The sequence below is a fragment of the Klebsiella sp. 141203 genome (assembly GCF_032601985.1).
Taxonomy (GTDB): domain Bacteria; phylum Pseudomonadota; class Gammaproteobacteria; order Enterobacterales; family Enterobacteriaceae; genus Klebsiella; species Klebsiella aerogenes.
The window spans coordinates 1-113,019 of record NZ_JAQIRL010000008.1 but is presented as its reverse complement, the minus strand read 5'-3'; the positions used below and the strand labels follow the sequence as shown (position 1 = coordinate 113,019).

Sequence of the window (113,019 nt, the reverse complement as noted above, 5' to 3'; positions counted from 1 at the left end):
GGTAAACGCATTATCGGCATTCAGGAAATGTCGAATAATTTTACCGGCATCGCCTTAGAGCTATGGCCCGATCAGAACTTTCAGCAGGAAAAAGCCAAATCTCGCCTGCGTTTGTTAGATCTGATGCGCAATATTGTTGGCTTAAAATCAGCGCTGCTGAAAATTTTCGCCTTCTCGGTGGTGGTTGAAGCTATCGGCTTACTGCTGCCGATAGGCACGCAGTTAGTCACTGACCACGTGATCATGGCCCACGATCAAAGCCTGCTCTCGGTTATCTGTATTGGCCTGGTTTTCTTTACCCTCTTCCGCACCTTTATCAGTATGCTGCGCGCATGGACTTCGCTGACGCTCAACACGCTGACCAATATTCAGTGGAAAACGACCCTTTTCGATCATTTGGCCAGCCTGCCGCTCTCTTTTTTTGAAAAGCGCCATCTGGGGGATATTCAGTCCCGTTTCTCATCGCTGGACACCATTCGCTCCACGTTCACTAATAGCATCGTCAGCGGCATTATCGATTCGATCATGACAATCGGGCTGCTGATTATGCTCACGCTGTACGGCGGTTGGCTAACATGGGTCGTCGTTGGCTTTACCTTATGCTACGCCATTATGCGTCTGGGAACTTATCGCTTCTATCGCCGCGTTGCTGAAGAGCAGGTAATCAAAGGTGCGCGTTCCAGTTCGCATTTTATGGAGTCGCTGTACGGTATTTCGACCATCAAAGCGCTGAATCTGAAAGAACGCCGCTCCCAGCACTGGCTGAATATCAATATCGATGCCTGTAATGCGGGGATCAAGCAAACCCGTTTCGACATGATGTTTAGCGGTATTAATACCTTCATTACCGCTATCGATCAGGTGGCGGTACTGTGGTTGGGCGCCATTATGGTTATTGATAATGAAATGACCCTCGGTATGTTTATGGCCTTTAACGCCTACCGCGGCCAGTTCTCCCAGCGCGCATCCAGCCTGGTTGACCTGACCATGCAGCTGCGCATGCTATCGCTGCATAACGAGCGTCTTTCAGAAATCGTCTTCAGCGAACCCGAGCAAGAATTACCATCACGGGACGTCTTCTCAAAAGATGCCGGCGCAAGACTTGAAGTCAAAAATCTCAGCTATCAGTACGATCCCTTTTCACAGCCGATTTTCTCAAACCTGAACATCACCGTTGAGCCGGGGGAATCCGTCGCGCTGGTCGGGCCGTCCGGCGTCGGTAAGACCACGCTATTGAAAGTGATGTGCGGGCTGCTCTCCCCCACCAGCGGAGACGTCTTCGCCGATAATCTCGATATCCAGAAGATAGGTCTCAATAACTATCGCCAGGGAACGGCCTGCGTATTGCAGGAGGATAGACTCTTTTCCGGTTCGCTTATCGATAATATCAGCGGCTTTGAAGACAACGCCGATGTGGATTTTGTTGTCGAATGCGCTAAACGCTGCAACATTCACGACGAAATTATGAAAATGCCGATGGGCTATGAAACCATCATCGGTGAGTTAGGCTTAGGCATTTCCGGGGGCCAGAAGCAACGTATTTTGATTGCTCGCGCGCTTTACCGTAAGCCGAGCATTCTGTTTATGGATGAGGCCACCAGCCATCTCGATTTAAGAAATGAGTCGGTCATTAACCAATCGATTTCAGGGCTCAGTATTACCCGCATCATCGTTGCCCACCGCCCGTCAACTATCGCCTCTGCCGATCGGGTTATTGATTTGTCGCAGTCCAAAATACCAATGCCAGCGTAAGGAGAAGAATATGCAAGGAACGTTTATTGGTTTTAACACCGCCGGAATTACCTATGAAGACCATTTCATGGCGCTGCTGCTGAAAGTACAAAACCAGAATGGCCTGTGTCGGACGTTCTATTTACAGGCGCCGGCGCTGGCTGACCTGCTCATGGTCCTGACAACTCGAATGTCTGTTTTCTTACAGCGCTTGCAGCAAAGCGACGATACGCTGAAAGAGGAGCTTATTGCCTACAATAATGAGCTCATCGCCAACACCCCGGCAGTCGATATGGTAGAGGTACAAAACCCCAATCCGGAGCTGCGGATCATGTCGATCACGTTGAAACCGGGGGTAAATGAGTCAACGCTGATCCTGATGCTGCAGAACGAGCAAATCGCGACATTACGGATTGACGACCGGCAGGTAGAGGCGTTGATTCTGGGTATCAATCAATCACTAAAAATGGTTGCTGATACGAAATTAAATGAGTACCTGGCGCTGGCTTTGGATTATGTACTGCTGTATACCGTCGATTTAACGACCCAACCTAACATTGAGTACCAGCAATATGCTCAGGAAGAGTGGAAGCTGAATTTGTTTAGCCACCATCTGGCCGTGTTATACAGCTACGAGCAGGAGGAGGGTAAAAAAGTACTCTCCGGTGCGGTGATTAAAACCAGCGCCGCGCATCAGTCCGATGTTGAAAAGAGTATCGTGCTGCGTCTGCTTGAAAAGAGTCAGAAGCTAAAACAGGTCCACAGCCAGCATACGCCGTATCAAATCTTCAGTAAGGTAATTCCATCCTCACCGGGACAAATGCTGACCAGAGATGAATGTATGCTGTCGCTGCGTGAATTCTACGTGGCTACCAAAGCAGCGCTTGAGGCATAAGTTGTTAAGCACTCTCTGCTTGTGCAGAGAGTGCTTAACGCATCAGTTCGGGCACTTATAAACCTGGCCGTTCATCTGGCTATCGGTCGGAACAAAGCTCGACAGCAGGTTTTGCGTCGGGCTGCTCACGCCATAAATGACGTTACCGCCCATGGCCGCAGCCTGGTTACGTAGGGCATTCGCCGCGCCGCGCATCGAGCCGCCTTCATCGCCATTCTGGCCTGACAGCCAGTTGCTTTGCGTACCGGTTGCCGTCCCTAACAGCTGGCATTCCGTTCCCGGTTTATCTTCAACAAAACGCACGCTCTGGCCGCCTGCGGTTAATTCGTTGCTGGAACTGCAACCCGCTAACAATAATGCTGCGCCGACAATCCCTGCTAAATATTTTACCTGCATGTTATTCCCCAATGAGCTGGACGCACTGGCCCGGATGTAAACCTTATACTAAAAAGCCAGCAAAAAGAAAAACCCCCAGCCATTTCTGACCGGGGGTTTCTGCATTTTTATGCCGTATAGCGCACGATTACATCATGCCGCCCATACCGCCCATGCCGCCCATGCCACCAGCAGCACCTAAATCAGGCGCGTCGCCTTTCGGCAGGTCGGTCACCATGCACTCGGTGGTGATCATCAGACCAGCAACGGATGCCGCGTACTGCAGCGCAGAACGGGTGACTTTAGTCGGGTCCAGGATACCGAAGTCGATCATGTTGCCGTACTCTTCGGTAGCCGCGTTGTAACCGTAGTTACCGTCGCCTGCTTTCACGTTGTTGGCAACCACAGACGGCTCTTCACCGGCGTTGGAAACGATCTGACGCAGCGGCGCTTCCATTGCGCGCAGCGCAACTTTGATACCGACGTTCTGATCTTCGTTCTGACCGGTCAGGCCAGCGATTTTCGCCGCCACGCGGACCAGCGCTACGCCGCCGCCAGCTACCACGCCTTCTTCAACCGCAGCACGGGTCGCGTGCAGGGCATCGTCAACGCGCGCTTTTTTCTCTTTCATTTCAACTTCGGTAGCAGCACCGACTTTGATTACCGCAACACCGCCGGCCAGTTTAGCCACACGCTCCTGCAGTTTTTCACGGTCGTAATCAGAGGTCGCTTCTTCGATCTGCTTACGGATCTGAGCAACGCGGCCCTGAATTGCGGCTTCTTCGCCAACGCCATCGATGATGGTGGTGGTGTCTTTGTTGATAACAACGCGTTTCGCCTGACCCAGGTCTTCCAGAGTCGCTTTTTCCAGCTCCATACCGATCTCTTCAGAGATAACGGTACCGCCAGTCAGGGTCGCGATGTCCTGCAGCATGGCTTTACGACGATCGCCGAAGCCCGGCGCTTTAACCGCAGCAACTTTAACGATGCCGCGCATGGTGTTAACCACCAGGGTCGCCAGCGCTTCGCCTTCAACGTCTTCAGCGATGATAACCAGCGGTTTGCCAGCTTTCGCTACAGCTTCCAGGACCGGCAGCATTTCGCGGATGTTGGAGATTTTTTTGTCAGCCAGCAGGATGAACGGGCTTTCCAGTTCAACAGCGCCGGTATCCGGCTTGTTGATGAAGTAAGGAGACAGGTAGCCACGGTCGAACTGCATACCTTCAACGACGTCCAGTTCGTCTTCCAGACCGGTACCGTCTTCAACGGTGATAACGCCTTCTTTACCGACTTTATCCATCGCTTCAGCGATCAGTTTACCTACGGTTTCGTCGGAGTTAGCGGAGATAGTACCAACCTGAGCAATGGCTTTAGAGTCAGAGCACGGTACGGACAGCGCTTTCAGTTCTTCCACAGCGGCAACGACAGCTTTGTCGATACCACGTTTCAGATCCATCGGGTTCATGCCCGCGGCAACGGCTTTCAGACCTTCGTTAACGATAGCCTGAGCCAGTACGGTTGCGGTGGTGGTACCGTCGCCTGCAGCGTCGTTCGCTTTAGAGGCAACTTCTTTCACCATCTGCGCGCCCATGTTTTCGAATTTGTCTTCCAGTTCGATTTCACGAGCAACGGAAACGCCATCTTTAGTGATGGTCGGCGCGCCGAAGGATTTGTCCAGAACAACGTTACGGCCTTTCGGGCCCAGGGTGACTTTAACTGCATCTGCCAGTACGTTTACGCCGCGCAGCATTTTTACACGAGCGTCGTTACCGAATTTTACGTCTTTTGCTGCCATTTCTTTTATTCCTCAAATTCGTTCAGGGTCGTGCGAATTACGCTTCAACAATTGCCAGGATGTCGCTTTCGGACATGATCAGCACTTCTTCGTTGTCGATTTTCTCAGACTTCACGCCGTAACCATCGTTGAAAATCACGATGTCACCAACTTTAACGTCCAGCGGCTGCACAGTTCCGTTTTCCAGGATGCGGCCTTTACCGACAGCGATGATTTCGCCACGAGTTGATTTAGCTGCCGCAGAACCGGTCAGAACGATGCCGCCTGCAGATTTGGTTTCAACTTCTTTACGTTTGACGATCACACGATCATGTAACGGACGAATACTCATTGATAGCTCTCCTTCGAGAAAGTCATTATCAGTTATGGATGGCGCCGGGCCGTAAACGGTTTCCGACTAGTGCAGAGAGAGATGGGGATGGCCATTTACCGCTTCAAGGGGAAAATTAAAAAAAAATTTCCGCCTGTGCGCTGACGCGCAAAAATATTCGCGTGGCGGCTGCGCTTTCTGGCGCAAAGGGTTGTGATAACATCGTTTTTTTGCCGCGCGCAGGGTTGAGTCATGAGTGGTTTAAAACAGGAGCTGGGATTAGGTCAGGGAGTCGGGTTACTTTCAACATCACTACTGGGAACCGGCGTATTCGCCGTACCGGCGCTGGCGGCGCTGGTCGCAGGCGATAATAGCCTGTGGGCGTGGCCGGCGCTGATTCTGCTGGTCTTTCCCATCGCTATCGTGTTTGCCGTGCTTGGGCGCCACTTTCCCAGCGCTGGCGGCGTGGCTCATTTTGTGGATATGGCGTTCGGCCCACGTCTGGCGCGGGTAACCGGTTGGCTGTTTTTATCGGTGATCCCGGTGGGCTTACCCGCCGCCCTGCATATCGCCACCGGTTTTGGCCAGGCGCTGTTCGGCTGGCACGATACTCAGCTGCTGCTTGCCGAGCTCGGCACGCTAGCGATCGTCTGGTGGGTGGGCTCGCGCGGCGCCAGTTCCAGCGCCAATCTACAGACGCTGGTTGCGATATTGATTGTCGCGCTGATCGTCGCCATCTGGTGGCGCGGTGGCATAAACCCGGCGCAGATCCCTTTCCCGGAGCCTAAAGATGTCGACACGTCACAGCTGTTTGCGGCCCTATCGGTGATGTTCTGGTGCTTCGTCGGCCTGGAAGCCTTTGCTCATCTGGCATCAGAGTTTAAACGTCCGGAGCGCGACTTCCCTAGAGCGCTGATGATTGGCCTGGTGCTGGCAGGAACCGTTTATTGGGGCTGTACGGTAGTCGTTCTGCATTTTCACGCCTTCGGTGAGGAAATGGCGGCGGCGGCTTCGCTGCCAAACATCGTGGTGCGACTGTTCGGCGTGCAGGCGCTGTGGGTTGCCTGCGTAATCGGCTATCTCGCCTGCTTCGCCAGCCTCAATATCTATATCCAAAGTTTTGCCCGCCTGGTCTGGTCGCAGGCGCAGTTCAAGCCGGAGAGCTACCTGGCCCGCCTGTCGCCGCGTCAGGTACCGCGCAATGCGCTGAATGCGGTCTTAGGCTGCTGCGTACTCAGTACGCTGTGCATTTACTGGCTGAACATTAATCTCGATGCGCTGATCGTCTATGCCAACGGCATTTTCATCATGATTTATCTGCTGTGCATGCTGGCGGGATGCCGACTCCTGCACGGTAAATACCGCGTGCTGGCCATCGTGGGAAGCGTGCTCTGCATTTTGCTGTTAGCAATGGTCGGCTGGAAGAGCTTGTACGCCATTATTATGCTGGCGGTGCTGTGGTTCGCCTTACCTGCACGCTCACCTTCAGCAAGCCGATAACAAAAAACCGGCGCAGGCCGGTTTTGTCGTTTTAGCGGTCGTCTTTGTGATCCAGACGGTCGCGTTCGTCGTCTTTACGCTGGAACTCCCCTTCGAAGGTGTCTCCGTTGCCAGCGCCGGCGCTAAAACCGCCGCCAGGCATCCGGCTAAAGCGCAGATACGGCATCAGTTTTAAGGTCATCAGCTTTTGCACCGGCGGCAACAACAGCAGCAGACCGAGGAAGTCGGTAAAGAAGCCCGGGATCAACAGCAGCAGCCCGGCGATAATCAGCGACACGCTTTTAATCATTTCTGCGGCAGGGCTTTCGCCAGCCGCCATTTTCTGCTGCATCAGCATCAGGTTTTTGAAGCCCTGGTTGCGGACCAGCGACATCCCTACAACCGAGCTAAAGATAACCAGGATCAGCGTCAACAGCACGCCAAGCACGTGCGCGACCTGGATAAAGATCGAGATCTCGACGTAAACGTATAAGAAAAAAGCAATAAATGGGATCCAACGCACCGGCGTCTCCTTCAATCGGCCGTCGTAGCAGACGCCCGTAGTGATAAATTTGCTATTCGCGTCATAGGAATGTGGGGTTGGCGCGCCATTTTTCAATCAACGACAACGGCATTTTTTTCAAAAATAGTAAAGCGGTGACTCATTTCACAGATTAATAATTCTTATCCGCCGCGCTATATAATAAGTGATCAAGGTTACTGAACTTCGCTATCATCAGCATATGATCGTGGGCACCGGGCCGGTTAAGGAAATAATCTTCGGTCTGAAAATACGCTAAATCCTATAAATTCTGTGTATTTGGTGAATTCATTGGCAGCTTGAAAAAGAAGGTTCACATGTTAAACAACATTCGTATCGAAGAAGATCTGTTGGGCACCAGGGAAGTTCCAGCTGACGCATACTATGGCGTTCATACTCTGAGAGCGATTGAAAACTTCTACATCAGCAACAACAAGATTAGCGACATCCCTGAGTTTGTTCGGGGCATGGTGATGGTGAAGAAGGCCGCCGCGCTGGCTAACAAGGAACTGCAAACCATTCCTAAAAGCGTAGCGAACACCATTGTCGCGGCATGCGATGAAGTGCTGAACAACGGTAAATGCATGGACCAGTTCCCGGTTGATGTGTTCCAGGGCGGCGCGGGCACTTCCGTCAATATGAACACCAACGAAGTGCTGGCGAATATCGGTCTGGAACTGATGGGCCACCAGAAAGGTGAATACCAGTTCCTCAACCCTAATGACCACGTCAACAAATGCCAGTCCACTAACGACGCCTACCCCACCGGTTTCCGCATCGCGGTCTATGCATCGATTCTCAAATTAATCGATGCTATCAAACAGCTGGGCGAAGGCTTCCAGGCGAAAGCCGTTGAGTTCCAGGACGTCCTGAAAATGGGCCGCACGCAGCTACAGGATGCGGTGCCGATGACCCTCGGCCAGGAATTCCACGCTTTTAACGTACTGCTGAACGAAGAAACCAAAAGCATTCTGCGTACCGCAGAGCTGCTGCTGGAAGTGAACCTCGGCGCGACCGCTATCGGGACTCGCCTGAACACCCCTGATGGCTACCAGCAGCTGGCGGTACAGAAACTGGCGGAAGTCAGCAACCTGCCGGTCGTTCCGGCGGAAGACCTGATTGAAGCGACTTCTGACTGCGGCGCGTATGTGATGGTTCACAGTTCGTTGAAACGCCTGGCGGTCAAACTGTCCAAGATTTGTAACGACCTGCGCCTGCTCTCTTCCGGCCCGCGCGCTGGCCTGAATGAAATCAACCTGCCAGAGCTGCAGGCTGGTTCCTCAATCATGCCGGCAAAAGTTAACCCGGTGGTGCCGGAAGTGGTTAACCAGGTGTGCTTCAAAGTTATCGGCAACGATACCACCGTGACCATGGCCTCCGAAGCCGGTCAGCTGCAGCTGAACGTTATGGAGCCGGTGATTGGCCAGGCGATGTTTGAATCTATCCACATCCTGACCAATGCCTGCTACAACCTGCTGGAAAAATGCGTGAACGGCATTACCGCTAACAAAGCGGTATGCGAAAGCTACGTCTACAACTCCATCGGTATCGTTACCTACCTCAACCCGTTCATCGGCCACCACAATGGCGATATCGTCGGTAAGATTTGCGCCGAAACCGGTAAGAGCGTACGTGAAGTGGTGCTGGAGCGCGGGCTGCTGACCGAAGCCGAACTGGATGACATTTTCTCCCCGCAAAACCTGATGCATCCTGCTTATAAAGCAAAACGGTATACCGATGAAAGCGAACAGTAAGCTTTCAGGGTAAACTAACCAAAGGCATGTCAGTGATGACATGCCTTTTTGCTTTTTTGGGTTTACGAAACGACAACAATTCAATATCAACTTGTTAAAAAACAAGGAAGGCATATATGTTTGGTGCAGAGCTCGTGGTTGTCCTGCTGGCAATCTATTTGGGGGCCCGACTCGGGGGCATTGGTATCGGCTTTGCCGGTGGCCTCGGCGTCCTCGTCTTAACCTTAATTTTTCAAATTCCACCCGGGGCGATCCCCTTTGACGTCATTGAAATCATCATGGCGGTTATCGCCGCTATCGCCGCGATGCAGGTCGCCGGAGGGATGGACTATCTGGTCAGCCTCGCCGAACGTATGCTACGCCGCCATCCCAAGTACATTACCTTCCTTGCGCCGCTGGTCACCTGGTTTATGACCGTGCTGGCAGGCACTGGTCATACCGCGTTTTCTACCCTGCCGGTCATCACCGAAGTGGCGAAAGAACAGGGTATTCGCCCTTCCCGCCCGCTCTCCATCGCCGTTGTCGCTTCGCAGATTGCGATTACCGCCTCGCCTATCTCCGCGGCAGTGGTCTTCTTTGCCGGTATTCTCGAACCACTTGGCGTCAGCTACCTGACGCTGCTGGCGATCTGCCTGCCGGTTACCCTGATTGCCGTCATGCTGACCGCCGTCGTCTGTAACTTCCTCGGCTGCGAGCTGAAAGACGACCCGGTATATCAGGAACGGCTGGCAAAAGGGGAAGTGAGCCTGCGCGGCAGTCAGGTCTTCGAGTTGAAGCCGCATGCTAAACGCGCCGTTCTGCTGTTCCTCGTCGGCATCGTCGCAGTCATGTTCTACGCTACCGCCATCAGCGACACCGTCGGCCTGATCCAGAACCCGGTGCTGCCGCGTAACGAAGCGATCGTGGTCTTCATGCTGACCATCGCCACGCTGATTAGCATCACCTGTAAAATCGATACCGGCGAAGTGCTGAACGCCAGCACCTTTAAGTCAGGAATGAGCGCCTGCGTCTGCGTGCTCGGCGTCGCCTGGCTCGGGGATACCTTCGTTAAAGCGCACATTGCCGATATCCAGACGGTAGCGGGCGATCTGCTGCAAAACTATCCGTGGTTGCTGGCGGTGGTGCTGTTCTTCGCCGCTACGCTGCTCTATTCACAGGCCGCCACGACCAAGGCATTGATGCCCGCCGCGCTGCTGCTTGGCGTCACCCCGCTGACGGCAATTGCCTCATTCGCGGCGGTCTCAGCGCTGTTCGTGCTGCCAACCTATCCGACCCTGCTGGCAGCGGTCGAAATGGACGACACCGGCTCCACGCGTATCGGCAAATATGTCTTTAACCATGCCTTCCTGATCCCGGGCGTCATCGCCATTACGCTTTGCGTGATCCTCGGATTCATCTTCGGCGGCCTCATGCTTTAAGATCGTTAAAAAGGGGCCAGTAAAGTAACTGGCCCCTTTGGTTAATCTCCCCGCATCATGCATGCTATAGTGCCTCTTTTCGCTGATACGAGGTTCACGATGACTACGCCTGATGCTGTTGTTGTACTCTGTACCGCGCCGGATGAAGCGACCGCCCAGGATCTGGCGGCCAAAGCGCTCGGAGAAAAACTCGCCGCCTGCGCCACCATCCTGCCGGGAGCGACGTCGCTCTACTACTGGGAAGGAAAGCTTGAGCAGGAGTATGAAGTCCAGATGCTGCTCAAAACCAACCTGGCCCATCAGCAGGCGTTACTGGACTGCCTGAAGTCCCATCACCCGTATCAAACCCCCGAACTACTGGTCCTGCCGGTTACTCACGGAGACAACGATTACCTCTCATGGCTCAACGCATCATTACGCTGATCCTGCTACTGTGCAGCGCATCCGCCAGCGCCGGGTTGTTTGACGCCCCCGGGCGTTCAAACTTCGTGCCTGCCGATCGGGCTTTCGCCTTTGACTTTCAGCAGAATCAACACGACCTCAACCTGAGCTGGCGCATCAAGGATGGCTACTACCTCTACCGTAAGCAGATTACGCTGACGGCAAAGGACGCTGCGATCGTCGCCCCTTCGCTACCGCCTGGCGAATGGCATGAAGACGAGTTTTATGGCAAAAGCGAAATTTATCGTCAGCGTCTGACATTACCGATTAGCCTCACGCAAGCCAGCAAAACAGCCACGCTGACCGTTACCTATCAGGGCTGCGCCGACGCCGGGTTCTGCTACCCGCCGGAGACCAAAATCGTGCCGCTCAGCGCGGTGCTCGCTGACTCCGGCAAGGCGCTGGCAGACCAACCTTCAGCACCCGCCAGCGGCAGCCAGACCGGCGCGGAACCCGCGTCGCTGCCGTTTTCAGCGCTATGGGCGCTGCTGATTGGTATCGGTATCGCCTTTACGCCTTGTGTTTTACCGATGTATCCGCTGATTTCCGGGATTGTCCTCGGCGGTAAACAGCGCTTATCAACGGCGCGCGCCCTGCTGCTGGCATTTATTTATGTCCAGGGGATGGCGGTTACCTATACCGCGCTGGGGCTGGTCGTAGCCGCCGCCGGTCTGCAATTCCAGGCCGCGCTGCAGCACCCTTACGTATTAATTGGGCTGTCAGCGGTATTTATCGCGCTGGCGCTGTCGATGTTCGGCCTGTTTACGCTGCAACTGCCTTCATCGCTGCAAACCCGACTGACGCTGATGAGCAACAAGCGCCAGGGTGGTTCGCCGGGCGGCGTGTTTGCAATGGGCGCCATCGCCGGGCTTATCTGTTCCCCTTGCACTACGGCCCCGCTTAGCGCCATTCTGTTGTATATCGCTCAAAGCGGTAACCTGTGGCTCGGCGGCGGCACGCTGTATCTGTACGCGCTGGGAATGGGGCTGCCGCTGATCCTGGTGACCGTGTTCGGTAACCGTCTGCTGCCGAAGAGCGGGCCGTGGATGGCTCATGTCAAGACCGCGTTTGGCTTCGTGATCCTCGCGCTGCCGGTCTTTTTACTGGAACGCGTTATCGGCGAAGCCTGGGGTTTACGTCTGTGGTCGTTGCTTGGCGTCGCCTTCTTTAGCTGGGCGTTTATCACCTCGCTTGGCGCCACCAAACCCTGGCTACGTCTGGTGCAAATCATCATGTTGGCCGCCGCGCTGGTTAGCGCGCGTCCGCTGCAGGATTGGGCCTTTGGCGCACCGGCCGTCCAGCAGCAGGCGCATCTGGAATTTACCCGCGTCAGCACCGTTGATGAACTCAACCAGGCGCTGGCGCAGGCCAAAGGGAAACCGGTCATGCTCGATCTGTATGCCGACTGGTGCGTGGCCTGCAAAGAGTTCGAAAAATATACCTTTAGCGCTCCTGAAGTGCGACAGGCCTTAAAAGAGACCGTTCTGTTGCAAGTGGATGTCACTAAGAACAGCGCGCAAGACGCAGCTCTGCTGAAACATTTACAGGTGCTCGGCTTGCCGACGATTCTGTTCTTCAACGCGCAGGGAGAAGAACAGCCCGCGCAGCGCGTCACCGGGTTTATGGATGCTACGGCATTCAGCGCCCATTTGCGCGATTGGCAACCGTGAACGACACTTGAGGAGGATAAATGGAGGAGACTATCGTGCAACGTGAAGATGTCCTGGGTGAGGCCATACAAATTCTTGAAATCGAGGGTATCGCCAACACCACGCTGGAAATGGTCGCCGAACGCGTCGCATACCCGCTTGATGACCTCAAGCGCTTTTGGCCCGACCGCGAAGCGCTGCTTTATGACGCCCTGCGTTATTTAAGTCAGCAGGTTGATGCCTGGCGTCGCCAGCTGTTGCTGGATGAGACGCTGAGCGCAGAACAAAAGCTGCTGGCGCGCTATAGCGCGCTGACCAAATGCGTTAGCAACCACCGCTATCCGGGCTGCCTGTTTATCGCCGCCTGTACATTCTATCCGGATGCCCAGCACCCAATTCACCAGTTAGCGGAACAGCAGAAGCAGGCTTCGCTGGCCTACACGCACGAGCTGCTGACCCTGCTTGAGGTGGATGACCCGGAAATGGTCGCTAAGCAGATGGAATTAATTGTCGAAGGCTGCCTGAGCCGCATGCTGATCAAACGCAGCCAGGCCGACGTCGATACCGCCCAGCGTCTGGCGGAAGATATCCTGCGCTTTGCCCGCTGCCGGATGGGCGGCGCGCTCACGTAATTCGGATTTCCCAAGCCCTGCAAGGCGCATATAATTCCCTGACACTTTCTGTGGCAGGGATCTATATGCGTCCACTTCTCTGGGCCGCCGTAATGGGGCTCTGTTCGACCTCGCTGATGGCCGCCCCTCCTCGCGGTTTCTCTTTCGCCTACAAAGACTGGGAAGTCGCCTGCGATAATACCGGCACCTGCCGGGCTGCGGGCTATGGCGCGACAATGGGCGAAGTCAGCGTCCTGCTGACTCGCAGTGCGGGCGCAGGGCGGCAGGCAACCGCGCAGGTCACCTTTGCGCAGACCGAGCACGATATTCCGCCAGATGCCAGCGTAAATCTTTTTATCAACGATAGCGATCGCGGGACGCTTGAGGCTATCGACGACAGCCATTTTCATTTCGACAGTACGCAAACCAGCGCGCTTATTACCGCCCTGGAGCAAAACGCGAAAATCGAGCTATCGCTCAATGGCCAGCGCAAGCGGCTGTCGAACGCAGGCAGCAGCGCGGTGTTCCTCAAGATCGATGAATTCCAGCGGCGGATCGGCACCGCCGATGCGCTGTTACGTAAAGGCGACGGTGACGACAGCACCGTTCTGCGCGCCATTCCCGCGCCGGAGATCCTGAGCGCGCCGTTTATTCACAGCGCCCAGCCCGTTGCGCTCAACGCGAAACAACAGCAGAAATGGCTACCGCAATTGGAAATCGCGCTCAACAGCCAGTGTGATGACAGGCAAAACGCCGATATTCCGACCAGCGAACGACAAATCACCCTCACTTCGCTGGATAAAAATCACTCGCTACTGCAGACTCTGTGCTGGCGCGCCGCCTATAACGACGGCTACGCGATGTGGGTTGTCGATAACACACAGGCCGCCAGGCCACAGCTCATTACTACGGATGCTTCCAGCTATAACGATGGCGTAATCGCCTTCTTCAACAAGGGACGCGGCGTCGCCGACTGCGTCAGCGGAGAAGAGCGAGTGTGGGATGGCAAAGCTTTTGTGCAAAGTCTGAAATACAGTACCGGCATGTGTCGGGAAATCACCCCAGGCGGAACCTGGCAGCTTCCTACCTTCGTCAGCAAGGTTATTCCCCGCAAGCAACGAGAGGCCGATATACTCGCGCTGAAGACGTTGCACGACGCGGTCCTAAAAGAGCAAAAACGCAACCCGGAACTTGCATTAGAGAACATTGCGGAACAGTTTCCGCTCAGCGGACACATCAGCCACTTTACCCTCACCTATGCCGACGACGCGCCGGTCTCAACCACCAAGCCAGCGGCGGATATCAGCGACGATGAGTGGCAGGCGTTTTTACATTCCGATATCAGCGCCGATTCGGAAAACGGCAAAGTCAGCTTCACGCTTATCGACCTCGACGGCGACGGCAAACGCGATCTCATCATCGATAGCTATGTTGGCGGTACCGGCCTGTTCAGCTATACCGGCGTGCTGAAACGCGGTGATAACGCCTTTGAATCGGTGAACGATGCCGACAGCAATGACGACGATAACTTCGATGCCGGCGTGCCCGGCGCCCTTTACTCTATTAACGATCGCGGAGCGAACCAGTGGGGCCGCTGGGTCAGAATCAACGGCCAGGTTTACGCCCTGTGGTTTAACGGCGTGTTTGGGGAAGATAACCTCTATCTGCTGCGTCCGTTTAACCAGAGCGACCTGACGCCGGCCATCACCATCCGCTACCGTTATAACCTCAATATCATTAGCGCTGCGGAAAACGGGCAGTCACCCACCCCAGCCTTAAACGATAAAGATAAAGCGGGCTTATTGAAGTCATTGGACGTCATGCAAGGTAGCCTGCTAAAGGATAAACCTGCTGACGATAACGATGAGCCGATTTGCCCTGTTCCCCCCGGTACCGCTAAAGATGATGTGGACAGCTACTATGGCGGCGCTGCGGGGCACTACACCGTTGAAACGGTGGCGTGGATCCCGGTGTGGCTCAACGATAAATGCTTTATCGGCACCATTTTCAGCCATCATGGCGCTTACCGCCACGGGGTGGATGCGATCTTAACCATCAATTCGCCACGAGATGACGAAGAGATCGTTGGCGATTATGACATCTCCGGAAAACGCCATGCCATCGCCATCACCCGCGGCTGGAGAGTCCGCGAAGGCGATAACGGCGTGATGTGATTTTAAGCAAAACGCGCCTTTTGGCGCAGAATTGCCGCAAAGATAAGCAATCAAACAATAAATAGAGAAATTTCATTGACGCAGTGGGCGGATTACGGTTTAATGCGCCCCGTTGCCCGGATAGCTCAGTCGGTAGAGCAGGGGATTGAAAATCCCCGTGTCCTTGGTTCGATTCCGAGTCCGGGCACCACTAATTTGCATCAAAGCACGCTGGTTAAGAGATGAGATCCTTAACGGGCGGAAAATGCAGGGTCCGGTCATACGGAATGTCCTCCGGTGTTTTCAAGAGCGTTTGCACTGGTTGATATATCCAGAACTTGTCCCTCAAGTAAGGGAACCTGCCCTACAGGTTCCCTTTTCTCGATCACCGTTAATCATCCCAGTCAACTACGCTTGTGTCAACAGGTGTAAATTTCTTTCGCCTGTAACATCTGTGTGAAGTGACAGCTCAGCTTCAAGTGTTTTTCCGACGATATCCATCTTCAGCTCCACATATTCCATGGTTGTACTGACGCTGCGGTGCCCCAGCAGGTCCTTTACCAGCTGAAGATTTCGTTCCGGTGATTTCATCAGCTCCGTCGCCAGCGTATGGCGAAAACGATGTGGCGACACGGTAAAACCACACTCTTTCGACAGACGCCGGAAAAATGATCTGATCTTCTGATGAACCTTAGCGGCATCCCATGCCACATGACGGTTAAGGTAAATTCTGTTCACATCAAACAGATAATCTCCATTTCCCGCCCCCAGTTCCGTTGATTTTTCTATCAGGTGATGCAGCCGCGGCTTCAGCGCACTGACAATGGGAACCCGCCATTCGCGGTGTGTCTTACTGCCTTCCAAGCAGAGTTCCAGATACCCTTCACTGAGATTGATGTCACCCAACCGGATATGCAGCAGCTGATTTAGCCGCATTCCCGTATATCTGAACGCATCCAGAACCGTCAGCCAGTACCACGCCGGCCAGAGCGCATTACGCCCTCCTCTGATACCGCGCCCTGCCCGTTCAGCTTCTTCAAATTGCTGCATGACCAGATAAACACGAATCAGCTGCGATCGTGTCAGCGTTTTTTTCTTCCTGGTATCCCGCTGAACATTGCTTTTATTGAACGGATTTTTCCCCGGGGGAAGGATTTCATGTTCCATCCCGTAATTATACAGCGCCCGCAGATGTGCGATTTTGTTGTTCCACGTCTGCGTCGACTGCCGTTTCTCCTGAAGCAAATAGCGCCGCCACTCCAGCACCTGACGGTGCGTAATTTGCGCAGGCAGGGTATCACCAGAATAACGTCTGAACCCTCTGACAACCTTGTTGTAGCTCCATTCGGTAGCGGGTCTCAGCCGGTGAGCAAAAAAGTATTCTTCAAGCAGTTCATCCCAGGTTATTTCATTAGGCATCTTATTCTTCTCCAAAAAAACCAAAACAGATCCCTGTAGAGATCCCTGTGTGTATCATCCCTATGGAAAGAAAAGGAGTTTGCTGTCCTCCGGAGGTCTCACCCCTTTCAGGCGGACAGCCTTGATAAGATAACCATTAACCCTGCTGAACCGCCCCTGTTTGTTTTCTGAGCAGCACAGTTTCGCCCGGATAAAACGTTCCCCCCTGTGAACACGGTGGAGCTGGAGTTTCTCAAACGAGGTCTGAATCTCCTCCCTGTGGCTGTCACTTCCGGTATCTTTCAGAAAAAGAAAGAAAATATCCGGCACCAAAAGGTAAATAAAACCGGCAACGGAATGCACCCGTGAATCATGCTGGTTGACGGTGATCCTGCCGGATGCCACGCCGTCAGACAGCCAGGCGAGAAACACCTCACCCGACCGTCGGGCATCAGCACCGACATTAATCGGGTGGCTCTGCTCTTCATGTGTGCCAGACAACCGACCACCGGAATCGGTATCGCTATGCCGGAAGGACTCTTCCGGCTCAGCAGACTTTTCAGGAGCGTCTTTCCCGATGACCACCACGGTTTCATCCGGCGCTACCGTGGCTGGCGTATTCACACTGGCGTGATCTACAACCTCCGGGACTTCTGCATCCGCCACTGCGGAAAAAAGACTGAGCAGCATATCGGCATCCCCCTGACCCGGGCTGGCGTTATCCGGTTCTTCCGGCGACTCCACTGTACTTGCCCCGTCCAGCGGTGGCTGACAGTCCCCGCCACCGGTATCGTTGAGTGACGTCATCAGCTCCGAAGCGGCCAGCTCTACCGCAGAAGAGGATAAGTTATCGTCCGTCTGAACGACCAACGACCCCTCCTGTGACGTTACCGAATCTGGCGGCGCAATTACCACAGAAGATCCACCTGTCTCTTTCCGGAGTACTGGCGAATCAACCTTCTCTGCCGCCTGGTCGAGCAACGTCCTGATGAGGGGCATATCAGGAGAACCATTGCGAAATGCACAGGCAAGACTGAACAAAGCTGCCGGGGTACCTGAAAGCCAGTTTATCGCTTCAGTGGGGAGCAACTGACCGGCGGCCAGCGCCGCCAGAGCAGAAGCATCATGCGCGTTCGGAGGAGAATGACGAAACCGGAAGCGATAAGGCGCATCCGGCACAGATATGCCCGGCTGCCAGTTAACGCCGCCGGTGGTTTCGCCTTCAATACTGGCCAGTAACGGCAGGTGATAACACAACGCAGCCCAGAAAATAACGGCCTGCCAGATAACACCCTGAGCAGCCTGTTCTTCCGGCATCGCGCCAGGCGGAAACATATACCCCCGGGCAAGCCTGACGGCATAAGCGGTAAAACGCAGGCTTAAATCACCAAAACCTCCGGCATACGCCCACTCGCCATCAGGTGCCGCCGGCACGTTCTGGGTCCGTTCAAGTATGTGGTACACCGGTGACAGATAAAGACGCTGGTATACTCCTGCCGACAGCGCATTATTTTCCCGGATTTTCTGCAGGGCATCCTGGCGTAATGCGGTAATGACCAGTTCTTCAGCCTTAACCGGAGAGAAATACCCCGTCGGCACCGAAACAGAGAGTTTATCGAATGGTTCTGTGACAGCTGGCGTAAGGGAAAATAAGGCTTTGATTTTATTTAACATGGGAAAATCGCTTCTCCCCCATCGTTCTCAACATCATCCGTTGCAGGTTGTTCGCAATCTTTCTGCTCTTCACCAGCTTTCAGGCACTGCATCAGGTCATTCAGCACCAGGATCTTACGGGCGCGGGTCACGGCCACATACAGCAGATTTGTTTCGTCCTGTCGCTCTTCTGCAGAGAGTAACGGGTCGGTGATGTCACAAAAATCCTCATTCAGTACGACCACTTCCCACTCCAGTCCCTTACTGCGGTGCGCTGTGGAAACTGTGACCTGCGCATCCTTTTCATGCGTCACAACCTGCCGACGCATGATGGCCAGCTTTTGCGGCAGCGGAAAATACTCGTCGAGCAACCGGATAGCCTGATTCATCTCCACGTCCTGCGTCGCCTTTGCAATAGAGCAATATTCTTCAAAGTCCCGGTAATCCTGACGGAGACGGGGGGACTGCATCCGTTCAGGCATATCGGCGGAGAACCAGTAAAGATCTTCCAGCTCTTCCGTTTTGTACCCTTCAATTCCGCCCACCCAAAAGACTTTTTTCTCCTGCAGGCTGGCAGAGAGCGCAGCACCAATGACACCGGATACCGTCCGGCAGAGAACGGAGTAATGAGGAACGTCAGCAGGCAGATGAGCAACCACTTCATCATCCCCACCGCTGCCGGTGACTTTCATCTCCTCGCCGGACATGGCCAGCAGCAAGTTCGCCATTTCTGCGACCGCAGGGCCAAACCGGAAGCTGGTCGTCAGCCACAGTCGATCGGCCTGTTCCAGCCGGGGAGAACTGAGCGCATTATCCGCACCCCGGAAGCGATATATCTGCTGGTAGCGATCGCCAACCAGCACGACCCTGCAGGGCTGGCTGAGGACAAAGGCACTGGTGACCGGATTGGCATCCTGGGCCTCATCAAAAAGAATGGTGTCCCACTTACTGGCGAGACTAGGGCCGGACAGCTGAAAAAGCTTCAGGTAGACGTCATGCGTGATTGGGAAATCAGATTCGGTACGACTTACCTCATACCAGAGAACCTGTATGGCCCCCAGAATTTTATTTGCAGAGAAGCCATGACGATCATCCTCTGCTGGCAGATGGATAATACCGGGTTCCGGTTCAGCACTACAAAGAAACGCATTCAGCCCCACCAGCGCCAGGCGCACCAGCGGCCAGTGCCGGGTATTCAGCTTCCGGGCCACATCGGTAATACGCAGATTTGCCGTCAGCCGGTGCCTGAAATGTCGGCCGAAATGTGACCAGGCCAGTTGGTGGGAGGTTTTGCACTCAACGTTAAAGGGAAACTTTTGTTCGGCTTCGTCGCGGATGGCTCTGTTGTAGGCAAGGTACAACATTTTGCTGTCCGGGTTCGCCTGCGCAAACTGTACCAGCGTCGTGGTTTTACCAGTACCGGCAAATGCGTTGACCACAAGCTGATTGCCCCGCCATTCGATGATGGCACTTTGTTCTGGTGTGGTTTTCCAAGTCATTGGGTTCTCCGGGAGAGACAGTTAAAGCCACCACACTGTCACTCGGAGAAGCTTGCGGCGACAAAAAACCAGATATCCATTTTCAGAAATAAAAAACGCTTCCAGGCAGGAGCTCGATGGTGTAATTATGCTGCTTTATTTCGTTGCAGATAGAGGTTCCACAATAAAAAGCACAAAACTTAAGAAAAAGCCACGACGCAAATAATAAATTGCCGCAGCTTTTTAAAGAAATCTAACACGATTAAAGTCTACTCATGTTTCGAGTAAACTTTGTATCCATGAATAGTGATTTGTTTCTCTCTCTCCTCTCAACAGATATCGCATATCACCACTAAAAGAACTATTAGCATGAATTGCTTTTAATATTCTTGCTGCAACGCGTTTAAATGCTACTTTTTGTGTGGCATCAGTTTGTGTAGCTATAAATAATTCTTTTGCTTCTTCAATATCACTTAATAGTTTTACTGCTTCTAAATGTCGGAGTTTACACGTTGGCTCATGGTGTAAATGATAAATATCGATTGAAATGTTTGCACGTGCTTGTTGTTCCGCATCAGTGCTTGCTGCACAAGGCTTTCCATTCTCTTTTTGACATCCTAAAAGTTGCCAATCCCCAATATCACAAGGATCAAGTAAAGTAGGCATCTCATTTATTACCGAACCTGCTTGGTAAACTCGTTGAGCTTCATTTTGGAGAGGGAATCGATCTGCTTTTCCACCAACAGTTCCACCATCTACGTCCTTACGACGGGAATTACAAAATGTACAAGCATAACGGAAATTTGAAGGTTCAAATGCTAGCCATCGGTACCCATCATGAGGGTTCGTTGCATCGCTAACCCTACCTTTAGGCCGAAAATGGTCAACAGCATTATCTGAACGAGGGATAGGAAGTTCACAATACCAGCATTTATCATTGGAAAGGTTAGCGAGCCCATTTTTCAAACACCGCCAAATATCTGAATAATTGTTAGGGTCTTCCCCTTGAGATACAGCTTCTTTTGCATTTGTTGCACGAGCTAACCAGCCATCAGGCAATTGAAGAAGGGTTGAGTCTATATATCTCATTTTTTATTCCCCGGTACATCGTTTTGCTCAGAAAGTAATTCCCGGATAAGTTGCTGTCCTAATGCCTCGCGTTCTTCTGGAGCCATAACTACTGAACGGAGGGCAAGCTCCTCAGGCTCATTGGTTTCGAACTTAGCACTTAATACAATATTTCTGAGACGGAGATAGCGTGAAAATTCTTCATCTGGATGGAAAAATCGAAACCCTAAGCGTTCAAGTTTTGTATTAATATCTGACAAAACCTCCAGTTCTTCTGGGGTGAGATGCTCTTTCCCTGCATAAGCTCTCTGTCGCTCAAGAAGTAGGTGGGTTGGATTATCGAGTGTCGATGCTATACCAAACATATCGCTAGTAACTATGGCGGCGTATCCTAATCCACGAGGATCAAGTTCAGGGTGTAATGCGATAATCCCAGGTGAATCTGAACTCTTCGATAATTGTAAGATTTGCACCTGTTCTTTAACCAGTTCAGCAATTGCTAGAGGGTTATGTGTGGTCATCAAAATATGGCTATTTGCCCGTTCACTATCACCTTGTCCGGCAAAAGTACGCAAATAACTTAGGTAATCGACTGCCCACCGTGGATTTAGATGTGTATCAGGTTCGTCAAGCAAAAAAAGGCTCTCGTTTTCTGCAGTAAAACGAAGTAATCCTAATACAGTAAGTAATTGTTGTTCACCTTCACTTAACTCTCGAAATGTGACCGTTCCATCGTTTTTTTTCAAACGAACTCGAATTCTGACCTCATCAATCAATTGTGAAACGTGTGTACTTTCCATGTCCCGAAAAAACTCGGCTGGGCGCTGCAAACCAACGAGCTTACGAAGCGAACTTATATCCTTGATATATAAATATTTGAAGTTAAGTGCTTTTTCATTCCAAAATGAAACAGGAACACGTCGATTTATTTCAATCGGTGCAACTGCAATATCGTATAGACGGTCTAAAAAAGATGCGACAACGCCTTTAGCATTCCAAAAACGAGGGTCACCTTCTTTTGATTTCCATGGTGGCTCACGTAAGATAAATAAAACTGACTCAATACCCTCATCTGGATCTATGGCTAAATGGTTAGCCAAGAAATCTCTAACATCTTCTGATTGTTGTATTAAAAATGCCAATAATACAAACTGGCTATGCACAGGCATAGCATAAAATAATCGTTTAAGACCAGGATCTTCTCCTCGCCTTAATTTTTTATCAAATTCTTCTAAGTAAGGCCTAAATACTTGATATAGTCTATCGCTTTCACCTGAATAATAGGAAAATACATAACGGGGAAGTAATCCAGAATTGACATCTAAAAATTTCTTTAGTGAAATCCTTTTCCCTCTTAAGGCTGATGTTATTATCTCTTCATCATTTGAATATGATAGAGGTTCATTACCTCTTGCCTCGACATCAGTTGCTATATGAACGATGATGGAATCACGGAGCCGGTCTGGATCTGCATCAATATTAATATGAAATAGCTCAGAACCTACTAAAATACGATATTCTAGATCGAAAGCAAATGCTGGTTTTCTTATGCCCTGAATCAGATCGCGAAAGATCGTTGCAAGGGCCTCAAGGACATTAGATTTTCCTGTTCCATTCCAACCAATAACCACGGTGATCCAATGTTCTTGGTCAAAATCTATTGAAACGTTTTTTAAATTTTTAAACTGATGGGTAGGGCTATCCTTAGGACTTCCTATTATAATTTTATCGAGACGCATATCTCACACCGCCTTTAATTTAATACGGTCATAAACTTTACGGCCTTGCTCATCTTTAACTGTCTGCACTTCAAGTTTTCCAGATTTATCTAGGTCGCGCAATTCTGCATAGATTTTCTCAATTTCTTCTGTCGTGGAACCATTATCTATGCCACACCGTTGAAAAGCGCTTTTCGCTGAAAGCCAATCTTTAGCAGCCACCAATACATCTTCCAATTTTTTTTCAGAAACCATAGATTCCTCTTTATTTTTTTCTTTCTGTTTGTAACTTTGATTTCTCTTTGGTTTTTTACTCAGGTTAGACTTAACTCTCTTTAACAGCAGACTTGCAGGTTCATCAGATGGATTTTGTGACACGAGCTTTCCACAAAATGCTTTTGTTATGATAGCTTCATCAAGTTTTGGTAACATGTTTACTACAGCAGTAAATTCATTCGTTATCCGATCTAGCCAAGTCAAATTGGCTTCAATGCGCCGGATTATTTCCTCTCGCTCATCTTTTCTTGGCCAAGGCATTGAAATTTCGAGGAGGTTACGTTGACTAATATTCCGCATAGACTGCTGATTGCCAGATGCTATAGCTTCGATAGCAGCACGACCTTGTGGGGAACGTAAGAACCATAAAATCCAAGATTTATATTCATCTTTTACTTCAAGTCTTAAAACCTTATCGCTAAGATAAAGGTTTGAAGGTGAATTTTTGACTATAACTACCGCACCAACCAGCTCTTGAGTGTTTGCTCGTGAAATAAGTAAGTCGCCTTCTGCAATACGCGTTTTTTCAGGAGGTATAAAGCTGGAAGGAAGTGTTTTTGTTTCTTGAGGATCAAAACTCCCCCATGTTACTGCACTAACTTTAACTACTCCTTTTTCATCCTCACGAGGAGGGCGTTCTTCACATCGAAGATTCTTTCCAGCAACGATGTTAGTAACCAGTTTACCTAGAGTAGTATTTTTCCATTTCGATTCATTACCAACCTGCTCACGCCAAGCGATAGTTAAGCCTCCCCCAAATGCAGAAGATAGTAAATGTTGTTTATAGAGAGTTATAAATCGTGGAATATGGTTTAGCTGCTCACGAGCATATAAGGTTCGATAATTTAGTTTATCAAGTTTTCTAACAATTCTTTTTTGTTCAAGTAAAGGTGCTAATGGTATAGTAGCATCACTGACATCTTTTTCTTTTACTGCTGGATAAAGCGTTCCATCTTGGGCTTTGGATATTTCGGTAATAAAGTTATTTGACCGCACATAATTAAACAAGTAACGACTTTCAACGGCTTTATTTGGGCGGAGGACCGCAATTCCTGTCGAAGTATATTGTCCGTGAAGTTCATCCGGCACAACAGCTATATTCTTCAAATATGTCCGGACAGTTGAAAAAAGTACGTCACCAGCAGCAACGATACGCCTTGCTCTTGAGGGGGCATCTCGTCCTAAAATATGCTTAGGTGTACTGATTACTTGTATTTGATTATCAATCGAACCAATATCAATATAAACGATAGCGATGTGACGCATAGCCAGCCTGATTAAGAACATCAGCAAAAGCCAGTACCATACAGCCCGCACCGCAGGCGGGCTCGCTGAGAGTGATGAAAGGCTTTTCATCAAACATAGCCTTCACATCCCCCAGCTGCAGCTGCGCCATCATTCTGGCCACATCCCAGGGGGTGAAGAACTGGCCGCGATACTTGTCGCCCAGTTCCAGCTGCATAAACACGTTACCCAGAAAATCACAGAACCCATTCTGCAGCCCGTTAACCACATGAGCCAGCAGTTGCGCCATACGGACAACATCCGGCTTTTCATAACCACCGATTATTCGAAGATATTTAGCTTCCCGCTTTTCACTGAAACAGAGACGGTTCTCCAGCGCAATAACGCTGCAGCTGACAAAATCTTCGAATACCTTATGGCGGTGATGATATCGTGCGGTCTGATTAAAAAGTGAGATAAACGCTTTTTCATGGTCAATAAAACCGGCCATACGCATTCTCCATAAAAAAGAGGAACACGTATCCCGGGCAGGAGAACAGTGTTCCCCTGAGGGTAAAAAAGCCGCAGCCGGTGAAGGCTGCAGCGCGGTTAAATGGTCAGAAACCGGTTATCCACGGACTTCGCTGTAAACAGCCTTCTCCGGTTCAGGATGCGGCTGTTCACTACTGACCAGATACAGAGCCGGTACGGGCTGTAGCGTGCCCACCGGCAACCCCTGATGGCCATCCACATGCGCCCCGAGGTCATAACAGTCATAACCACTGAGGCCGCTGACCGGTTCGCTGTACGTATGTCGCACTTCACACTCAAAGAGAGCGGAAATACCGGCCACCACCTCACCTGACGGCGGATACCATGGAGAATCCAGCCGCAGCGTTAACCCGTTAGCGGCATGGCGGTGCAGGTTTACATTATGCCCGGCTGGCCACTCCATCCCGTAAATGCGGCTGTAGAAGCTTAACGTTGTGGATACTCCCGTCAGCAGCCCACCGGAGCCGTTAAGCTCTGTGGCCAGCCGCGTCGGAATAACCATCAGCATATCGCAGGGCTGCGACCGTTCCGGGTATTCCCGCAGACGTTCCCAGCAAACCGCAGCATCAGGCTCGTCGTTCAGGCCGGCCAGACCGAACCAGTCCGCATACTGCCTTTTCATCAGCATAGCCATGATGTCCCGTGACGCCTGAGGGATATTTTCCCACTTCAGCGCCCCCAGGCAGGACTGGTGATACAGCCGGTCAATCTGGCGTATGGTCTCCGTATCCAGCGCCACGTCTTTCTGCAGCAGTTCCAGCCACTGCTCAAACGCGAGGTTAGCAGCCGTCGCCTGCCCGACACCGTGTCGAACCAGCCCCTGAAAGGGGATATACGAGACAGTTTTCACCGGTTTCAGTATTCCCGCGCACCCGGCCAGGAACAGCTGTATACTCTGCAGTATTGCGTGGCGATAACGAGGCGTGTCTGCGCCGTTTATCCACTGCAACAGCACATCGATACAGACAGATTTACCGGTAATTTCAAAACGGTTCTGGCACCATTCAGACATAAGTTGATACTCCTTTTTTCAGTAAAAAAAGAGGGCATCGTCCCGTGAGGAACAATGCCCTCACGGGAGAGTGACGGTGGTATTACTGCCGTCACCCGGTAGATTAATTACGCCGTTTCAGCCTGATGGCTGAGTGGCGCGAGCAAATATTCCGACGCTTCCCGGGCCTGCCGGCAGGCGCTGAACAGCGCCTTTTTGTCGGACTTCAGTTTTGACAGCCAGCCGTCAACATAACTTTCATGCTGCAAGTCACCGGTTATCCCGAGATGTGCGCACAGAAAGGCACTGCCAATTTCGGCTATCAGCTCCTCGAAGGCATACACCGGGTCGCCGAATTTCTTTGACGCCTGCGTTATCCCTTCCCGGTTCAGTCGCTTCGCATGGCCACTGGCGTGCACCAGCTCGTGAAGCACCGTTGACCAGTAGTCACCCTCAGCATCAAACTGCGATGTCAGGGGCAGCACTATCTGGTCTGTGGCGGCACGGTAATACGCCCGGTTCTGCGGCCGAGGTGAAAACTGCACGCCGGTGGCATTCACCACCGACAGGACCTGCTGCAGTTGTGCCGGACTGACACCAGCGAAATCCTCCTGCGGCCGGGTGACGGTGGCAGTGCCACGCATCTGGTCGGGAAGAGCATCGCACTGTTCGGCATTGAACAGCGGAAACTGGCGCAACATCGGCACCGTTTCCATCTGCGGCTTGCCGTCAGCATCAAACAGCTTATTGCCGTTGCTGTCTTCAGCCTGCTTTGTCCAGTCGCGGTATATCACCGCAAGCGTGGCGGTTTCGCCCTTGCGGACCTGACCGCCGGCCTCCTGCGCTTGGTTGTATGTCAGCCAGCGGTCGCTGGTAAAACCACGCTCTTCAGCCGCCAGCCACAGCAGCAGAACATTCACGCCGCTGTAGCCCCGGCCGGTAAGCGCATTGACCGGCATCAGGGTGTTTATCCCCTGCTGCGCATTTCGCCACGGCCGTCGCCAGGGGGGTATACCGTTTTCCAGCGCGACAATTATCCGGTCAGTGACCAGACGATAAATATCGCCGCTGCCAGTAAGCGTCGCGGCCGTTCCTGCCTGGCGTCGTTTGCCGGAGGAGGAGGTTTTGCGTGCCGCCGGCTTTTTACAAACCGTGGCAGTGGTTTTGCGGTTATCGGTTTTCATGGAGCACTCCTTAAAACAGGCGTGCCCCTCCCCTGCGGGCGTGAGGCACGCCGCAGGCGGGTTGTCGTTAAATCAGGCGTTCAGAAGCAGTAGCGCCCCGTCAGGTGAAACACATTCTGTTCGGCGTTGCAGATTATGAGCGGCTATCAGAAACCGGTTATGATCTGCTGGCCTGGCATGACGGCACGCGACGGGATGAACATCCTGAAGCAACCGTAATGCAGTCATACGCCAGTATTTCAGCTCACTGCGACTGCTGCAGGCACCGAAATGCCCGACGGCTGTCACATGCAGTCTGTCCGTCAGATCACGGTAACCGGCCACCGGCACATAATGCCGTTCACCGCTGTAGACCACGATTTCGTTCTCTGACAGCATCAACGTCAGTTGATGGTTCTTCGTCAGCATGTCCCAGATACGTCCTTCTGTCAGAACGAGAGGTTTAGTGAAAACAGCATTGTCGACCAGCACAGGGGCCAGCGTAGCCCATCCCTGATCCCTGTCGGGATGACAGCCATCTGCAAATGTCTGGTGCCGTAACTGGTCTTCACGTCCTGGGGCCGAACGGAAACGTTCGCCATCCTGAACGGACAAAGACACGGTTACGTCACAGGTGAGTACCACAGGCCTGTCGTTAGTTAAGGACTCGGTCAAAACAGCTTTCAGGTCTTTTCCGTGAAAACGCAGCATATTCGCACTCCTGAAAGACAGGGGCCTCCGGCAGGAGGTCTCCCTGCCGGGTTGGTGTTATTCAGGCGGCGTTACAGCACCGCTGAAGAGTTAAGACGAATCAGCACTTACCAGATCGCAAACAGGAAAACACTTTCCCGCTCCATATCCAGCGTACGGATGCAGTATTCCGCCCACACGGCAATCAGTTGCAACTCGGTACAGAACATCTCTCCGTAGGTCGGATCGTTGTTGTACGACGAGAACCAGCCGTTGCGGATATCATCGCGCAGTAATGCGAGATGATTGCGGGACAGAAATATCGGTTCCTGATCCGGAACGCCTTCCGCATAGTCCGGCATATTGACGCTGACCCAGTAAAGCAGAGCGTCTAAACCACTCAACGTCACCAGATCAGCGGTACTGGAGCCTAAAATGAGTTCCAGCGAAGGGGCTTCCGGATCGGCTGAAAGACACGCCTGGGGTTCATACAATCTAAACTCCAGAGCGGCAATATCCTCCCACTGCTCGCGGGACAGATTTATTCCCGGGCTCAGGGTCAGACTGCCGGCAATAGCCTGTTCAGTCAGCCGGGCATTTTCCTGCGAAAACGATGTGGCATACTGCACCGGATCAGGGAGTTCCCAGGCTGAGAACTGGTCGTCACGGGCCCGGTTCAGGATGGCCAGCGGCAGCGCCCATGAACAGGCTCCCGCCGTGGAATGAACAATAAAATGTGCAGCACAGATATTATGAAGGGCCAGCATCACCATGCGGGTAAACAAATCTGCCGACATCTGATGCTCTGTTTCAATCTCATCCACGCTCAGGACATCCCGGGTACGCTCACGCGATATGGTAATGATACGATGCCTGTAACCTTCGCCCGTTTTACCGCTGAAGACCAGCTCGTCAGCTTTTGGACTACTGTCGGGATGGAAAAGTGAGAAAGCACCGGTTTGCTCATTGTTCCGGCGCGGATTCACCGGCCGCATGCAGCATGGCAGGCAGTGGTATATATCGATAATCGCTGAGGTAAATTTGTTCCAGGTCTCGACCGGAACGGTACTCCGCTGCTCGATGGTATAAACAACAGGGCGGCCTGCTGGTAAGAAACGTTCAGTCATGGATAAATCCTCTTTAATAGTTAACAAAAAAGGGGATTTATCCCCCGGACGGGAAATAAATCCCCGTCAGGGTGGGTCACAGACTACAACTGTTAAGCTGACATCAACTGCTCAGATATATAAGGTAATGGATGGCTGTTATGGCTGGAAGCGATAACGAAAGTGAGCAAGATGCTCGGCCTGCCGGCATGCAAGCCGGTAAGCTTTACGCCATCTGGCATTTTCAGGAACCGGGACAGCTAAACGAGAATAAACATATTCACCGCTGTGCCAGCCTCTGCGTAGCGTGAGCCATACCCGCAGCCCCTTCTCTGTCGACGCGACATGAGCGCGAACGGCAAAATTACCGGACACATTGGTAAACCACTTACTGTCATGGGGTAACCGTCTGCCCCGGATTATTCGCTGAATGACCGTTTTTAAGCGATAAGGCCAGTGAACAATGAGGGGAAGTGCTAAACCGGATGATTCGGACATCGTGTTTCTCCTGTAAAAAAACGGGAAACACCTGTCCGATCGGGAAGATATTTCCCGTCGGGGAGTCAGAAACGACATTGTTCTGACTGTCTGGTTAGTTTAAGAAACCTTCATCGTCGCGTCATAGTGCGCTTGTATTGACGATATCTGCTTCCAAAGGTGCGCAGATGTACCACATTCGATATGCTCTCCCTTTCAGGCTGGGGGAGATTTCTTTGCAGTCACCCGAAGGCGTTTCTCACAGACTGCTGAAACATTGGTGGTCGCTTAAGCGACAGGTTAGCGTTTAAATAATAAGCACACCCGCAAGGTGATTTCAAGTCACCGTCGCCTATTGTGAGCGACGGTGACAAACGTCTTCAGTCATCATACGGAGACGGTACGTCGGGTTGATTATCATTACGCACATAAACACGTCCTGTATACGAAGCACCACCCATCGTCTGCCAGCCCCACTCAGGCTTTACTGCGTCCCCTTCAACAAGGTGGTGGAGCCGATGAATATTACTTTCAACATCGCTGATCCATTTGTCAGGGTTTTCAAGCCAGAATTTTCCTTCGCGATATCGACTGATCGCATCCCGACATTCAGCTATCATATTTTGCAGCAATTTTTTGTACGCATCTGGTCTGGCAACCTGAATAATCTCATGCATATATTCACCCAAACGGCCACCACAGTATTTATTCCAGTCATCATGAAAATCCAGTGTTTGTGAATATTTTTCCTCTTCATAAACAGACTCAGCATTAAAGATGGTTTTAAGTAATTTCTCTCCATGATCCTCTGCGATGGTATCTTCTACGCCATCAATACGGGGAAGTTCAAAATGTAACAATTGCAGATATGCGCACAGGATATTCAGTTCGTGAAATGTCAACATTGTACGCACACCATAAAACTTATGCGAGCGGGAATACTCATGCTCTAACTTATAAACATTCATTCATCCAAACCCTCTTTAAAATACACTTGCTTTATATAACGTCCTCGTCCATCTCCATGACCTAAATCCATCGATACTAAAGCCTCCGCTTCATTCCGACTCATGCCATTATTGACATGAAAATTCACAGCATCTTTTGCATAGGCATAGCGCAAAGAATGCGGCGCATTCTCCCCTGTCATTCCGGCATCACGAAGAATATTACGATAGCGTTCTATTGCAGTATGCAAGGTTGGCTTATTGATAAGTTTTCCGTTACTATCGTCACAATACGTAATAGCTTTATTTAAAAGCGTCAGAACTTTTTCCCTGTCAAAAACTGTTGTCTCTCTCGGACGCCCCCCTTTTGTTCCGAATACAACCCGAACACGTTCATTTCCACTTAAAAGCGACTGCTGCCATGTTTTTAATGATTTAGCTGACTGAACAGTTTCTTCAGTTCTAAGTCCAATATAACGAGCCAGTTGAACCGCGAGGGCCACACCTTCGTCTTTACTGGAAGAATAATTAACGATCTTCCGAAGCAATTCATCAGATATTGGTTTTTTAGTGCCATCCCTGCTTGCCCCAGAAATACCAAGCGCTTTGTTACTCAACATTTCATGCTGCGGATCAGCCAGTTTATTCCTGCCGGCGACAGACATGATTGTACGCACAGCCGCCATTTCATTTTGAAGCGTGCGACTTGATATATTTTCACTCTGTCGGCTATGAATATATTTTTGAATATGTACCGTCTTTATATGCTTTACATCCCGAATTTGGATATTTAACTTTGCAAGACGTTCAGAGAACCGCTCTGCAATTCTGGAACGATCTGCTACGGTTTTAAAACTACCCTGTCCCTTACGAGCAAGTGTGACAAGCTGTTTTTCAAGTTGTTTGCTGAATCTGGACATCGCTATATCTCCATATGACATACACAGCCTTCTGCTTTTCACAAAACGGACGGATCTGTACCCCATTATTTCAACCCCGACGACACGGTTACTTTTGCGCTTCCTGCGTCTCAACTGATATCTGTGCATCGGGGCGGCGAAATGTTGAGTTCTTGCGAGGCACCTCAGGTCTCTGACCTGTTTGCTGCTGATGCAGAGCTGACATTCGTCAAGCTGCCTCCAACACTACTTCCGTAGTGTCGCCATCGATATCAAGCCGATTTTCTCCTTATTAGGTTGGGACGTTCAGACGGACACTCCGTCATACAAACGTTGATGTGAAGACGTTTTCCCGTGAATGACACGGACTACGTATGTGCCAGATGGTACGAAAACGATGAAAACCACGTTGTACGTGCGTTTAAATGGTATGCGCTGCGCGCGTCACTTGGTGTTCGCTTCGCTTGCACACAAGTGACGCCGCGCAGTTTCGTGCTCGTAATGCAACGCCGTAAGCGGCCAAATGTACCAAATGGCCTTATCCGGTCGATGCAAAAGTCGTACGAAACTCAGGACGTATCACTGAAGAAACGAAATGTTGATGCGACTTCCACAGACGATATTCGTCTGACTGGAAGTGGCCAGCCCGTTGTGCAACACCCGAACCGGTGTGCAGCTGAGCAAAGAGAAAGAAACCCTCATCGCCGCGTCATAGTGCGCTTGTATTAACGATATCTGCTTCCAAAGGTGTGCAGATGTACCACATTCAATATGCTCTCCCTTTCAGGCTACGGGAGAATTCTTTTGCAGTCACCCGAAGGCGTTCCTCACAGACTGCACGGAACATTGGTGGTCGCTTTCGCGACAGTAGCCACCCGAAGGCGCTCCTCACAGGCTACAGGAGCATTGGTGGTCGTCATTGACGACATTTACAACACTTAAAGCCTACCAATAGAGGCTGGCTTAGGTCAATATTTTCATGTCAAGATGTTTTACTTTATTTTGATCTTCATATCAGCATTCATTTTTTTAATTTCCTGATGATACCCTTCCCACTTAACACCTGGAAAAACATTAGGCTCGCCTCTCAGCCATTTTTTAAAAAGCAAAGGACTATCCAGAGCAATATATAAAGACTTACTCATCTCATGACTATCTATAAATAGGTCATTGTTATGTGCTGCAAGAGCCATATAAGAAGAAAGAATCCCAGTTGAATAAAACACCGCACCATCCTGAAGTGGTGAACCATTACTTTCAATGCAATCTTTTTCATCATTAGTAAAGAAACGTCTGCACGCTTCCGGACGGTAATTATAGATAACACACTGCCCAGAACTTTTTCCGAGAAAAACACACTCCATTCTATAGCTATCATCAATATATTCCTCAACCTTATCAGCTCGAAGTTTTAGCCTTTTTTTAATGAAAAACAACTTTGACTCACTCAAATTCTTTGTTAAATTCTCAGCTATAAAAAACACATCCGGCGTAATTAAGGAAACATGTAAAGAACAGCAACGCGAGCATCCTTTATGGCATATAGAACTTATCCCTTTTTCGTTTTTCGTTTTTAATTTTATCCGCCACCCCCTCAGAACATTTATGCCAACTCTCCATAGTTAAAATAACTTGTCTCTTGCTTTTAACTTTAAATGAATTGTAACATGATGAATAAAACCAATCATGAAAAGATTTCATTTCTTTCCCCTTTCCCAAAAACCAACATAAGCAGCTATTCCATTATTATTCACATCGCCAGTCTCTGGTTGTAACCATGAAAACAAAGATAAGAAGGAGGCTATTCTTCTTATTTTCCTCATAGATTAACGAACCTTGCCCTCTGCAACACCTTTCACTTGCGTATACAAATTACCTAAATAGGCTTCTGTTAAATGTTGTGGGTTTGAAGAAAAAAACTGAATATAGACACGACTTCCAACACCATTCTTTTCAACCTCCAGAGTAATATGATCTTTGCCGTCCCCCCAGTTTCGCCCCATTTTATAATAACTTCCTGCCGATGCCGACCATTCAGGCCTTTGTTCCTCAATCGCAGCAGCAGCCAAACGGGCCGAAGTACTTTCTCTATTTTTAATACTATTTAACTCATCTGTCGTCATAAATTTATAATAACGGCGCAAACGAGCAGCAGCAGTATCGACATCAACTGGAATAGATAAATCTTTTGATGTGGAATCCTGACTGGCTTCAACTTTAGGTGCTAACTTAGGCATGCCTGATTCATTCTGCGATGACTGATTTCCTGCTATTGACGATCCAAAATCACTGATTTTCTTATTTACCGAAGATAACTCATCCATGGAACATGCTGTTATAAACATAGAGACAATACAAACAACCAATACTTTCTTCCTGAACATGCTTTCCTCCTTAAAAATTATTTACAATCCAATTAATGTCGCTATCTCCAGCCACGCTGAGGTTGCGCACTTCTTCAACAATCCTTATGATACAAGGATGATTCGAACAAAAAAACAGCCCTCAGTCAAACAGGAGAAAACTGAGATATGAATATTTTCATGAAAAAGCTACTGGATGCGGTGCTACCTGACCCTCAACCAGACAATCACGCTGACGACAGATCTTTACTGACAAGTTTCAACGATGATGAAGCGGAAGAAACGCCGGCATTGTTTGATACACGCCCTTACTTAGATTTTGAGCAATGGCATAACGATAACAACTAACAGCGCTGCTCATACCAGCGCTGTGTTTCAGTAGTTATTTGTTCATTCCCTTACTCATTCCCGCCTGGAAACTGCTAATCCCTCCTTTCACAAGATTTCCACCATTCTGAGCTGCCTGATGTGAACTGCCAGTCCCTTCTTTAGATGCATTACTGATAGCTACACCAATATTTACACCCGCCCAGGACAATGCACCGATCCATACGGTTGGCAGCACGATAAACATCGTCCCCATAACCAGATTCATAATCAGATCATCCGATGTATTCTGGAATCCCATCATATTAAAGCGTGAGTGGGTATCAGAACTGTATAGCGCCGTCAGCAACCAGCTGTCGAGCCAGCGGGCCAGTTCCCACCAGAACGTCAGGAAGTTCACGGCAAAAATGACAAACGTCAGGGTGATCACCGTCTTGAACTCATAGGCCGCAAAGGCCAAGATTAATGGCACCATAATATAAATGGCCATCAGCATAACGGCCTGCACCATCGGCAATGCCTGACGCATCGCGTCCAGAGCCGGGAACGCGCCCAGTGAGGCCACCGAAGCGCCTGCCGTTCCGGTGATGCGGGAAATCGCATTCATTGCCGTCATATCCGCATTACCACCATAGCCGTTATATACTTCACCACCATGCGATACCGTCAGGTTCGCCGGGCTGACGAGCCGGCGTATTACCTCCTCCTGATAATCAGTCTGGCTGCTGCCAATCATCTTCATCGCCGCAGATAACCGCAGCCAGTAGCTGTCATCAACCTGCTTCATCACCCTGGCCTTCAGGCCGGTATCTGCTGCCGACCACCACTCAGAACAGTAAGGATATCCACCATTACCGGTATTCGGCCGACCACTGTCACGGGCATCACTCCAGGAGAACATCCCGCGCGGCAATTTCGACTGCAGGGTGGTGTAGTCTCCTTTAAGAAAGGTACTGCTGCCTATCCAACTGAGGTCTGACAAAGCCGCCTTATCTGTTGTCTGCCCCTGATCGCGCCGTTTCCACTGGTAAAGCGCAAGCGAGTAGCAATCGTTGGTAAAATCCTGCAACTCATCAGCCAGCGCACGGTTCTCAATGAACGTCCGCTGCACCTCAAACCGCAGTTGCCGCAGATCCGGCCGGCAGGGAATGCTGGCCACCGCTGCCTGAGTCACACCTTTGGATAACTTATGGACCAACACCCACCAGACCGGCGCAGCCGCGCTTTCGCCGTCCATACTGGAGATAATGTTATTGTAACCACTTTCATCAGGCGCTTTTGGTGTCCAGGTTCCACACGTTTTCGCCCGGGTTTTATCAAACTCCAACGTAGTCAGGCTCACCTGAATCAGCGGAACGCAACAGGCAATCATCACGAAGAACGCACCATAAAGCGCATTCTCGATACGGGGTAGCGACAGCATACCCTTGTTACCTTCATCTTCCCCTTCTTCGCGAACCTTCAGCCAGATACCCACGACCTTAAAAGCCATTGGCAGCGCAAACAGTCCGGTACTGACAAGGACGTCCCAGAGGCCATTATTGACCAGCCAGCCCAGCAGGGTCAGGAAATACTCCAGATAGCTGTTCGTTGTCATAGTGAATCAGCCTCCCACGCCGGAAAAAATGGAGTACTCGCAGACCAGAAAGAATAATGTGCTGGCGCCGGCGATGCGCAGCAGTGGACGACGATATTCCTGCCGAAAGCCCGGTGCATGCCAGATTTTCCACAGTCCCCACCCGACGGCGCAGTAGATAACCAGCCGCCACGCCAGCCAGCCGTAGCGCGTTGCGTGCATCCATCGCTTCAGGGATGCCACGCTCTCCGGATGACGCATTCTCGTATCGGCCAGCCAGAATCCCAGGACCATTATCAATGCCAGAACCAGCAGATAAAGCGTCCCAACTTTTAACCCTTTTCCTGTTTTACGCAGCAGGTCGCGGTGACTGTTTTTCATAATCACAATTTCCTTACTCTGCATCAGGAGTATCAAGTTTCTGGAACCGGCTGTCGGCATTGTCCGTCTGCTGAATCATTGGGTTTGTGCCGACTCGTTCGTTGTCCCGCTCGATGATGGTCAGTACAGAGTTCCGCGCCAGTTCTCGCTTCAGGTCCATTTCATTCTTCAATGCCATGATTTCGCGATCGAGTGCATCAATCCGGCGAACACCATCTTCCAGTGCAATAGGTTGATCCTGAGCATTTGGCTCACTCATACCTGTTGTCAGCATCCGGCGCATCAACAAAGCGGTTTCGACCGTATCAGACATGGCAAGCTCACTGGCGAGACGAACTGTCAGTGCGGTATTATCCGGGTCACGTTGCAGTGCCTTAATAACATTGGCCGTTACCGGCAAACCACCCGTTTTCAGCTTCGCCAGTTCATTTGCCGTGGGTTTTACGGCACCATTAACCAGTTTCACCAGTTGCTCTGTATTGTTCTTTGTGGCTTCTTCCAGCATCGGGGCAAATCCTGTACCAGCAACGGACAGACCGGGCTGATCATCGGTATCTCCACTGGTGCATTGCGACGCATTGCTGCAGGTGCGCATTGAGCGATCACCAAGAACTCTCACCACGGCTTGTGCAGCTTCTTCAGCATTACTGAACTTACTGCAGGCACCACCGTTACAACTGGTGCTACTCACGGTTTCTGAACTTAGTACGTTGAGGCTGTTCATCATGTTGTAACCAGCAGATGCCAAATCATAGGTCGGCCGGATCGCCTTCTGCCCTTTTCCTCCTCTTATCTGACCACCAATCCATTTTTTGCCAGCGGTTCCATCTGCATCCTGATATTTTTGGTCTGCACGTATTGCGTCCGTTTCCCCACTATTGACGAGCGATTTATATTCTTCAGCTATAGCTGCCTGGCTCCACTTGCTGGTATCACTGAAATCCATCATTTTCTTCGCCATGTTCTGGCAGTTCAGTTGTGCTTTGTCGAACGAGACATTCGCCTGCAGTACACCGTTGGTCAGCATGTCATACAGTCCCGGGTTGGCCCGCTGAATAAGCATTGCTGGCAGGCTGGCCACCGCGCCAGTTGCCCCCTGAATAACGTCACCCATCAGGTTTTTAAAACCATCGGTTACGCCGTTTAACTGGTTGCCAATTGTGGTTTTGAGGTCAAAGTTGCCGCACATCAGGTCACTGCTCCACCCCACATCCAGACCCATTTTTTTCATATTGCTGCGCGTCGCCGGCTGCGATATCACCGACCCACCGCCCAAGGTATAAAACAATTTATCGGATACCGCGCCGTCAACGGATTTGCCGTAGCCAAAAGCGCTGTCATTAACCTGCGGTAGCGAAATTTCAGCCCGGACAGGCAATAGGGTACCCACAGTTCCGGCAAGCAGTAGCACTGCGCCGGTTGCTGATTTAAATGTATCGATGTTCATGTTTTACCTCGTCAAAAATCCGTGCTGCTCAGGAATCTCTGCCCCATACGCTTGCAGCAGCTGTAGGGCTGCCACAGCGCAAAGGCCTCGTTATTATCAGTAGCCGCGCTGTGGCTCCCGTCCGGAAATACCGCGCAGCTTTGAGTCATCTGAGGCGCCAGACGCTGCCACTTATGGTTCTTAGTGCCGGTGTTTTCCGTGACTTCTCCCGGTGGCCAGTACCCGTCGCGGCGGGTCCCTTTTAGCACCTGATAAACGTGCGGCTGGCCTGTCCGGGTGATAATGTCCGCCACACGCTGCGCCACCACCGCCGACGCTTTGTCATCATCGGTCTGGCTGACAAACCCGGAGCGCGGGTAGACGTTGCCCCACATGTTGCCGGATGCCTGGCTACCGATTTCCCGTCGACCGGGGATCAGTGCCTCGGGATAAAGCGATTCCGGAACACCCGTTCGCCAGGCAATCGAGTCCAGCGTGCTGAGGAAATACGGCATCAGGGGAGCGGCGGCGCTGTCGCAGGAATACCCGGCGATACTGCCCCCGATAAGAGACGTGGCCGGATGCCCAATGGCATCGGCGTATTTGAAGCGAATATTAGATTTACGCTGCCCCGGGTTCTTCATATCTGCGGGGTTGGCGCCACCGGCTGTCACCCCTGACAAAGCGCCAGTAACGACATTTTCCAGCCCGCCCGCCGTCTGGCTGACAAAAGCCATCTCTGTCCAGGGATTTCCACCGGGCGCAACGTAGGTCGAAACCACCGCTTCCGGGATAAAATGGGTGACCTTTACAGAGGTTTTTACGGTGCAGCCGAATGCAGTACAGAACAGCCAGTAACAGATACCGCTTACCCGCCAGCTAATGCAGTCCTGCGTCACTGCGCTGGCCACTATCTGCGCCGTATTCAGCGCAGCAAACGCTGCAGGTATTGACGCTGTGGCCAGAACGGTGGCGACAGCGGCAGAGCAGAACGTTTTTCTGAGTCGGGAAGGAGGCTGATTCACTGACCACCTCCTGCCTGCAGCCGTAGTGCCTGAGCCCGCGCTACATCAGTTGTGCCATAAACCACATCCCGGTCGTCAAAAACGACAGCGGGCACCTTGCGAATACCGAGTTCCCGGGCATGCACTACCTGGCGATATGCCGTGACCAGTTGCTGCTGCTTTTGTTGCCACTGAGGGGAGGACATCACCTGCCTGGCCTGCATTGCTGCCAGCTCCGGGTCAGCCGGAAGCTGGCCAAACACTTTCACCTGCAGGCGTTCAGGTTCATCCAGCAACACAACCACGACATCCGGGGAAAGATTTTCAGGCAAGTGCTGGCTGTCGGTATATACTACCGTGCTGGCCAGAACGGATACCGGCAACAATGCCGGCAGAAGGATAAAATCACGTAATTTCATTAGGGAGGCTCCGTCAGACTGAATCGCCTGACAGCGTGCTCGCCAGCAATGAGAAAAGCTGCGAAAAACTAAAAATGCAACGCCAGAAATTAACGACAGGAATCGCAGCCGCCATACAGCGGCTGACAAATAAAAGACGTGATATGTTAAAGGCCGGAGAGTGGTCCCCCCGGCCTTAGCTACGTTTCCACCATCATCAATCGATGAACTGGCGGATCAATTCCAGGACGGCAATCAGCGCATTTGCAAGTGCCGCGACCGCCCGCAGAACGATGATTAACAGGTTAATCATCCGTTTCTCCATGAAGATGGAGAGAGAACACCACAGCTTACCCTTCCATTGCCTGTCACAGCGGCTCTCTGCATGTTAGATGTAGAGCGTTCCCCTCCTGCCAGAGCACCGGACACAGCACCACCTGTTTGTTCGGCCAGGACTTCAAATCGTTCACACCCGGTTACGCTGGGTTTAAGGGCTGGAGTGGCGCAAAACAGAGCTAACCCGCTGATTATATCTACTCAATGATTATTATTCACCTCGTTTTCAGTCACTTGACCAAGGCAGTCAAGTGATAATTGACACAGGATGCCTGCGGCCATAATATTACAGCGTTAGATGTAGAGCGTTCCCCTCCGGCCAGAGCGACCAACTCAGCACCGGAAAGCATAAAGCCCGATCTCACCAGTCGGGCTTTTTGCATCTCAGCCCGGCCAGAGTCATCATTGATTAATTCCTCGCGGGCTTGAAAATAACCGTCCTCGCCAGTCATTTTTTGCATCTTCGACAGAGGGAACTTCCCTGCCCACTGACGGTAAGCAAAATATTCACTGTTGTTTGATTACATCGAATTCGTAACTAAGTCTTGCTGTGTTCGATTTTGTTAAGTATTTGACTAAGATATACTTCCCTCTTCGCATCGATAGTAGAAGGGGAAGCTATGATTGACGACACGAATAGCAGTGATGACCTGAACGGCTGGCTCTGGAATGCTGTTAAAAACAGAAGCCAGCTTTTAACGCCTGTAGGGTTAACTGAAGAACCCGCGAAAAAACTTCTTCTCGTCCATTATTCAGTAAAAGAAGGTATCCGACCCGACTTCACAAGCAATCGTTACCACTGGACAACACACATATCTAACCGACATCTGAACACGGCGAATAGCACAGGTAATGCGTTGTGGTATACGGACCTATTTTTCCTCAAATTGTGGCTTCCGGCAGAATGGGACGATTTGGACATTTTTAACGGCGAACATTTCCCGCCGATCAGGGCAGGAAGAACAAAAAATGGTTCGGAAATTGCGCTGGATTTCACCAGGGGATGGCTTGGTGAACATGGCATCAGCCTTCCCTTAGGGAAGCGCTATATGGGACATATCAAACTAGGAATAGACGAGAACACCGGATTATTCTACGAACGTGTTTAATCAGAATAACAACAAGTGAAAGAGTCGGCATAAACAACCGGCTCTTTCCGGTCTCATCAAAACTCAATGGACAATTAAGCTGTTGAGCCACAGCACCAGGTAAACCATATCAGCCGCGTCCATCACTGTGATATACCAGCGGGGATGTTCATACTCTTCCTCTGCTGGCCAGCTTCCCTGCCCGCTAACGGTGATAAGAATATTAACCGCTCTGCGGAGTCTGCCCTCCACCGTCACCGCCACACAGCTGCTCAGACCCACCCGATGAGGGTGACAGGTCACGGTCACCGGGCCATTCAGTCGCTGTCGGATGTGTTCGCTCAGACGTTGCAGATTAGCCTGCGTCACCACAGACATCCCGGGTTCACCCTGCGGTGGCAGGGTGAAAACAGTGTTATCCGGGCTGTCATTACCGCCGACACAGGGTACCGGAAACTTCAGCGTCATCATGCTGCAGTGCTCTCCTCGTCGTGTGCGTCAGTCAGTCCGCGCAACCGGTCCAGTTTACGGGCAATCAGCTTCGCCGCGTCCAGTTCGCTACAGTGATGCTCACGCATCAGCGCCCGGCGTTCCGCCTTTTCCTCTTTCTCCGTCATGCCCAGAGCAAGATACAGACTGGGGGGAACAGCACGGAACAGCGCCTCAATACGTTTGGCCAGCACCACCCCTTCTGTATAGCAACCTGACAGCTTACGGGCGGAAAGCAGCACGGCTTCCTGTTCAGGTGTGAGTGCACGGAACCGGCTGATGTCTTTCACCTCTTCCGGTGGCATGGTGAGGCAAATCCACCATTCCGCCATATTCAACATTTTCTCCGCAATATCCGGAAAATCCTTCAGGTTCTGCGTGGCCAGCCACAGCCAGGCCCCTAGCTTTCGCCACATTTTGACCACTTTGGTCATATACGGCGACAGCAGTGGATTAACCGTCACAATATGCGCCTCATCCACCGCGAAGACTATATCGCGGCCGAGATACTGATCCCGCTCCGCAATATTGTTAATCATGTTGGTCATTGACACCATGGTCAGCGCCATCTGAGCTTCATAACCCTCACGCGCCAGATGACCGAGATCCACCAGGGTCACATCCGCTTCAGGCCACAATTCCCCCTCGCGGTTGAACAGCTCCGCCTCAAAGCTGCCTTCCTGAGTGAACATCCCCAGCGCCTCCGCCATCTCTGCGGCTTTCGCCTTACGCTGGGCATTACGGACATTCTGCCCCTCATCGCTGTCATCGCCGGCAATGCTGTATAACGCTTTCTGCAGGTCAGAAGGCAGCATCTGCCTCCCTTCTTTATATGTTGCATGCGCGGCCATCAGCAGCGCTTCACGGATCATAGCCCGGTCGGCACGCTTCATTTCGGCTTCTTCTTTCGGATCGCCGCCCGTTATCATCATCCGGGCTGAAATCTCCATCTCACCGAGAATATCCCGCTTATCCTCGTCTTCACCCTCTCCATCGCTGTCAGCATCAATATCGGGGAGGTCGCTTTCATCAACGGCATGTGCTGCCAGCCCTTCTTCGACCAGTTTATGCGCGTCGGCAAAGGGTGGCAGGCTGACACCACTACCCGGTTTGACGCTTATCTTGTTGACAGAAAGTCCAAGGCTTTCAAAATAATCGGCCTGCAGGCCGAAACTGTTCCCGGCTTCAGCGATAAACAGACGTGGCCGGTGAACCGCCATCAGTTGAGAAAAGGCATAACACAGCGTGGCCGACTTACCTGCCCCCGTCGGTCCGAACAACAACAGATGCGCATTCTGGGTACGGTCATACTTGTTCAGTGGATCAAACGTCAGAATATCTCCGCCACGGTTAAAAAAGCTGAAACCCGGGTTGCCGGTACCGGTTTCTCGCCCGGTAACCGGCAGCAACCCCGCCAGGTGTTGTACCCAGGTCAGACGGGTGTACCAGTGTTTTTTATCGCTGTCCGGGTTAAAGCACATTGGCAGCGCCCGCAGCCAGGTATTCAGCGGCCCCACCTCAAACTCCGGGCGAACCGGCTGCAGACCAGCACCCAGCAGTACAGTAGTCAGGTCAAGTCGTTTGCGCTTAAGATTATCCATATCATCACCGCGCAGCAGGAAGGTGATCCCGGCGCGGTACAGCTTATGCCGGTTTCCCAGATACTCTTTCACTGTTTTCACATCCTGGCGGACACGGCCGGATTCGGTATTTTCCCCGACGGCATTTTTCGACAGGCGGTTGAACTGTTCTTCCAGTCTGTCCTGCGGCTGCACAACAATCGTCATGCACAGCAGCGTCCCTTCCGGAAACATATCCATCAGCGCGTTAATTTTTTTCTCACCGCGGGCCTGTTCACCGGTGATGGTACCCGGCTCCGGTGGAGTACGCAGTCTCTCAACCGGCAGCGCACAATGTGGTTTATTATCTATCCACCATACGCCGTTCTCCGGATCCGAAACGGGTGGCGTAAACCACAGCGTTTCAGCAAAATCATTGCTGACCGGCGCCACGCCCGCCGGGAAGTCGCGCGGATCGGCATACGCCGCCTGACGATAGAGTGTGGATTTATCCACCCAGTCCGGAGACGGATTAAACAGGCGCAGCAGCCAGCTGTGCACCTGCAGGCCATTCTGACGGGTACAACGAATACCGGCCCCACCCAGCGCACTTACCACACGTTCACACGCCTGGTTGAGCATCGCCACTGGCGGCATCGGGTCCCGTGACGCGGATTTCCCGATCCAGCGATAAATGACCATACGAGTGCGGCGCTGCTGACCGCGCCACGGCTGCCCTGTGATCAGCGCATCGGTAAACAGTCCTTCCGGCCGCGAGATACTGCGGATATGGCGCGCCATTTCGCCCAGCCAGGCTTCCGTAAATGCCGTGCGCTGCGCATGCGGTTTCACGTAACCGCGTAAGTGGTCCAGATACGCTTCGGCATCATCTTCATCCTGGCAGAAGAACTGCACCACCCAGGGATTCTCATCATATTCATCAAAGCTGTCCTGCAGGGCATCTTCCACCGTATCGCGGATTTGCTCCAGCCGATCATCCGTGCGCCCCTCCGTGGCCACCGGCGTTACGTCATAAATGGCACCGACGGAGATACCGTCCTCAAGCAGAAGGCACTGATCTTCATCCAGGAATTCCACCCAGGGCAGATAATCAATGATGGACGGGTTAGCGTGATAGACTTTTGTCTCTTCCTGCCGGTTCATCCGGCCCGGTCGCGTCAGCGGCTCCCGGCCATGAATAACCAGAGGAGAAGCCTCCTCCTTTAGTTGCTTTGCCGTACCATCTGGCTTCGTTTCATTTTTACGACTGAAAAGAGAGAACATTACAGCGCCTCCGTACGTTCACCAGGCATTGCATACTGTGTCTGGTTGTAAAAAGGAAATACTGTGCTGTAGCCAGGCACTGGCGTATTACCGCCAGCCAGATGGGGATACAGGTACATCACCATATCCGGGTTGGGCAAACGGGAGAATTGTTGTGAAATTTCGCTCTCCTGCGTGCGGCTGTAGCTGCGATCGTCCTGTGTACCTTTCCGGTGTTCATCGTCGGTTAACGGGCGGCGCAGTGCATCCCTTGCAGCAGCAGACTGTCGTGCTGTTCCCCCCTCTCCGTCCGCCCCGTTCCACAGCTCAAGCATGGTATGCTCGCCAGTGGGCAGCATCTCCTCTTTTGTCGTTGAACAGCCGGTCAGTAAAATAACCGTCAGAATAAAAAGGCAGACCAGGAAAATGCGATACGGAGGATTTATTAAAGAAAAGCCCGCGTTCTTTTCCTCCGGCACAACTGTGGACACAACATCGTCGCCCTGCGGACCCAACCGGGTCGCCTTACATGAAATCAGCTCAAAAGAAGCATATTCAGGGCGGCAGAAAAGAACGTCTGTTGTCTGAAACAGTGACTTCTGGATACCTCCAGACTCATTCATCAGTGGACCGGCAATAAACCTGTCGTTCTCAACCGGTATCATCTTATATGTGGTACTCAGATCCAGCATCAGGCTCGCATCCACCCAGAGCAACTGTGCGAACGGTGCCAGACTCATCACCTGTTTTGCTTCTTCCATGGTGTCAAAATAACCGCTGGTGAACTGGATCCCCCACTCACCCTGTCCACGAAACAGCCAGGTCAGGGTAAGACCCTGTGTGACATTCTGATTCATCATCTTCCCCTTCAGTCCAGACCGCCGTTGTCGCTGACACCACCCGGGAGGGTGAAATCGTAGCGAACCCTGCGGCCGTTATCTTCATAGTCAATGGCAAGCTGGCGGGTAATATGCACGGCCAGCTTCGCACCCGGCGGCACGTAAATCGCGTCAAACGTCTGCCCGTAGCGCTGCTTAACCCAGTCAGTGGTCTCACTCATGCCACCTGAGAGAGCTTTCCCCAGCGCCGCTTCGCCGGCACTGCCGGTCAGCGTGGATGAAATCCCGTTAACATTATTCTGCGTGGTGTATTGCCCCTCGCTGAGTGCTTCCCCGGCAGCGCCGGCAGCAGAGAGCGCAAAGAGAGTAGGCAGATACGTTGACGCGTTAGACTTGCGGGTACCGCTGATACACGGAATACCGTCATTATCGGAAATCCAGCCGATGCCGCCGTCGGTACCGGTTTTATTCTGCGTATTACCGTTACCGGTGTTTTTCCCGCTGGCATCTGGCTGGGGCACGGTACGGACCGTACCGTCAGCAAAAACGAAGGTGATGCTGTTCACCTGCCCACGAACGCAGGAGAGTGTCCAGTCACCGCTGGCACTGCCAGAGACAATCGCCCCCTCCACATCCGGCAGTTCAATCCCATTGGCGGTCAGGTTGTCTTTGCCAATCAGGATCTTGAAAGGATAGGGATCAGTCACCGTGCCGTTAATCGGGATGCGGCCCAGTAACGCCGTCATCGCCCGGCTGCCCACCAGGGTGGAGTTTTCCGGCAGGGTGTAGACGGGTTCAGCGCTGTCCTGCGCCCCCTTCTCGTTCGTGTGGCCCTTAACCTGCTGCTCATAGGCTGCTTTCTGCCGGGTCAGAGGGTTGTTGTCCAGAAATGAGGTGGGGAACTGCGGCGAAGCCTTACCACTGGCAGCATCGCGCGGATCGATAGCTTTTTGATCGCCTGGCGTCACCCACATCAGCCCATCATCGCCCCGGATGGCGGTACCATGGATACTGCCACCCAGACCATCCAGACCGAGGCCCAGCGGAATATCGCTGTCAGAAGCCGGTTTTGCGCCTGCGGAACCACTGCCGGTGGTTTTCAGCTGTTCAGACAGTGCCTGCACTTTTGCCAGCAGGCTGGTCTGTTCGTTCTGTAGTTGCTGCTGACGTTTGTCATACTCCTTACGCAGCCCCTGCACAGCCTCGTCAACCTGCCCGGATACATTAGTGCCGCGCTTACGCAGTTGCTCATTCTCTTTCAGCAAATCAGCATTCTGCTTGTCCAGTGTTTTCTGGCGATCGCGAACGTCGTTCAGCCGACCTATCAGTGTGCGCAGAGTATCTTCCGGCGTATCACCTTCCACTCCGAGCGCCTTAAGCTCATCCTGTGAGAGATTTTTCAGTACTGTCGTCACATCACCCGATGAATTCTCTGGTGGTCGCTCTCCTTTACAGCTTTTCAGGCCCACAGCCAGCCCCGCCACCACCACTGCGGGAACAATGAATTTCACCATGGCATTGGACTTAATCTGCATGGTTGACCCCCTTCTTCGCGGTATGAACAGCCTTACGTGCCACGGAAGGTTCAGCGATGAAAGCGCTCTCCGGCCGCGAGCCCGTCACGATATAGGCTGTGGTGGTATCTTCCGGCGTGCCCACCGGCCCCAGCCAGCGGTGCTGGAACGTCGCCGCGACAAACTGTCCCTGCAGGGCCCGGGGATCCAGTACAATCCTGCGACTGGCGGTGTTTTGCAGACGGACAGCCACGACGGCGCGATTTGCCACACCCCAGGCGGCCAGCGGCGTGGCCGTTATGGCTTCAGACGGATACAGTGTTGTCAGGCGTCTGGGCAGATGCGGATTCACCGGGCGGATGCCCGGCACGGCTTCGACCGTACGCAGCGGCGCGTACAGACTTTGTGCAGCATAACGGGTCAGCAACACCGGGATGGGAGCGCTGTACTGCACCTTTTTACGCTTCGCCTGCGTACCGTCATCACTTCCCGGCTGGACGCTGCCGCCGCTGTTTTCCGCCTCTCGACGGGTATCGGTCGTCTGGCTTACCGTGTTCACCTCGCCGCTGTAGACCAGACGAACGGGTTCGGAAGGGCCTTTTTCACCGGCGGTGACATCGAGAAGAATAACCTCGCCACTTTCCACATCCTGCAGTTGTACCCGCGTCTGAGGAAAAGCGCTGTCGGCCTTCAGGTAGACAGCCCCGCCGGTACTCTGCACACGCAGCTTACCGTTGAGTGCCGGAGGAAAACCTACCCGGACATTTTTATCCACAAATACCACCCGTTCCTGCCCCACCTGCAGCGGGATTTGCAACGGGATACGCTCCCATTTCATAAATTCATCAGCTTTAGCCGGCTCGATGTTCAGAGAGACCAGCGGCAACAGCAAAATGGACAGCGCCATCAGCCCGGCGCGGGTATCATTACGGGTATTCATCACTGAAATACTCCTGATTTCGCGGGAATTTCCGTCGGCAGTGCCGCTTCCAGACGCTGCGGTACACCGTCATAACAGTCCAGCGCCAGGCCAAACGGATTGCGTTCAGCATCCCCCTCCCAGCGCACTACTTTCAGTGGATAGCGGACCAGGGCGCGTTTTACCGGTTCAGCATGAAAATACTCATCCGCCACCAGGTCGAGACGCACCACCCAGTTATCTCTGCTGATAACGCTGACGCTCTTCGACTGGTATCCACGGCCGGGAATTTCATACACCACGCGAACACGATCAGTCAGCTCGCCGGCGTTGCTTCTTTTCCGGGCCTCGGTATTCAGATAGTCCTGGCAACCCGGCGTCAGATAGGCTGACAACGCATGAATTTTTGCCGGATAATCCACTTCACCATTTTTCGGCCAGGCGTTGAGCTGCTGGAAAATATAGAAGGCAAAGGAGTAGACCGACGACGCCGGTACTTCCCACCAGGGTCGGGTACTGCCGGTACGTAAATCCGGCGGGTTATGGACAGTCAGTTTGTTTGGGGCCAGCATCCAGCCGGCGCAGGTTATTAACAGGAAAAAGGCCAGCACACCGCAGGCAATACGCAGTGTCAGAATATGCTGATCCCGGTCTTTGACCGCATGACGAAAACGGCTCATTTTTCTCTCCCGGTTCGTTTCAGGGACCATCCCCGGGCATCAACGATCAGTGTCGGGTTGCCCAGGCTGTGACGACGTTTGAACGCCTCCAGCCGCTGCCAGATATAGTTTTCCGGCTTGCCGCGTTTAATGCGGCTCAGCCACCGGCCACCGAAACCGATAACCAGTAACGGCGCCAGTAACATGCCGGTCGGGATAATGACCCAGCCGGCAAGAGGAATAAATGGCAGAGACAGGAGCAGACCCACGCCCAGACCGGCCAGGGCGGCAAGCCCCATCTCCGGTGTAGTGAATCCGCGAAACACCACCGGTTCACTGTTCAGACGGTCAGGTAAAAAGCGAATGGTCTGCATGGGGTCGCCTCAGAGAATAATGTCGGCGGACTTGCCCAGCAGCCAGATAACGGCAACCAGTAACACCACACCCACCACGATGATGGAGCCAAACTTCGTCCAGGTTGACTTCTCATTCCGGACCTCGGTAAAGGTATGGACTGCAGCAATCGCCACATTAATGAACGCAATGGCCGCCACCACCAGTCCGCCAATAACGACACCATCCTGCAGATAGCCTTTGATCTGTCCCATCAGACCAGATCCGCCATTAGAGGTTGGCGCTTCAACCGTTGGCAGGTCAGCAAATGCGGGTTTACAGGTCAGCCAGACCAGAAGCGCCAGCGTGAACGTACGGTTAATAACGCGGTCAATACCACGACGTACGCGGGTGGCAACAGACGCAAAGTGATACATAAATTTTTCTCCAGAAATTGATTGATTAATTCAACTGGCAAACATCCAGATACTCACAACCAGCAGGAGCACGGCCCGGATAGCAAAGCGACCCAGCGCAGCATTCCGAACTTTCTCGTTACTCCAGCCGGTCCACACATCGGACAGTGCCCATGCGGCCCACAAAAACAGAAAGGCCAGCAACACACCGATGCAGACCAGGTGCAGAATGCTGACCTCGACATTGCCGGAGGCAGCTTTAAAGGCTGTGGATTGTGCGGAGGTCATTCCCATCAGGGACGCTCCCGACGATAATTGCCGCTGACAGATGAAGCCCGGGGTTGGGACCGGGATGGCTCCAGATAGCGGTCAATACCAGCACGAATGGTGTTTAAATCGGATGTGGCCTGACGGTAGTCAAAAAAGAAACGCCCTTGCTCAGCAGGATCGGCCTGGGCCGCCGCTACGCGGGCACGTTCAAGCGAGGCCTGCACCTGATCCAGCTGACGCTGGGCTGAGGCAAGCTCGTCTTTTTCTGCCGCCTGTGCCGTTGTGGACAATGTTGCCAACAGCAACAGACCGGCAATGCCCGGTATGCAGGCAATATATCGCCAGGCCGGACGGGGATGATTCATACGCACCTCCTTGAGGATTAAAAGGTGCGTACAGAATGCGCAGGACAAAAAGACTCGTCAGCGATAAACTCTATTTGTGTTTCTGCAAATTAGCGCATGCGGGTTTAGCCGTAAGCGTCCAGCGAGAACCGTATTGACGGGGATGTGTTATTCAGTTGGCAGTGCTACGCGCCAGGGGAGCAGTTCATTCACCCGATTGATCGGCCAGTCTGCTATGACGTTAAGCACATGACGGAGGTAGCTTTCTGGATCCACGCCGTTCAGTTTGCATGTCCCGATCAGACTGTACAGCAACGCTCCTCGCTCTCCTCCGTGGTCTGAGCCGAAGAACAGCCAGTTCTTTCTTCCCAGACTGACCATCCGCAGCGCATTTTCAGCGATATTATTGTCCGCCTCAGCCCAGCCATCATCTGCATAGTACGTCAGTGCCGGCCACTGGTTCAGGGCGTATGCGAACGCTTTCGCCAGTTCTGAGTGTCGCGACAGGGTTTTCATCTTTTCACGTAGCCAGCTTTCCAGGGATTTCTGCAGCGGTTTCGTTTTCAACTGACGTTCGGCAAGACGCTGCTCCGCCGGCATTCTCCTTATCTCCGCCTCGATGGCGTACAGTTCGCCGATCCGTCTCAGGGCTTCCTCCGTCAGGGCTGACGGGGTACGAACGTGCACATCGTGGATTTTACGGCGGGCATGAGCCCAACAGGCGGCTTCCGTTATCCGGCCATCCCGGTACAGCTCGTTGAACCCGGCGTACGCGTCCGCCTGCAGCACACCGCTGAACCCCGCAAGATGGGTCTGCGGATGGATGCCTTTTCTGTCCGGGCTGTAGGCGAACCAGACCGCCGGCGCCAGCGCTGACCCGGCGTTGCGGTCGTCACGAACATACGTCCACAACCGCCCGGTCTTCGTCTTCTTATTGCCCGGCAACAGCACCTGGACGGGGGTATCATCGGCATGGAGTTTGCCGTCGGTCAGGACATAGTCCTGAAGCGCCTCTTCCAGTGGGGACAGCAGCCGACAGCATGCATCCACCCAGCCCGACAGCAGTGAACGGCTCAGTTCCACACCCTGACGGTCATATATTTCAGACTGGCGGTACAGCGGGGTGTGCTCTGCATACTTTGAGCTCAGCACTCGGGCCAGCAGCCCCGGTCCGGCGATACCCCGCTCGATGGGGCGTGAAGGCGCGGGGGCCTGCACGATAGCGTCACATTTTGTGCAGGCATGTTTTTCCCGCACCGTGCGGATAACCCGGAAGACGCTGCGCATCAGCTCCAGCTGTTCGACTGCATCTTCACCCAGGTATCTCAGCACACCGCCACAGTCCGGGCAGCATGGCTCCGCAGGTAGCAGCCGTTTTTCGTCACGAGGGAGAGATTCGGGGTGAGTTAAAACGTGACGGTCGTGGGTAAAGCCAAGCTGCGTTTGTTAGCTCAGGCCATTGTGTCATCTTTTTTGACTTTTCGTATCAAACCTTTCTCGTGCTGCCACCATCAGTGGCCGCCGATCGACCGCCCATTGGAGCAGAGTTTGCAGTGGGCCAAGCAGGCTCCATCCCAACTCGGTTAATTTATATTCGACACAAGGAGGAATAGTGGGATACACGGTCCGTTCGATAATCCCATCTCGCTCCAGCCCCTTCAGGGTTAGTGTCAGCATCCGTTGTGAGATCCCGCTTACGGCACGGCGGATCTCACTATAACGTAGCGTTCCATCCCGCAACGCATAAACGACCAGTACCGTCCATTTGTCGCCTATGCGAGAAAGCGTTTCAGCCACCGCCCGGCAGTTGGCATTAGCATGTAGTGCTGTTTCATTACTAACAATATTGTTCGTATCGCTCAAAAAAGTGCCTCCTTGTTAAGGTTCGTTTTACTCCTATATTATAGCCTCAGGAACAAATTGTTCGCTACAGTTGTTATGTTCCTGGCGCTATACCAGCAGTTACCGTTAATTGAAACAACAAGGAGTTTTGATCATGCAACTTTTACACATTGATTCCAGTATTCTGGCCGGTAATTCAGTGAGCCGTCCCTTATCTGCTGCCGTTGTAGCACAAATGAAAGTAAACGTACCTGATATCAACGTGACTTATCGGGATTTATCCGCAGATCCCATTCCTCATCTGTCTGGTGCCTATTTGGCCGCCGCCACCCAAGGGGCTGCAGAACAACATGATTCAGCGTTGCAACAGGATCTGGCACTTGGTGCACGGGTGCTGGAGGAGTTTCTTGCTGCTGATATCGTTGTGATAGGTGTTGCTCAATATAATTTTAGCGTACCGAGCCAACTTAAATCCTGGATTGATCGGGTGGCGGTGGCAGGTAAAACGTTCCGCTATACAGAGAAAGGTTCAGAAGGTTTAGTGGGCAATAAGCGCGTTATTCTTGCCGCTGCCCGTGGTGGTTTTTATGCTCAGGGTTCGCCTACCGAGAGTTTTGAACACACTCTGACTTACCTCAAAAGCGTACTGGCTTTCTTCGGTATTACCAATCCTGAAATTATCACTGCTGATGGTGTTGCTATTAGTGCTGAGCAACGTGAGGCCTCTGTCTCTGCCGCTTTGGAACAAATAGCTGCATTACGGTAATCGATTAATAGAAATATCCCATTATTAGCGTAGATATTTTTTGCAGCCGCATGCAAAATTATATTGAGAAACGTTAATCCTATTTTTAACTATACATCACTATATTTTTAGGAAATTATATATGCGAATGCTCAAAGTGGAAAATTATACCGAACTAAATCAGCTGAGTGTTACGGAGGGGGACAAACCCGTTGTGCAACCCGGTGAATTATTAATTCGAGTGGCGGCAGTCGGCGTTAATCCTTTGGATTGGAAACTGCTTGTAGGTAGCATGAAAGATCACATGCCTACTCCTTTCCCATTTACTCCAGGGTTAGAAGGTTCGGGTATTATTGAGGCTATTGGTGCGGGAGTGACGGGCTACGCTTTAGGTGACAGGATCTATGGCCGCTCCCGAGCTATGGTTGCGGAGTATGCGGTGATGCAGCCAGATATGGTGGCTAAAGTTCCCGAGAATATCAGTTTAATTCAGGCTGCGGCCATTCCAAGTAGCGCACAAGTGGCTTATTCTGCATTGCATGATGTGGCACAGATACGTGCTGGGCAAAAAATACTTATTCATGGTGCTTCTGGTGGTGTAGGTCAATACGCAGTTCAACTGGCTGCGCTTGCGGGCGCTGAAATATGGGCGACTACCTCATCTGTAAATGTTGATACTGTGAAACATATGGGAGCTGATCATGTTATTGATTACCAACAGCAGCCATTTGAGGATGTCGTACAGGGGATGGATGTTGTGCTCAATATGGTTAACGACGATTTGGAACAACGTTCCTGGTCTGTTTTACGCAATGGTGGTTTACTGATCAGTTTATTACGCCAACCAGTTATCCCTGATGCCGCAGTTCTGCAAAATAAAAAAGGTCTTTTCATGCGAGGGGTGCAAGGTTCACATATGGGTACCATCAATCAACTTGTAGATGCAGGAAAAATAGCGCCGAATATTGACAGCGTATTTGATTTAACTGATGTGGCGGCGGCCTATCGCAAAAGCAGGGGCGGACATGTGCGGGGTAAAATTCTGTTGCGCATTGCATCCGATTTGGCGTAGCGCACGATGAGGTTGCGTATTATTTAACTTCATCGTGCCGCATATTTTTTTAATTTGCAGTTAATCCTAAATGCGCAGTAATAGGAAAGGAGAATATTATGAGTAATTTGATCCTGCAGGTGGGCGATTTTAACCACCCTTGGAAAGGTAATGATCCTTTTCTGTTCTGCGCTTATCATGTGGATAATTATCCTGAGGGTAATGGTCGTTTGGGTATTAATGCTGAGTTACTGAATGGCCGTTCACTTGGGGGGATTTCAGTCATTTACATGGCTACAGTATGTATCACGGCAGCTCTGTGCCAGGGTTCCCTGCTCATCCTCATCGCGGTTTTGAAACCGTTACCATAGTGCGTTCTGGTTATGTGGATCATGCTGATTCGTTGGGCGGCGCGATATGGCGTAGGGGATGTACAGTGGCTGACTGCGGGTGAAGGTATACAACATGCGGAAATGTTCCCCTTAGTGCATACCGATAAGCCTAATACGGTTCTATCAGTGATGCCCCCTGATTACGTACGTTTCCGACCGCAGGCGAAACCGGATGCCATGTGAAAGCATCAGCAGGTACTGCACCGACTTCTGCAGTCTTCCCCGCCTCTTCACCGCTGAGGCTCTCCCGCAGCCAGTCCCGGGCCGCATCTGGAGTCAGGACGAGAGGACGCCGATCGTGAATGTCAATAAGCCCCTTGTCCGCTTCTGCCGTGAGAATGACAAATCCTTCAGCATCATCGCGCAGGACAAAAGGCCGCGCGCCAATTGCGGCCATAAATACGGGCTGGCTATCCTTGCGGTAAATAAAATATGGCTGTTTCTTGTTTCCTTCCCGCACCCATTCATACGTAAGCGTCCAGCGAGAACCGTATTGACGGGGATGTGTTATTCAGTTGGCAGTGCTACGCGCCAGGGGAGCAGTTCATTCACCCGATTGATCGGCCAGTCTGCTATGACGTTAAGCACATGACGGAGGTAGCTTTCTGGATCCACGCCGTTCAGTTTGCATGTCCCGATCAGACTGTACAGCAACGCTCCTCGCTCTCCTCCGTGGTCTGAGCCGAAGAACAGCCAGTTCTTTCTTCCCAGACTGACCATCCGCAGCGCATTTTCAGCGATATTATTGTCCGCCTCAGCCCAGCCATCATCTGCATAGTACGTCAGTGCCGGCCACTGGTTCAGGGCGTATGCGAACGCTTTCGCCAGTTCTGAGTGTCGCGACAGGGTTTTCATCTTTTCACGTAGCCAGCTTTCCAGGGATTTCTGCAGCGGTTTCGTTTTCAACTGACGTTCGGCAAGACGCTGCTCCGCCGGCATTCTCCTTATCTCCGCCTCGATGGCGTACAGTTCGCCGATCCGTCTCAGGGCTTCCTCCGTCAGGGCTGACGGGGTACGAACGTGCACATCGTGGATTTTACGGCGGGCATGAGCCCAACAGGCGGCTTCCGTTATCCGGCCATCCCGGTACAGCTCGTTGAACCCGGCGTACGCGTCCGCCTGCAGCACACCGCTGAACCCCGCAAGATGGGTCTGCGGATGGATGCCTTTTCTGTCCGGGCTGTAGGCGAACCAGACCGCCGGCGCCAGCGCTGACCCGGCGTTGCGGTCGTCACGAACATACGTCCACAACCGCCCGGTCTTCGTCTTCTTATTGCCCGGCAACAGCACCTGGACGGGGGTATCATCGGCATGGAGTTTGCCGTCGGTCAGGACATAGTCCTGAAGCGCCTCTTCCAGTGGGGACAGCAGCCGACAGCATGCATCCACCCAGCCCGACAGCAGTGAACGGCTCAGTTCCACACCCTGACGGTCATATATTTCAGACTGGCGGTACAGCGGGGTGTGCTCTGCATACTTTGAGCTCAGCACTCGGGCCAGCAGCCCCGGTCCGGCGATACCCCGCTCGATGGGGCGTGAAGGCGCGGGGGCCTGCACGATAGCGTCACATTTTGTGCAGGCATGTTTTTCCCGCACCGTGCGGATAACCCGGAAGGCGCTGCGCATCAGCTCCAGCCGTTTGGTCAGCAGACACAGCCCGTCGCCGGTAGACCACAGCAGTTTGACCTGGCTGCCGCTGCGGCCGCGGAAGATGAAGACATGGCCGGACGTCGGATCGTCTTTCAGCGCCGTCTGCACTTTTGCAGCCAGCCCGTTGAAGCCGTTTCTCATATCGGTAATACCGGCAATCAGCCAGATTTTTGTCCCGGAAGGTAACGGGATCATCGCTTCAGTTCCTGTATCAGCAGAGTCAGAAGCTTTTCGCTGACAGTGCTGTTGAGGCGGAGCGTCCCGTGCCGGAACGTTACCTCACAGCTGATACTGAGGGTTTCCGGGTCCTCTGCGGGCGGCTCTGGCTGTACGGCAGCTGCATCGAGAGTCACAGAAAGTAGCTGAGGGCTCTCTGAAGAAGGTAATAGCAGCTTTCCCTCGCGCCATTGTTGGCGCCATTTGAACAACAGATTGGCGTTGATGCCATTTTCGAGCGCCAGTTTTGAGATGGATATCCCGGGTTCGCAGGAGGCAGCAACGAGCTGCTGCTTAAACTCAGGAGAATAATTAGGGCAGCCTTTACGCCTGCCGGGAGTCATATTTTTCTGCATATCTGACACTTTGGTTCCCACTACTTATTTGGTGGACACCACTTTGTCGGATGCTTCAGATTATGACCAGACGGCTTTCGCTGGACGCTTACGTTTAGCCCAGCATGGTTATCACATAGAGAAAGATAGAAATGTCATGGTCAAATGAATGGGAAATAATGCACTTGACTCCTGGGGGATGGACCAGGGGTACATCAAAATCAGATAACGAACCAAGAGAAGATATACCTGCACCTGCCGATACTCTTATCAGCGTTCAATACACTGATTATCGTGGTGGAATATCAGATTTACCATCTGATACTAAGTGGGTTCCAGAATTAATATTCATCCATGAAAAACTGAGTCCACTTGATATTATGATCCTTATGTCTCGTTATCCTCTTTCAGGTGGGTTCGTTGGTATGCCTGAAAAGATCAATGTTGAAAGATATATAAGAAGTAGATATTCGCTGCCGCGCCTGTAACTGTCGTTAATGGCTTGTCTGCTGACGAAGACGCACAAAAACAAGTTTTGTACGCCTTCGTCCAGCGCCGATAACTAAAGATATTTCTTGAATGAAGCCGTGGTGACCGTGATAGCGACACCCAGCAATATGGCAGCAGGCAACAGCAACAGGTTGGGGTATACCGCCGTCGGCCAGGAAAGATACAGCATCATGGGTACCACGATCGCTGGTTTCACCATCTTTTTAGCATGGTGATAAACAAACGAACTTTCATAACCCGCCCCATAGCGCCGAAGATCCCTGCGTCCCAGCCCTTCAACCAGCGCAACCAGCACCACCATCAGAAACAGCGGGACTGACAGAACCAGTATGGTTACCCGCACCAGGGTAATCACGCATATCCATACGGTCGCCATCAGATATTCATGTAGATAGCCCGCGAGCCACCCACTCCAGTTGTTCAGATTACGGGTCAGCTCGTTATCGCTGCCCGTCTGCAGTACATTCTGCTGCTTTATCCAGCCAGTAAACCCACTGTCAACAAACAGCCACTGATACGCGACTGTTACCCATCGAACAACAGTCACAGAAGGCTCAGACAGCAACAGGCTACGGGTGAATTCTGTCGACAGCCAGCCCAGTTCGGTATTCATCACCGCCTCGCTGTGGGCTGCCCCCGCTTCCGGCCAGAAGAACGCTATGCCAGTGTACTCAATCAGCAGGCTCAACATCAGCGAACCCAGTAGCATGCCGATCAATGCCCAGGGCCAGCCCCAGAACACATTATAAAGCAAACCATGTGGCTTCTCCGGCCGGGACGGAGGAGGACTGGTACGCTGAGGTTCAGCCACGTTCACCTCCTGCTGGCACAATGACCGGCGCATCATTCCACCACGCTTCACCACTGTGATAATTCCGGCGCATTTCCTCGGCAATTTTCGCAATGCTCTGCGGCATCAGTTTATCATCCACATCGCCGGCAGGCAGCGGCATGCGGATTTTCCACAATTGCCCGCCTTCCAGCAGGGCGAATGCCTGCCCTTTCGGTAGTGTTACCACATCAGCCGGCTCCAGCAACGGCACCTTGACCGTCCCGACACGATCCTGCGTACTGGAGGTAAAATCCTGGCCCGCACTGATATCGGTATCCTGATGACCAGAGACCAGCGTCTTGGTGTAAATCTCCACCTGCGGCAGTTGCGTGGTCAGGAGTTCGGCGGTACGGTTCTCCCTGACACGTAACATAATCAGATTGTTGAAGTTGCCCTGGACCTGAGCCGTTTTAGCCGCATTGCCGATCCGGGCCTCAATATCCGATGAGGTCTGGGTGTAGGCCGTCACCTGCATGCCGGCGCCGCCCCCTTTGTTAATCAGCGGGATAAATTCATCACCCATCAGCTCATTGAACTCATCACAGTGCAGGTTAATCGGGACCTTGCTATCCCCCTCTCCCGGTAGCCCGGCCTGAATACCGTGCTTGTAGATATGACCCGCCACGCTCACCAGATCGGCAAACATGGAGTTTCCCACGGCGCTGGCCACTTCACTGTCGCTGAGTGCATCAAGGCCGATATACACCACGGCCTTTTTGCGGATTATCTGCTCCCAGTCAAAAATCGGTCGTGAATCGCTCATATCCAGATAGTCCGGTGCCAGCAACTCCGCGGTTTTCCCGGTTGTCAGTTTCTCCAGCAAAGGCAGCAGGGAAGCCACAATCTTATCAAAATAGGTACGGTCATAGCGTACTGCGCTACGCAGGCCATCCAGAATGGGATCATACAGCTGCTTCCCCTCTTCTGAACTGAGTGCCACCTCAATGGACCAGATACGCACCGCATCCGGCTGCCCCTGCATATTCCGTGGAACATCATCATCCCCCAGAACCTGCTCGTTATTCTGAATTTGTGCCTGTAACGAGGGAAGCTGCTCACGGATAACCTTCTCAGCGTAACGGATATACAGATCGGCAATATTATTCACATAGCGCATAATCAGCGTGTAATCCGGACGCTCCCCCAGTGCCACCAGAGCCCGGGCGATTATGTTGACGAACCGCCAGGCAAACTCGCGAAACGCCGCACTGTTCCCTTCGCCGGACAACTGCCCCGCCACGCGGGACGCCACTTCGGAAACACGACCAAAACGTCCTACTGCGTTATAGCGGGCGGAGATTTCGGGCCAGCCCAGGTGGAAAATATACAGCGCGTCGCCCCGGCCAGCACGGTGTGCTTCAGCCCAGACGCGCTTCATCAGATCGGCATCGCCCTTCGGGTCAAAAACAATGGTAACTTCACCGCGACGAATATCCTGGGTAACCAGCAGCTCTGCCAGGCGTGTTTTTCCCACGCGGGTAGTGCCATAGACGATGGTGTGCCCCACACGCTCCAGCAGCGTCAGCCAGACATCCTGCTCATTCGGCTCAATGCCATGCAACACCGGATTACCACCAACCGGCGGCAATGGGCGAACCGGGTTCAGGGGTGAATCCGTACGCAGCAGTTTTCCCAGCCCCGGAGCTGAATGCTCCGTCCTCATTTCCAGCCAGCGAGCGGTCTGATACAGCCAGCCCGGCTGCAGGTACTTCGCCACTTCCGGACGAAGCGTATCCTGCAGTCGCTGGGTGTGTTTTTGCGTCCAGCGAAACCCCCGCCCGAGAAACAGGCGCTGACGGCTGACCGGTATCTGTCCGGCGCTCATGACGTAGCGGGGGAGCCGGGTCAGATTGCGGCGATAACGAAGGATCTTCATCCCCTGCCGGGCACGCACAACGGATAACACTGCGAAGCCAGACGCGGTCACATAACTGACTGAAGGTGCCAGCGCCACAGCCCAGGGAGCCTGTACACAAACATATGCCGCCATACCGGCCACGACAGCAGTATTCAGCTCAACCGCCGGACGCAGCAGGGCTTCAATCACGTAGCGGTTACTCATTATCTTCCTCCCTGACGATACGGACGCCGCCCTTTGCCATGCGAACATGCGCCACCGCGCCACTGTGCCCCCTTCCCCTACGAGCGCGAACCGTCATAAACAGTTCGAGGCAAACGCTGATCACCAGAACAATTTTCATCAGCAGGTGTAATGCACGTATATCGTTTTCAGCTGCCTGTTCAAACGGTTCCGCCACTGTCGGGCAGTCAGTTTCCCTTGCTGCCATCACACGCCACTCATCCCCGCTCAGCGGTGCAACAGGGAATACGGCATTGTCCGTAGCGGCATCGATGCAGCGCCGCACCATAAAGCTCCCTTTCGGCGCGTTGCGCCAGCGGGCAGCCTCATATGTGTAATAATCCAGTCGCGATGTGACGCCCCCCTGATACGACAGGAAGGCCATCACCAGCATCACGGCTCCGGTCAGTAACGCCGGCCACAAAAAAAGTAAACGGGCGAGGCTGAGACAGCCGGTCCGCAGTAAACGCTGTAAAGAAAATGTCATACAGATGTCCTCTGAAAATATGAACAACCTGACAGCCAGCCATGTCGGCCGGCAAGCAGATCCAGCAAGCGCTGGCCGCTGATGATAAAAAGACGCGGAGAGGTGGAGCAGACCGCCCGACTCATGTTTCCGGTCCGCCCGGTGTGAATGAAAAAACCGCAGCAGGTACGCTGTTCAAGAAGCTGGTCAAAGTCGCGAATATGGGCAGGTGTAATCGCCCGGCTGTAGCGTTTGGCCTGGATCAACCAGCATTCGTCATCAATAATGACCTGTCCGTCAGTGCCGCCATCCCCGCTGTAAGACGCATTACGAACGACCGTCAGCCCCTGTCGTTCCAGCGCCAGCAACAGCAATTCCTCAAATACATAAGGGTTAATTTTGCGCAGGTACCGCATACGCTGGCCGTCCCCCGGCAGAGTGCCCAGTTTTTCCAGCACCCGTGCCGCCGCAGCCTGATAGCGACGGTGGCGACGAACGCTGGCTTTCTCCCGCTGGCGAAAGCTCAGACGCAGCATCACCATGATAAACAGCGCCGCCAGAAGCAGGGCCGGCAACGGGTTGACCAACAGCGCAGCACTCAGTTGCAGTGCGCTCATCACGGCCGCACCTGTCGGGACAATCCGGTATCGGTGATCAGCACCGGGTAATGCCGTAACTGTAAACGACGGGCCAGCTCAGAGCCGGATGCCGGCGCCATCGGAACACCGGGAGCCAGATCCCGCAATGACTCAACAGCCGACGCACTGTCAACACTGACAATCATGCCTGCCGCATGTCGGGCAATTAGCGCCTGCGCATTCTCCGCCAGCCAGTACCGTGACTGTTCGTCATCACCGATAAGGAAAAGCACACCAATGCCCGGCAACTGCAGCGGACGATCCTCCACCGTCCCCGGCGTCATCTCCGGCGTGCTGATCGGAAACATTGCTGCCATCGCAGAAACTGGCGGGGTTGCCGGTGACGCCTCCGGCAGGCCGGGTTGTTTATTAATGCCGTCAAAATAAGGCGTGGCATCCTCCCCACCGAGGTCAGCGAGGACGTTCAGTCCGGCATGGCCCGTCAGGGGCAGAAAAAGACACATCATTAAAAACAGTTTTTTCATCAGGGTTCACTCCCGGGCTCAGTCCAGATAAAACCAGGTTCAGGGGCGATGGCTGCCACTGTCTGCGGTAATAAAGAAGGCGGCAACAAAGAGGACTGGCGGGGCGTGCCGCTGAGACGGACAAGATGACGTTTCACGATAGTTTTGTATCGTGCTGCAGCTTGCCCACCCGCCGGATGGTGATAACAACCGGCCGCATCCAGCCAGCTACCCGGTTTACGCTCCCAGCACTCGCGCAGAATGCTGGCTGCAGCATTGAGGTTGGTGTACGGGTCAAACGCCGCCCAGGTCGACACAAAGTGATGCCCGTTCCAGCCCAGGTTTACCTGAGCCAGACCGACATCAATACGTTTAAGGGAATAGCGTGACATAAAAACCTGCAGTGCCCGCCAGGCCTCCAGACGGCTGGCGTAGCGGTATCCCTTACCCGCCACATTAATCGTCCACGGCCAGGGACGACTCACCGCAGGCAGATTTGTCTTCTGCCTGACCACCGCAGCAATTGATCGTGGCGCCATAGCGGTTTCCGTTAGCGAGACAGAATAGAGCGCTTCCGGCGGTACTCCATGCGCAACGGCCACCCGGATATATCCTTCCGGTACAGTCTCACTTGCTGCCGTTGCACTGCCACTTACAGCCAGCATCAGGGCGATCAGAATGCGGCGATATGCCATCCTTTTTCTCCCTGTTGCAGCAATACCGGCATCATTCCGTCGCCAAAGCGCAGCCAGCGGCCACCGTCATGGTTCAGCGTAATCTGGCGGGAACGGACTTTTTCCGCCGGGATACGGTGAGCACGGGCCCACTGGCGTAACTTTTCGTCACTCCCCTCACTGTCGACCAGGTAAATATCAACCGGACGATTGTCACTGAGCACCGCAGACAGCCGCGCATCGCAGGTCGGACAGTTCTTCGACTTAACGAACAACGCCAGACGCCCCCCGGTATCCCGGGCAACACCGGCAGCATTCCCCAGATTCACCGGCAGTCTGTCCGGATAAAGCCGTTGCCATGCCGTATTGATTTCCCGCTGGAAATCCAGTTCTTTTTGCGTACGGGCAAACTCCTCTTTAACCCATTTTTCCGCATACTGACGGCGCTCTGCCGGCGTGCGGGCCTCAATCCCCAGCGCCGAGAGTGGGTCCAGCCCCGGGGACTGAATCCCCCTGGGGCCATTCATCAGTTGCTGATACCGCTGGTAATCCTCCGGGCTTAGCCCCCATTCGCCAGCTTTCTGCTGCAGGGACTGCGTCTGGCTCTGTGTGGTTTGCGAGTTTTCAACGACGGAGATATCTGTGCCCGCCAGAGCCTGCGAACTCAGCATGACCAGCGCCAGAAAAGTCAGTTTCAATTGCATGATGGCTTACTCCACCTTAAGGGCAGTCAGGCGCCCGTTGACACGGAAAGTCGCTTCGCTGTAACCGGCACGAACCAGCGTCCAGCCGGAGACCGTTTCCCCTTCCCCGATAAGCGCTATCTGCGACAGGCTGTGGTAACCGCGGGGGGCCACCGCCGCCCAGGACTCCGCGCCTCGTCTTTCCACGCCGGTCAGCACAAACGGCGCATGACGTGCAACAACAGCCGTCGAACGGGGTTTAACGGGTAACTGTTTTTTGACTTCTGTCGGTGTTTTTTCCGGAACCGGAGTCGCAGCAGCCGGTACCGCTTTCAGGGCATTCAGCTGGTCAGCAAGCGCACTCAGCCGGGTCTCCATCTCCTGCTGCGCCTGTTGCAGCCGTGCTGCAGATGCCTGCAGAGTGGCCAGTTCCTGCGAGGGCCCGGTCCGGGCTTCTGTCTCTTTCTGTAGTGCGGCCACGCGCTGCTGGTTATCGGCCAGCCCGGCCTGCAGCGTTGAGACCTGCGACTGAAGAGTGGATAACATCGTGCTGGTTGTGGCTGTATTATCCTGTGCTTCCAGACGTGAAAGACGCGTATCCAGGTCAGTCACGCCGCTGACCAGCACGTACAATACAAAGCCGGCCGCTGCCATCATCAGACAAAGACAGACGCCGGCAACAGACCACCATGACCACAGACGCCTCTTTTCCCCGGCGGGAAAAGACTCAGTGATTTTCTTTTCGCTCATTTTTTCAGAAACCCTCCCGTAGCCGGGGTGGGTACCTTCCGGGGAACCTGGACAGGCGGTAACTGACTGGCCGGTAACTGATACCCGTCACGCAGACTGTGGCAGACCACTCGCTGAACATCATCAACCTCCAGTTGCCAGGCCGGGCCAGCCATCACCTGCAGTGCGGTACGCAGGCGCATGGGCCCCAGTTGATACTGCACGGCCGGTAGCGGCTGGCGATACAGCACGCCGTTTGCCGGTCCCGTGGCGCAAAGTGAATAGCCGGACTGCTTCAGGGTATAGCGCAGGGCATCCGCCACTGTCGGATGCAGGGATGACGGGATACGGATATCAATAATCTGCGACAGCGGATCTCGCTGGGCAGCCATCGGATCCGTGCTGACCAGCAGATAACGGTCATAACGCACCACCTCCGGCGTTCTGGCATATTCATCAGGCGCGACGGTCTGAACATTGCGGGTGACAGCCACGGAAGGCGTGGGTACAGCTGCTTCACGCTGTTGTAGTTTCTGAGGTGGAGAGGAGCAGCCGGCCAGTAAAAGCAGCGGCAGAACAACAGACAGGGTCTTATAACGGGGTTGAAATTTCATCCGGGGTTTCCTTTACAGTGATTAACAGGCCTCACTGTGCGAAATCCCCCCGCATTCACTCAATTAACAACTGATTTTCCACAGATGAAAAAAAACGCCGACCGTAAGGTCAGCGTTCTGTTTGTCAAATTACACCGGTTAATGTCGTGGAATCGCACCTTTAGCACCACGAAGCAGCCCTTCGGTACTCAGGTCCTCATCCAGTTCAGGCCAGTGGATACCATAACCAGCACCACACAGCTCCCAGTTTTGTCGCTGCTCAGTTGTACCAGCAGCAAGGCGCGGGAACCAGGCAACGGGCACAGAGATACTGCGTCCATCCATGAGATCAACCGTCAGGCGATCATCATCAATACAGACATTCATTACGCGAATATCATTCTCACTTTGTAAAGTAAGCATCCCAGGCCTCCCGGAGTGTTATCTGATATTCTTTAACCAGACGTTGTAATTCACGAAGCTCGTGCGAAGCAAATCCCACACTACGCGCGACACTGATATCATGTAACCATATTTTAGCGGTTGCATTGCCTTTATCAATATGGACATGCGCCGGTTCATTAGGTTCATGGCTGTATAAGTAGAATCGATAAGCGCCGATCCTTAATACTGTAGGCACAATATTCTCCCTGTCAGATTGCGTGTATGGTCACGTGATTAACGCCATAGCCACACCCGATAAAGGGGATGTCGTCGTCAAAATCCATCGGCATGTCGGCAGCAGAGCTTCCGGTTGACGACGGCCCAACCTGGGGCGGCTGACCACCTGATACAGGCTGCTGAGGTTGTCCCCATCCCTGCTGTTGAGAGCCCTGGTGTTGAGAGGAGGAGCTGCCCGAGTGCTGACGACTACCCAGCATCTGCATGCTACCGTTCACGTTGACCACCACTTCGGTAGAATAACGATCCTGGCCATGCTGATCCTGCCATTTACGGGTACGTAACTGGCCTTCAATATACACCTGTGAGCCTTTACGCAGATATTCACTGGCCACTTCCGCCAGTTTGCCGAACAGCACAACACGGTGCCATTCGGTCTGCTCTTTCATTTCGCCGGTTTGCTTATCGCGCCAGCTCTCTGAAGTCGCGATCGATAGCGTGGTCACTGCGTTACTGTTGGGCATATAGCGCACTTCAGGATCCTGGCCTAAATTTCCAACCAGAATGACTTTGTTAATTCCACGTGAAGCCATGATGCTCTCTCCTTATGCCCACTCACGTTGAGTCCAGGCACCAGTGGTGAACGCCTGAACCGCTTTTTTATGGGTACTGAAGTATTCTTCAGACTCACGGGAAACAGGTCCCTCATGATTTGCCGTACCGATATAATAACCGCGACCGCTTTTGAGCACCTGCAAAGGTAAAGTAAAACCGGACTCTGCTGCCAGAATTCCTGTTGAATTATTCATGATGTGTTTCCTTAATAAAGAAAACAGACCTCCCTGAAGGAAGGTCCGTTATTCAGGGAGGTGAGGGTAAAAATAACTCAGAAAGAATTTTCAGCGTATTCGGGCTGAGCAGTACCGTTCTGAGGCGGCATGGAGTCCGGTTTTTCAGTCTTATAAACCATATCCTGGCCTATTTTTATCCAGTCCACTTTTATTAAGCGGGCTTTCAGGCTGACACGCTGCTCGCCGGCATGATCGCCTTTGTTAAGCGTAAAGATATCCGTGGACGGATTACTTAAGGTGAAGCCGATAAGGACTTTTTTATCCTCATCAACGGCTTTCTGACAGCGACCAATCAGGCTGGTCGCTTCTTTGCCGGCAACGGAAACATCAAAGCGAACATATACCGGGTTATCCGTCGGACCACTCAGCGCGTTAATCACACAACTGAGAAAAGAGCCGTTCTGAAGATTGACCTGGCGAATATTGCTGAGATATCCCAGACCCTTAATGGTCAGGTTGAAATATTCCGTTTTGCCGGAAGCAGGATTATTTGCAGACATGATGTTTTCTCCATGGAGGTAAAAATAAGATACGACGGAGAAAAACATCTGCCCGGACGGGAGTGTATTTCCCGTCGGGGAGTCAGAATCAGCTAAATTCCGACTGTCTGGTGAGTCATTAAGAAACCTTCATCGCCGCGTCATAGTGCGCTTGTACTGGCGATATCTGCTTTCAAAGGTGCGCAGATGTACCACATTCGATATGCTCTCCCTTTCAGGCTGCGGGAGAATTCTTTTGCAGCCACCCGAAGGCGTTTCTCACAGACCGCTGAAACATTGGTGGTCGTAAAAACGACAATTAAGCACGACCATCATTAAACTGCCCGGCGAGAATGTCAACCAGAAACCAAATGAGGTGCTGCTGCGAGTTGCAGAATAAAAAAAGGCGCCGTTGCCGACGCCCTTATGGCCAGTACCAGAACCTGCGGTGTCTCATCATTCTCCGGGGATTAAGGACATTATCCCGACGCGGTTTTCACGGAGTGCATGCGTCTTGCAGGCCAGTCGGAACGTACAATTCACTGCCTGCCGGGCCTGGCTATCATCAGACCCCGTTAAAGTCCGTGACAGCCCCGTAGCCTGCGGGGTACCTTTGCATCAAAGCGGGTTTACAATAGCAGAACTTACTGCCCTGGTGTACCCAAAACCATTATTGCGGTGCAGAGAATTCCGCTGTCGTCTTTGCTGCCGTTTTTTTGCCCCGCGCGGTTTTCCGGCCCTTCCCGCCATTTTTCCCTGCAACAATACCGCTACACTCCGGATAACGAATACATCCCCAGAAATCACCATTCTTTCCCTTACGCTTGCGGGTCGGCCCCTTACAAACCGGACAGGGGGGTGTCACAGGCGCAGTAATTTTCACTGTATCACTTCGCCCTTTATCAACCAGATGGCGGGTCCACTGCAGCTGTTTTTGCATAAAGGTATCCAGCGGCATTTTTCCCTGAGCGATATCGTCCAGGGCCTGTTCCCACAGCGCGGTCATACCGGGACTGGTCAGCGTTTCAGGCAACGCCGCTATCAGTTCCCTGGCCAGCAGCGTGGCATGGATATGTTTGCCTTTTTTCTCCAGGTAATGACGGGAGAAAAGCGTCTCCAGCACCCCGGCCCGGGTCGCTTCGGTTCCCAGTCCCGCATTATCGCGCAGCACTTTTTTCAGCTTCGGGTCGCTGACAAAACTGGCAGCATTTTTCATCGCAGCAATCAACGTTCCCTCGGTAAACGGGGGAGGTGGACTGGTTTTTTTGTCTTCCACCGCTGCGCCATTGACAATACAGTTGTCACCTTTGTTTAACGGTGGCAGCGCCATGTCGGCATCGTTATCACTGGTATCTTCAGATTGCTCATTCTGATGGTCCTTCTGAAATAACAGTTTCCAGCCCGTGACAACATTGACTTTCCCTCTGGCCCGGAACAACTGCCCGCCTATGTTAAAAGAGGCGTCGGTCACATCAGACTCCTGCAACGGCAAAAACTGGGCAAAATAATGCTGTCGGATAAGCTGATAAACCTTCAGCTCATCCGCGCTGAGGCGCGAGAGATCAAATGCCTGGCGTGTGGGAATAATGGCATGGTGTGCCGTGATTTTTTTATCATTCCAGACCCGGGAGACAAACCCGCGGTCCAGTTGGGCCAGCACCGGTGCAACTGACGGATCGGATTTGGCGACGGCGGTCAGTACATCAGGAATTTCCTGCTGCATCGATGTCGGAAGATAACCGCAGTCGGTTCGCGGATAGGTCGTCGCTTTATGCGTTTCATATAATGACTGGGCAACAGCCAGCGTCTCTTTAGCCCCCATCCCAAATTTACGAGAGCAGACCTGCTGCAGCGTTCCCAGATCGAAGCAAAGTGGCGCCGGTGTTTTATCGCGCTTCTGATTCACGTCCAGAACCGTTGCACCTTTCTGCTGCTGGCAGAGTTGTCCAACGGCTTTCGCCGCCTGCTGATTCACACAGCGCTTTTCGTCATCGCAGTACTGCGTCGCCGCCTGCCAGGTCGCCCTGAAACGCACGCCGTCTTTCTCAAGGAGAGCCTGCACCTGCCACCATGGAACCGGGACAAAATCAGCGATTTCTTTATCACGGTTAACCACAATGGCCAGCGTCGGTGTCTGAACCCGCCCAACAGACAGTACATCGGAAACACCGGATTCACGAGCTATCAGAGTATACAAGCGGGTCAGATTCATGCCGATAAGCCAGTCCGCCCTGCTGCGCCCCAGCCCGGCGTCATACAGTTTTGCCGTATTTTCCCCGGGAAGAATACCGGCCAGCGCCTCCCGGACGCTGGCTTCGTCCAGCGCAGATAACCATAGCCGACGTACTTTGCCACGATATCCACAATACGCCAGCAGCTCACGGGCAATAACCTCACCTTCCCGGTCAGCATCGGTGGCAATAATCACCTCTCCGGCCTGCTTCAGCAGCTTACTGATAACCGTAAACTGATCCCGGGTCTGGGGTTTGACGACCATTTTCCAGTTATCAGGTAAAACCGGGAGCACATCGGCCCGCCAGGGTTTACCAAACTGTTCGCCATAAGCATCCGGGCTGGCCTGCTCCAACAGATGACCAATGGCCCAGGTGACGGTGATATTGCCACCGCTGATAAATCCCTGTCCCCGTTTACTGATGCCGAGAACCCGCGCAATATCTTTCGCCTGAGACGGTTTCTCACACAGATAAAGCTGCATGTCTCACCCCCTCTCAGCGCTTTTCGCTCTGGCGAACAGAGTGTTCCCGCAGAGGCGATGAAAAAGAAGATCGCTTTTTACCGGAGAAAATATCCGGATCGGGTTCACCCAACCGCGCCAGGGCCTCTTTCCCGCGGGCGGTCAGATTAATAATGTCACTCCGGTTAACCGCCACGGTGTAATAAGGCTGAATAGCCCCATAAACCTGTCTGACCGCATGTCCGCCTCTGTTGAGATATTGATCGCGCTGAGCGCGTGAAATCAGCCCATAATGGAAAGCCTGAAACGCTTTCATTGCCAGTTGGTCGTAACCGACCAGAAGCCATACGCACCGGTACCCCAGGGGGGAACGACTGTAAACGCTGATATTCAGAGGATGCGCAGACGCAATGTCAGAAAGCGTTATCCCTTTGGGAACAGCTGTCAGAATCACATCCAGTTCATTCACTATCGTACTGATCTTATTGGACGCCATGTGAAGCGTAGTTTCCAGCTTCACCAGTACCATATCAGCATAAGGGTTATCTGCTGCTGAATCCCGGGAAGCCACCCCGGCACGCTGAATGGCCTTTGGCATACTAATGATTTCAGGCCGTTTTTTCTCATGGAGACTACGGGAATTACTGTCACTTTGCTTACGCCCTTCCCATAATCTGATGGCATAGTGAGTATGAAGCTCTACCGAGAGTGCGGACTGTAGTGCGCCTGCCCGCGGTGAAGATGCTTCATTACCGACCTTCGCATCCGCGTTCTTTTTACCCTTTTCCATATATAGCCCCTTGCTGTTGCGATATCTCAGTCAGGGTTGAGATAGTCCCCAGCAAGAGGAAGCAGGACAATTGAAAACCAGATCGCCAGATGATGAAATTTTGATTTATCCATTGCCAGTATGTACCGCACGCTTTTTGACCACTGTTGGCAGTGCCAGCATCGTACACTTTTTGACCACTGCTGGCAGTGCCAACACCGTACACTTTTTGACCACTGCTGGCAGTGCCAGCACCGTATACTTTTTAATCATCGGGTATTATGTCTCAGTTGTTCCCGCAGACTGGTGACGTAATTCCTGACCTGCTCTTCAGAAGCTACCACAGGTCGCGGAGGCGCGGAAAAAGGCTGTTGTTCAGGTCGGCATGGTCGCGTCTGAGTCTCCGGCTGAACCGATTGCGGTTGCTTAACGGGCCTGAAAGTCCCTTCCCGGGCTTTTTTCATTACCGCCAGCATCCAGCCGAGCGGATTGTCTACTCGCTGCCTGGCCATCAGATTCTGCAGGGCAAACAGGACCTGTTGTGCCTGTTCTTCAGGAAGAGCCTGAAGCTGGCGAATCAACATCGCCTGGTCTTCCTGCGACACTACGGCTTTCAGCGCATCAGGCAACACAACCGGATTGTCCACATACGTTTTTTTATTCACACTGTGTGTGAAACTACGTACGTAATGGTTCGGTTTCCGAACTCTGTCGTAATCCACTGATTTTACTGGCAGTTCGGAATCCGAACTCTGTATTATTCGCATCGGATTCTGACTGAGTTCGGTTTCCGTACTCAGTTCTTGATGGTTGTTTTTTATTCGATTTACACTGAGTTCGGATCCCGAACCCGGCTTCGGGGTTAATAATGAGGAATGCTGCCGCGCTGCTAACTGACCGGCATTTTGTGGGCGACCCAGACGGGTTTCAAGCAGAGACAGATGGCTGTGATAGTGCCGCATGGTGGGATCGTTTTTAATCTCGTCCAGCACATCCCGGGCAGTCTGACTGACCGTCCGGTTTTTACTCAGGCAGGCATCGGCAACAACATCAAGAAAACGCGGGTCCAGTGATTCTGCATCCCGGAAAGTCAGGGGCTCGTCATGTTGCGCGTAGATATTGCCGCGAACCCGCCCTTTATCGTCGCGAACCCGCTTACACAGGCTGAGCCAGCCGGTTATTCGTAACATCAGCAACACCCGGCTAACGGTTTCACGGGAGGCTTTACCTTTACCCGGGGAAGCCAGTTGCACCTGCAGCTCATCATAACTGGGGAATATCGCGCCTTCATTATTCTGCGCATACAGGCGGATCATCATCCAGCCCATCTTATCAAGGGGGGAAAGCCGTGGATCCAGCAACAGCCTTCGGGGGATGGCATCATGCATGTTCCCCGTAAACAGCAGGCCGCTGCGTACCCGTCCGTCATCGAGCAGCGGATTAGCCACCAGACGGGCATTCATTTTTTCCAGCGTAAACGCTATCAGGCTGTCCGCAGGCAGCGTCATATCCTCTTCCTTATGATGGCTCCCATCAGGCCATTCTGTTCTGTCAGTATGCTTATGCCTGCATCCGCGTACAGATGCAGGGTAAACATACTATTTGCGGATCGCTGAGTTGTACCGCCCGTGACTCAGCAGTAACCAGGTTCTGCCCCCGTTACGACTGAGCAGACGCCAGAACGGACTAATATTAATCTTGACGTATCCACAGCCCCGGTCCTCAAGCCGGGTATAATTACGATCGCCACGATGATACTGACTGACCAGCCGTAAGGCTTTACGACAGCACTGCGATGGCACACCGGGAGAAGCCCACAGGTCGGGGCCAACGATTTTCATCCTCATGCACGCTTCCTCACTGAGGGTTTCGGGGACTGACCCACAGACCGGCGGGGTGCGGTTCTGTGCCATCCTTTCACAGCATGCCAGACAGAGGTAAGAGGGATATTCAGTTGCTCTGCGGCCAGCATCATGACGTCAAGCCCGTCCGGGCTTTCCACTTCTTCAACGCCTGATTTCTGCCACAGCCGCCAGATTTCTGCATTGTCTTCATCCCCGAGCGTATTGCCCCGTCCGGATCGGGCTTCGATACCGGCGATCCTGCGACGGGCCGCCACATCTGTACTGGAAAGCCCGAAAAATGTCTGCATCAGCTCTATCGAACTGCCCAGCGCCAGCGCCCGGTCGATGCGTTGCATGCGCTTTTGCTCCATTCTGGCCCGTTGCAGCATGCTGACCAGATTGCTGTGATCGATGCTGACGCTGACCACAGAAACTTCGCTGTTCGCGAGATAATGCAGCTCCTCAAGGGAGAGTCCCTGCAACATCTGCATCTCTTCTCGCTTGATCCCCAGCGACTCACAGCGACGGAGATAGCCACTTTTCAGATCCATCACCAGCTGCATCAGCAGCCCGTTGGCAGCCTGAGATAAACCACCGGAATTAGTCACTCAACACCTCCGGGAGACAAGATAAACAAAAAGATAAAGGGGACTATTAAGAAGTTACATGCTCCCCACACAAGGAAAACAACTGGCAGAACCGCCTCCCGGATGAAGAGAGCAAAATCATAGTCCCATTTCCAGAAAATAAAGCTGTAACCCAGCCAGCCCACATGACAGAGGAGTAATGCGGCCAGCGGAGGCAGGAACATCGCCCCCCAGATATACGTCCAGGAAACGTCCTCCAGGTAACTCACCATCATCCACAGCAGGACAGAAATGAAGCTGGCAACAGCCAGCCCCCGTAAAACGGCCCCGGAAAATGCCGGAACGACACCGGGATACATATCTGCGGCCAGCAGCCCCAATACCACACCGCACCACAGACAATGGGAGGTACCCGACAGCAACACCCGTTGATGCTTCGTCATGACGTACGTTCCTCCCGGTGACCAATGGCGGCCGTATTTTCACCTTCAACACCATGATGCAACCTGGCGTTCTTACCCGCCTCATAACCCCGGTGGCGGGCAATATCGCCTCCGCGGCAGCTTTTCAGTTCCCGGATGGTCGCCGCCTTCATATTCTGGTTATCCATCCAGCGGGTCATCAGTTGCGTTTCCCGTTCTGTAACCCGGAAAACCGTGATGACGCGACGCATGCCGTCAACCCACCCGGCACGAAAAAGCTCTGCCCGGTTTCGGCGGGTCGACAGCTTCAGCTTTTTACTCTGGGTTTTCAGGTATACCGCAGTGGCATCTTTCAACTGGCGGGTCAGCACATCAAAAGCATAAGCCGCCACGGCAGGCCGTTCACTGAAACCATAAAATGTTACGGTTCGTCGACAGTCGCCCGATGATGTATTGTGCCATGAGAAGTAAGGCCGACAGCCAAAGGCATGACCAACCGCCCATGCCAGACGGGTCATCCACTCAGGCACCTTTTCGGCCTCTGATGGCGCGCTCTGAGAGGCAACGTCACGAACTGACGAAAGAGTGGCGTCCAGCTCGCTGATACCATATTTTTCCATCAGGCGCTGCGCCCTTGAAAGCGCCAGTCCGGCTTCATGCGCATTGCTGTTGCTTCGGCTCAGTTCCAGCAGTTTCCTGACCAGACTGACCAGCCGCTCCTGGCGTTTGTCATTATTCATCATGCGCCTCCTCTACCGCCGTTACGCCACGCTGCAGCTCCCGCAGGCGGCGCATGACACGCATCAGCCTCAGCAGTTTTATGGCATTTTCATCATCAAGAACTGGCACATCCTGCTGTGCAGAACCGCCGATCAGCACAACATCCATCCCGGTTGTCGGACACTGTGCCGGACAACACCCCGCAAGGGACAAAAGGAAGGCGGCCGGTGCGCTGCAGCTGTCACCCGCAGCGCAATAGCCTGGCGACAGACTACTGGCGCGGTCTGGCAGGATTTCATCTTCACACCCCAGCTTTTCCCCCAGTTCCCACGCCATGATGAAGGCCATATTCTGCAGATGTTCGATATCATCCTGATAAGCCGGAACAGACCAGATCGCATCTCCGGCAATGTGACAGGCCGGATGCAGGGCCTCTCCCTCATCCTCCAGCCCCGGCGCCAGCATGGAGATAAGCGTCTCATCATTGTCCGGAGAAAGCCCCGGCCCCATGCCGTCACCCGAAATAACCGGGGAACCACCGTACATATCGGGCTGTACCTCTGTGCGCGGAAGAGACAAAGGTGCCTCTTTATTGTCCTCTGGCGATACCCGTAAATTTTCATCTTGCTGCGGCCATTCCTCCGTAACCGCTGGCGTGGCAGGCGGCGACTCAGTTAGTGCTTTCGGCAGGGCAAAATCTGGCTCGGGTGCAGTATCCTGAATGCCGTCAGTGAACGGTGATGGCACCACTCCCTGAAGACGGGTAGCCTCTTCTGGTTCGCCAAAGTGATAGCGCCGGTTACGCTCGCCAGGATCCAGTTCCATCACCCAGCGGTCATAATTCAGATCCGGATGCGGTAGCGCCAGCAGCAGATCACCAATAAATTCATCGCGGAACATTTCCGGTGACCACAGTTCGGGGGAATTAAACTTGCGGCAACATTCACCAAATACATCGGTAAAGCATTTATCGCTTCGTTCAGACAGAAGGCAAAACTGATCCCAGACTTTCTCCGCATCCTGGCGCAAGGCAAGCAATAGCCTGATTTGTGGAGCGCCAAGCCCGGATTCAAGGAGGTCCGGCATCCAGGGGAAGAGGTACTTCAGGGCATCTTCCATCCGGCTGATTGTCGAATTATGAACAGGCAGGCCTTCACTGGTTAACAAAGTGGATAATTCGCGCAGAGAAACTGATTTTCCCAGTTGTTCTTCATAGATAATCCGCGCCTTATGGATCCCCCTGGCCTTTTCAATAAAGGACAAATCGCCACGGACTTCATTCTCAGCAAGATGACCAATCACACACTGGAGCCTTCCGGGCCAGGGTTTCACGAGCACATGGATGCGGAAAAATCGCTCTTCCCCCGTTTCCTGCCACAGTTCCGTCAGTATCTGATAACGGGTGTTACCGCCATCACTGAAAATGTATTTATTCGGATCGCCATCCGGATCGCGGGTGACTTTTGGTACCGTGTCCAGCCCGCGGGCTTTAATTGACGCTTTTATCTCGTCATAACGTGGATTACGCGATGTTCGCGGGTTATCCGGGTTCGGCTCCAGCTGTTCAATCGTCAGTACCATCGGCATTTCAACCACCGGTGTACTCTCAACGCTCCCTGAGGCTCTGCGGCCCGGCTGGAGCATGGACGCCCCGATATTCGTGCGGTTACGGCTCATGCCCGACCTCCTGTCCTGTGGTACCCGAGGTCATATCCCCCTTCCTGATATTCGGAAAAAAGCGTATAGCGGCCGTCAAACTGCACTTTCACCGTTCCGGTTGGCCCCTGACGCTGCTTACCGATAATGATTTCTGCCACACCCGGCGTCATTGTGCCCGGGTTATACACCTCATCCCGGTAGATAAACATAATGAGGTCGGCATCCTGTTCCAGTGCCCCCGAATCACGCAAATCGCCGTTATTGGGACGTTTATCCGCCCGCTGTTCCACCTGACGATTGAGCTGAGAAAGCGCCAGCACGGGACACCCGAACTCCTTGCCCATCGCCTTCAGGGAGCGCGATATTTCGGCAATTTCCTGCGTCCGGTTTTCCTGTTCGGGGGAGCGGATCAGTTGCAGGTAATCGACCATAATGAGGGCGGGATTGCCGTACTTACGGACATAACGGCGGGTACGGGCGCGTAAGGTTGCCGGTGTCTGATAACTTGTGTCATCAATAATCAGACGATTGTTCCACTGAATAATCTCCTTCATAGCCTGTGAAAGACGGACCCATTCTTCATCACCCAGTGATGCACTACGAAGCCTGCTGAGTTCAACCCGCCCTTCCATAGACATCAGACGCATGGAGAGCTGTTCTTCCGGCATTTCCATGCTGTAGACAAAAACGTAATCATCCGGTTTTCCCCGTACAGCTGCGGCACATGTCGCCAGCGCCAGAGCGGTTTTCCCCATCGATGGACGTGCGGCCAGTAAAACCAGATCGCCCGGCTGAAGGCCGCAGGTCATCTCGTCCAGTTGACTGAAACCGGTTGGCGTACCGGTCAGACCATCCAGCGCCATCATGGCTTCAAGCCGGCTGACCAGCGTGTCCATGGCATCGTTTATGGTGGTTTCAGTACCTGCCTGCAGCATGCCCTGCTCAGCAATGCAGAACAGCTGGTTCTCAGCTACCTCCAGAACGTCAGAAGAACGCGCATTCAACGCCTGCACGTCAGTGACCAGCATATTGCCGACGCTCTGCAGCTTGCGTAGCCGGCTTTTTTCCGCCACCACCCCCGCATATGCCAGAATATTGGCAGCGGATGGCGTGTTCTTGCTCAACTCTGCCAGATAAGCAAAGCCGCCAACCTGCTCCAGCAAACCAGCATTCTCCATCCGGTCAGAGAGCGTAATCAGATCCAGCGGCAGGCTTTCACCGACCAGCTCAGCCATTGCCCGGTAAATGGCGCGGTGCCAGCCCACAAAGAAATCATCCGGTGCCAGCAATAAAACCACTTCATCCCAGCGGTCGTTATCCAGCATTAATCCGCCCAGAACGGCCTGCTCTGCTTCTGCCGAGTGGGGAATATTTGTTTTATCCATATCCCCTCCTCAGTCGAAATCTGGCGTGCAAGGGTGGCTCAGGAACTCAGGACAACAGGAACAAACCCCCAGTCCTGTTTCACGATTCACCTTAAGCCAGTAGCAGGTTTCACGGTATTCGTTCACGCAGGCGTTATTGTCTGTACAACCGCATCCAACACAGGTTGCTGGTTCAGTTCCAACGGGCTTATCGTCATAAGGCTGTCGCTCCAGAAGCTGCGTCAGAATGGCATTGATAGTCATGTTGCTCATGCTGGCACCTCCTGCAGCGCACACTCCAGTACTTTACGCAGGCGGGCAGACGCAACCAGAATCAAAGGCTCCCGATCGTAATACACCTCTCCATTCCCGCCTCCAGACTCCAGCAATGGCAGCCCGGCAGGTTCGGGGGATCCAATGGACATATCGCGAAGTTCTGATTCATTCCACAGGTTGTATATATCAATAAACCCCCTCGGAAGACCCCATTCCTCAGCCAGACGCTCGTAAATACGCTCATTTGCTGTTTCGTAATCAGGAGCATCAACAAACACATGAACCTCTTCATGCCCCTTGTATGTATCAGTGGAATAAGCAACGACACGCCAAATTTGATTACGGTTCATACGCGAACCTCCCGGGAAAGGACGTCATCAAAGAACGCTTTCCACTCAGGAAACAATTCGCAGGCAAGGCTGTGCATGGTATCTGCCGCCGCAGGTCCCTTACGTCGGGTTTTATATTCAAGCCGGTGAACCGGCTGTGACTTAACATGGCCCAGTTTGAAGATATCCAGTTGCTCAATACAGGTATCGAGCAGACTGAACATATTTCGCTCTCCCAATACACTGCTGTCATACAGCTTCTCGCTGATAATTTTTGAGAGACTGTCCATCGCCTCCCGGTCAAGAAGCGTATTTTCGAAGCAGTTCACGAGAATAGAGATGTCGGGCAGGTGTATACCGTAATTTTCGTAGGTTTTGAGGCGGGAAAACATATGCAGGGAACCGCGAATAAACTCGCGAACGTCGGGAAGTATGGGTTTCACAACGCCCATGACGCGGCCGGTTGACGCAAGTATAGAAAGCTCAGTCATCACCCCGGTAGCACCTTTGGAGTCGACAATAATTGCCCCATAGCGGGCAAAGGCAGGATGCTGAAGAATATTCCTTAAGCGGATACGACCGTCTGCCGCGTGTAGCATCGCTGTCGGCAGAAGTTCATCCGGATCGTTTGAATAAATAAGGTCCAGATTATCAATTGAGGTCTGAGAAATAGCCTGAACTGGGTCGGGGATCGTCTGCATGAGAAGCTCATACAGTCCGAACGGCGCTTCTTTATTAAGAGCAAAAATGCTGCTGGCCGTTGGCTGGGTCCAGTCGGCATCAATAAGAAGTGTCTTCACACCAGCATCGGCAAGAAAACCAGCGAGGTAAGCAGCGAAAGTCGATTTACCTTCACCGCCTTTTGGGGAAATAACGGGTAAAATTTTCATAGTTTGTACGTTCACTCATGTAACGTACAAACGCTCTTTTACATCCGATTAACACCTGCGAAGGGATTGAAAATCCCCGTGTCCTTGGTTCGATTCCGAGTCCGGGCACCACTATTTAAAGAACCCGCCCAAAAGGCGGGTTTTTGCTTTTCTGCGACCGGACTCTCCATCGAACTGCGTTCGATTATTCGCCGCAACGCGGCTCACCCCTTCGGGGCCAGCGCGACAAGCGCGCTGTTCAACGTCGACTGCATACCGTAGGCCTGATAAGCGCAGCGCCATCAGGCATTCAATGTCCATCGCTTATGGTATTCTCCAATTATCTCACTTCATCCGACGATATTGACAGCCTTTCCTCTACCCTGAACACGGTTTGTACATGACAAAAATGAACCTGAATGAACTTAACAGCTTTATCACGGTTTACTTCGGGCAGGATTATGACCTTATCGATGATAGTGATGAGATCGCCCCCAAAATTGACGCATTTATCGCCGATAGTCATCTCGCCATGAAGTATGGTCTTATCGCAGACATTGACCTTCTGCTGAAAGAAGCAGATAACCCGGAAGAGGAATTCAGGATGCGCTATGGTTCAGACTTTGACCCTCACCTGTGGGGAACAGATGCCCTTAGCTTCCTGAAACGGGTAAGAGATAGAATTAGTCATTCCCTGAATGAGGCGGAGCCGACAGGCCATCAGTAACCCGCGGCTTCCTCACCACACTATCGGTTTGGTCTGATTCAGCAAGATGTCGCTGAAAACGCTAGCGCCGCGTCGCTTTCTTCTTAGCGGGAAGGCGGAACACTTCCCCATTCGGCTTGGCAATTCCCATACGGTACTGCGTTTCTCTGGCTGCCTTGTGGATGTCAGCAAACTCTTCTTTACGCGCCGGCGGCAGCTTCGCTTTTTTCAGGCATTTATTGCGGTGCATCCTAATCCATTCACGGTCATTATCATCGACACACGTCTGCATCACATCCACCCAGCGCGAAGCGGCCCGACGGTACAATCCACGGGCTTCCAGAGACTCGGCAATACTGTCCTTGATCATTCGATAATTTCTCTCACATATGCTAGCTAATTTGCGTATATAAATATAACCACGCCATCCGAAGAAATAATGAAAGAAAACCCCGATAATTTGATCCACGATAAATCTATGCCAGCTCAATATTGAGGACATTTATAATATTAATTGCTGTGTGCATTAAAACTGCCGAAGCAGTAAGTACTTCCAAAGAGCATTTTTATCATATACCGCGGATTATCATCTGAGTTATTCCTGAACTACGGTTATACCTATCAATGATTGATTAAATTAACATAATACCGTTGTTGAGTAGCTTGTAGTAGATACCTTACTCTGTATTCATTTCCCTTTTTATCGCTTCTGCGCGGGACACTCCAGCAGTCTATTTTTAAAGATAAACAAACAGGCCTCATTAAAGTTGGCCAGTCCCAGACGTTCATAAAGCTCAATGCGTTTACGATACAGGCTTTTCACTGAAGTATTAAGCACCCCGGCAATTTGATCCATGGTCATTCCGGCCCTGAGCAAAGTCAACGTCATATGTTCCTGTGGTTTCAGGCTGAAATTCTTGAGCCATTCTCGGGTCAGCCGCTTACTCTTCACATCAAGAAACAGGCTAAATAAATTAGCCATATCCGTAGGCGTCAAAGACATGTTGAGAAACCACTTTAAGCTCAGCAAATGCTCTTCCCGATGGCGCATATCAAGCATAATACAGCAGATACGTTTACCCGCTTCCGCTGCGCCAGGAATAAGATAATCATAAAAACAAAGCGGTGCCCGACTATCCACCAGCACCGAAAACTCCTCGGCATCACTCTCAAAAAGCTTATGCTCAATCGAATGTAACTGGATGATATCTGGAAAGAAAATTCTTACCCCTTCAAAGAGATAGTGATCCTGAGTAACTAAAAACATTGTCGTTGCCACAAATCATCCCTTTAACAATAAAGCAACAAAACCCCTCCAGGGAGAATATGCACAGCGCCTGGTGGCGTGCTGACTATGGCGAGCAAAATAAAGCATGTGTTTGTCGTTTTAGTAAACCTCCAACCTCTCCATCTATAGTGAATGCTCCACTCCACGACTCTTACGTCATTTCCTAATTATCTGCCCTTCGGCTAATTATAAATAAAAAACTCGCACAAAAAAGAAGCTTTTCCACTATTGAGAATTTTTGTCAAAAATCGTCTTAAATATCTACAGCAACAGCCTAACATTATGCATGGAAAAGCGAACCAAAAACATTAAAACAGAATTTCGGACTCACCTTAACTTATTCCAATTCAGTTAGTTATGCGTAACATCAGACAATTAATTATTGTATAAAAGGACAATTTCCAGATTTATCTTAAAACCACAGGTCTATTATTTGACATATTTTCAGGCAAACATATCAGGTGTACATTAATCGCCACCCCGTTATCGCGAGGAGATATTTTATTACCTTAAATAAGTAATCGCAGCCGCGTACCGTCAGGTAAAAACTCATTACCCCATCCTTTTGCATTCAGCTAAAAGGCCGACGTGTTGTGCAATGGATTCTTGATGGACATATGGTAAATAGTTATGGGAAGATCAACTCGTTTCAATAAGTTATTCTTTTATCGCCGCACGACATTCTCGCTTTCAATTAGTTTATTGTTGTTAACGCCTATTCTGGCTCAGGGGGCTGAGTCGATATATGAACAGCATGTACTACAGGCGCGTGAAGGTAATTACTCTCCTTTTCTCGATTATCTTCAGCAGTATCAGCAACAACATGCCTTGACGCCTGAGCAAGTCGCCGACTGGCTACAAATTGCCTCCTGGGCTGGACGTGATGAAGAAGTTATCCAGGTCTGGCAGCGTTATCAGGTTTATATGGCGCTACCGGCACGCGGTACGGCGGCAGCGGCGCAGGCTTACCGTAATCAAAAACGGTGGTCTTCGGCGCTGGCGCTTTGGGATCAAGCGCTCAGCCAACAGCCGAAGAACGACGATTATCTTATTGGCCGGATTAAAACGCTGGCCGATGCGCGCCATGACGGGCAGGCGCTAAGTGAAGCCCGCCGCTTAGTCGCCACCACACCCAGCGCCGCTCACCTGCAGACGCTCTCCTACGTCTATTTACGTCAGGGAAAAAGCTGGGACCAGCTGCTCACCGATATGCGCGCGCAGGAGCTCGCGCCGCAAAACAGAGAGACGCTCAATAGCCTGATTGAAAGCCTGAGCAGCAATCGCATCAATTCGCCTGCGCTGCAATGGTCAGCCAAAACCACCTTAACGCCCGCGCAGCAGCGAAAGCTGGAAATGGACGCAGCGGCGGAGTGGGTACGGCTGGCGGACACCCCTGCCCGCGGTGAACAGGAGCGCTTTCGCCTGGCGCAAATGGCGCTCAACCGCTACGACGCGCTGTTCGCCCGCTGGCGTCAGGATCCGCAGGCCGCAGAGGATCTTGCCCGCGCGCGTATTGACCGCCTCGGCGCGCTATACACCCGCGGCTATTACACTCAGGTCATCAGTGAATATCAGTCGCTGACCGCCGCTCAGCAGCCCGTTCCTGACTGGGCCATCGGCTGGGTTATCTCCTCTTATCTTGCGCAACAGAACGTCGGGGCCGCGCAGGCGATCGCCCGCCAACATCCCCTTTATCGCCCTGATCCGCAAGATGATCAGCATGAGTTATTTTACGCGCTGCTGGACAGCGGCCAGTATCAGGCCGCCCGCGACTATCTCGCCAAAGTGACTAACGGTGTTCCCTACACCCGCCGCCTTTACGGCTCGCCGACGCCGCAGCCAAACGACCCGTGGCTAAACGCCCAATCGCTGAAGGTACAGTATTTACTGAGTACTAACGCATTGCCGGAAGCCGAGCGTCTCTCCCGCCGACTGGCCGCTACCGCGCCCGGTAATCAGGGGCTGCGCATTGACTACGCGGCGATACTGCAGGCGCGCGGTTTACCCCGCGCCGCCGAACGGGAACTGAAAGCGGCGGAAGCGTTGGAGCCGTCGAATATTCCCCTCGAACGCCAGCAGGCCTACGTGGCGATGGATCTTCAGGAGTGGCGGCAGATGGAGCTATTAACCGATGACCTGCTGGCGCGCAGCCCTGAAGACCTGAGCACGCAAAAATTAGCTCGCGCTCGCGAGGTGCACCATATGTCGGAATTGCGTCTCAACAGTATTCAGGGGATCCACTCGGATAACCCGGTCAGCGGTAGCCACGACTTTAGCTGGGATGCAGCGATTTACGGCCCGCCAATCGCTGATAACTGGCGGCTTTTCGCCGGTAATCGCTTCGCCAAAGGGAATTTTGATGAAGGAAAAGGCTCCAGCCGCCAGCTCTTTGGCGGCATCGAATGGCGCCCGCGTGATGCCTGGGCTGAACTGGAAATCTCCAACAACAATTTTGCCGGCGACAACAAACCCGGCGCCCGGCTTTCCGCCTGGCAAAGTTTCAACGATCGCTGGCAGATTGGCGGCGAGGTCGAACGCCTGTCGCGCCAGACGCCGCTGCGCGCGCTGCGCAATGGTATCAGCGCCAACCGCGGCGAGGGATGGGTTCGCTGGTATCAAAACGAGCGACGCGAATATCGCTTTAGCGCCGCCGCCAGCCGCTTCTCCGACCACAACCGTCGTCAGGAATACACCTTCACCGGCAAAGAGCGGCTCTGGCAATCGCCAACCATCACGCTCGATCTGGAACCTGGGCTTTCCGCCAGCGCCAACAGCCGGACGGATACCCTGTACTACAACCCGAAACGCGACTTCGCCGCCACCTCGGCGCTGGTCGCCGATCACGTCATGTATCAGCACTACGATACCGTCTGGAGCCAGCAGCTTGCGGCAGGCGGCGGCGCCTACTGGCAAAAAGCATATTCGGCCGGCGCTATCGCCATGCTCGGCTACGGCCAGCGTATTCGCTGGAACAACGTGATCGACACCGGCGTGATGCTGAACTGGGACAAGCGCCCTTACGACGGCAAACGCGAAAGCAATCTCTCCATTGCCCTTGATGCGAATTTACGGTTTTAAGGATAAACATGGTCAACAAAAGTATCCGCATCAGCCTGATGGTTATCGGCTGGCTCCTGATGACCTGCGCGCTTCGCGCAGAGACGATTCCTTTTCTGCCGCCGGACGCGCGGCCGCAACCGGAGGCGAATAAGCCCTGGCCGCATAATAAGTTTTTGGTACTGGCCTATCACGATGTAGAAGACGATGCCGCCGATCAGCGCTATCTGGCGGTGCGTACCAGCGCGCTCAACGATCAAATCGGCTGGCTGCTGCACAATGGTTATAAGGCCATCAGCGTGCAAAATATTCTCGACGCCAACGCGGGGTTAATCACACTGCCGCCGAAGGCATTTCTGCTGAGTTTCGATGATGGCTACAGCAGTTTTTACACCCGGGTCTGGCCGCTGTTAAAAGCCTGGAACGTCCCGGCACTGTGGGCGCCGGTAGGCAGTTGGGTCGATACGCCGGAGCAGAAAAAAGTCGATTTCGGCGGTCTGATGACCCCGCGCGAACGTTTCGCCACCTGGGAGATGGTGCGCGAGCTCGCGCAATCACCTCTGGTTGAAATCGGCGCGCATACCTGGGCTTCGCACTATGGTATTCAGGCCAATCCACAGGGTAGCCGCGAACCGGCGGTTGCCAACCGCTTTTATGATAAGGCCAGTGGGCGCTACGAAAGCGACCAGCAGTTTCACCAGCGCATCGATGCCGACGTGCGCAAAGTGAGCGACAAAATCGCCGACGTCACCGGCAAAGCGCCGCGCGCCTGGGTATGGCCCTACGGCGCGGCCAACGGCACATCGCTGGCTATTGCCAAAAATCGCGGCTATCAACTGGCGTTTACCCTAGGCGATGGTCTGGGCGACGTGCGCGATCTGGATAACATTCCCCGTCTGCTTATCTCCGGTAACCCGTCGATCAAGGCCTTCGCCAGCCAGGTGACGCAAATCCAGGAGCGTGAACCGGTTCGGGTGATGCACGTCGATCTCGATTATGTCTACGATAAAGACCCGGCTCAGCAGCGCAAAAATATCGATAAGCTGATCCAGCGCGTCTATGACATGAAAATCACTCACGTTTTCCTACAGGCCTTTTCCGATCCGCTCGGCGACGGCACGGTGAAAGCGCTCTACTTCCCCAACCGCCGCCTGCCGATGCGCGCCGATCTGTTTAATTTCGTCGCCTGGCAATTGCAGACGCGCGGCGGCGCCAAAGTGTATGCGTGGATGCCAGTGCTGGCGTTCGATCTGGACGGTTCGCTACCGCGCGTACAGCGCTGGGATGCACAAAGCAACACGCTGCGCCAGGCTACTCACCCCTATGTACGTCTGTCGCCATGGAATAGCCAGGTGCGCGACGAGATCCGCGATATTTATCAGGACCTTGCCCGCTACGCGACCTTTGACGGCGTGCTGTTCCACGACGACGCGGTACTGACGGATTACGAAGATGCCGGCGCCGGGGCGATGGCTGCCTGGCGTGCGGCGGGCCATCGGGAGGATATCGCGCAGATCCGCCAAAACCCCGCCACGCTGCACGCCTGGACGCGATTTAAAAGTCAGACGCTTATCGACTTCACCCGCACGCTCAGCCAGAGCGTGAAAGCGATTCGCGGCCCGCAGGTGAGAACCGCGCGCAATATCTTCGCCCTGCCGATCCTGCAACCGGAAAGCGAGGCCTGGTTCGCGCAGAATCTGGATGATTTTCTGACGGCCTACGACTGGACGGTGCCGATGGCGATGCCGCTGATGGAATCCGTTCCGGTTGCGGAAAGCGATGCGTGGCTGGCGCGTCTGGTGCGCGCCGTCAGCGCCAGGCCGGGCGCACTGAAGAAAACCATTTTTGAGCTACAGGCTAAAGACTGGAGTCTCCCGCAGCAAAACGCCATCCCTGACCAACAGCTGGTCGACTGGATGCGGACATTACAGCTCAACGGCGTCAACAATTACGGCTACTACCCCGACGATTTTCTTAATAATCAGCCTGATATCTCAAAAATCAGGCCCCTGTTTTCATCGTACTGGTATCCCAACAATGACTGATCGCATTATCGCATTTTCGATTTTATGCCTGGTTTTCGGGCTACCGCTGGGCGTGGCCGCCGTTTTCACCGGCGAGTTGATACTTGATTTCGTCTTCTTCTGGCCGCTGTTTATGTCGGTGCTGTGGATAACCGGCGGGCTCTACTTCTGGTTTCAACTGGAACGCCACTGGCCGTGGGGTAAAGAGACGCCGCCGCCGAAACTCGACGGCGATCCGCTGATCTCTATTTTGATTCCCTGCTTTAACGAGGAGAAAAATGCCCGCGAGACCATCGAAGCCGCGCTGGCTCAGCGCTATCGCAACATTGAGGTGATCGCCATCAACGACGGCTCCTCCGACGATACCGCCAGGGTGCTGAATCAACTGGCGGAAGAGTACGACCTGCTGCGGGTGATTCATCTAGCCGAAAATCAGGGGAAAGCGGTAGCGCTGAAAGCCGGCGCTGCCGCCGCGCGTGGGGACTTGCTGGTGTGCATCGACGGCGATGCCCTGCTCGACCGTGATACCGCCGCCTACCTGGTAGCGCCGCTGATTCAGTATCCCCACGTCGGCGCGGTGACCGGCAACCCGCGAATTCGTACCCGCTCGACGCTGATTGGCCGCATTCAGGTCGGCGAATTCTCTTCGATAATCGGGCTGATTAAGCGCACCCAGCGTATTTACGGCCGGGTGTTTACCGTCTCCGGTGTGATTGCCGCTTTTCGTCGCCAGGCGCTGGCGGACGTCGGCTACTGGAGCCCGGATATGATCACCGAAGATATCGATATCAGTTGGAAGCTGCAGCTGCGCCATTGGGCGATTTTCTTCGAGCCGCGAGCGCTGTGCTGGATCCTGATGCCGGAGACGCTGAAGGGGCTGTGGAAACAGCGGTTACGCTGGGCGCAAGGCGGCGCCGAGGTTTTTCTGGTCAATCTGCGCCGCCTGTTTCGCTGGGAGCATCACCGGATGTGGCCGCTGTTTCTCGAATATGCCCTCTCCACGCTGTGGGCCTTCGCCTATGCGGTCACCATTTTGCTGTTCATCGCCAGCCATTTTGCCCCGCTGCCGGAGAATCTGACCGTCCGCAGCCTTTTTCCGCCGGAATTTACCGGGCTGCTGCTGGGGGTGATGTGTCTGCTGCAGTTTATCGCCAGTCTGTACATCGAACGGCGCTATGAACGCGGCGTCGCCGGCTCGCTGTTCTGGGTGATCTGGTTTCCGATGGTGTACTGGATGATTGGCCTGTTAACCACCATCGTTGCCTTCCCTAAAGTCATGTTGAAACGTAAACGCGCCAGGGCTCGCTGGGTCAGCCCCGATAGAGGTAAAGGAAGAATGTCATGAACGAACAAACCCTGATCTTAACCGAGCATCGCGTGTTGCCGCGCATCTTTGACGGCGTATTAACCGCTATCGCGTGGGCCGGCTTCGCCTTTTTTCTGTATGCCAATTTGCTGATGCAGTTTACCCAGCACGGTAACGACAGCTGGGACGCGATTATGGCGTCGTTTAATACCGTACTGGTCTATTTACTGGTAGCAGCAATTAACGGCTGGCTGCTGATTTTGTGGTATCAGTACAATCTACGCCGTTATAACGCCCGGCGGCACGGCAGCATGGCCTCGCTACGTCATGAAGAGCTAGCGGAGAGCTTTAATATCGCACCGCAAATCATTTCCGAGATGAGCCAATATAACCTGCTGACGGTATATCACGACCAGATTGGCAGAATCATTGATTTAAAAATCAATCAGAGCGAGGAAGACGAACGCTAACGGAACCACAAAAAAGGCCGCATCGCTTGCGGCCTTTGTGCTTACGGGACGGTGAAATTAGTTACCGCCGGCTTTCTTAATCGCCGCATCCAGCGAGGCTTTGTCGGCCAGTCCCGGGAAGACGGTAATGGTCGCTTCGGTTGCGCCGGTTGTCGGCATGACTATCACGCCAGGCGTACCGCTTAAGCCAATCTCCTGCGCCAGCTGGTTAATGTTTTCCAGCGCCGGTTCGACGTCCGCCGCTTTTTTGGCGTCAAAGTTCACCTTTTTCGCCTGCTGTTGGATGTCCGCCGCCGTCAGTTTGCCTTCGTTATGCCCGGTGGCGTAAACGCCGTTGTGGTAAGTCAGATAGGCTTCTGCCCCTTTCTGCTGATAAATCTGCAGGCCGGTTTTCGCCGCATCCAGCGAAGTTGCCCAGCGGCTGCCGAAAATCGGCCACTCTTTGAAAGCAAAACGGGTTTGCGGATGGTCTTTAATCACCTGCTCCATAACCGGCGCGAGGCGGCTACAGTAGATGCATTGATAATCGAAGAACTCGATAACGGTGACTTTACCGTTAGCCGGGCCGTAGGTTGGCGTGGCCTTATCCTGCGTCAGCTTGTCGGCATTCTTGATTACCGCCTGGGTAGCGGCGCTGGCCTGCTGCTCCGCCTGAATTTGCTGCAGCTTTTGGCTGGCCTGCAATAGCACTTCCGGATGGGCGACCAGGTAGTCAGCGGCGATTTTGCCGATACGCGCTTCCTGCTCCGCGGTGAACGTCGCGGCCGGCGCGTCAGCGGCGCTGGCCAGCGCCGGCAGCAGGGAAGCGCCCGCCAGGGCGAGAATAAGTAGATTCTTGATGCCAGACATATTGAAAAGTCCTTACGAAAAAGTAGACGGCAGGTGAGCCTAATCGGACAAAATATCATCCTTTGGCGGCGAATCATTGTCAGTCTATGCATTGATTCGTAACTTTATTTGTCAGACGCCGCGATTCCCCCTACGGCCTGAAGGGTGGTCAGGGGCGAAGAACGGGAGTACCCTGCGCCCATCTTTTTTGATCGACATTATTTGCAATACGAGCCAGGCATGAACGAAATATTGAGTCAGTGGGACTTCGCCGTTATTTTGCTACAAATCATCGCCATCGATTTGTTATTAGGCGGCGATAACGCGGTGGTCATCGCCATGGCCTGCCGCAAGTTGCCGGCGCATCTGCGCACCAAAGCCATTGTTATCGGTACTCTCGGCGCGATTATCGCCCGGGTCGCGCTGCTGGCGGTGGCGATTTATTTGTTGTCGTTGCCGTGGCTAAAAATCGTCGGCGCGTTACTGCTACTGTGGATTGGCATTAAGCTGGTCGCCAACGAGGAAGAAGAGAGCGATATCAGCAGCTCCAGTAGCCTGTGGCGCACCGCCGTCACCATCACCGTCGCCGATGTGATCATGTCGCTGGATAACGTGCTAGCCGTGGCAGCCGCCGGTAAAGGCCATCTCCTGCTGGTGGCGCTGGGGGTATTAATCAGCATCCCGATTATTGTCGCGGGCAGTAAGCTGGTGTTGGCCATACTGACTCGCTTTCCCTCGGTCGTATTGCTGGGCGGCGCGTTGATTGGCTGGATTGCCGGTTCAATGATGATAACCGACCCGACCTTTGTTCAGCTGTTCCCCAACTCCCCGAATTATCTACATTTTGTTGCCGGGGCCATTGGTGCGGCGCTGGTGCTGCTGGAAGGATGGCGGCGCAACTACCGCTCCGGCACCCCAGAATAATCACTGGATGCCGTCATCCCCGACGGCGTCAAGTTTTTGCCACTTTTCTCCGCCACCCTTTCTCATTTGCCCTACTCTTAATAGAGCCGCCTGATCCAGGGATTCTGTGACCAGATTTTTGAGCATAAATGAGATAACACCATGGAATTAAAGGATTATTATACCATTCTAGGGGTTAAGCCAACGGACGATCTGAAAACCATCAAGACCGCCTATCGCCGTTTGGCTCGTAAATATCACCCCGACGTCAGCAAAGAACCCGATGCCGAAGCAAAATTCAAAGATCTCGCCGAAGCATGGGAAGTTCTCAAAGACGATCAGCGTCGCGCCGAATATGATCAACTTTGGCAGCACCGCAACGATCCGCAGTTCAACCGCCAACAGCACGCCCACGAACAAAGCTACAGCCAGCAGGACTTCGACGATATCTTCTCCTCGATGTTCGGCCAGCAGGCGCATCACGCCCGCCGCCAGCGCGCCGAGCGCGGTCACGATGTCGAAATCGAAGTGGCGGTGTTCCTCGAAGAAACCCTCGCCGAACAGACTCGTACCGTCAGCTACAAGCTGCCGGTCTATAACGTCTTCGGCATGGTTGAGAGTGAAACGCCGAAAACGCTGAATGTGAAAATTCCGGCGGGGGTCAGCGATGGCCAGCGAATTCGCCTGAAAGGTCAGGGGACGCCAGGCGAAAACGGCGGCCCGAATGGCGATCTGTGGCTGGTGATTCACATCGCGCCGCATCCGCTGTTCGACATCAACGGTCATAACCTGGAGATCGTACTGCCGCTGGCGCCGTGGGAAGCCGCGCTGGGGGCGAAAGTCACCGTACCGACGTTAAAAGAGAGCATTCTGCTGACAATTCCGGCGGGTAGCCAGGCGGGACAACGGCTGCGCATCAAGGGCAAAGGGTTGGTAAGCAAAACCCACACCGGCGATTTGTTCGCCGTCATCAAAATCGTTATGCCGCCAAAACCAGATGAAAAAGCGCGTGAGCTCTGGCAGCAACTCGCCGAAAGCGAAGCCAGCTTCGATCCGCGTAAGACATGGGGGAAAGCCTGATGGCTAAAGTAACAGTGACGTTTACCATCACCGAGTTGTGCCTGCGCACCGGGGTGTCGCAAGAGGAGCTGACGGAGATCGTCGGCTTAGGGATGATTGAGCCGCACCAGCCGCAGGCTGAAACCTGGCTGTTTGACGACAGCGCGGTGACGATTGTGCATCGCGCTGTGCGCCTGCGTAACGAGCTGGAGCTGGACTGGCCGGGGATTGCGGTGGCGTTGACGCTGCTGGATGAAAATGCGCGACTCACCCGCGAAAATCGGCTACTGCAGCAGCGTCTGGCCCGCTTTTTGACCCACAGCTAAGCGGAGTTCCCGGGTCGCGGCGTTCCGCCTTGCCCGGCCTACAGGTCACTCACAGCGCAAACCGTAGCCCGGCTGCGCGTAGCGAAAGCCGGGATAAGCGCTTAATCCGGCAGCGAGCCGGCGAGATTACGCGCGGAGACGCTCTCGCTCACCGGTGCAGGCGGCTCGGGCGCCTTAACCGGCGCGGCCGCTGGCGTAGATGCCGCAGCGGAAGAGGCTGGCTGAATCTCAAGAAACGAGGCCAGCATTCTACGCAGTGTCTCCGGTGGCGTATCTTCCGCCAGCAGCGCCGCCAGCATTGACGGCAGCCGGCTATCTACTTCACCCAACGCTAACCCTGCCAGCAGCGCTGTACGCGACATATCCCCGCGATCGCCACGATGATGGGCTTCAATTTTCGCGTCCGCAAAGCGCTCGCTGGCGCTGATATCCGGGCGCAGGTATATCAGAACCTTTCTGCGATCCAGAGTCATAGACGCTCCTTAACCAATAATTTTCAGACCACGCACGAGGGCGAACTGCGGCTCGTCGGCCACCACAAAGCGATCTTCGCGCAGACCCATACGTTCGCGAATCGCATCGGCAACCAGCGGCGCGCCGCCGCCAATCACGATGGCGTGAGAATAGCCTTTAAAACTATCAATCGCCGTCAGAACGCGAGTCGTCAGGCGTTCGATGCTGTTGGAGATAACCTTTTTCACTTCAGATACCGCATCCGGATCGTTGATGTTATCGGTCAGATACTCTTCGTCGTGGCGGTTGATGATTATCTGGTCAACGTTATAACTGGAGGTATCGGTATTCGCCCGCGCCAGCGCCAGCTTAACGGCGTCGGTCACCAGCGATACGCCCAGCTTCGGGTCGCCGTAAATACGCGAAACCGAGGTCATTTGCCCGGCCACCATCGAAATATCCAGCGTGGTGCCGCCGAGGTCGACAATCAGCACCGAATGCGACGGTTTCAGCTCATCGCACAGGCTGATACCCGCCGGAATGGATTCCGGACGCACGGTGACTTTGGTGATATTGAACACCACGCCTTTATTCAGTTTAACTTCGCGCAGCAGGCTCTTTTTCTTACGATCAATGTTATCAAGACGATATTGCGCATCTTCATCATAAAATTCAGTCAGCGGCAGGGTGACCACAATCTCGACATCCTGCGGTTCGAGGCCGCTGGTCAGCAGAGCATGGTGAACAGCGATGGAGTTCAACGGGCTGTATTGCCAATCAATATTGTTGGTGGGTAACGCATCGGGGGTGATCAGGTCGAAAGAGTACTTTTCATCATCCACGGTGTAGTTAAATGGCTTCCCGGCGCCGAAGGTGGCAGACCAGCCGCGCTTGAAACTATTGGGGCTGATATGGGTGAAAGTTTCGCCATCTTGCTCCCACAGCATTTTGATATTGGTTGAACCATCATCGATAAAAATGCGCATCGCATTGCTCCATCACTGAGACAAATAAGAGAAAATGTAAGACCCAAAAAGAGTAGCAAGAGTTAAAAAGCAGCGCAAGAGCACGAAAAAGAGACAATTCTGAGTTTTATTTGAGAAACAATGGAGATTTCAATTAACTCATTGAGTTCAAAGAGAGAACTATAAGAGACAAATAAGAGAACTAAAAGTTTTCATTTCTGTCTATTTTAAACGCTTTTTTTGTGCAAAAAGAGAGCATCCCTCCCCTCTTTCGCCAGCGGTTTTCGCACGCTTTTTACACCTGATTGGGTACCACGATCGGCCGTTCCGGCTCGATGACATTTTCCGGTACCCGACGATATTTATCCAGCAGGTGAATCTGAATACGTCGCAACATATCGCCATTCAGTTTGTAATAGCGGAAATAGAGAAACTGCGTCAGAGCAAAAAAGATCGTCGGCAGCGCAATCATAATCGCCTGCATCCCCAGCAGCGTGTGGGATGATTGCACCACATTCGGCACGTAACCGATGATACCGAGCACGATGGCGATAAACCAGGCCGCAAACGCCGAACCGGCTTTGACCACCAGCGTCTGTACCGAGTAGGCGATACTTTCGCAGCGGATATTCATCGTATATTCGCCGTAGTCAACGGTATCGGCCACCATAATGACCTGCAGCACCCAGAACAGCGCGGTTCCAATATTCAACAACACTCCAGCCAGCGAAATCAGCGCAATGTTGTAAACCCCGCTCAGCGCCATCAGCAACAGTACGCCGCAGCCCAGCACCGGCATGATCGATGCCCCCGCCCACAGAATGCGTCGCGACAGACCTTTCACCAGCCGTGGGAACAGGATTAGCGTCAGCAAATTCGCCGCCCCCGCATAGGACATGTAATACGGGAACATCTCCGCGCTGCCAATCACGTAGGTAAAGTAATAAATCGCGAAGCCGGCAATGATATTCGCCGCCGTGTTATAGGCCAGCGCCATGCCCAACAGGCAGGCCAGCTGATCGTTTTTATAGATGAGCGCCACCATCTGGCGCAGTGAGAGATGGCTGGAATCCTCGCTTACGCCGCTATCCGACGAGTAAACCTCATGGACGTTGCGCAAGGTAACGAGGGTGGAAATTACGAAAAAGGCAATCAGCACCAGGGTAAACATCTGGAAACCGAAGCCGCGATCGGCGCCGCCGACGGCGCTGACAAACGGCAGCGTGACGCCGGCGGTCACAAACCCGGCAAGGCTGGCGAAAAAGCGCGGGTAAGGCACCAGTTGTTCACGTTCGCGTTTATCAAGGGTAATGGTCGGCACCAGCGACCAGAACGGCACATCCATGATGGTATAGGTGAAGCCCCACAGCAGGTAGGTCAGCCACACCCACGCCAGTAGCGCCCCGCCGCTGAAGTGATGGGCGCTGAACAGCATATACAGCACCACCGAGTTGGTGATAGTGCCGATCAGGATCCACGGCTTGAACTTCCCCCATCGCGATCGCGTGCAGTTGACGATCCATCCCATGATCGGATCGGCTATCGCATCGAGGATCCTTGCCACCAGGAACAAGGTGCCAACCACCCCAACCGATAAGCCAACAATATCGGTGTAGTAATACATCAGATACATGTAAACGATACCGATAGCGAAATCTTTACCAAAGGCACCAAATCCGTAGCTGAGCTTTGTTGTCATTGAAATACTCATAGGGTACAGGTCGCTGTCGCCAGCGCCTCCTTTAGCGTTTGATAGAGCATGGCAGGCGCCGCCGGGCCAGATCCCCCGGCGGCATGAGAAGATTAACGGTGCAGCCAGGCCGGCAGCCAGTCGCCGTGGCTGGCGATCAGATCGTCCACCAGCGCGTAGATCTCTTCGATCCCCAGCACCGCGGCGGTGTGCGGATCCATCATTGTGGCGTAATAAACGTAATCGCGATTTTCCGTCAGGATGGCCTCCGTTAGCAGCGTCTGCACGTTGATGTTGGTCTGCATCAGCGCCGCCAGATGCGCCGGCAGCGCGCCTACTTTCGTCGGCTGGATGCCGTTGGCGTCCACCAGGCAAGCAGCTTCCACGCAGCAACCCTGCGGCAGGTTGTCGATAAGATTATCGTTGCGCACGTTGCCGTACACCACGCTTGGCTCGCCGGTCCAGATGGCATTCATGATGGTGCTGGCATACTCGCGCGAAGGTTTAACCTCGATACGCTCGCCGCTCTTATAGCTCTCCAGCTCTTTATGCCAGTTGGCCAACTGCTCGACGCAGCGTTTAGGGTACTCATCCAACGGCACTTTATAGCGGGCGATAAGATCGTCGCGCCCCGGCTTGATAAACCATGGCGTGTATTCGGCGAAATGCTCCGACGATTCGGTGACAAAGTAGCCCAGCTTTTTGAACATCTCATAGCGGACGATGTTCTCGCAGCGCGGATTGCCATGCAGGTTCGGCTTCGGCGCCCGCCCTTCGGCGTAGGCCTGCAGCAGGTCGGGGTAGATACTGACGTAGCTGCCGTCCGCGAGCTTTTTCTCCAGCGACAGATAGAACGCCATATGGTTAATGCCCGCGCAGCGGTAACGTAAATCCGCCGGGTCGAGGTTAAGGTCGCGCGCCAGCTCTTCCGCTGTGCCTTGCACCGAATGGCACAGACCCACCTGCTTGATATGCGGGTAGCGGGCGTACATCGCCCAGGTGTTCATCGCCATCGGATTAACGTAGTTAAGCATGGTGGCGTCCGGGCAGACCTCGCTCATATCGTCGCAGATAGCCCACAGGTGCGGGATGGTGCGCAGCGCGCGCATAATGCCTCCCGGCCCCAGCGTATCGGCAATGGTCTGCTCAAGGCCGTGGCGTTTACAGACTTCAAAGTCAGTCACGGTGCAGGGCTCGTAGCCGCCAATCTGGAAAGCGACAACAACAAAATCGGCGTTCCGCAAGGCGGTTTTACGATCACGATGGCAGCTAATTTCGCCATTCGCGCCGACGGAATCCATCAGCTTTCGTACCACGGTATGTGACTCTTCCAGCCGGGTTTCATCGATATCCATCAGCGCGATATGCGCCGATTTCAGCGCCGGGCGCTGGAAAACATCACCGAGAATATTTTTGACGAACACCGTCGAACCGGCGCCGATAAAGGTAATTTTTGGGGCGGACATCGCGCTCTCTCCATCAGGTCATTGAACACTTTCAGAGTGGCATGCCGCTCGCCGCTGCGCTGCCCCGTTCCCGCCGGAGCATTCCCGGAAACTCAGATCGGCCATTGAACGCCACAAAATCTGAGTTTTTGGGAATAGATCGGCTTAAAAGGAGAGAAAACGGGCCGATGATTCCACTAAGCTGTAATCAGTTCAGGCTAAAAACGCAGCCACTCTGACGATCCAGGAATCCGCCCATGATGGAACACCGCTTCACTTCCCTGCCCCCCGACCCGCACATGTGCAGCAGCGATGAAAAGCAGAGCCGCAGCCCGCTGGCGCTCTATTCCGAGTATCAGCGCATGGATATCGAACTGCGCCCCCCGCACGCCATGGCCACCAGCCACTGGCACGGCCAGGTAGAGGTCAACGTGCCGTTCGACGGCGACGTGGAGTATTTGATTAACAATGAAGTGGTGCGCATTGAGAAAGGCTATATCACCCTGTTTTGGGCCTGTACGCCGCATCAGTTGACCCGCCCCGGCGACTGCCAGCAGATGGCGATATTCAACCTGCCGATGCATCTGTTTCTGTCGTGGCCGCTGGATCGCGAACTGATAAACCACGTCACCCACGGGATGGTGATTAAATCTCTTGCCGCCCAGCAGTTAAGCGCTTTTGAAGTACGCCGTTGGCAGCAGGAATTGAATCACGAGAATGAACAGATTCGCCAGTTGGCGATCGATGAAATCGCCCTGATGCTCAAACGGCTGAGCCTCGCCGGCTGGCAGCCGATTCTGGTCAATAAGACCTCGCGCACGCACAAGAACAGCGTCTCGCGCCACGCGCAATTTTATGTCAGCCAGATGCTGGAATTTATCGCCGCCCATTATGACCAGGCGCTGACCGTCGATGCCGTCGCCGAGCACGTTAAACTCAACCCAAACTACGCGATGGGCGTTTTTCAGCGGGTAATGCAGCAGACCATGAAGCAGTACATCACCGCCATGCGCATCAATCACGTGCGCGCGCTGCTGAGCGACACCGATAAGACCATCCTTGATATCGCCCTCACCGCCGGGTTCCGTTCCAGCAGCCGCTTCTACAGCACCTTTACCCGCTACGTCGGCATGCCGCCGCAGCAGTACCGTAAATTGAGCCAGCAGCGCCGCCACAGCCTCGCGCCGCCGCAGCCATAAAAAATGCCGCTTGGGTCTCCCCAGGCGGCATCGTGAACAGTGAAAAGCGGTTAGTCGTTGATACGCGGGTGCTGCTGTACCAGACGGGCGCGTTTTTCCTGCAGGTCGGCGATTTCCTGATCGATATCTTCGATTTTATGTTCGATGTTATCGTAGTGCTCGCCCAGAATTTCTTTCGCTTCCTGGATATCGGACGCCGCCGGCGTCGCCCCTTTCAGCGGACGGTTAGCGGTCTCTTTCATCGACAGGCCGGTAATCAGGCCAATCACCGCAATCACCATCAGATAGTAAGCCGGCATCATCAGGTTCTGGGTGGTTTCCACCAGCCATGCCGCCAGCGTCGGCGTCAGACCGGCGATCAGCACCGAGATGTTAAAGGCGCTGGCCAGGGCACTGAAACGGATGTGGGTCGGGAACATCGCCGGCAGCGATGAGGCCATCACGCCGATAAAGCAGTTCAGCACCACCGCCAGCAGCAGCAGACCGGCGAAAATCAGGCCAATCACGTTGCTGTTAATCATGATAAAGGCCGGGATAGACAGCGTGAACAGCGCGACGCTACCCACCAGGATAAACGGGCGACGGCCAAAACGGTCGCTCAACATGCCGATAACCGGCTGGACAAACAACATGCCGACCATGATGGCGATAATAATCAGTACGCCGTGATCTTCCGAGTAGTGCAGGTTATGCGACAGGTAGCTCGGCATATAGGTCAACAGCATGTAGTAGGTCACGTTGGTGGAAATCACCAGGCCAATACAGGTCAGCAGGCTGCGCCAGTGCTTGGTGGCAATCTCTTTAAAGGAGACCTTCGGACCTTCCTGCAGGCCTTCGCGATCGCCCTGTTCAAGGGTATCCACGTGCTGCTGGAACGCCGGGGTCTCTTCCAACGCGTGACGCAGGTACAGGCCGATAATCCCCAGCGGCAGCGCCAGGAAGAACGGGATACGCCAGCCCCAGTCGAGGAAGTTCTCTTCACCCACGACGCTGGAAATCAGTACCACCACGCCTGCGCCCATTACGAAGCCGGCAATCGAACCGAAGTCCAGCCAGCTGCCCATAAACCCGCGTTTACGGTCAGGCGAGTATTCGGCCACGAAGATCGACGCCCCGGTATATTCGCCGCCCACCGAGAAGCCCTGCGCCATTTTACACAACAGCAGCAGAATCGGCGCCCAGATACCAATAGTGGCATACGACGGAATAAGACCGATACAGAATGTACTTATCGACATGATAACGATGGTGATCGCTAAGATTTTTTGTCGACCGTATTTATCGCCGAGCATCCCGAAGAACAGGCCGCCGAGCGGACGAATCAAGAAGGGAACCGAGAAAGTACCGAGCGCGGCAATCATCTGCACGCTGGGATCGGCATCGGGGAAGAAGACTTTACCAAGGGCATAAGCCACAAAACCATACACACCGAAATCGAACCACTCCATCGCATTACCGAGCGAGGCCGCGGTGATGGCTTTTCGCAACTTACCATCATCGATGATGGTGACATCCCTAAGCGTGATCGGCTTTATTTTTTTCCTTTTAAGCATACTTTTCCTCTGTGCTATCGCCTTGAGCGCACGACTCCTCGCCAAATGACGAGGTCATTCGCGACGTACGTTGGGAGCGGCGAAGTGCTGTGCTCCACATTTCAAGCGTAGCAGGTTTGCCTGCACTGTCTTTCTGACAGAGTGTACAACCGAACCTGTTGACGCCTGCTCTGGCCTTAAATTAATAATTCACTTACCAAATAAGCAGTGACGAATTTACTTACATCCCTTTTTACCCTACCAGCGTTTAAATTTGGGATCAACTTCACGAAAAATTCGCCCAGCTTAATTACAGAGCCAAATAAAATGAATAAGTTCAATCTCTGTTTCGCCGCCGATGTTTATTTATGGACTTTATTAACGTCCATTTTTCAGCATATTCTCCGCAAAGCCAAAATAATTACCCTGCGTTATTTCCTGGAAAAAATACCCGACAAAAGTGCGGAATTGCGCTATAATCAGCCGCACTTTCGGCTAATAGCCGCTGTTTAACGGACCAACGTCCTATTTTTCCCAGTAATCACGAGGAACGCCATGCAACTTCCACACTGCCCAAAATGCCATTCTGAATACACATATGAAGATAACGGCATGTACATCTGCCCGGAATGCGCCCACGAGTGGAACAATGCCGAGCCGGCCGACGACACCGACGCGCTGATCGTAAAAGACGCTAACGGCAACTTACTTGCCGATGGCGACAGCGTGACCGTGGTGAAAGATCTGAAGGTAAAAGGCAGTTCCTCCATGCTGAAAATCGGCACCAAAGTGAAGAATATCCGTCTGGTCGAAGGCGATCACAACATCGACTGCAAAATTGACGGTTTTGGTCCGATGAAGCTGAAATCTGAATTCGTCAAAAAGAACTAATTAATTTTTTTTACGCCAGCGCCATTATTTTTCCGGCGCTGGCGGCAACCTCGCCGGCGCGTCCGAATATCAGCGGCGGATCGCGGCGAAATTATTTTGCTAATTTCGCGAAAATTATTCCCGAAATCTCCAGACCGAACCGCGCGATCAATTCTCATTTCGTCTCTGCCTTCCCGCCACGCGGCGACGCATTTTCAGAAAAATTCACCCCGCTTTGCCGCCTGGCTTCTTTTGCCCGTCACCAACTACGCTTTATGGGTCATTGGTTATCTGAGGTCATGCTTATGTCCCTGAGTCCTTACATTGCTTTTAGCGGCAACTGCGCTGCCGCCATCGCCTTCTATCAGCAGGCGCTGGGGGCGCAGCTTATCCACCAAATCACCTACGGCGAGATGCCGCAGAGCGCCCAGGATGCCGACGATGGCTGCGCCTCCGGGCAGCATCTTGCCGCCGACTGCATTGCCCACGCCAGCCTGCAGGTCGCCGACAGTATTTTGATGCTTAGCGATAGCCCCAGTAGCGACATGGAGCATTACGCAGGATTCGTCCTCGTGCTGGAGCCAAAAGATATTGCTGAAGGCAAACACTGGTTTGAGGCGCTGGCCGATGGCGGGCGCATCGAAATGGCGTGGCAGGAGACCTTCTGGGCCCACGGTTTCGGCAAAGTGGTCGATCGCTTCGGCGTGCCGTGGATGGTTAACGTCGTCAAACAACCCTAATCTTCTCCACAGGGCGGCTTCTCCGCCCTGTCATCTCACCGGCATCAACTCTTCATCCTGCGGTCATCGTGACTTAACAGAAATGTAACAAAAACGCGTCAGTATCAGCCCACGCTCAACGGGGATCCCCAAGGTGCTTAGTGAGGCTCGATAACCATGTACTTATCCAGACATCCGACCAGTTACCCCACCCGGTATCAGGAAATTGCCGCCAGGCTTGAACAGGAGCTGCGCCATCACTATCGCTGCGGCGATTATTTGCCTGCGGAACAGCAGTTGGCGGCGCGCTTTGAAGTCAACCGCCACACCCTACGTCGCGCCATCGATCAGCTGGTGGAACGCGGCTGGGTCCAGCGCCGCCAGGGCGTCGGCGTGCTGGTATTGATGCGCCCCATCGACTACCCGCTCAACGCCCAGGCGCGTTTCAGCCAGAACCTGCTGGAACAAGGCAGCCACCCGACCAGCGAGAAGCTGTTGTCGGTGCTACGCCCGGCCAGCAGCCATGTCGCCGAAGCCTTTGGCATTGCCGAAGGTGAAACCGTCATTCATCTGCGCACCCTGCGCCGGGTCAACGGCGTGGCGCTGTGTTTGATTGACCACTACTTCGCCGACCTGCGCTTCTGGCCGGTGCTGCAAACCTTCACCCACGGTTCGCTACACGACCTGCTGCGCGACCAACTCGCCGTCGAACTGACCCGCGTGCGCACCAAAATCAGCGCCCGCCGCGCGCAGGCGAAAGAGAGCAAGCTGCTGGAAATCCCCAATATGGCGCCGCTGCTGTGCGTACGTACGCTCAATAGCCGCGAGGGCGAGACAGTCACGACGGAATACTCCGTCAGCCTGACCCGCGCCGACATGATTGAATTCACCATGGAGCACTGAATGCACTTCGATACCGCCACCCGCCAGCGCTGGATGTCCGTACTGGCCCACAGTGAACCGCAGGACCTTCTGGCGCGCATGCAATCGCTGCGGCTGGCGCCGGAGTATGAATTAATTCGCGCCCCGGAAACCGGACTGGTACAGCTCCAGGCGCGCATGGGCGGCATCGGCGATCGCTTCTTTGCCGGCGACGCCACCCTGACCCGCGCCGCCGTACGCCTGGCCGATGGCACCCTCGGCTACAGCTGGATTTTGGGCCGCGACCGCCCCCACGCCGAGCGCTGTGCGGCGATCGACGGCCTGCTGCAATCGCCTCACTATTTTCACACCTTAATGGAAACCCTCATTACCCCGCTGGAAGCACAACGCAGCGCGCGCCTTGATGCTCGCCGCGCCGAAGTCAACGCCAGCCGGGTCGACTTCTTTACTCTGGTTCGCGGAGATAACGCATGACATTACAAACCGCCTTTACCCTACCGGTGCAGGATGCCCAACACAGTTTCCGCCGCCTGCTGAAAGCAATGAGCGAGCCGGGAGTGATTGTCTCCCTGCAGCAGCTTCAGCACGGCTGGCAGCCGCTGAATATCGCCTCCACCAGCTTGCTGCTGACGCTGGCCGATCACGACACCCCGGTGTGGATGGCCGCCGCGCTGCATAACGATCTGGTCAGCCAAAATCTGCGCTTCCATACCGGCGCGACGCTGGTGGAACAGCCGCAGCAGGCGGTATTTGCCGTCACCTGCGACACCATCAGCGCCGAACAGCTTAATGTCCTTTCCGCCGGTACCGTGGCGGCGCCGGAAACCGGCGTCACGCTGATTGTTCAACTAGCCAGCCTGAGCGGCGGACGCATGCTGCGCCTGACCGGCGCGGGCATTGCCGAGGAGCGAATGATCGCCCCACAGCTGCCGGACTGCATCATCGACGAATTAACCGAACGCCCGCACCCGTTCCCACTGGGCATTGACCTGATCCTGACCTGCGGCGAGCGCCTGCTGGCTATCCCGCGTACCACCCACGTGGAGGTGTGCTAAATGTATGTTGCCGTCAAAGGCGGCGAGAAGGCGATTAGCGCCGCTCACGCTTTGCAAGAGCAGAAACGACGGGGCGATGGACGGCTTCCCGAACTGAGCGTTGACCAGATAAGCGAACAGCTCAGCCTGGCGGTGGACCGGGTGATGACCGAAGGCGGTATTGCCGACCGCGAACTGGCGGCGCTGGCGCTGAAGCAGGCCAGCGGCGATAACGTCGAAGCCATTTTCCTGCTGCGCGCCTACCGCACCACCCTGCCGCGGCTGGCGGTCAGCGAACCGGTTGATACCGCCGGTATGCGCCTGGAGCGCCGGATCTCCGCGGTGTACAAAGATATCCCCGGCGGCCAGCTGCTGGGCCCCACTTACGACTATACCCACCGCCTGCTCGATTTTGCCCTGCTGGCCAACGGCGGACCGCCGTCGGTGCAGAAAGCCGGTAGCGAAACGCAGCCGACGCCGCACGTCTTCAACCTGCTGGCGCAGCAGGGGCTGGCCAAAGCGGAAGCGGACTGCGGCGCGCCGCCTGACGATATCACCCGCACCCCGCCGGTCTATCCCTGCTCGCGCTCCTCGCGGCTGCAGCAACTGGTACGCGGCGATGAAGGCTATCTGCTGGCGCTGGCCTACTCAACCCAGCGCGGCTACGGCCGCAACCACCCGTTTGCCGGCGAGATCCGCAGCGGCTACGTGCAGGTGGAAATCGTGCCGGAAGAGCTGGGTTTTAGCGTCAATATTGGCGAGCTGTTGCTGACCGAATGCGAAATGGTCAACGGCTTTGTCGATCCAAAGGATGAGCCGCCGCACTTCACCCGCGGCTACGGCCTGACGTTTGGCATGAGCGAGCGTAAAGCGATGGCCATGGCGCTGGTCGACCGCGCCCTTCAGGCGCCGGAATACGGCGAAGAGATAAGCGGACCGGCCCAGGACGAAGAGTTCGTGCTGGCGCACGCCGATAACGTTGAAGCCGCCGGTTTCGTCTCGCATCTGAAACTGCCGCACTATGTCGATTTCCAGGCCGAACTGGCGCTGTTGAAACGCCTGCAACGGGAGAACGAACGTGGCTAACCCACTGACTGGCTATAACTTTGCTTATCTTGATGAGCAAACCAAGCGCATGATCCGCCGGGCGATATTGAAAGCGGTGGCCATTCCCGGCTATCAGGTGCCCTTCGGCGGCCGCGAAATGCCGATGCCCTACGGTTGGGGTACCGGCGGGATCCAACTGACCGCCAGCGTTATCGGCGAGAACGACGTACTGAAGGTCATCGATCAGGGCGCCGATGACACCACCAACGCGGTGTCGATCCGCCAGTTCTTTAAACGCGTAACCGGCGTCGCCACCACCGAACGCACCGAAGACGCCACCCTGATCCAGACCCGCCACCGGATCCCGGAAACGCCGCTGGTGGAAGATCAGATCCTGATCTATCAGGTGCCGATCCCGGAGCCGCTGCGCTTTATCGAACCGCGTGAAACCGAAACCCGCACCATGCACGCGCTGGAAGAGTACGGCGTAATGCAGGTGAAGCTGTATGAGGATATCGCCCGCTTCGGCCACATCGCCACCACCTACGCCTATCCGGTGAAGGTGAACGGCCGCTACGTGATGGACCCTTCGCCGATCCCGAAATTCGATAACCCCAAAATGCACATGATGCCGGCGCTGCAGCTGTTCGGCGCCGGGCGCGAAAAGCGTATCTACGCGGTACCGCCCTATACCGCAGTCGAAAGCCTCGATTTCGACGATCACCCGTTTAGCGTGCAGGAGTGGGATGAACCCTGCGCCATTTGCGGTTCGCGTCACAGCTATCTTGACGAAGTGGTGCTGGATGACAGCGGCCAGCGGATGTTTGTCTGCTCCGATACCGATTATTGCCGCCAACAGAGCGAGGCGCAGAAAAAATGAGCCAGCCGTTACTTGCAGTCAATCACCTGACCCATCTCTATGCGCCGGGCAAAGGTTTTAGCGATGTCTCTTTCGAGCTGTGGCCGGGCGAAGTGCTCGGTATCGTCGGTGAATCCGGCTCCGGCAAAACCACGCTGCTGAAAGCGATTTCCGCTCGTCTGGCGCCGCAACAGGGTGAAGTGCGGTATCAACAGCGCTCGCTGTACGCCATGAGCGAAGCCGAACGCCGCCGCCTGCTACGCACCGAATGGGGCGTCGTGCATCAGCACCCGATGGACGGCCTGCGTCGCCAGGTCTCGGCGGGCGGCAACATCGGCGAACGGCTGATGGCGACCGGCGCCCGCCACTACGGCGACATTCGCGCTACCGCCGAACGCTGGCTGCAGGAGGTGGAGATCCCGCCTTCCCGCATCGACGACCTGCCGACCACCTTTTCCGGCGGTATGCAGCAGCGCTTGCAAATCGCCCGCAATCTCGTGACGCAGCCGAAACTGGTGTTTATGGATGAACCCACCGGCGGGCTGGACGTCTCGGTACAGGCGCGCCTGCTCGATCTCCTGCGCGGGCTGGTGGTGGAGTTAGGGCTGGCGGCGGTGATCGTCACCCACGATCTCGGCGTCGCCCGCCTGCTGGCGAACCGTCTGCTGGTGATGAAACAAGGACAGGTGGTGGAAAGTGGCTTAACCGACCGGGTGCTCGACGATCCGCATCATCCTTACACCCAGCTGCTGGTGTCGTCGGTGTTGCAGAACTAACCCTCGGTGCCCTTCCCGGCGGCGCTGCGCTTGGCCGGGCTACAAATTCAGCGTAGCCCGGCCGAGCAACGCGACGCCGGGGAGGCACGAATGCTAATGAGGCTAAAAATGAACGCTATACGCGTTGAAAACATCCATAAAACCTTTGTTCTGCACCAACAACACGGCGTACGCCTGCCGGTGCTCGCCGACGCTTCGCTCACCGTTAACGCCGGGGAGTGCGTGGTGCTGCACGGCCATTCCGGCAGCGGTAAATCGACGCTGCTGCGCTCGCTGTACGCTAACTATCTGCCGGACAGCGGTCATATTCATATCCGCCACGGCGACGAATGGGTGGATCTGGTGACCGCCACGCCGCGCAAGGTGCTGGAAGTGCGTAAAACCACCATCGGCTGGGTCAGCCAATTTTTGCGGGTGATCCCGCGGATATCCGCGCTGGAAGTCGTCATGCAGCCGCTGCTCGACCTTGGTACGCCCCGCGAAGAGAGCGCCGCTAAAGCCGCCCGTCTGCTGAGCCATCTCAACGTGCCGGAGCGTCTGTGGCATCTGGCACCATCCACCTTTTCCGGCGGCGAACAGCAGCGGGTCAACATCGCCCGCGGTTTTGCGGTCGACTATCCGATTTTACTCCTTGATGAACCCACCGCCTCGTTGGATACCAACAACAGCGCCGCGGTGGTGGCGCTGATCCAGCAGGCTAAAGCCCGCGGCACGGCCATCGTCGGTATTTTCCATGATGAAACGGTACGCGGCCAGGTCGCCGACCGCCTGCACCCAATGGGTATCACAGTATGATAATCAATAACGTAAAGCTGGTACTGGAAGACGAAACCATCGACGGTTCGCTGGAAGTGCAGGAGGGACGAATTTACGCCTTTGCCGAGAGCCAGAGCCGGCTGCCCGGCGCCCTCGATGGCGAAGGAGGCTGGCTGCTGCCGGGGCTTATCGAACTCCATACCGATAACCTGGATAAATTCTTCACCCCGCGGCCAAAGGTTGACTGGCCTGCACACTCGGCGATGAGCAGCCACGATGCTTTAATGGTCGCCAGCGGCATCACCACCGTACTCGACGCCGTGGCGATTGGCGACGTGCGCGACGGCGGCGACCGCCTTGAGAATCTGGAAAAGATGATCAACGCGGTGGAAGAGACGCAAAAACGCGGGCTTAACCGCGCCGAGCACCGCCTGCATCTGCGCTGTGAACTGCCGCACCACACCACCTTGCCGCTGTTTGAAAAGCTGGTCGACCGCGAGCCGGTCACTCTGGTGTCGCTGATGGATCACTCGCCGGGTCAACGCCAGTTCGCCAACCGCGAAAAATATCGCGAATATTATCAGGGTAAATATCAGCTCAGCAGCGAGCAGATGCTACGCTTCGAAGAGGAGCAAATGGCGCTGGCGGCGGCCTGGTCGCAGCCTAATCGCCAGGCTATCGCCGCGATGTGCCGGGAGCGCCAAATCGCTCTCGCCAGCCACGACGACGCCACTCATGAACATGTCGCCGAATCCCACCTGCTTGGCAGCGTGATCGCCGAGTTTCCCACCACATTGGCCGCCGCGCAGGCTTCGCGCCAGCATGGAATGAATGTGTTGATGGGGGCGCCAAATATCGTGCGCGGCGGCTCGCATTCCGGCAATGTCGCCGCGCATCAACTGGCCGCCAGCGGCCTGTTAGATATTCTCTCTTCCGACTACTACCCCGCCAGCCTGCTTGATGCCGCTTTCCGCATCGCCGATAGCGACGACAACGCTTTTACGCTGGCGCAGGCTGTCCGTTTGGTCAGCAAACATCCGGCGCAGGCGCTGGGTCTGCATGACCGCGGCGTCATCGCCGAAGGCAAACGCGCCGATCTGGTGCTGGCGCACCGCCGCGGCGAGCACGTCCATATCGACCACGTCTGGCGTCAGGGAAAGAGGGTCTTTTAATGCCTGGAAAACTGATTTGGCTGGTCGGCCCTTCCGGGTCGGGAAAAGATAGCCTGCTGGCCGCGCTGCGCCAGCGTGAGCATCCGCAACTGCTGGTCGCGCATCGCTACATCACCCGCCCGCACCAGGCGGGCTGCGAGAACCATATTGCGCTGAGCGAGCATGAGTTTTTCACCCGTGCCGAGCGTAATCTTTTCGCGCTAAGCTGGCATGCCAACAATAATTACTATGGCGTCGGCATAGAGATCGACCTCTGGCTGCATGCCGGTTTTGATGTCGTCGCCAACGGCTCGCGCGCGCATCTGGCGCAGGCGCGGGAACGTTACGATGACGTACTGGTACCAATTTGTCTCGAAGTCTCGCCACAGGTATTGCGCCAGCGGCTGGAACAGCGCGGCCGGGAAAATGCCGTGGAAATCGCCCAACGCCTGCAACGCGCCGCGCGTTATAAACCGGCCGACTGCCTGACGTTGAATAACGACGGCAGCCTCGGGCAATCGGTAGAGCGTTTCTTCCAGCTGTTGCGCCAGCACGCCGGGCGTGAAGAGAATCAGCATGCCTGAGGGTAAGGTAATACGATGAGCCTGACGATCCGCCTGACCGGCACCGGCGGCGCCCAGCAGGTGCCGGTCTTCGGCTGCGACTGCGCCGCCTGCCAGCGCGCCCGCGTCGATGCGCGCTATCGCCGCCGCCCCTGCAGCGCGGTGGTGCGCTTTAACCATGCGGTCACGCTGCTCGACGCCGGGCTGGCGGATCTGGCGGAACGCCAGCCCGCGGGCAGCTTCCAGCAAATTTTATTGACGCATTACCATATGGACCACGTACAGGGGCTGTTCCCCCTGCGCTGGGGGATGGGCGATCCGATTGCGGTGTACGGCCCGCCGGATGACATCGGCTGCGACGATCTGTTTAAACATCCCGGCATCCTCGATTTTAGCCACGCCGTTACCCCCTTCACGGTATTTGAACTACAGGGGCTACAGGTCACGCCGCTGCCGTTAATCCACTCGAAGCTGACCTACGGCTATCTGCTGGAGTCGGCGCACAGCCGGGTGGCATGGCTTGCGGATACCGCCGGGCTGCCGGAGAAGACGCTGAAGTTTTTACTTAATAATCAGCCGCAGGTGATTGTCATCGATTGCAGCTACGAGCCCAGGGCGCAGACGCCGCGCAACCACAGCGACTTGAATACCGTGCGCGCACTGAACCAGGTACTTGGCTGCCCGCGGGTGATCCTCACCCATATCAGCCATCAGTTCGACCGCTGGATGATGACTAACCCGCTGCCGAAAGGTTTCGAGGCGGGATACGACGGCATGGAGATCGTGCTGGATTAGCATTATCAGTTATGGCTCATGAATCGCTGCGTTAATGGCACCTTCCTCTATTACAAACAGGACGATCTCGGCTTTGTCAGCACTATCAAAAGAGAGCTCCGCTATTGAATTCGTGGAGATAAATAGCCGAACCGTTCCCCCTACTTCTGAGTGTGATATCTCGTAAAACCCGTTTTCATACGTTCAATCTCCAGATAAATATAATCCTAAATTTTTGTTTTAACTTCATTCTCACTTCATAAAACACAATTACTCTGCCATAAAATAGAGTTTTATACAGGATGTTTTCTATGCAGATTGGACGAATATTATATCATGTATGGTGGTTTATATTTTTTGGCCCATTGTTCGGCGTACCGGCAGGGATCATCACTTTGGGGCTCTTTGATACTAACAGTTTCGCCGATTATTTATTTCACATTACGCCACTGCTCCCTATCCTGATATTCTTTGGCTATTACTGGGGGGCTATTCCTGCGTTATTGACCGGAGCTATCGTTGGCTGTCTGCCTCGCTGTATTTATAATTATTGCTGGCTGAGAATAATGTTTAGCGGACTCATTGGCGCGGCTATCGCTTTCTGCTTCAGATACATTATTGATATTAACGGGTACGATATTTTTGCTAATGAAATGTTATGGGTAATGGCTAGCGCAGGTCTTTTTTCAGGGTTGGTTATGGGGTGGTTGATTGTTAAAATATCAAACATTGATGATTTACCCATTCGTAAAGATATTGAAACTAAAACCTAACGAGCAGATGGATACTCTAGAAATATATATTATGTATTGGTTGCAAATATAAAATTCAGGCAATTTTATTCTCGATACTGTTAAAGCAATGATACCAATCACGCCTTTCGGCTGGTTTTTTTTGCTTCATTCCAGCGCGGTTAACCGGTCACATCATCGCCTATCTTCTCACATTTTTACTTGTGACCGGGCTATTCTCCGACGCGCTGATGAGTTGATTATCCCAAGGCTACCGTTCGCTCAAAAATAAGCTTAGTAACTGTCGTCGAGACGGCGCTGATCGCTTTCCAACTGGCGGCGATCGCTATCGAGCTGGCGCTGGCGCTCATCCAGCTGGCGACGGCGGTCATCAAGCTGGCGCTGGCGATCGTTATATTGCTGCTGATTATCCCTACGCTGCTGGCGGCTGCCCTGATAGCTGCCGTCATCGTAGCGTCCGTCGTCATAGCGCCCGTCGTCGTCGGAACGGCTGCTGCCCGGATTGTAGGCATCGTTGATGGCTTGCTGAATATTACCAATAGCGTCATCAATAATATCGGCGTGGGCCAATTGGCTGCTCAGCGCCAGCGTGCAAAAAAACAGAGCGGTTGCGTAACGTTTCATCGGGGCCAGTCTCATCAGGGTACTGGCGGTACCTTAATCAACCGTATGTGCGGCGTGTAGCGGAGGAATCTCAAATCCGCGCCATCGCCGCACGCAACGCCTGCGCCAGCTGCGTACGGGTAAAAGGCTTGCGCAGCCGTTCCACCTCCGGCAACGCCGGGTTATGCGCCGGGCGCAAATCCTGGCCGCTAATCAATAGCAGCGCCACCGCCGGGAAACGGCGTTGCGCTTCGTAAATTACCTCGGCGCCGCTCAGCCCGCCGGGGAGCATTAAATCGCTAATCAACAACGCGATATCCCTGGAGGCCGCCAGCATCTGCAGCGCCTGCTCGCCGCTTTGCGCCTCCAGCGTCAGCCAGCCCAGCTGATGCAACTGCTCGCATAACGTCTGGCGCACATCGGCTTCATCCTCAAGCACCAAAGCCAGCCGCTCGCCGCTCGTCATCGGTTCGCTATCCAACGGCGCTCGTTCATCCTCCGCCGCTGACGTGGCTCGCGGCAGCTGTAAACGTACGGTGGTGCCCTGCCCCGGCGCGCTTTCAATCGCCACACGCCCGCCCGACTGGCGCACAAAACCGTACACCATCGACAGCCCAAGCCCGCTGCCGCTACCGGTCTGTTTGGTGGTAAAGAAGGGCTCGAAGACCTGCGTTTTTATCTCCTGCGACATGCCGCAGCCGTGATCAATCACCTCCAGCGCCACCATATCCTGACGTCGTCCATCGCTACGGGTAACCCGCTGGTTCCAGGTGCGCAGCGCGATAACGCCTGGCCGTCCCTCCATGGCGTCGCGAGCGTTCATCACCAGATTGATAATCGCGTTTTCCAGTTGCCCGACATCGATCCACGCCGGCCAGGCGGGAGACTGCGCTTCAATTTCGAGACGCAACGATGCGGGGAGCGAATGGCGCATCAGTTCACAGACGTTCTCCAGCAATGGCTGTAGCGCCACCGCCTGCGGGTTCAGCGCCTGTTTACGCGAAAAGGCCAGCAGCCGCTGAGTAAGTAAGGCGCCGCGTTCGGCGGCCTTCAGCGCCCGCGATATCCGCGGCGCATCGCGCTCATCCGGCTGTACCAGTTCGAGGCTGCCGATAATAACCGCCAGCAGGTTGTTAAAATCGTGCGCCAGGCCGCCGGTCAGTTGGCCGACGGCTTTCATTTTTTGGCTATGCAGCAGCGCCTCTTCCAGCCCCTGTCGCTCAATGCGGTCAATTTCCATCTGGGTGGTTTTCTCCCGCAGCAGGCGGGTGGTGTGCTCAAGGGAAGCGGTATTACGGGCGAAAACGTTAAAGGCGCGCGCCAGTTCGCCAAGCTCATCGCGCCGCTGCAGAGCCGGCACCGTCACATTCTGCTCGCCGTGCGCCAGCCGCGACATCGCGCCGGATATCGCGTTCAGATTAAGGCCGAGATTACGATAAATATACCAACCGGCGCAGCCGGTAATCGCCAGCGCCAGCAGCGCGGCCAGCAGGATAAATGTGCTGATGGAGCGCAACTGCTGGTGGCTTTGCGCCGCCCGTGCCTCAGATGCCTGGGCTACTCTGGCAACATACTGATTAATATCATCATTAAGCAGCGCAACCAGCGCTTTGATATGAAACATATACCAGCCTATCGCCAGATCGCTCTCTTCAAGCTGCGCCGATAGCGGCGCCAGCCGCGCCAACTCGTCGTTGAAATCCGGCAGGATAAACGCCCGCTCTGAATCGCTATCGTTGCGCGGTAAAAAGCGTCTGATGTCATCGAGCTGCAGGACGATCGAGCGCGGCGTCGCAGTGTGTATCGCGGCGACGATCAACCGGTCCATCTCGTTTAAACGCTGAGGATCGATCGCCGGTTTACCATCGCGATCGTTGAGATCCTGCAAATGGCGCAAATAGCTCTGGTTTTGATACAGCGCGCTCAGCAGTTCATTGCGCTGCAGATGGCGGCGTTGCCCGCGTTCCAGCATGCCGGCGACGCTCTGCTGCAGCTCGTTGCTGCGGCGAATAATGCTCGCCACCAGCGTCTGTTCCTGCCGCGCCAGCGGCGCCGAGGCCAGTTGTCCAAGCGAATGCTTCAGCGCCTGTTGGGTTTCCAGCAGCCGTTCCGCTTCGCTTTTATACTCCAGCGCGCCTACTACCTGCGACAGCCGTACCGCCGCGGTGGCGACGTTCGCGGTATCACGCGCCAGATTCATACTGCCGCTCATGTCGGTAAGCGTTTGCAGCTGCACCTGCTCCTGCAACTGACTGGCATGGCGAAAACCGAAAATCGCCACTCCGGCGACCATTAACGTAACCGCCACCATCAACAAGTTAAATGACAGCAGGCGACCGCGGGCGCTAACGAAAAAGTACGGATGGCGAGAAGACATGGCGACTCCGGTCAGGCGTTTTCTCCCATCATTCCCGCACTATCGCCGAAGGTGAAGAAAATTTCTCGGCGTAATTGTGATCTGCATTAACTATTCAAAAATATGACAATTATGAATGGCCGATGACATCACTCATTTACGTTGCGGTGATGAAGTGCCGACATCAACAACGCAGCCAGGAGAGCAGGCATGCAGGGAACACCGGTGCTATCCATGCGCAACATCGCCAAAGTTTTCGGCAAGTTTTATGCGCTAAAAGGGGTGGATCTGACGGTCTGGCCCGGCGAGATCCACGCGCTGATGGGCGAAAACGGCGCGGGAAAAAGCACGTTGATGAAGATCCTCGCCGGCGCCTATACCGCCTCCAGCGGCGAGATCCTGATCGACGGACAACCACAGACGATCAGAGGCCCGAAGGATGCGCTGGCGGCAGGGATCACCTTGATCTATCAGGAGATGCAGCTGGCGCCTAACCTCACCGTCGCGGAAAACATTTTCCTCGGCAGCGAGCTTTCCCGCGGCGGTCTGGTACAACGTAAAGAGATGGAGTCCCAGGCGCAGGCGGTTATCGACCGGCTCGGCGCGCAGTTCAAAGCCAGCGACCGGGTGATGAAGCTGACTATCGCCGAACAGCAGCAGGTGGAAATCGCCCGCGCGCTGCATCGCAACAGCCGCATTCTGGTGATGGATGAACCTACCGCCGCCCTCTCCTCGCGGGAAACGCAGCGCCTGTTTGAGCTGATTTTGCGCCTGCGCGATGAAGGGATGGCAATCATCTACATCAGCCACCGCATGGCGGAGGTGTATGAACTCTCCGACCGGGTCAGCGTGCTGCGCGATGGCCAGTATGTCGGCAGCCTCACCCGCGACCACCTTAGCGCCCCCGAATTAGTACGCATGATGGTTGGCCGTCCGCTCAGCGATCTGTTCAATAAAGAGCGCGATATCCCGCGCGGCCAGCCGCGCCTGCGGGTGCAGGATCTCAGCGACGGCGGCAAAGTGCATCCCAGCAGCCTGGTGGTGCACGCCGGGGAAATCGTTGGCCTGGCCGGGCTGGTCGGCGCCGGGCGTTCCGAGCTGGCGCAGCTGATTTTCGGCGTCCGTAAAGCGACGGGCGGGGTGATTGAAATCGACGGCGAACCGGTTGTTATTCACTCGCCGCGCGAAGCGATCGACCTCGGGATCGGCTTTCTGACCGAAAACCGTAAGGAACAGGGTCTATTTCTCGAACTGGCGGCGCAGGAGAACATCACCATGGCGACGCTTGAGCGCGACGCCAATTGGGGGATGCTCGACCGTAAGAAGGCGCAAACCATCTCCGATGACGCCATCCAGCTGCTGAACATCCGCGTCCCACATGCCCAGGTACGCGCCGGCGGGCTTTCCGGCGGCAATCAGCAAAAGCTGCTGATTTCACGCTGGGTGGCGATCGGCCCGCGCATTCTCATTCTGGATGAGCCGACCCGCGGCGTTGACGTCGGCGCCAAAAGCGAGATTTACCGCATCATGAATCAGATGGCCCGCCAGGGCGTCGCCATTTTAATGATCTCCAGCGAATTGCCGGAAATCGTAGGCATGAGCGACCGGGTATACGTGATGCGCGAAGGCGCTATCGCCGGCAAGTTGCAGGTTGGCGAGATTAGTCAGGAAAGCATTATGACGCTGGCGACCGGCGTGAACGATTCTCACCTTAAGGCAGGACAAGCATGAGCATACCGAAAGAGACCTCCGCGCCGGCGGCGAAATCCGCCTCGGCAAAAAAAATGCTGATGGGCGACCTGATGCAAACCGTCGGCATCCTGCCGATTTTAATCCTGATCGTCGCGGTGTTCGGCTTCGTCGCGCCGAATTTCTTTACTGAAAGCAACCTGCTGAATATTACCCGCCAGTCCTCCATCAACATCGTGCTGGCGGCGGGGATGACCTTTATTATTCTGACCGGCGGTATCGATCTGTCGGTGGGGTCAATTCTCGGCACCACCGCGGTTGCGGCGATGGTGGTATCGCTCATCCCACAATTCGCGATGCTGTCGATTCCGGCGGCCCTGATGCTCGGCCTGCTGCTCGGGCTGTTCAACGGCGCGCTGGTGGCCTTCGCCGGACTACCGCCGTTTATTGTCACCCTTGGCACCTACACCGCGCTGCGCGGCGCCGCCTATCTGCTAGCCGACGGCACCACGGTGATCAACTCCGATATTAGTTTTGAATGGATCGGCAATAACTATCTCGGCCCGGTGCCGTGGCTGGTGGTGATTGCGCTGGCGGTCGTGGCGGTGTGCTGGTTTATCCTGCGCCGCACCACCCTCGGTATTCATATTTACGCCGTCGGCGGCAATATGCAGGCGGCGCGGCTGACGGGAATTAAAGTCTGGCTGGTGCTGCTGTTCGTCTACGGCATGAGCGGGCTGCTTTCCGGGCTCGGCGGGGTGATGAGCGCCTCCCGGCTGTACAGCGCCAACGGCAACCTCGGCGTCGGCTATGAGCTGGACGCCATTGCCGCGGTGATCCTCGGCGGTACCAGTTTCGTCGGCGGTATCGGCACCATCACCGGTACGCTGGTGGGGGCGCTGATTATCGCCACCCTCAACAACGGCATGACGCTGATGGGCGTCTCCTACTTCTGGCAATTGGTGATCAAAGGGGCGGTGATCATCATAGCGGTGCTGATCGACAAATACCGTACCCGACACCACCAAAGTGCATAACAACAACATCTTACCTGCGAGGAAAAGCGAATGCGTTTAAAACCGATAGTGACCGCGCTGTGTGCCGGCGCGCTGCTGGCCGCCTCCCCTTTTGCGTCGGCCAAAGATCTACAAGCGATAGGCGTGACGGTAGGCGACCTCGCCAACCCGTTCTTCGTGCAAATTACCAAGGGGGCCGAGCTGGAAGCGCGCAAGCTGGCGGGGGATAAAGTGAAGGTCACGCTGGTGTCGAGCGGCTACGACCTGGGACAGCAGGTGGCGCAGATAGATAACTTTATCGCCGCCAAAGTCGATATGATCATCCTCAACGCCGCTGATTCAAAAGGTATCGGCCCGGCAGTGAAACGGGCGAAAGAGGCCGGGATCGTGGTGGTGGCGGTTGACGTCGCCGCCGAAGGCGCGGATGCCACCATCACCTCCGATAACACCCAAGCGGGCGCTATGGCCTGTAAATACATTAGCGATCGCCTGAACAACAAAGGCAACGTGGTGATTATTAACGGGCCGCCGGTTTCCGCGGTGCAGAACCGCGTCGAAGGCTGCGAAACCGAATTCAAAAAACATCCGGATATCAAAATCCTCTCCGCCAACCAGAACGCTAAAGGCAGTCGCGAAGGCGGACTGGAAGTGATGACGTCGCTGCTGGCGGCAAATCCGAAGATTGACGGCGTGTTCGCGATTAACGATCCGACGGCGATTGGCGCCGATCTGGCGGCGAAACAGGCGCAACGCAGCGAGTTCTTTATCGTGGGCGTCGACGGCAGCCCGGACGGCGAAGAGGCGCTGAAGCGTAAGAATTCGCTATTCGTCGCCACGCCGGCGCAGGACCCGCAGGTCATGGCGGCGAAGGCGGTGGAAATCGGTTATGACATTTTGCAGGGCAAGCCCGCGCCGACCGCGCCGGTGCTGATCCCGGTGAAGATGATCGATAAAAATAACGTCAGCAGCTATAAGGGCTGGACGGTGAAATAACGCTGCAAAGCGGCTGACGGGTCTCCCCTTAGGCCGCTTTGTCGTTATGGATAACGTCAGCGGAGAAAACGTAGCCCAGCCCGCGCAGGGTTTTAATCAACGTGGGCTGGTGCGGATTGACCTCAATTTTACGCCGCAGGCGCATGATCAGCACATCGATCGTGCGGTCGAATACCTCCATGCTCTCATTATGGGTCAGCGCCAGCAGCTGTTCACGGTTCAGTACCCGGCGGGCGTTTTGCGCCAGCGCCAGCAACAATCCATATTCCCCCTGGGTTAACGCCACGCTCTGCTGCTGGGGATTAAACAGCTCACAACGGCGGGTATCCAGCCGCCAGCCGTTAAACAACAGGCCATGATCTCCGCCCGGCACGAGGCTTTCCGTGCCGATCGCCCCGCTGCGCCGCAGCACCGCCTTGACGCGCGCCACCACTACCCGCGCGTTGAACGGCTTGGCGATATAATCGTCGGCGCCCATTTCCAGCCCGACCACCACATCCGATTCGCTTCCCAGGCCGGAAAGCATTATCACCGGTAGCTCAGGCCGCGTGCGCTGCAGCTGTTGCAACACCAGCAATCCATTGGTATCCGGCAAGATCATATCCAGCAGCGCCAGCGCAATATCTGCGCGCCGGGCGACCGTCGCCAGCGCTTCGCCGCCGTTCTGGCAGGCCACTACCTCGAACGCGTGGGCGCCGAGCACGTCGCTCAGCAGCTCGCAGATCGCGGCGTCATCATCAATCACTAGAATGACCGGTTTCATGGTTTACCTCTGCCTGGCGGGAATAGTGTCAGTCTGGTCGATTGTGCAAGCAGGCGACGACAAATCCATTTTTCGCTGCCGTTTTTATAATCGGCGTCACATCTCCGGGCTTTTCGTCACGTCAAAACTGACGATGACCTGTTTTTCGTCAGCATTTTGCCCAAAAAAGCCGCGTACTATCCGTCAATACCCACAATGAAAACATGGCATAGAAGATGCATAGTGACGGTCGATTGCGCGTCAGCGCTAATTGATTAACTGGAGCAAAACCGATGAAAAAAGTCGTCACGGTTTGCCCGTATTGCGCATCAGGTTGCAAAATCAACCTGGTGGTCGATAACGGCAAAATCGTCCGGGCTGAGGCGGCGCAGGGGAAAACCAATCAGGGAACCCTGTGTCTGAAAGGCTATTATGGCTGGGACTTCATTAACGATACCCAGATCCTGACCCCGCGTCTCAAAACCCCCATGATCCGTCGCCAGCG

At 54.0% G+C, this 113,019-nt stretch carries 115 protein-coding genes, 1 tRNA gene and 6 pseudogenes (1 of these 122 only partly in view); 43 read left to right on the top strand and 79 right to left on the bottom strand.

Annotated features, from left to right (window positions below):
• Both PGR29_RS23245 and yjeJ read left to right on the top strand, forming a co-directional pair.
• Nucleotides 1–1,752, top strand: the 3' portion of a protein-coding gene (locus tag PGR29_RS23245) for a peptidase domain-containing ABC transporter (RefSeq protein WP_316425429.1). 372 nt of this gene lie to the left of the window's left edge; 1,752 of the gene's 2,124 nt are visible here — the last part of the coding sequence; its start codon lies beyond the left edge, outside the window; it ends in the stop codon at nt 1,750–1,752.
• Nucleotides 1,753–1,762: 10 nt separating this feature from the next.
• Entirely contained in the window at nt 1,763–2,626 is an 864-nt protein-coding gene (gene yjeJ, locus PGR29_RS23240; protein ID WP_308958329.1) for a YjeJ family protein, read from the top strand.
• Between the two features lie 42 nt (nt 2,627–2,668).
• Here the strand turns inward: yjeJ and PGR29_RS23235 are convergent, their stop codons facing one another.
• The 3 genes from PGR29_RS23235 to PGR29_RS23225 form a co-directional block, all read right to left on the bottom strand.
• Nucleotides 2,669–3,022, bottom strand: coding sequence for a DUF4156 domain-containing protein (locus tag PGR29_RS23235; RefSeq protein WP_015368664.1), 354 nt, complete (start codon nt 3,020–3,022; stop codon nt 2,669–2,671).
• 127 nt (nt 3,023–3,149) lie between these two features.
• Nucleotides 3,150–4,796 (bottom strand): chaperonin GroEL, encoded by a 1,647-nt coding sequence (groL, locus tag PGR29_RS23230; RefSeq protein ID WP_015368665.1) that lies wholly within the window; start codon nt 4,794–4,796, stop codon nt 3,150–3,152.
• Nucleotides 4,797–4,833: 37 nt separating this feature from the next.
• Nucleotides 4,834–5,127 carry a co-chaperone GroES gene (locus PGR29_RS23225; protein ID WP_003855929.1) on the bottom strand — a complete coding sequence of 98 codons (294 nt, stop codon included), beginning with the start codon at nt 5,125–5,127 and terminating at the stop codon, nt 4,834–4,836.
• A gap of 231 nt (nt 5,128–5,358) precedes the next feature.
• Between PGR29_RS23225 and yjeH the strand changes: the two genes are divergently transcribed.
• A complete protein-coding gene (gene yjeH / locus PGR29_RS23220; protein ID WP_316425426.1) occupies nt 5,359–6,606 on the top strand; it encodes an L-methionine/branched-chain amino acid transporter in 1,248 nt (415 codons plus the stop codon).
• A gap of 31 nt (nt 6,607–6,637) precedes the next feature.
• On the opposite strand, the gene PGR29_RS23215 is transcribed toward yjeH, so the two are convergent.
• The gene (locus tag PGR29_RS23215; RefSeq protein ID WP_015368667.1) at nt 6,638–7,108 is read right to left on the bottom strand and encodes an FxsA family protein; all 471 of its coding nucleotides are present in this window, start codon (nt 7,106–7,108) and stop codon (nt 6,638–6,640) included.
• A 335-nt stretch (nt 7,109–7,443) separates the two neighbouring features.
• Between PGR29_RS23215 and aspA the strand changes: the two genes are divergently transcribed.
• From aspA to PGR29_RS23180, 7 genes are all read left to right on the top strand, one after another.
• On the top strand, nt 7,444–8,880 hold the full coding sequence (gene aspA / locus PGR29_RS23210) for an aspartate ammonia-lyase (protein ID WP_045380159.1): 1,437 nt from the start codon (nt 7,444–7,446) through the stop codon (nt 8,878–8,880).
• A 116-nt stretch (nt 8,881–8,996) separates the two neighbouring features.
• Nucleotides 8,997–10,298, top strand: coding sequence for an anaerobic C4-dicarboxylate transporter (locus PGR29_RS23205; protein WP_113374733.1), 1,302 nt, complete (start codon nt 8,997–8,999; stop codon nt 10,296–10,298).
• 99 nt (nt 10,299–10,397) lie between these two features.
• The gene (gene cutA, locus PGR29_RS23200; protein WP_032715456.1) at nt 10,398–10,721 is read left to right on the top strand and encodes a divalent cation tolerance protein CutA; all 324 of its coding nucleotides are present in this window, start codon (nt 10,398–10,400) and stop codon (nt 10,719–10,721) included.
• Nucleotides 10,697–12,409 carry a protein-disulfide reductase DsbD gene (locus PGR29_RS23195; RefSeq protein ID WP_087859222.1) on the top strand — a complete coding sequence of 571 codons (1,713 nt, stop codon included), beginning with the start codon at nt 10,697–10,699 and terminating at the stop codon, nt 12,407–12,409. The genes cutA and PGR29_RS23195 overlap by 25 nt, the downstream gene beginning before the upstream one ends.
• Before the next feature lie 35 nt (nt 12,410–12,444).
• Complete coding sequence (locus PGR29_RS23190; RefSeq protein ID WP_113374765.1) at nt 12,445–13,020, top strand: transcriptional regulator; 576 nt, start codon at nt 12,445–12,447, stop codon at nt 13,018–13,020.
• A gap of 65 nt (nt 13,021–13,085) precedes the next feature.
• Nucleotides 13,086–15,173: a DUF1176 domain-containing protein gene (locus tag PGR29_RS23185; RefSeq protein WP_213317932.1), complete on the top strand. Its 2,088-nt coding sequence runs from the start codon at nt 13,086–13,088 to the stop codon at nt 15,171–15,173.
• A 114-nt stretch (nt 15,174–15,287) separates the two neighbouring features.
• A tRNA-Phe gene (locus PGR29_RS23180) sits at nt 15,288–15,363 on the top strand.
• 197 nt (nt 15,364–15,560) lie between these two features.
• On the opposite strand, the gene PGR29_RS23175 is transcribed toward PGR29_RS23180, so the two are convergent.
• From PGR29_RS23175 to PGR29_RS23100, 16 genes and pseudogenes are all read right to left on the bottom strand, one after another.
• Complete coding sequence (locus tag PGR29_RS23175; RefSeq protein WP_316425423.1) at nt 15,561–16,571, bottom strand: tyrosine-type recombinase/integrase; 1,011 nt, start codon at nt 16,569–16,571, stop codon at nt 15,561–15,563.
• Nucleotides 16,572–16,631: 60 nt separating this feature from the next.
• Complete coding sequence (locus tag PGR29_RS23170) at nt 16,632–18,224, bottom strand: TraI domain-containing protein (protein ID WP_316425421.1); 1,593 nt, start codon at nt 18,222–18,224, stop codon at nt 16,632–16,634.
• Nucleotides 18,218–19,702 carry a UvrD-helicase domain-containing protein gene (locus tag PGR29_RS23165; protein WP_316425419.1) on the bottom strand — a complete coding sequence of 495 codons (1,485 nt, stop codon included), beginning with the start codon at nt 19,700–19,702 and terminating at the stop codon, nt 18,218–18,220. The genes PGR29_RS23170 and PGR29_RS23165 overlap by 7 nt, the downstream gene beginning before the upstream one ends.
• 252 nt (nt 19,703–19,954) lie before the next feature.
• The gene (locus PGR29_RS23160) at nt 19,955–20,770 is read right to left on the bottom strand and encodes an HNH endonuclease (RefSeq protein WP_316425417.1); all 816 of its coding nucleotides are present in this window, start codon (nt 20,768–20,770) and stop codon (nt 19,955–19,957) included.
• Nucleotides 20,767–22,488, bottom strand: a complete 1,722-nt coding sequence (locus tag PGR29_RS23155) for an AAA family ATPase (protein WP_316425416.1) — start codon at nt 22,486–22,488, stop codon at nt 20,767–20,769. Before PGR29_RS23155 ends, PGR29_RS23160 begins: the two co-directional genes overlap by 4 nt.
• A 3-nt stretch (nt 22,489–22,491) precedes the next feature.
• Entirely contained in the window at nt 22,492–24,009 is a 1,518-nt protein-coding gene (locus tag PGR29_RS23150) for a restriction endonuclease subunit S (RefSeq protein WP_316425414.1), read from the bottom strand.
• Nucleotides 23,996–24,478, bottom strand: a pseudogene (locus PGR29_RS23145) (N-6 DNA methylase); the annotation flags it as partial. The gene PGR29_RS23150 and the pseudogene PGR29_RS23145, both read right to left, overlap by 14 nt.
• Nucleotides 24,479–24,595: 117 nt before the next feature.
• Nucleotides 24,596–25,531, bottom strand: coding sequence for a DUF1281 domain-containing protein (locus tag PGR29_RS23140; RefSeq protein WP_316425413.1), 936 nt, complete (start codon nt 25,529–25,531; stop codon nt 24,596–24,598).
• A 107-nt stretch (nt 25,532–25,638) separates the two neighbouring features.
• Nucleotides 25,639–26,694 carry an ArdC family protein gene (locus PGR29_RS23135; RefSeq protein ID WP_316425412.1) on the bottom strand — a complete coding sequence of 352 codons (1,056 nt, stop codon included), beginning with the start codon at nt 26,692–26,694 and terminating at the stop codon, nt 25,639–25,641.
• A 72-nt stretch (nt 26,695–26,766) separates the two neighbouring features.
• Entirely contained in the window at nt 26,767–27,384 is a 618-nt protein-coding gene (locus PGR29_RS23130; protein ID WP_316425411.1) for a hypothetical protein, read from the bottom strand.
• A gap of 107 nt (nt 27,385–27,491) precedes the next feature.
• A complete protein-coding gene (locus PGR29_RS23125) occupies nt 27,492–28,490 on the bottom strand; it encodes a hypothetical protein (protein ID WP_316425410.1) in 999 nt (332 codons plus the stop codon).
• A gap of 138 nt (nt 28,491–28,628) precedes the next feature.
• Nucleotides 28,629–28,967 (bottom strand): hypothetical protein, encoded by a 339-nt coding sequence (locus PGR29_RS23120; RefSeq protein ID WP_071828609.1) that lies wholly within the window; start codon nt 28,965–28,967, stop codon nt 28,629–28,631.
• Between the two features lie 359 nt (nt 28,968–29,326).
• Nucleotides 29,327–29,914 (bottom strand): hypothetical protein, encoded by a 588-nt coding sequence (locus PGR29_RS23115; RefSeq protein WP_316425409.1) that lies wholly within the window; start codon nt 29,912–29,914, stop codon nt 29,327–29,329.
• Complete coding sequence (locus tag PGR29_RS23110; protein ID WP_316425408.1) at nt 29,911–30,813, bottom strand: integrase domain-containing protein; 903 nt, start codon at nt 30,811–30,813, stop codon at nt 29,911–29,913. The genes PGR29_RS23115 and PGR29_RS23110 overlap by 4 nt, the downstream gene beginning before the upstream one ends.
• Nucleotides 30,814–31,784: 971 nt before the next feature.
• The gene (locus PGR29_RS23105; RefSeq protein ID WP_316425407.1) at nt 31,785–32,276 is read right to left on the bottom strand and encodes a YkgJ family cysteine cluster protein; all 492 of its coding nucleotides are present in this window, start codon (nt 32,274–32,276) and stop codon (nt 31,785–31,787) included.
• Between the two features lie 342 nt (nt 32,277–32,618).
• Nucleotides 32,619–33,176, bottom strand: a complete 558-nt coding sequence (locus tag PGR29_RS23100) for a hypothetical protein (RefSeq protein WP_316425406.1) — start codon at nt 33,174–33,176, stop codon at nt 32,619–32,621.
• A 147-nt stretch (nt 33,177–33,323) separates the two neighbouring features.
• On the opposite strand from PGR29_RS23100, the gene PGR29_RS23095 reads away from it, so the two are divergent.
• Nucleotides 33,324–33,503, top strand: a complete 180-nt coding sequence (locus tag PGR29_RS23095; RefSeq protein ID WP_316425405.1) for a hypothetical protein — start codon at nt 33,324–33,326, stop codon at nt 33,501–33,503.
• Nucleotides 33,504–33,537: 34 nt separating this feature from the next.
• Here the strand turns inward: PGR29_RS23095 and PGR29_RS23090 are convergent, their stop codons facing one another.
• The 6 genes from PGR29_RS23090 to dqlB all read right to left on the bottom strand — a co-directional run bounded on the left by PGR29_RS23090 (nt 33,538) and on the right by dqlB (nt 38,580).
• The gene (locus tag PGR29_RS23090; RefSeq protein ID WP_097582736.1) at nt 33,538–35,079 is read right to left on the bottom strand and encodes a conjugal transfer protein TraG N-terminal domain-containing protein; all 1,542 of its coding nucleotides are present in this window, start codon (nt 35,077–35,079) and stop codon (nt 33,538–33,540) included.
• A 6-nt stretch (nt 35,080–35,085) separates the two neighbouring features.
• Entirely contained in the window at nt 35,086–35,439 is a 354-nt protein-coding gene (locus PGR29_RS23085; RefSeq protein ID WP_316425404.1) for a hypothetical protein, read from the bottom strand.
• Nucleotides 35,440–35,452: 13 nt separating this feature from the next.
• The gene (locus tag PGR29_RS23080; RefSeq protein ID WP_016190724.1) at nt 35,453–36,886 is read right to left on the bottom strand and encodes an integrating conjugative element protein; all 1,434 of its coding nucleotides are present in this window, start codon (nt 36,884–36,886) and stop codon (nt 35,453–35,455) included.
• An 11-nt stretch (nt 36,887–36,897) separates the two neighbouring features.
• Nucleotides 36,898–37,890 carry a TIGR03756 family integrating conjugative element protein gene (locus tag PGR29_RS23075; RefSeq protein WP_316425401.1) on the bottom strand — a complete coding sequence of 331 codons (993 nt, stop codon included), beginning with the start codon at nt 37,888–37,890 and terminating at the stop codon, nt 36,898–36,900.
• On the bottom strand, nt 37,887–38,288 hold the full coding sequence (locus PGR29_RS23070) for a TIGR03757 family integrating conjugative element protein (protein WP_316425400.1): 402 nt from the start codon (nt 38,286–38,288) through the stop codon (nt 37,887–37,889). Before PGR29_RS23070 ends, PGR29_RS23075 begins: the two co-directional genes overlap by 4 nt.
• A 196-nt stretch (nt 38,289–38,484) precedes the next feature.
• A complete protein-coding gene (gene dqlB / locus PGR29_RS23065) occupies nt 38,485–38,580 on the bottom strand; it encodes a DinQ-like type I toxin DqlB (RefSeq protein WP_000609146.1) in 96 nt (31 codons plus the stop codon).
• 643 nt (nt 38,581–39,223) lie between these two features.
• On the opposite strand from dqlB, the gene PGR29_RS23060 reads away from it, so the two are divergent.
• Nucleotides 39,224–39,712, top strand: coding sequence for a hypothetical protein (locus PGR29_RS23060; protein WP_153459153.1), 489 nt, complete (start codon nt 39,224–39,226; stop codon nt 39,710–39,712).
• A 63-nt stretch (nt 39,713–39,775) separates the two neighbouring features.
• On the opposite strand, the gene PGR29_RS23055 is transcribed toward PGR29_RS23060, so the two are convergent.
• From PGR29_RS23055 to PGR29_RS23000, 12 genes and pseudogenes are all read right to left on the bottom strand, one after another.
• Nucleotides 39,776–40,162, bottom strand: coding sequence for an acetyltransferase (locus PGR29_RS23055; protein ID WP_131002643.1), 387 nt, complete (start codon nt 40,160–40,162; stop codon nt 39,776–39,778).
• Nucleotides 40,159–43,023, bottom strand: coding sequence for a conjugative transfer ATPase (locus PGR29_RS23050; RefSeq protein ID WP_217076242.1), 2,865 nt, complete (start codon nt 43,021–43,023; stop codon nt 40,159–40,161). Before PGR29_RS23050 ends, PGR29_RS23055 begins: the two co-directional genes overlap by 4 nt.
• Nucleotides 43,023–43,430, bottom strand: a complete 408-nt coding sequence (locus tag PGR29_RS23045) for a TIGR03751 family conjugal transfer lipoprotein (protein WP_131002727.1) — start codon at nt 43,428–43,430, stop codon at nt 43,023–43,025. Before PGR29_RS23045 ends, PGR29_RS23050 begins: the two co-directional genes overlap by 1 nt.
• A 440-nt stretch (nt 43,431–43,870) precedes the next feature.
• Complete coding sequence (locus PGR29_RS23040; RefSeq protein ID WP_316425398.1) at nt 43,871–45,376, bottom strand: TIGR03752 family integrating conjugative element protein; 1,506 nt, start codon at nt 45,374–45,376, stop codon at nt 43,871–43,873.
• The gene (locus PGR29_RS23035) at nt 45,366–46,295 is read right to left on the bottom strand and encodes a TIGR03749 family integrating conjugative element protein (protein ID WP_316425397.1); all 930 of its coding nucleotides are present in this window, start codon (nt 46,293–46,295) and stop codon (nt 45,366–45,368) included. The genes PGR29_RS23040 and PGR29_RS23035 overlap by 11 nt, the downstream gene beginning before the upstream one ends.
• The gene (locus PGR29_RS23030) at nt 46,295–46,954 is read right to left on the bottom strand and encodes a PFL_4703 family integrating conjugative element protein (RefSeq protein ID WP_123828791.1); all 660 of its coding nucleotides are present in this window, start codon (nt 46,952–46,954) and stop codon (nt 46,295–46,297) included. Before PGR29_RS23030 ends, PGR29_RS23035 begins: the two co-directional genes overlap by 1 nt.
• Nucleotides 46,951–47,307: a TIGR03750 family conjugal transfer protein gene (locus tag PGR29_RS23025; RefSeq protein ID WP_016190714.1), complete on the bottom strand. Its 357-nt coding sequence runs from the start codon at nt 47,305–47,307 to the stop codon at nt 46,951–46,953. Before PGR29_RS23025 ends, PGR29_RS23030 begins: the two co-directional genes overlap by 4 nt.
• Before the next feature lie 9 nt (nt 47,308–47,316).
• On the bottom strand, nt 47,317–47,703 hold the full coding sequence (locus PGR29_RS23020; RefSeq protein ID WP_049589826.1) for a TIGR03745 family integrating conjugative element membrane protein: 387 nt from the start codon (nt 47,701–47,703) through the stop codon (nt 47,317–47,319).
• Between the two features lie 30 nt (nt 47,704–47,733).
• Complete coding sequence (locus PGR29_RS23015; RefSeq protein ID WP_016190712.1) at nt 47,734–47,976, bottom strand: TIGR03758 family integrating conjugative element protein; 243 nt, start codon at nt 47,974–47,976, stop codon at nt 47,734–47,736.
• Nucleotides 47,976–48,317 (bottom strand): RAQPRD family integrative conjugative element protein, encoded by a 342-nt coding sequence (locus PGR29_RS23010; RefSeq protein WP_316425394.1) that lies wholly within the window; start codon nt 48,315–48,317, stop codon nt 47,976–47,978. The genes PGR29_RS23015 and PGR29_RS23010 overlap by 1 nt, the downstream gene beginning before the upstream one ends.
• 147 nt (nt 48,318–48,464) lie before the next feature.
• A pseudogene (gene tnpC, locus PGR29_RS23005) lies at nt 48,465–49,697 on the bottom strand (IS66 family transposase); the annotation flags it as partial.
• A gap of 63 nt (nt 49,698–49,760) precedes the next feature.
• Entirely contained in the window at nt 49,761–50,159 is a 399-nt protein-coding gene (locus PGR29_RS23000; RefSeq protein WP_316425393.1) for a winged helix-turn-helix transcriptional regulator, read from the bottom strand.
• Nucleotides 50,160–50,292: 133 nt separating this feature from the next.
• On the opposite strand from PGR29_RS23000, the gene PGR29_RS22995 reads away from it, so the two are divergent.
• The 4 genes and pseudogenes from PGR29_RS22995 to PGR29_RS25010 all read left to right on the top strand — a co-directional run.
• Nucleotides 50,293–50,904 carry an FMN-dependent NADH-azoreductase gene (locus tag PGR29_RS22995; protein ID WP_316425392.1) on the top strand — a complete coding sequence of 204 codons (612 nt, stop codon included), beginning with the start codon at nt 50,293–50,295 and terminating at the stop codon, nt 50,902–50,904.
• 121 nt (nt 50,905–51,025) lie between these two features.
• Nucleotides 51,026–51,955, top strand: coding sequence for an NADP-dependent oxidoreductase (locus PGR29_RS22990; RefSeq protein WP_316425391.1), 930 nt, complete (start codon nt 51,026–51,028; stop codon nt 51,953–51,955).
• 98 nt (nt 51,956–52,053) lie between these two features.
• Nucleotides 52,054–52,305 carry a hypothetical protein gene (locus tag PGR29_RS22985; RefSeq protein WP_316425390.1) on the top strand — a complete coding sequence of 84 codons (252 nt, stop codon included), beginning with the start codon at nt 52,054–52,056 and terminating at the stop codon, nt 52,303–52,305.
• Nucleotides 52,266–52,407: pseudogene (locus PGR29_RS25010) on the top strand (pirin family protein); the annotation flags it as partial. The gene PGR29_RS22985 and the pseudogene PGR29_RS25010, both read left to right, overlap by 40 nt.
• Before the next feature lie 28 nt (nt 52,408–52,435).
• Here PGR29_RS25010 and PGR29_RS22975 read toward each other — a convergent pair.
• The 4 genes and pseudogenes from PGR29_RS22975 to tnpA form a co-directional block, all read right to left on the bottom strand.
• Nucleotides 52,436–52,795, bottom strand: a pseudogene (locus tag PGR29_RS22975) (SOS response-associated peptidase family protein); the annotation flags it as partial.
• A gap of 38 nt (nt 52,796–52,833) precedes the next feature.
• Nucleotides 52,834–53,967 (bottom strand): annotated as a pseudogene (tnpC, locus tag PGR29_RS22970) (IS66 family transposase); the annotation flags it as partial.
• A 27-nt stretch (nt 53,968–53,994) separates the two neighbouring features.
• Nucleotides 53,995–54,117 (bottom strand): annotated as a pseudogene (tnpB, locus tag PGR29_RS22965) (IS66 family insertion sequence element accessory protein TnpB); the annotation flags it as partial.
• A gap of 50 nt (nt 54,118–54,167) precedes the next feature.
• Complete coding sequence (gene tnpA / locus PGR29_RS22960; protein WP_316425389.1) at nt 54,168–54,548, bottom strand: IS66-like element accessory protein TnpA; 381 nt, start codon at nt 54,546–54,548, stop codon at nt 54,168–54,170.
• A 131-nt stretch (nt 54,549–54,679) separates the two neighbouring features.
• Between tnpA and PGR29_RS22955 the strand changes: the two genes are divergently transcribed.
• A complete protein-coding gene (locus tag PGR29_RS22955; protein ID WP_265782802.1) occupies nt 54,680–55,015 on the top strand; it encodes a hypothetical protein in 336 nt (111 codons plus the stop codon).
• A 74-nt stretch (nt 55,016–55,089) separates the two neighbouring features.
• On the opposite strand, the gene PGR29_RS22950 is transcribed toward PGR29_RS22955, so the two are convergent.
• From PGR29_RS22950 to PGR29_RS22830, 26 genes are all read right to left on the bottom strand, one after another.
• Nucleotides 55,090–55,848: a TIGR03747 family integrating conjugative element membrane protein gene (locus PGR29_RS22950; protein WP_316425388.1), complete on the bottom strand. Its 759-nt coding sequence runs from the start codon at nt 55,846–55,848 to the stop codon at nt 55,090–55,092.
• Nucleotides 55,841–57,931: a type IV conjugative transfer system coupling protein TraD gene (gene traD, locus PGR29_RS22945; protein ID WP_316425387.1), complete on the bottom strand. Its 2,091-nt coding sequence runs from the start codon at nt 57,929–57,931 to the stop codon at nt 55,841–55,843. Before traD ends, PGR29_RS22950 begins: the two co-directional genes overlap by 8 nt.
• Entirely contained in the window at nt 57,924–58,436 is a 513-nt protein-coding gene (locus PGR29_RS22940) for a hypothetical protein (RefSeq protein WP_316425386.1), read from the bottom strand. The genes traD and PGR29_RS22940 overlap by 8 nt, the downstream gene beginning before the upstream one ends.
• Nucleotides 58,433–59,032 (bottom strand): restriction endonuclease, encoded by a 600-nt coding sequence (locus PGR29_RS22935; RefSeq protein ID WP_316425385.1) that lies wholly within the window; start codon nt 59,030–59,032, stop codon nt 58,433–58,435. Before PGR29_RS22935 ends, PGR29_RS22940 begins: the two co-directional genes overlap by 4 nt.
• Nucleotides 59,032–59,538, bottom strand: a complete 507-nt coding sequence (locus PGR29_RS22930) for an integrating conjugative element protein (protein ID WP_316425384.1) — start codon at nt 59,536–59,538, stop codon at nt 59,032–59,034. Before PGR29_RS22930 ends, PGR29_RS22935 begins: the two co-directional genes overlap by 1 nt.
• The gene (locus PGR29_RS22925; RefSeq protein ID WP_316425383.1) at nt 59,538–60,212 is read right to left on the bottom strand and encodes a transglycosylase SLT domain-containing protein; all 675 of its coding nucleotides are present in this window, start codon (nt 60,210–60,212) and stop codon (nt 59,538–59,540) included. Before PGR29_RS22925 ends, PGR29_RS22930 begins: the two co-directional genes overlap by 1 nt.
• Nucleotides 60,191–60,895 (bottom strand): TIGR03759 family integrating conjugative element protein, encoded by a 705-nt coding sequence (locus PGR29_RS22920; RefSeq protein ID WP_198894030.1) that lies wholly within the window; start codon nt 60,893–60,895, stop codon nt 60,191–60,193. Before PGR29_RS22920 ends, PGR29_RS22925 begins: the two co-directional genes overlap by 22 nt.
• 6 nt (nt 60,896–60,901) lie before the next feature.
• Nucleotides 60,902–61,624: a hypothetical protein gene (locus PGR29_RS22915; protein ID WP_316425382.1), complete on the bottom strand. Its 723-nt coding sequence runs from the start codon at nt 61,622–61,624 to the stop codon at nt 60,902–60,904.
• Entirely contained in the window at nt 61,621–62,217 is a 597-nt protein-coding gene (locus PGR29_RS22910) for a PilL N-terminal domain-containing protein (RefSeq protein WP_032191377.1), read from the bottom strand. Before PGR29_RS22910 ends, PGR29_RS22915 begins: the two co-directional genes overlap by 4 nt.
• A gap of 138 nt (nt 62,218–62,355) precedes the next feature.
• Entirely contained in the window at nt 62,356–62,619 is a 264-nt protein-coding gene (locus PGR29_RS22905) for a DUF2442 domain-containing protein (RefSeq protein ID WP_032191376.1), read from the bottom strand.
• Complete coding sequence (locus PGR29_RS22900; protein WP_316425381.1) at nt 62,600–62,836, bottom strand: DUF4160 domain-containing protein; 237 nt, start codon at nt 62,834–62,836, stop codon at nt 62,600–62,602. Before PGR29_RS22900 ends, PGR29_RS22905 begins: the two co-directional genes overlap by 20 nt.
• A gap of 13 nt (nt 62,837–62,849) precedes the next feature.
• On the bottom strand, nt 62,850–63,410 hold the full coding sequence (locus tag PGR29_RS22895; RefSeq protein ID WP_316425380.1) for a single-stranded DNA-binding protein: 561 nt from the start codon (nt 63,408–63,410) through the stop codon (nt 62,850–62,852).
• Between the two features lie 12 nt (nt 63,411–63,422).
• Complete coding sequence (locus tag PGR29_RS22890) at nt 63,423–63,626, bottom strand: hypothetical protein (RefSeq protein ID WP_032191374.1); 204 nt, start codon at nt 63,624–63,626, stop codon at nt 63,423–63,425.
• 77 nt (nt 63,627–63,703) lie between these two features.
• On the bottom strand, nt 63,704–64,168 hold the full coding sequence (locus tag PGR29_RS22885) for an STY4534 family ICE replication protein (RefSeq protein WP_032191372.1): 465 nt from the start codon (nt 64,166–64,168) through the stop codon (nt 63,704–63,706).
• Between the two features lie 649 nt (nt 64,169–64,817).
• Nucleotides 64,818–66,863 carry a DNA topoisomerase III gene (locus PGR29_RS22880; RefSeq protein WP_316425379.1) on the bottom strand — a complete coding sequence of 682 codons (2,046 nt, stop codon included), beginning with the start codon at nt 66,861–66,863 and terminating at the stop codon, nt 64,818–64,820.
• A gap of 13 nt (nt 66,864–66,876) precedes the next feature.
• Nucleotides 66,877–67,632 carry a PFL_4669 family integrating conjugative element protein gene (locus PGR29_RS22875; protein ID WP_194515951.1) on the bottom strand — a complete coding sequence of 252 codons (756 nt, stop codon included), beginning with the start codon at nt 67,630–67,632 and terminating at the stop codon, nt 66,877–66,879.
• Between the two features lie 248 nt (nt 67,633–67,880).
• Entirely contained in the window at nt 67,881–69,119 is a 1,239-nt protein-coding gene (locus PGR29_RS22870; RefSeq protein ID WP_316425378.1) for an STY4528 family pathogenicity island replication protein, read from the bottom strand.
• Nucleotides 69,120–69,209: 90 nt separating this feature from the next.
• Nucleotides 69,210–69,452, bottom strand: coding sequence for a hypothetical protein (locus tag PGR29_RS25005; RefSeq protein WP_431193887.1), 243 nt, complete (start codon nt 69,450–69,452; stop codon nt 69,210–69,212).
• 2 nt (nt 69,453–69,454) lie between these two features.
• Nucleotides 69,455–70,018 carry a DUF2857 domain-containing protein gene (locus PGR29_RS22865; RefSeq protein ID WP_395166239.1) on the bottom strand — a complete coding sequence of 188 codons (564 nt, stop codon included), beginning with the start codon at nt 70,016–70,018 and terminating at the stop codon, nt 69,455–69,457.
• 41 nt (nt 70,019–70,059) lie between these two features.
• Nucleotides 70,060–70,485, bottom strand: a complete 426-nt coding sequence (locus PGR29_RS22860; protein WP_316425376.1) for a hypothetical protein — start codon at nt 70,483–70,485, stop codon at nt 70,060–70,062.
• Nucleotides 70,482–71,204, bottom strand: a complete 723-nt coding sequence (locus PGR29_RS22855; protein WP_316425441.1) for a DUF2786 domain-containing protein — start codon at nt 71,202–71,204, stop codon at nt 70,482–70,484. The genes PGR29_RS22860 and PGR29_RS22855 overlap by 4 nt, the downstream gene beginning before the upstream one ends.
• A complete protein-coding gene (locus PGR29_RS22850) occupies nt 71,197–72,861 on the bottom strand; it encodes a ParB family protein (RefSeq protein ID WP_316425375.1) in 1,665 nt (554 codons plus the stop codon). The genes PGR29_RS22855 and PGR29_RS22850 overlap by 8 nt, the downstream gene beginning before the upstream one ends.
• Entirely contained in the window at nt 72,858–74,228 is a 1,371-nt protein-coding gene (gene dnaB-PI, locus PGR29_RS22845; protein ID WP_316425374.1) for an SPI-7-type island replicative DNA helicase, read from the bottom strand. Before dnaB-PI ends, PGR29_RS22850 begins: the two co-directional genes overlap by 4 nt.
• 9 nt (nt 74,229–74,237) lie before the next feature.
• The gene (locus PGR29_RS22840; protein ID WP_198894040.1) at nt 74,238–74,480 is read right to left on the bottom strand and encodes a hypothetical protein; all 243 of its coding nucleotides are present in this window, start codon (nt 74,478–74,480) and stop codon (nt 74,238–74,240) included.
• On the bottom strand, nt 74,477–74,833 hold the full coding sequence (locus PGR29_RS22835) for a hypothetical protein (protein WP_316425373.1): 357 nt from the start codon (nt 74,831–74,833) through the stop codon (nt 74,477–74,479). Before PGR29_RS22835 ends, PGR29_RS22840 begins: the two co-directional genes overlap by 4 nt.
• Nucleotides 74,830–75,702 (bottom strand): ParA family protein, encoded by an 873-nt coding sequence (locus PGR29_RS22830; protein ID WP_201996962.1) that lies wholly within the window; start codon nt 75,700–75,702, stop codon nt 74,830–74,832. Before PGR29_RS22830 ends, PGR29_RS22835 begins: the two co-directional genes overlap by 4 nt.
• Before the next feature lie 379 nt (nt 75,703–76,081).
• Here PGR29_RS22830 and PGR29_RS22825 point away from each other — a divergent pair, with 379 nt between their 5' ends.
• Complete coding sequence (locus PGR29_RS22825) at nt 76,082–76,408, top strand: contact-dependent growth inhibition system immunity protein (RefSeq protein ID WP_087859251.1); 327 nt, start codon at nt 76,082–76,084, stop codon at nt 76,406–76,408.
• A gap of 61 nt (nt 76,409–76,469) precedes the next feature.
• On the opposite strand, the gene PGR29_RS22820 is transcribed toward PGR29_RS22825, so the two are convergent.
• Nucleotides 76,470–76,757, bottom strand: coding sequence for a PerC family transcriptional regulator (locus PGR29_RS22820; protein WP_020079839.1), 288 nt, complete (start codon nt 76,755–76,757; stop codon nt 76,470–76,472).
• Nucleotides 76,758–77,087: 330 nt separating this feature from the next.
• Complete coding sequence (locus PGR29_RS22815) at nt 77,088–77,654, bottom strand: helix-turn-helix transcriptional regulator (protein ID WP_020079840.1); 567 nt, start codon at nt 77,652–77,654, stop codon at nt 77,088–77,090.
• 651 nt (nt 77,655–78,305) lie between these two features.
• Here PGR29_RS22815 and pgaA point away from each other — a divergent pair.
• Genes pgaA through pgaD form a run of 4 tightly spaced genes read left to right on the top strand, consistent with a single transcriptional unit; the run spans nt 78,306 to nt 84,532 of the window.
• The gene (gene pgaA / locus PGR29_RS22810) at nt 78,306–80,753 is read left to right on the top strand and encodes a poly-beta-1,6 N-acetyl-D-glucosamine export porin PgaA (protein ID WP_213317931.1); all 2,448 of its coding nucleotides are present in this window, start codon (nt 78,306–78,308) and stop codon (nt 80,751–80,753) included.
• 38 nt (nt 80,754–80,791) lie between these two features.
• On the top strand, nt 80,792–82,777 hold the full coding sequence (gene pgaB / locus PGR29_RS22805) for a poly-beta-1,6-N-acetyl-D-glucosamine N-deacetylase PgaB (RefSeq protein WP_410477043.1): 1,986 nt from the start codon (nt 80,792–80,794) through the stop codon (nt 82,775–82,777).
• Nucleotides 82,770–84,101 carry a poly-beta-1,6-N-acetyl-D-glucosamine synthase gene (gene pgaC / locus PGR29_RS22800; protein WP_087859248.1) on the top strand — a complete coding sequence of 444 codons (1,332 nt, stop codon included), beginning with the start codon at nt 82,770–82,772 and terminating at the stop codon, nt 84,099–84,101. The genes pgaB and pgaC overlap by 8 nt, the downstream gene beginning before the upstream one ends.
• On the top strand, nt 84,098–84,532 hold the full coding sequence (pgaD, locus tag PGR29_RS22795; protein WP_087859247.1) for a poly-beta-1,6-N-acetyl-D-glucosamine biosynthesis protein PgaD: 435 nt from the start codon (nt 84,098–84,100) through the stop codon (nt 84,530–84,532). The genes pgaC and pgaD overlap by 4 nt, the downstream gene beginning before the upstream one ends.
• 57 nt (nt 84,533–84,589) lie before the next feature.
• Here the strand turns inward: pgaD and PGR29_RS22790 are convergent, their stop codons facing one another.
• Nucleotides 84,590–85,381, bottom strand: coding sequence for a DsbA family protein (locus tag PGR29_RS22790; RefSeq protein WP_045380425.1), 792 nt, complete (start codon nt 85,379–85,381; stop codon nt 84,590–84,592).
• Nucleotides 85,382–85,600: 219 nt separating this feature from the next.
• Here PGR29_RS22790 and PGR29_RS22785 point away from each other — a divergent pair, with 219 nt between their 5' ends.
• The 3 genes from PGR29_RS22785 (at nt 85,601) to cbpM (ending at nt 87,648) form a co-directional block, all read left to right on the top strand.
• Nucleotides 85,601–86,284: a TerC family protein gene (locus PGR29_RS22785; protein WP_087859246.1), complete on the top strand. Its 684-nt coding sequence runs from the start codon at nt 85,601–85,603 to the stop codon at nt 86,282–86,284.
• Between the two features lie 141 nt (nt 86,285–86,425).
• A complete protein-coding gene (gene cbpA, locus PGR29_RS22780) occupies nt 86,426–87,343 on the top strand; it encodes a curved DNA-binding protein (protein ID WP_308958321.1) in 918 nt (305 codons plus the stop codon).
• The gene (gene cbpM, locus PGR29_RS22775) at nt 87,343–87,648 is read left to right on the top strand and encodes a chaperone modulator CbpM (RefSeq protein WP_087859244.1); all 306 of its coding nucleotides are present in this window, start codon (nt 87,343–87,345) and stop codon (nt 87,646–87,648) included. Before cbpA ends, cbpM begins: the two co-directional genes overlap by 1 nt.
• Nucleotides 87,649–87,749: 101 nt before the next feature.
• Here the strand turns inward: cbpM and PGR29_RS22770 are convergent, their stop codons facing one another.
• The 4 genes from PGR29_RS22770 to PGR29_RS22750 form a co-directional block, all read right to left on the bottom strand.
• Nucleotides 87,750–88,121, bottom strand: a complete 372-nt coding sequence (locus PGR29_RS22770) for a plasmid partitioning/stability family protein (RefSeq protein ID WP_087859243.1) — start codon at nt 88,119–88,121, stop codon at nt 87,750–87,752.
• Between the two features lie 9 nt (nt 88,122–88,130).
• Nucleotides 88,131–89,087, bottom strand: a complete 957-nt coding sequence (parM, locus tag PGR29_RS22765) for a plasmid segregation protein ParM domain-containing protein (protein WP_316425371.1) — start codon at nt 89,085–89,087, stop codon at nt 88,131–88,133.
• Nucleotides 89,088–89,361: 274 nt separating this feature from the next.
• A complete protein-coding gene (melB, locus tag PGR29_RS22755) occupies nt 89,362–90,777 on the bottom strand; it encodes a melibiose:sodium transporter MelB (protein ID WP_316425370.1) in 1,416 nt (471 codons plus the stop codon).
• Between the two features lie 92 nt (nt 90,778–90,869).
• Nucleotides 90,870–92,222: an alpha-glucosidase/alpha-galactosidase gene (locus PGR29_RS22750; RefSeq protein WP_316425369.1), complete on the bottom strand. Its 1,353-nt coding sequence runs from the start codon at nt 92,220–92,222 to the stop codon at nt 90,870–90,872.
• A gap of 239 nt (nt 92,223–92,461) precedes the next feature.
• Between PGR29_RS22750 and melR the strand changes: the two genes are divergently transcribed.
• Complete coding sequence (melR, locus tag PGR29_RS22745) at nt 92,462–93,400, top strand: transcriptional regulator MelR (protein WP_026612426.1); 939 nt, start codon at nt 92,462–92,464, stop codon at nt 93,398–93,400.
• A gap of 50 nt (nt 93,401–93,450) precedes the next feature.
• Here the strand turns inward: melR and proP are convergent, their stop codons facing one another.
• A complete protein-coding gene (proP, locus tag PGR29_RS22740) occupies nt 93,451–94,953 on the bottom strand; it encodes a glycine betaine/L-proline transporter ProP (protein ID WP_020079848.1) in 1,503 nt (500 codons plus the stop codon).
• Between the two features lie 534 nt (nt 94,954–95,487).
• Between proP and PGR29_RS22735 the strand changes: the two genes are divergently transcribed.
• The 13 genes from PGR29_RS22735 to PGR29_RS22675 all read left to right on the top strand — a co-directional run bounded on the left by PGR29_RS22735 (nt 95,488) and on the right by PGR29_RS22675 (nt 105,136).
• A complete protein-coding gene (locus tag PGR29_RS22735; protein WP_015704081.1) occupies nt 95,488–95,823 on the top strand; it encodes a zinc ribbon domain-containing protein YjdM in 336 nt (111 codons plus the stop codon).
• Between the two features lie 284 nt (nt 95,824–96,107).
• Complete coding sequence (gene yjdN, locus PGR29_RS22730) at nt 96,108–96,542, top strand: VOC family metalloprotein YjdN (RefSeq protein WP_045396544.1); 435 nt, start codon at nt 96,108–96,110, stop codon at nt 96,540–96,542.
• Between the two features lie 156 nt (nt 96,543–96,698).
• On the top strand, nt 96,699–97,424 hold the full coding sequence (gene phnF / locus PGR29_RS22725) for a phosphonate metabolism transcriptional regulator PhnF (RefSeq protein WP_047065952.1): 726 nt from the start codon (nt 96,699–96,701) through the stop codon (nt 97,422–97,424).
• On the top strand, nt 97,425–97,877 hold the full coding sequence (phnG, locus tag PGR29_RS22720; RefSeq protein WP_015368696.1) for a phosphonate C-P lyase system protein PhnG: 453 nt from the start codon (nt 97,425–97,427) through the stop codon (nt 97,875–97,877).
• Nucleotides 97,874–98,458 (top strand): phosphonate C-P lyase system protein PhnH, encoded by a 585-nt coding sequence (phnH, locus tag PGR29_RS22715; RefSeq protein WP_316425368.1) that lies wholly within the window; start codon nt 97,874–97,876, stop codon nt 98,456–98,458. The genes phnG and phnH overlap by 4 nt, the downstream gene beginning before the upstream one ends.
• Nucleotides 98,459–99,523: a carbon-phosphorus lyase complex subunit PhnI gene (locus tag PGR29_RS22710; RefSeq protein ID WP_316425367.1), complete on the top strand. Its 1,065-nt coding sequence runs from the start codon at nt 98,459–98,461 to the stop codon at nt 99,521–99,523. It begins immediately after the preceding gene.
• Nucleotides 99,516–100,364 carry an alpha-D-ribose 1-methylphosphonate 5-phosphate C-P-lyase PhnJ gene (locus PGR29_RS22705; RefSeq protein ID WP_015368699.1) on the top strand — a complete coding sequence of 283 codons (849 nt, stop codon included), beginning with the start codon at nt 99,516–99,518 and terminating at the stop codon, nt 100,362–100,364. Before PGR29_RS22710 ends, PGR29_RS22705 begins: the two co-directional genes overlap by 8 nt.
• On the top strand, nt 100,361–101,119 hold the full coding sequence (phnK, locus tag PGR29_RS22700; protein ID WP_042894298.1) for a phosphonate C-P lyase system protein PhnK: 759 nt from the start codon (nt 100,361–100,363) through the stop codon (nt 101,117–101,119). The genes PGR29_RS22705 and phnK overlap by 4 nt, the downstream gene beginning before the upstream one ends.
• Nucleotides 101,120–101,227: 108 nt before the next feature.
• Entirely contained in the window at nt 101,228–101,914 is a 687-nt protein-coding gene (gene phnL / locus PGR29_RS22695) for a phosphonate C-P lyase system protein PhnL (protein WP_213795078.1), read from the top strand.
• Entirely contained in the window at nt 101,911–103,047 is a 1,137-nt protein-coding gene (gene phnM / locus PGR29_RS22690; protein WP_271031626.1) for an alpha-D-ribose 1-methylphosphonate 5-triphosphate diphosphatase, read from the top strand. The genes phnL and phnM overlap by 4 nt, the downstream gene beginning before the upstream one ends.
• Nucleotides 103,047–103,610: a ribose 1,5-bisphosphokinase gene (gene phnN / locus PGR29_RS22685; protein ID WP_316425366.1), complete on the top strand. Its 564-nt coding sequence runs from the start codon at nt 103,047–103,049 to the stop codon at nt 103,608–103,610. The genes phnM and phnN overlap by 1 nt, the downstream gene beginning before the upstream one ends.
• 15 nt (nt 103,611–103,625) lie before the next feature.
• Nucleotides 103,626–104,384 carry a phosphonate metabolism protein PhnP gene (gene phnP, locus PGR29_RS22680; protein ID WP_316425365.1) on the top strand — a complete coding sequence of 253 codons (759 nt, stop codon included), beginning with the start codon at nt 103,626–103,628 and terminating at the stop codon, nt 104,382–104,384.
• Nucleotides 104,385–104,674: 290 nt separating this feature from the next.
• Complete coding sequence (locus tag PGR29_RS22675) at nt 104,675–105,136, top strand: hypothetical protein (protein WP_316425364.1); 462 nt, start codon at nt 104,675–104,677, stop codon at nt 105,134–105,136.
• Between the two features lie 252 nt (nt 105,137–105,388).
• On the opposite strand, the gene yjdP is transcribed toward PGR29_RS22675, so the two are convergent.
• Nucleotides 105,389–105,739 (bottom strand): DDRRRQL repeat protein YjdP, encoded by a 351-nt coding sequence (gene yjdP / locus PGR29_RS22670; RefSeq protein WP_316425363.1) that lies wholly within the window; start codon nt 105,737–105,739, stop codon nt 105,389–105,391.
• Between the two features lie 70 nt (nt 105,740–105,809).
• Complete coding sequence (locus PGR29_RS22665; protein WP_316425362.1) at nt 105,810–108,095, bottom strand: ATP-binding protein; 2,286 nt, start codon at nt 108,093–108,095, stop codon at nt 105,810–105,812.
• A 189-nt stretch (nt 108,096–108,284) separates the two neighbouring features.
• Between PGR29_RS22665 and PGR29_RS22660 the strand changes: the two genes are divergently transcribed.
• Genes PGR29_RS22660 through PGR29_RS22650 form a run of 3 tightly spaced genes read left to right on the top strand, consistent with a single transcriptional unit; the run spans nt 108,285 to nt 111,772 of the window.
• A complete protein-coding gene (locus tag PGR29_RS22660) occupies nt 108,285–109,805 on the top strand; it encodes a sugar ABC transporter ATP-binding protein (RefSeq protein ID WP_316425361.1) in 1,521 nt (506 codons plus the stop codon).
• The gene (locus PGR29_RS22655; RefSeq protein ID WP_045380370.1) at nt 109,802–110,800 is read left to right on the top strand and encodes an ABC transporter permease subunit; all 999 of its coding nucleotides are present in this window, start codon (nt 109,802–109,804) and stop codon (nt 110,798–110,800) included. Before PGR29_RS22660 ends, PGR29_RS22655 begins: the two co-directional genes overlap by 4 nt.
• A gap of 30 nt (nt 110,801–110,830) precedes the next feature.
• A complete protein-coding gene (locus tag PGR29_RS22650; protein WP_087859227.1) occupies nt 110,831–111,772 on the top strand; it encodes an ABC transporter substrate-binding protein in 942 nt (313 codons plus the stop codon).
• Nucleotides 111,773–111,800: 28 nt separating this feature from the next.
• Here the strand turns inward: PGR29_RS22650 and PGR29_RS22645 are convergent, their stop codons facing one another.
• On the bottom strand, nt 111,801–112,535 hold the full coding sequence (locus PGR29_RS22645; RefSeq protein WP_316425360.1) for a response regulator transcription factor: 735 nt from the start codon (nt 112,533–112,535) through the stop codon (nt 111,801–111,803).
• Between the two features lie 272 nt (nt 112,536–112,807).
• Between PGR29_RS22645 and PGR29_RS22640 the strand changes: the two genes are divergently transcribed.
• Nucleotides 112,808–113,019: spermidine/putrescine ABC transporter substrate-binding protein (locus PGR29_RS22640; protein WP_047078516.1), on the top strand; the 212-nt coding region annotated here is incomplete at its 3' end.

Excerpts from the sequence above, each read along its gene's own strand:
- yjeJ (WP_308958329.1), top strand. The coding sequence starts at position 1,763 with ATGCAAGGAACGTTTATTGGTTTTAACACCGCCGGAATTACCTATGAA.
- PGR29_RS23235 (WP_015368664.1), bottom strand. The coding sequence starts at position 3,022 with ATGCAGGTAAAATATTTAGCAGGGATTGTCGGCGCAGCATTATTGTTA.
- groL (WP_015368665.1), bottom strand. The coding sequence starts at position 4,796 with ATGGCAGCAAAAGACGTAAAATTCGGTAACGACGCTCGTGTAAAAATG.
- PGR29_RS23225 (WP_003855929.1), bottom strand. The coding sequence starts at position 5,127 with ATGAGTATTCGTCCGTTACATGATCGTGTGATCGTCAAACGTAAAGAA.
- yjeH (WP_316425426.1), top strand. The coding sequence starts at position 5,359 with ATGAGTGGTTTAAAACAGGAGCTGGGATTAGGTCAGGGAGTCGGGTTA.
- aspA (WP_045380159.1), top strand. The coding sequence starts at position 7,444 with ATGTTAAACAACATTCGTATCGAAGAAGATCTGTTGGGCACCAGGGAA.
- PGR29_RS23205 (WP_113374733.1), top strand. The coding sequence starts at position 8,997 with ATGTTTGGTGCAGAGCTCGTGGTTGTCCTGCTGGCAATCTATTTGGGG.
- cutA (WP_032715456.1), top strand. The coding sequence starts at position 10,398 with ATGACTACGCCTGATGCTGTTGTTGTACTCTGTACCGCGCCGGATGAA.
- PGR29_RS23195 (WP_087859222.1), top strand. The coding sequence starts at position 10,697 with ATGGCTCAACGCATCATTACGCTGATCCTGCTACTGTGCAGCGCATCC.
- PGR29_RS23185 (WP_213317932.1), top strand. The coding sequence starts at position 13,086 with ATGCGTCCACTTCTCTGGGCCGCCGTAATGGGGCTCTGTTCGACCTCG.
- PGR29_RS23175 (WP_316425423.1), bottom strand. The coding sequence starts at position 16,571 with ATGCCTAATGAAATAACCTGGGATGAACTGCTTGAAGAATACTTTTTT.
- PGR29_RS23170 (WP_316425421.1), bottom strand. The coding sequence starts at position 18,224 with ATGTTAAATAAAATCAAAGCCTTATTTTCCCTTACGCCAGCTGTCACA.
- PGR29_RS23165 (WP_316425419.1), bottom strand. The coding sequence starts at position 19,702 with ATGACTTGGAAAACCACACCAGAACAAAGTGCCATCATCGAATGGCGG.
- PGR29_RS23160 (WP_316425417.1), bottom strand. The coding sequence starts at position 20,770 with ATGAGATATATAGACTCAACCCTTCTTCAATTGCCTGATGGCTGGTTA.
- PGR29_RS23155 (WP_316425416.1), bottom strand. The coding sequence starts at position 22,488 with ATGCGTCTCGATAAAATTATAATAGGAAGTCCTAAGGATAGCCCTACC.
- PGR29_RS23150 (WP_316425414.1), bottom strand. The coding sequence starts at position 24,009 with ATGCGTCACATCGCTATCGTTTATATTGATATTGGTTCGATTGATAAT.
- PGR29_RS23140 (WP_316425413.1), bottom strand. The coding sequence starts at position 25,531 with ATGTCTGAATGGTGCCAGAACCGTTTTGAAATTACCGGTAAATCTGTC.
- PGR29_RS23135 (WP_316425412.1), bottom strand. The coding sequence starts at position 26,694 with ATGAAAACCGATAACCGCAAAACCACTGCCACGGTTTGTAAAAAGCCG.
- PGR29_RS23130 (WP_316425411.1), bottom strand. The coding sequence starts at position 27,384 with ATGCTGCGTTTTCACGGAAAAGACCTGAAAGCTGTTTTGACCGAGTCC.
- PGR29_RS23125 (WP_316425410.1), bottom strand. The coding sequence starts at position 28,490 with ATGACTGAACGTTTCTTACCAGCAGGCCGCCCTGTTGTTTATACCATC.
- PGR29_RS23120 (WP_071828609.1), bottom strand. The coding sequence starts at position 28,967 with ATGTCCGAATCATCCGGTTTAGCACTTCCCCTCATTGTTCACTGGCCT.
- PGR29_RS23115 (WP_316425409.1), bottom strand. The coding sequence starts at position 29,914 with ATGAATGTTTATAAGTTAGAGCATGAGTATTCCCGCTCGCATAAGTTT.
- PGR29_RS23110 (WP_316425408.1), bottom strand. The coding sequence starts at position 30,813 with ATGTCCAGATTCAGCAAACAACTTGAAAAACAGCTTGTCACACTTGCT.
- PGR29_RS23100 (WP_316425406.1), bottom strand. The coding sequence starts at position 33,176 with ATGTTCAGGAAGAAAGTATTGGTTGTTTGTATTGTCTCTATGTTTATA.
- PGR29_RS23095 (WP_316425405.1), top strand. The coding sequence starts at position 33,324 with ATGAATATTTTCATGAAAAAGCTACTGGATGCGGTGCTACCTGACCCT.
- PGR29_RS23090 (WP_097582736.1), bottom strand. The coding sequence starts at position 35,079 with ATGACAACGAACAGCTATCTGGAGTATTTCCTGACCCTGCTGGGCTGG.
- PGR29_RS23085 (WP_316425404.1), bottom strand. The coding sequence starts at position 35,439 with ATGAAAAACAGTCACCGCGACCTGCTGCGTAAAACAGGAAAAGGGTTA.
- PGR29_RS23080 (WP_016190724.1), bottom strand. The coding sequence starts at position 36,886 with ATGAACATCGATACATTTAAATCAGCAACCGGCGCAGTGCTACTGCTT.
- PGR29_RS23070 (WP_316425400.1), bottom strand. The coding sequence starts at position 38,288 with ATGAAATTACGTGATTTTATCCTTCTGCCGGCATTGTTGCCGGTATCC.
- dqlB (WP_000609146.1), bottom strand. The coding sequence starts at position 38,580 with ATGATTAACCTGTTAATCATCGTTCTGCGGGCGGTCGCGGCACTTGCA.
- PGR29_RS23060 (WP_153459153.1), top strand. The coding sequence starts at position 39,224 with ATGATTGACGACACGAATAGCAGTGATGACCTGAACGGCTGGCTCTGG.
- PGR29_RS23055 (WP_131002643.1), bottom strand. The coding sequence starts at position 40,162 with ATGATGACGCTGAAGTTTCCGGTACCCTGTGTCGGCGGTAATGACAGC.
- PGR29_RS23050 (WP_217076242.1), bottom strand. The coding sequence starts at position 43,023 with ATGTTCTCTCTTTTCAGTCGTAAAAATGAAACGAAGCCAGATGGTACG.
- PGR29_RS23040 (WP_316425398.1), bottom strand. The coding sequence starts at position 45,376 with ATGCAGATTAAGTCCAATGCCATGGTGAAATTCATTGTTCCCGCAGTG.
- PGR29_RS23035 (WP_316425397.1), bottom strand. The coding sequence starts at position 46,295 with ATGAATACCCGTAATGATACCCGCGCCGGGCTGATGGCGCTGTCCATT.
- PGR29_RS23030 (WP_123828791.1), bottom strand. The coding sequence starts at position 46,954 with ATGAGCCGTTTTCGTCATGCGGTCAAAGACCGGGATCAGCATATTCTG.
- PGR29_RS23025 (WP_016190714.1), bottom strand. The coding sequence starts at position 47,307 with ATGCAGACCATTCGCTTTTTACCTGACCGTCTGAACAGTGAACCGGTG.
- PGR29_RS23020 (WP_049589826.1), bottom strand. The coding sequence starts at position 47,703 with ATGTATCACTTTGCGTCTGTTGCCACCCGCGTACGTCGTGGTATTGAC.
- PGR29_RS23015 (WP_016190712.1), bottom strand. The coding sequence starts at position 47,976 with ATGGGAATGACCTCCGCACAATCCACAGCCTTTAAAGCTGCCTCCGGC.
- PGR29_RS23010 (WP_316425394.1), bottom strand. The coding sequence starts at position 48,317 with ATGAATCATCCCCGTCCGGCCTGGCGATATATTGCCTGCATACCGGGC.
- PGR29_RS22995 (WP_316425392.1), top strand. The coding sequence starts at position 50,293 with ATGCAACTTTTACACATTGATTCCAGTATTCTGGCCGGTAATTCAGTG.
- PGR29_RS22990 (WP_316425391.1), top strand. The coding sequence starts at position 51,026 with ATGCGAATGCTCAAAGTGGAAAATTATACCGAACTAAATCAGCTGAGT.
- PGR29_RS22985 (WP_316425390.1), top strand. The coding sequence starts at position 52,054 with ATGAGTAATTTGATCCTGCAGGTGGGCGATTTTAACCACCCTTGGAAA.
- tnpA (WP_316425389.1), bottom strand. The coding sequence starts at position 54,548 with ATGCAGAAAAATATGACTCCCGGCAGGCGTAAAGGCTGCCCTAATTAT.
- PGR29_RS22955 (WP_265782802.1), top strand. The coding sequence starts at position 54,680 with ATGTCATGGTCAAATGAATGGGAAATAATGCACTTGACTCCTGGGGGA.
- traD (WP_316425387.1), bottom strand. The coding sequence starts at position 57,931 with ATGAGTAACCGCTACGTGATTGAAGCCCTGCTGCGTCCGGCGGTTGAG.
- PGR29_RS22940 (WP_316425386.1), bottom strand. The coding sequence starts at position 58,436 with ATGACATTTTCTTTACAGCGTTTACTGCGGACCGGCTGTCTCAGCCTC.
- PGR29_RS22935 (WP_316425385.1), bottom strand. The coding sequence starts at position 59,032 with ATGAGCGCACTGCAACTGAGTGCTGCGCTGTTGGTCAACCCGTTGCCG.
- PGR29_RS22930 (WP_316425384.1), bottom strand. The coding sequence starts at position 59,538 with ATGAAAAAACTGTTTTTAATGATGTGTCTTTTTCTGCCCCTGACGGGC.
- PGR29_RS22925 (WP_316425383.1), bottom strand. The coding sequence starts at position 60,212 with ATGGCATATCGCCGCATTCTGATCGCCCTGATGCTGGCTGTAAGTGGC.
- PGR29_RS22920 (WP_198894030.1), bottom strand. The coding sequence starts at position 60,895 with ATGCAATTGAAACTGACTTTTCTGGCGCTGGTCATGCTGAGTTCGCAG.
- PGR29_RS22915 (WP_316425382.1), bottom strand. The coding sequence starts at position 61,624 with ATGAGCGAAAAGAAAATCACTGAGTCTTTTCCCGCCGGGGAAAAGAGG.
- PGR29_RS22910 (WP_032191377.1), bottom strand. The coding sequence starts at position 62,217 with ATGAAATTTCAACCCCGTTATAAGACCCTGTCTGTTGTTCTGCCGCTG.
- PGR29_RS22905 (WP_032191376.1), bottom strand. The coding sequence starts at position 62,619 with ATGCTTACTTTACAAAGTGAGAATGATATTCGCGTAATGAATGTCTGT.
- PGR29_RS22895 (WP_316425380.1), bottom strand. The coding sequence starts at position 63,410 with ATGGCTTCACGTGGAATTAACAAAGTCATTCTGGTTGGAAATTTAGGC.
- PGR29_RS22890 (WP_032191374.1), bottom strand. The coding sequence starts at position 63,626 with ATGAATAATTCAACAGGAATTCTGGCAGCAGAGTCCGGTTTTACTTTA.
- PGR29_RS22885 (WP_032191372.1), bottom strand. The coding sequence starts at position 64,168 with ATGTCTGCAAATAATCCTGCTTCCGGCAAAACGGAATATTTCAACCTG.
- PGR29_RS22880 (WP_316425379.1), bottom strand. The coding sequence starts at position 66,863 with ATGCAGCTTTATCTGTGTGAGAAACCGTCTCAGGCGAAAGATATTGCG.
- PGR29_RS22875 (WP_194515951.1), bottom strand. The coding sequence starts at position 67,632 with ATGGAAAAGGGTAAAAAGAACGCGGATGCGAAGGTCGGTAATGAAGCA.
- PGR29_RS22870 (WP_316425378.1), bottom strand. The coding sequence starts at position 69,119 with ATGACGCTGCCTGCGGACAGCCTGATAGCGTTTACGCTGGAAAAAATG.
- PGR29_RS25005 (WP_431193887.1), bottom strand. The coding sequence starts at position 69,452 with ATGAAAATCGTTGGCCCCGACCTGTGGGCTTCTCCCGGTGTGCCATCG.
- PGR29_RS22865 (WP_395166239.1), bottom strand. The coding sequence starts at position 70,018 with ATGCAGCTGGTGATGGATCTGAAAAGTGGCTATCTCCGTCGCTGTGAG.
- PGR29_RS22860 (WP_316425376.1), bottom strand. The coding sequence starts at position 70,485 with ATGACGAAGCATCAACGGGTGTTGCTGTCGGGTACCTCCCATTGTCTG.
- PGR29_RS22855 (WP_316425441.1), bottom strand. The coding sequence starts at position 71,204 with ATGAATAATGACAAACGCCAGGAGCGGCTGGTCAGTCTGGTCAGGAAA.
- PGR29_RS22850 (WP_316425375.1), bottom strand. The coding sequence starts at position 72,861 with ATGAGCCGTAACCGCACGAATATCGGGGCGTCCATGCTCCAGCCGGGC.
- dnaB-PI (WP_316425374.1), bottom strand. The coding sequence starts at position 74,228 with ATGGATAAAACAAATATTCCCCACTCGGCAGAAGCAGAGCAGGCCGTT.
- PGR29_RS22840 (WP_198894040.1), bottom strand. The coding sequence starts at position 74,480 with ATGAGCAACATGACTATCAATGCCATTCTGACGCAGCTTCTGGAGCGA.
- PGR29_RS22835 (WP_316425373.1), bottom strand. The coding sequence starts at position 74,833 with ATGAACCGTAATCAAATTTGGCGTGTCGTTGCTTATTCCACTGATACA.
- PGR29_RS22830 (WP_201996962.1), bottom strand. The coding sequence starts at position 75,702 with ATGAAAATTTTACCCGTTATTTCCCCAAAAGGCGGTGAAGGTAAATCG.
- PGR29_RS22825 (WP_087859251.1), top strand. The coding sequence starts at position 76,082 with ATGACAAAAATGAACCTGAATGAACTTAACAGCTTTATCACGGTTTAC.
- PGR29_RS22820 (WP_020079839.1), bottom strand. The coding sequence starts at position 76,757 with ATGATCAAGGACAGTATTGCCGAGTCTCTGGAAGCCCGTGGATTGTAC.
- PGR29_RS22815 (WP_020079840.1), bottom strand. The coding sequence starts at position 77,654 with ATGTTTTTAGTTACTCAGGATCACTATCTCTTTGAAGGGGTAAGAATT.
- pgaA (WP_213317931.1), top strand. The coding sequence starts at position 78,306 with ATGGGAAGATCAACTCGTTTCAATAAGTTATTCTTTTATCGCCGCACG.
- pgaB (WP_410477043.1), top strand. The coding sequence starts at position 80,792 with ATGGTTATCGGCTGGCTCCTGATGACCTGCGCGCTTCGCGCAGAGACG.
- pgaC (WP_087859248.1), top strand. The coding sequence starts at position 82,770 with ATGACTGATCGCATTATCGCATTTTCGATTTTATGCCTGGTTTTCGGG.
- pgaD (WP_087859247.1), top strand. The coding sequence starts at position 84,098 with ATGAACGAACAAACCCTGATCTTAACCGAGCATCGCGTGTTGCCGCGC.
- PGR29_RS22790 (WP_045380425.1), bottom strand. The coding sequence starts at position 85,381 with ATGTCTGGCATCAAGAATCTACTTATTCTCGCCCTGGCGGGCGCTTCC.
- PGR29_RS22785 (WP_087859246.1), top strand. The coding sequence starts at position 85,601 with ATGAACGAAATATTGAGTCAGTGGGACTTCGCCGTTATTTTGCTACAA.
- cbpA (WP_308958321.1), top strand. The coding sequence starts at position 86,426 with ATGGAATTAAAGGATTATTATACCATTCTAGGGGTTAAGCCAACGGAC.
- cbpM (WP_087859244.1), top strand. The coding sequence starts at position 87,343 with ATGGCTAAAGTAACAGTGACGTTTACCATCACCGAGTTGTGCCTGCGC.
- PGR29_RS22770 (WP_087859243.1), bottom strand. The coding sequence starts at position 88,121 with ATGACTCTGGATCGCAGAAAGGTTCTGATATACCTGCGCCCGGATATC.
- parM (WP_316425371.1), bottom strand. The coding sequence starts at position 89,087 with ATGCGCATTTTTATCGATGATGGTTCAACCAATATCAAAATGCTGTGG.
- melB (WP_316425370.1), bottom strand. The coding sequence starts at position 90,777 with ATGAGTATTTCAATGACAACAAAGCTCAGCTACGGATTTGGTGCCTTT.
- PGR29_RS22750 (WP_316425369.1), bottom strand. The coding sequence starts at position 92,222 with ATGTCCGCCCCAAAAATTACCTTTATCGGCGCCGGTTCGACGGTGTTC.
- melR (WP_026612426.1), top strand. The coding sequence starts at position 92,462 with ATGGAACACCGCTTCACTTCCCTGCCCCCCGACCCGCACATGTGCAGC.
- proP (WP_020079848.1), bottom strand. The coding sequence starts at position 94,953 with ATGCTTAAAAGGAAAAAAATAAAGCCGATCACGCTTAGGGATGTCACC.
- PGR29_RS22735 (WP_015704081.1), top strand. The coding sequence starts at position 95,488 with ATGCAACTTCCACACTGCCCAAAATGCCATTCTGAATACACATATGAA.
- yjdN (WP_045396544.1), top strand. The coding sequence starts at position 96,108 with ATGTCCCTGAGTCCTTACATTGCTTTTAGCGGCAACTGCGCTGCCGCC.
- phnF (WP_047065952.1), top strand. The coding sequence starts at position 96,699 with ATGTACTTATCCAGACATCCGACCAGTTACCCCACCCGGTATCAGGAA.
- phnG (WP_015368696.1), top strand. The coding sequence starts at position 97,425 with ATGCACTTCGATACCGCCACCCGCCAGCGCTGGATGTCCGTACTGGCC.
- phnH (WP_316425368.1), top strand. The coding sequence starts at position 97,874 with ATGACATTACAAACCGCCTTTACCCTACCGGTGCAGGATGCCCAACAC.
- PGR29_RS22710 (WP_316425367.1), top strand. The coding sequence starts at position 98,459 with ATGTATGTTGCCGTCAAAGGCGGCGAGAAGGCGATTAGCGCCGCTCAC.
- phnK (WP_042894298.1), top strand. The coding sequence starts at position 100,361 with ATGAGCCAGCCGTTACTTGCAGTCAATCACCTGACCCATCTCTATGCG.
- phnL (WP_213795078.1), top strand. The coding sequence starts at position 101,228 with ATGAACGCTATACGCGTTGAAAACATCCATAAAACCTTTGTTCTGCAC.
- phnM (WP_271031626.1), top strand. The coding sequence starts at position 101,911 with ATGATAATCAATAACGTAAAGCTGGTACTGGAAGACGAAACCATCGAC.
- phnN (WP_316425366.1), top strand. The coding sequence starts at position 103,047 with ATGCCTGGAAAACTGATTTGGCTGGTCGGCCCTTCCGGGTCGGGAAAA.
- phnP (WP_316425365.1), top strand. The coding sequence starts at position 103,626 with ATGAGCCTGACGATCCGCCTGACCGGCACCGGCGGCGCCCAGCAGGTG.
- PGR29_RS22675 (WP_316425364.1), top strand. The coding sequence starts at position 104,675 with ATGCAGATTGGACGAATATTATATCATGTATGGTGGTTTATATTTTTT.
- yjdP (WP_316425363.1), bottom strand. The coding sequence starts at position 105,739 with ATGAAACGTTACGCAACCGCTCTGTTTTTTTGCACGCTGGCGCTGAGC.
- PGR29_RS22665 (WP_316425362.1), bottom strand. The coding sequence starts at position 108,095 with ATGTCTTCTCGCCATCCGTACTTTTTCGTTAGCGCCCGCGGTCGCCTG.
- PGR29_RS22660 (WP_316425361.1), top strand. The coding sequence starts at position 108,285 with ATGCAGGGAACACCGGTGCTATCCATGCGCAACATCGCCAAAGTTTTC.
- PGR29_RS22655 (WP_045380370.1), top strand. The coding sequence starts at position 109,802 with ATGAGCATACCGAAAGAGACCTCCGCGCCGGCGGCGAAATCCGCCTCG.
- PGR29_RS22650 (WP_087859227.1), top strand. The coding sequence starts at position 110,831 with ATGCGTTTAAAACCGATAGTGACCGCGCTGTGTGCCGGCGCGCTGCTG.
- PGR29_RS22645 (WP_316425360.1), bottom strand. The coding sequence starts at position 112,535 with ATGAAACCGGTCATTCTAGTGATTGATGATGACGCCGCGATCTGCGAG.